This window comes from Marinimicrobium sp. C6131, assembly GCF_026153455.1.
In the GTDB taxonomy this organism is placed as follows: Bacteria; Pseudomonadota; Gammaproteobacteria; order Pseudomonadales; family Cellvibrionaceae; genus Marinimicrobium.
Map to the genome: position 1 here is coordinate 4,035,337 of NZ_CP110629.1, position 115,343 is coordinate 4,150,679.

The 115,343-nt window shown below is 56.5% G+C and carries 98 protein-coding genes and 1 other RNA gene (2 of these 99 only partly in view); 55 read left to right on the forward strand and 44 right to left on the reverse strand.

The annotated features are described in order from the left end of the window. Positions 1-634, forward strand: the 3' portion of a protein-coding gene (locus tag OOT55_RS17000) for a cytochrome C (RefSeq protein WP_265367023.1). The gene continues 131 nt to the left of window position 1, outside the view; only the last 634 of its 765 coding nucleotides appear in the window; its start codon lies beyond the left edge, outside the window; the stop codon is at positions 632-634. A 17-nt stretch (positions 635-651) separates the two neighbouring features. Then, the gene (locus OOT55_RS17005; protein WP_265367024.1) at positions 652-1,065 is read left to right on the forward strand and encodes a DUF1622 domain-containing protein; all 414 of its coding nucleotides are present in this window, start codon (positions 652-654) and stop codon (positions 1,063-1,065) included. 643 nt (positions 1,066-1,708) lie between these two features. Here OOT55_RS17005 and OOT55_RS17010 read toward each other — a convergent pair. Continuing rightward, complete coding sequence (locus tag OOT55_RS17010) at positions 1,709-4,726, reverse strand: Tn3-like element IS3000 family transposase (RefSeq protein WP_259476907.1); 3,018 nt, start codon at positions 4,724-4,726, stop codon at positions 1,709-1,711. Between the two features lie 108 nt (positions 4,727-4,834). Here OOT55_RS17010 and OOT55_RS17015 point away from each other — a divergent pair, with 108 nt between their 5' ends. Further along, positions 4,835-5,425: a hypothetical protein gene (locus OOT55_RS17015; protein ID WP_265367025.1), complete on the forward strand. Its 591-nt coding sequence runs from the start codon at positions 4,835-4,837 to the stop codon at positions 5,423-5,425. 11 nt (positions 5,426-5,436) lie between these two features. Here the strand turns inward: OOT55_RS17015 and OOT55_RS17020 are convergent, their stop codons facing one another. From OOT55_RS17020 to OOT55_RS17030, 3 genes are all read right to left on the reverse strand, one after another. Further along, complete coding sequence (locus tag OOT55_RS17020; RefSeq protein ID WP_265367026.1) at positions 5,437-7,173, reverse strand: S8 family serine peptidase; 1,737 nt, start codon at positions 7,171-7,173, stop codon at positions 5,437-5,439. Between the two features lie 111 nt (positions 7,174-7,284). Beyond that, positions 7,285-8,991: a DUF5666 domain-containing protein gene (locus OOT55_RS17025; protein ID WP_265367027.1), complete on the reverse strand. Its 1,707-nt coding sequence runs from the start codon at positions 8,989-8,991 to the stop codon at positions 7,285-7,287. Positions 8,992-9,159: 168 nt separating this feature from the next. After that, a complete protein-coding gene (locus OOT55_RS17030; protein WP_265367028.1) occupies positions 9,160-9,939 on the reverse strand; it encodes a hypothetical protein in 780 nt (259 codons plus the stop codon). Positions 9,940-10,032: 93 nt separating this feature from the next. Between OOT55_RS17030 and OOT55_RS17035 the strand changes: the two genes are divergently transcribed. Then, positions 10,033-11,457, forward strand: a complete 1,425-nt coding sequence (locus OOT55_RS17035) for a GTPase (RefSeq protein WP_265367029.1) — start codon at positions 10,033-10,035, stop codon at positions 11,455-11,457. A gap of 3 nt (positions 11,458-11,460) precedes the next feature. Here OOT55_RS17035 and OOT55_RS17040 read toward each other — a convergent pair whose 3' ends face one another. From OOT55_RS17040 to OOT55_RS17050, 3 genes are all read right to left on the reverse strand, one after another. Beyond that, on the reverse strand, positions 11,461-11,730 hold the full coding sequence (locus OOT55_RS17040; RefSeq protein ID WP_265367030.1) for a Txe/YoeB family addiction module toxin: 270 nt from the start codon (positions 11,728-11,730) through the stop codon (positions 11,461-11,463). Further along, positions 11,727-11,978, reverse strand: a complete 252-nt coding sequence (locus OOT55_RS17045; protein WP_024462286.1) for a type II toxin-antitoxin system Phd/YefM family antitoxin — start codon at positions 11,976-11,978, stop codon at positions 11,727-11,729. The genes OOT55_RS17040 and OOT55_RS17045 overlap by 4 nt, the downstream gene beginning before the upstream one ends. Positions 11,979-12,716: 738 nt before the next feature. After that, on the reverse strand, positions 12,717-13,571 hold the full coding sequence (locus OOT55_RS17050) for a hypothetical protein (protein WP_265367031.1): 855 nt from the start codon (positions 13,569-13,571) through the stop codon (positions 12,717-12,719). Positions 13,572-13,845: 274 nt separating this feature from the next. Here OOT55_RS17050 and OOT55_RS17055 point away from each other — a divergent pair, with 274 nt between their 5' ends. From OOT55_RS17055 to OOT55_RS17075, 5 genes are all read left to right on the forward strand, one after another. Further along, the gene (locus tag OOT55_RS17055) at positions 13,846-14,061 is read left to right on the forward strand and encodes a helix-turn-helix transcriptional regulator (RefSeq protein ID WP_265367032.1); all 216 of its coding nucleotides are present in this window, start codon (positions 13,846-13,848) and stop codon (positions 14,059-14,061) included. A 219-nt stretch (positions 14,062-14,280) separates the two neighbouring features. Next, complete coding sequence (locus OOT55_RS17060; RefSeq protein ID WP_265367033.1) at positions 14,281-14,859, forward strand: AHH domain-containing protein; 579 nt, start codon at positions 14,281-14,283, stop codon at positions 14,857-14,859. 59 nt (positions 14,860-14,918) lie between these two features. After that, complete coding sequence (locus OOT55_RS17065) at positions 14,919-15,437, forward strand: hypothetical protein (protein ID WP_265367034.1); 519 nt, start codon at positions 14,919-14,921, stop codon at positions 15,435-15,437. 344 nt (positions 15,438-15,781) lie between these two features. Then, positions 15,782-16,480 carry a YagK/YfjJ domain-containing protein gene (locus OOT55_RS17070; RefSeq protein ID WP_265367035.1) on the forward strand — a complete coding sequence of 233 codons (699 nt, stop codon included), beginning with the start codon at positions 15,782-15,784 and terminating at the stop codon, positions 16,478-16,480. A 101-nt stretch (positions 16,481-16,581) separates the two neighbouring features. Further along, the gene (locus OOT55_RS17075) at positions 16,582-17,103 is read left to right on the forward strand and encodes a hypothetical protein (RefSeq protein ID WP_265367036.1); all 522 of its coding nucleotides are present in this window, start codon (positions 16,582-16,584) and stop codon (positions 17,101-17,103) included. A gap of 109 nt (positions 17,104-17,212) precedes the next feature. On the opposite strand, the gene OOT55_RS17080 is transcribed toward OOT55_RS17075, so the two are convergent. The 5 genes from OOT55_RS17080 to OOT55_RS17100 form a co-directional block, all read right to left on the reverse strand. After that, complete coding sequence (locus OOT55_RS17080) at positions 17,213-18,052, reverse strand: phospholipase A (RefSeq protein ID WP_265367037.1); 840 nt, start codon at positions 18,050-18,052, stop codon at positions 17,213-17,215. A 154-nt stretch (positions 18,053-18,206) separates the two neighbouring features. Continuing rightward, positions 18,207-20,927 carry a mechanosensitive ion channel domain-containing protein gene (locus OOT55_RS17085; RefSeq protein ID WP_265367038.1) on the reverse strand — a complete coding sequence of 907 codons (2,721 nt, stop codon included), beginning with the start codon at positions 20,925-20,927 and terminating at the stop codon, positions 18,207-18,209. A 66-nt stretch (positions 20,928-20,993) separates the two neighbouring features. After that, on the reverse strand, positions 20,994-21,647 hold the full coding sequence (locus tag OOT55_RS17090; protein ID WP_265367039.1) for a hypothetical protein: 654 nt from the start codon (positions 21,645-21,647) through the stop codon (positions 20,994-20,996). A 195-nt stretch (positions 21,648-21,842) separates the two neighbouring features. Then, a complete protein-coding gene (locus OOT55_RS17095; protein WP_265367040.1) occupies positions 21,843-22,397 on the reverse strand; it encodes a TetR/AcrR family transcriptional regulator in 555 nt (184 codons plus the stop codon). An 86-nt stretch (positions 22,398-22,483) separates the two neighbouring features. Continuing rightward, the gene (locus OOT55_RS17100; RefSeq protein ID WP_265367041.1) at positions 22,484-23,107 is read right to left on the reverse strand and encodes a GyrI-like domain-containing protein; all 624 of its coding nucleotides are present in this window, start codon (positions 23,105-23,107) and stop codon (positions 22,484-22,486) included. A 113-nt stretch (positions 23,108-23,220) separates the two neighbouring features. On the opposite strand from OOT55_RS17100, the gene OOT55_RS17105 reads away from it, so the two are divergent. Then, positions 23,221-23,892 carry a TetR/AcrR family transcriptional regulator C-terminal domain-containing protein gene (locus OOT55_RS17105; RefSeq protein WP_265367042.1) on the forward strand — a complete coding sequence of 224 codons (672 nt, stop codon included), beginning with the start codon at positions 23,221-23,223 and terminating at the stop codon, positions 23,890-23,892. 509 nt (positions 23,893-24,401) lie between these two features. Continuing rightward, entirely contained in the window at positions 24,402-24,614 is a 213-nt protein-coding gene (locus OOT55_RS17110) for a hypothetical protein (RefSeq protein ID WP_265367043.1), read from the forward strand. A gap of 6 nt (positions 24,615-24,620) precedes the next feature. Here the strand turns inward: OOT55_RS17110 and OOT55_RS17115 are convergent, their stop codons facing one another. After that, positions 24,621-26,015 carry a heavy metal sensor histidine kinase gene (locus OOT55_RS17115; RefSeq protein ID WP_265368851.1) on the reverse strand — a complete coding sequence of 465 codons (1,395 nt, stop codon included), beginning with the start codon at positions 26,013-26,015 and terminating at the stop codon, positions 24,621-24,623. Then, positions 26,002-26,694, reverse strand: coding sequence for a heavy metal response regulator transcription factor (locus OOT55_RS17120; protein ID WP_265367044.1), 693 nt, complete (start codon positions 26,692-26,694; stop codon positions 26,002-26,004). Before OOT55_RS17120 ends, OOT55_RS17115 begins: the two co-directional genes overlap by 14 nt. A gap of 185 nt (positions 26,695-26,879) precedes the next feature. Between OOT55_RS17120 and OOT55_RS17125 the strand changes: the two genes are divergently transcribed. From OOT55_RS17125 to OOT55_RS17205, 16 genes are all read left to right on the forward strand, one after another. Continuing rightward, positions 26,880-27,170, forward strand: coding sequence for a hypothetical protein (locus OOT55_RS17125; RefSeq protein ID WP_265367045.1), 291 nt, complete (start codon positions 26,880-26,882; stop codon positions 27,168-27,170). A 17-nt stretch (positions 27,171-27,187) separates the two neighbouring features. Further along, positions 27,188-27,748 carry a c-type cytochrome gene (locus OOT55_RS17130; protein ID WP_265367046.1) on the forward strand — a complete coding sequence of 187 codons (561 nt, stop codon included), beginning with the start codon at positions 27,188-27,190 and terminating at the stop codon, positions 27,746-27,748. A gap of 74 nt (positions 27,749-27,822) precedes the next feature. After that, a complete protein-coding gene (locus OOT55_RS17135; protein WP_265368852.1) occupies positions 27,823-29,598 on the forward strand; it encodes a copper resistance system multicopper oxidase in 1,776 nt (591 codons plus the stop codon). Positions 29,599-29,607: 9 nt separating this feature from the next. Beyond that, a complete protein-coding gene (locus OOT55_RS17140; protein ID WP_265367047.1) occupies positions 29,608-30,357 on the forward strand; it encodes a copper resistance protein B in 750 nt (249 codons plus the stop codon). 42 nt (positions 30,358-30,399) lie between these two features. Next, positions 30,400-31,752: an APC family permease gene (locus OOT55_RS17145; RefSeq protein ID WP_265367048.1), complete on the forward strand. Its 1,353-nt coding sequence runs from the start codon at positions 30,400-30,402 to the stop codon at positions 31,750-31,752. A gap of 28 nt (positions 31,753-31,780) precedes the next feature. After that, entirely contained in the window at positions 31,781-31,999 is a 219-nt protein-coding gene (locus OOT55_RS17150; protein ID WP_062816623.1) for a hypothetical protein, read from the forward strand. Between the two features lie 132 nt (positions 32,000-32,131). Beyond that, positions 32,132-32,341, forward strand: coding sequence for a P-II family nitrogen regulator (locus OOT55_RS17155; RefSeq protein WP_265367049.1), 210 nt, complete (start codon positions 32,132-32,134; stop codon positions 32,339-32,341). A gap of 313 nt (positions 32,342-32,654) precedes the next feature. Next, entirely contained in the window at positions 32,655-33,017 is a 363-nt protein-coding gene (locus OOT55_RS17160) for an NADH-quinone oxidoreductase subunit A (RefSeq protein WP_062816625.1), read from the forward strand. A gap of 464 nt (positions 33,018-33,481) precedes the next feature. After that, a complete protein-coding gene (locus tag OOT55_RS17170) occupies positions 33,482-35,104 on the forward strand; it encodes a heavy metal-binding domain-containing protein (protein ID WP_416141009.1) in 1,623 nt (540 codons plus the stop codon). After that, positions 35,101-35,997 (forward strand): complex I subunit 1/NuoH family protein, encoded by an 897-nt coding sequence (locus OOT55_RS17175; RefSeq protein ID WP_008930117.1) that lies wholly within the window; start codon positions 35,101-35,103, stop codon positions 35,995-35,997. The genes OOT55_RS17170 and OOT55_RS17175 overlap by 4 nt, the downstream gene beginning before the upstream one ends. Further along, on the forward strand, positions 35,997-36,563 hold the full coding sequence (locus OOT55_RS17180; protein WP_008930118.1) for an NADH-quinone oxidoreductase subunit J: 567 nt from the start codon (positions 35,997-35,999) through the stop codon (positions 36,561-36,563). Before OOT55_RS17175 ends, OOT55_RS17180 begins: the two co-directional genes overlap by 1 nt. Further along, a complete protein-coding gene (nuoK, locus tag OOT55_RS17185; protein WP_008930119.1) occupies positions 36,560-36,871 on the forward strand; it encodes an NADH-quinone oxidoreductase subunit NuoK in 312 nt (103 codons plus the stop codon). The genes OOT55_RS17180 and nuoK overlap by 4 nt, the downstream gene beginning before the upstream one ends. Next, a complete protein-coding gene (locus OOT55_RS17190; RefSeq protein ID WP_265367051.1) occupies positions 36,868-38,778 on the forward strand; it encodes an NADH-quinone oxidoreductase subunit L in 1,911 nt (636 codons plus the stop codon). The genes nuoK and OOT55_RS17190 overlap by 4 nt, the downstream gene beginning before the upstream one ends. Positions 38,779-38,793: 15 nt before the next feature. Continuing rightward, entirely contained in the window at positions 38,794-40,263 is a 1,470-nt protein-coding gene (locus OOT55_RS17195; protein ID WP_062816629.1) for a complex I subunit 4 family protein, read from the forward strand. Continuing rightward, entirely contained in the window at positions 40,263-41,627 is a 1,365-nt protein-coding gene (locus OOT55_RS17200) for an NADH-quinone oxidoreductase subunit N (protein ID WP_265367052.1), read from the forward strand. The genes OOT55_RS17195 and OOT55_RS17200 overlap by 1 nt, the downstream gene beginning before the upstream one ends. A gap of 70 nt (positions 41,628-41,697) precedes the next feature. Continuing rightward, complete coding sequence (locus OOT55_RS17205) at positions 41,698-42,156, forward strand: ATPase (protein ID WP_265367053.1); 459 nt, start codon at positions 41,698-41,700, stop codon at positions 42,154-42,156. Between the two features lie 88 nt (positions 42,157-42,244). Here OOT55_RS17205 and OOT55_RS17210 read toward each other — a convergent pair whose 3' ends face one another. The 12 genes from OOT55_RS17210 to OOT55_RS17265 form a co-directional block, all read right to left on the reverse strand. Then, on the reverse strand, positions 42,245-43,522 hold the full coding sequence (locus tag OOT55_RS17210) for a hypothetical protein (protein ID WP_265367054.1): 1,278 nt from the start codon (positions 43,520-43,522) through the stop codon (positions 42,245-42,247). A 215-nt stretch (positions 43,523-43,737) separates the two neighbouring features. After that, positions 43,738-45,420 (reverse strand): BCCT family transporter, encoded by a 1,683-nt coding sequence (locus OOT55_RS17215; RefSeq protein WP_265367055.1) that lies wholly within the window; start codon positions 45,418-45,420, stop codon positions 43,738-43,740. Positions 45,421-45,483: 63 nt separating this feature from the next. Continuing rightward, positions 45,484-45,765 (reverse strand): DUF5676 family membrane protein, encoded by a 282-nt coding sequence (locus OOT55_RS17220; protein WP_089034384.1) that lies wholly within the window; start codon positions 45,763-45,765, stop codon positions 45,484-45,486. Positions 45,766-46,467: 702 nt separating this feature from the next. After that, positions 46,468-47,391 (reverse strand): DMT family transporter, encoded by a 924-nt coding sequence (locus OOT55_RS17225; protein ID WP_265367056.1) that lies wholly within the window; start codon positions 47,389-47,391, stop codon positions 46,468-46,470. Positions 47,392-47,397: 6 nt separating this feature from the next. After that, positions 47,398-48,288 carry a ribose-phosphate pyrophosphokinase gene (locus OOT55_RS17230; RefSeq protein WP_322113818.1) on the reverse strand — a complete coding sequence of 297 codons (891 nt, stop codon included), beginning with the start codon at positions 48,286-48,288 and terminating at the stop codon, positions 47,398-47,400. 54 nt (positions 48,289-48,342) lie between these two features. Beyond that, positions 48,343-49,857, reverse strand: a complete 1,515-nt coding sequence (locus OOT55_RS17235; RefSeq protein WP_265367057.1) for a thymidine phosphorylase family protein — start codon at positions 49,855-49,857, stop codon at positions 48,343-48,345. A 23-nt stretch (positions 49,858-49,880) separates the two neighbouring features. Next, the gene (locus OOT55_RS17240) at positions 49,881-50,246 is read right to left on the reverse strand and encodes a hypothetical protein (RefSeq protein ID WP_008930132.1); all 366 of its coding nucleotides are present in this window, start codon (positions 50,244-50,246) and stop codon (positions 49,881-49,883) included. Beyond that, positions 50,243-50,518: a DUF2933 domain-containing protein gene (locus OOT55_RS17245; RefSeq protein WP_008930133.1), complete on the reverse strand. Its 276-nt coding sequence runs from the start codon at positions 50,516-50,518 to the stop codon at positions 50,243-50,245. Before OOT55_RS17245 ends, OOT55_RS17240 begins: the two co-directional genes overlap by 4 nt. Before the next feature lie 49 nt (positions 50,519-50,567). Next, positions 50,568-53,072, reverse strand: coding sequence for a heavy metal translocating P-type ATPase (locus tag OOT55_RS17250; protein ID WP_265367058.1), 2,505 nt, complete (start codon positions 53,070-53,072; stop codon positions 50,568-50,570). Next, a complete protein-coding gene (locus OOT55_RS17255) occupies positions 53,062-53,187 on the reverse strand; it encodes a hypothetical protein (protein ID WP_265367059.1) in 126 nt (41 codons plus the stop codon). The genes OOT55_RS17250 and OOT55_RS17255 overlap by 11 nt, the downstream gene beginning before the upstream one ends. Further along, a complete protein-coding gene (locus tag OOT55_RS17260) occupies positions 53,188-53,808 on the reverse strand; it encodes a methyltransferase family protein (protein ID WP_265367060.1) in 621 nt (206 codons plus the stop codon). A 51-nt stretch (positions 53,809-53,859) separates the two neighbouring features. After that, positions 53,860-54,288 (reverse strand): MerR family transcriptional regulator, encoded by a 429-nt coding sequence (locus tag OOT55_RS17265; protein WP_265367061.1) that lies wholly within the window; start codon positions 54,286-54,288, stop codon positions 53,860-53,862. 933 nt (positions 54,289-55,221) lie between these two features. On the opposite strand from OOT55_RS17265, the gene OOT55_RS17270 reads away from it, so the two are divergent. The 11 genes from OOT55_RS17270 to OOT55_RS17320 all read left to right on the forward strand — a co-directional run bounded on the left by OOT55_RS17270 (position 55,222) and on the right by OOT55_RS17320 (position 70,012). Beyond that, a complete protein-coding gene (locus tag OOT55_RS17270; RefSeq protein ID WP_265367062.1) occupies positions 55,222-55,764 on the forward strand; it encodes a DUF411 domain-containing protein in 543 nt (180 codons plus the stop codon). Positions 55,765-55,850: 86 nt separating this feature from the next. After that, a complete protein-coding gene (locus OOT55_RS17275; protein ID WP_265367063.1) occupies positions 55,851-57,089 on the forward strand; it encodes a TolC family protein in 1,239 nt (412 codons plus the stop codon). Positions 57,090-57,100: 11 nt separating this feature from the next. Next, positions 57,101-58,768 carry an efflux RND transporter periplasmic adaptor subunit gene (locus OOT55_RS17280; protein ID WP_265367064.1) on the forward strand — a complete coding sequence of 556 codons (1,668 nt, stop codon included), beginning with the start codon at positions 57,101-57,103 and terminating at the stop codon, positions 58,766-58,768. Next, the gene (locus tag OOT55_RS17285) at positions 58,761-61,883 is read left to right on the forward strand and encodes an efflux RND transporter permease subunit (RefSeq protein ID WP_265367065.1); all 3,123 of its coding nucleotides are present in this window, start codon (positions 58,761-58,763) and stop codon (positions 61,881-61,883) included. The genes OOT55_RS17280 and OOT55_RS17285 overlap by 8 nt, the downstream gene beginning before the upstream one ends. Positions 61,884-62,144: 261 nt before the next feature. After that, entirely contained in the window at positions 62,145-62,507 is a 363-nt protein-coding gene (locus OOT55_RS17290; RefSeq protein WP_265367066.1) for a hypothetical protein, read from the forward strand. A gap of 60 nt (positions 62,508-62,567) precedes the next feature. Then, a complete protein-coding gene (locus tag OOT55_RS17295) occupies positions 62,568-63,893 on the forward strand; it encodes a TolC family protein (RefSeq protein ID WP_265367067.1) in 1,326 nt (441 codons plus the stop codon). A 3-nt stretch (positions 63,894-63,896) separates the two neighbouring features. Then, the gene (locus OOT55_RS17300) at positions 63,897-65,129 is read left to right on the forward strand and encodes an efflux RND transporter periplasmic adaptor subunit (protein ID WP_265367068.1); all 1,233 of its coding nucleotides are present in this window, start codon (positions 63,897-63,899) and stop codon (positions 65,127-65,129) included. A gap of 14 nt (positions 65,130-65,143) precedes the next feature. Then, positions 65,144-68,251: an efflux RND transporter permease subunit gene (locus OOT55_RS17305; protein WP_265367069.1), complete on the forward strand. Its 3,108-nt coding sequence runs from the start codon at positions 65,144-65,146 to the stop codon at positions 68,249-68,251. A 145-nt stretch (positions 68,252-68,396) separates the two neighbouring features. Beyond that, complete coding sequence (locus OOT55_RS17310) at positions 68,397-69,269, forward strand: HupE/UreJ family protein (protein ID WP_265367070.1); 873 nt, start codon at positions 68,397-68,399, stop codon at positions 69,267-69,269. A gap of 25 nt (positions 69,270-69,294) precedes the next feature. Further along, positions 69,295-69,645 carry a DUF6488 family protein gene (locus OOT55_RS17315; protein ID WP_265367071.1) on the forward strand — a complete coding sequence of 117 codons (351 nt, stop codon included), beginning with the start codon at positions 69,295-69,297 and terminating at the stop codon, positions 69,643-69,645. A gap of 7 nt (positions 69,646-69,652) precedes the next feature. Further along, positions 69,653-70,012, forward strand: a complete 360-nt coding sequence (locus OOT55_RS17320; protein ID WP_265367072.1) for a DUF3147 family protein — start codon at positions 69,653-69,655, stop codon at positions 70,010-70,012. 373 nt (positions 70,013-70,385) lie between these two features. Here the strand turns inward: OOT55_RS17320 and merR are convergent, their stop codons facing one another. Further along, entirely contained in the window at positions 70,386-70,799 is a 414-nt protein-coding gene (merR, locus tag OOT55_RS17325) for an Hg(II)-responsive transcriptional regulator (protein ID WP_265367073.1), read from the reverse strand. A 73-nt stretch (positions 70,800-70,872) separates the two neighbouring features. Here merR and merT point away from each other — a divergent pair, with 73 nt between their 5' ends. From merT to OOT55_RS17370, 9 genes are all read left to right on the forward strand, one after another. Continuing rightward, positions 70,873-71,229 (forward strand): mercuric ion transporter MerT, encoded by a 357-nt coding sequence (merT, locus tag OOT55_RS17330; protein ID WP_265367074.1) that lies wholly within the window; start codon positions 70,873-70,875, stop codon positions 71,227-71,229. Positions 71,230-71,244: 15 nt separating this feature from the next. Then, positions 71,245-71,535 (forward strand): mercury resistance system periplasmic binding protein MerP, encoded by a 291-nt coding sequence (gene merP, locus OOT55_RS17335; protein WP_265367075.1) that lies wholly within the window; start codon positions 71,245-71,247, stop codon positions 71,533-71,535. Between the two features lie 11 nt (positions 71,536-71,546). Beyond that, the gene (gene merA, locus OOT55_RS17340; protein ID WP_416140965.1) at positions 71,547-72,953 is read left to right on the forward strand and encodes a mercury(II) reductase; all 1,407 of its coding nucleotides are present in this window, start codon (positions 71,547-71,549) and stop codon (positions 72,951-72,953) included. A gap of 1,589 nt (positions 72,954-74,542) precedes the next feature. After that, positions 74,543-75,904, forward strand: a complete 1,362-nt coding sequence (locus OOT55_RS17345; RefSeq protein ID WP_265367076.1) for a TolC family protein — start codon at positions 74,543-74,545, stop codon at positions 75,902-75,904. Further along, positions 75,901-77,028 (forward strand): efflux RND transporter periplasmic adaptor subunit, encoded by a 1,128-nt coding sequence (locus OOT55_RS17350; RefSeq protein WP_265367077.1) that lies wholly within the window; start codon positions 75,901-75,903, stop codon positions 77,026-77,028. The genes OOT55_RS17345 and OOT55_RS17350 overlap by 4 nt, the downstream gene beginning before the upstream one ends. A gap of 15 nt (positions 77,029-77,043) precedes the next feature. Next, positions 77,044-80,151 (forward strand): efflux RND transporter permease subunit, encoded by a 3,108-nt coding sequence (locus OOT55_RS17355; protein WP_265367078.1) that lies wholly within the window; start codon positions 77,044-77,046, stop codon positions 80,149-80,151. Positions 80,152-80,160: 9 nt separating this feature from the next. After that, the gene (locus OOT55_RS17360) at positions 80,161-80,502 is read left to right on the forward strand and encodes a P-II family nitrogen regulator (RefSeq protein ID WP_265367079.1); all 342 of its coding nucleotides are present in this window, start codon (positions 80,161-80,163) and stop codon (positions 80,500-80,502) included. 59 nt (positions 80,503-80,561) lie between these two features. Next, complete coding sequence (locus OOT55_RS17365) at positions 80,562-81,440, forward strand: cation diffusion facilitator family transporter (protein ID WP_265367080.1); 879 nt, start codon at positions 80,562-80,564, stop codon at positions 81,438-81,440. After that, complete coding sequence (locus OOT55_RS17370) at positions 81,437-82,447, forward strand: arsenic resistance protein (RefSeq protein ID WP_265367081.1); 1,011 nt, start codon at positions 81,437-81,439, stop codon at positions 82,445-82,447. Before OOT55_RS17365 ends, OOT55_RS17370 begins: the two co-directional genes overlap by 4 nt. A 197-nt stretch (positions 82,448-82,644) precedes the next feature. On the opposite strand, the gene radC is transcribed toward OOT55_RS17370, so the two are convergent. The 5 genes from radC to OOT55_RS17395 form a co-directional block, all read right to left on the reverse strand. Beyond that, a complete protein-coding gene (gene radC / locus OOT55_RS17375) occupies positions 82,645-83,154 on the reverse strand; it encodes a RadC family protein (RefSeq protein ID WP_265367082.1) in 510 nt (169 codons plus the stop codon). 83 nt (positions 83,155-83,237) lie between these two features. After that, positions 83,238-84,119: a hypothetical protein gene (locus tag OOT55_RS17380; protein ID WP_265367083.1), complete on the reverse strand. Its 882-nt coding sequence runs from the start codon at positions 84,117-84,119 to the stop codon at positions 83,238-83,240. A 115-nt stretch (positions 84,120-84,234) separates the two neighbouring features. Next, positions 84,235-85,242 carry a YqaJ viral recombinase family protein gene (locus OOT55_RS17385; protein WP_265367084.1) on the reverse strand — a complete coding sequence of 336 codons (1,008 nt, stop codon included), beginning with the start codon at positions 85,240-85,242 and terminating at the stop codon, positions 84,235-84,237. Between the two features lie 103 nt (positions 85,243-85,345). Next, on the reverse strand, positions 85,346-86,305 hold the full coding sequence (locus OOT55_RS17390; RefSeq protein WP_265367085.1) for a DUF932 domain-containing protein: 960 nt from the start codon (positions 86,303-86,305) through the stop codon (positions 85,346-85,348). A 71-nt stretch (positions 86,306-86,376) separates the two neighbouring features. Beyond that, positions 86,377-86,682, reverse strand: coding sequence for a hypothetical protein (locus OOT55_RS17395; RefSeq protein WP_265367086.1), 306 nt, complete (start codon positions 86,680-86,682; stop codon positions 86,377-86,379). Between the two features lie 280 nt (positions 86,683-86,962). Between OOT55_RS17395 and OOT55_RS17400 the strand changes: the two genes are divergently transcribed. From OOT55_RS17400 to OOT55_RS17410, 3 genes are all read left to right on the forward strand, one after another. Further along, on the forward strand, positions 86,963-87,868 hold the full coding sequence (locus OOT55_RS17400) for a helix-turn-helix transcriptional regulator (protein WP_265367087.1): 906 nt from the start codon (positions 86,963-86,965) through the stop codon (positions 87,866-87,868). 1 nt (position 87,869) lies between these two features. Then, positions 87,870-89,948, forward strand: coding sequence for a RecQ family ATP-dependent DNA helicase (locus OOT55_RS17405; RefSeq protein ID WP_265367088.1), 2,079 nt, complete (start codon positions 87,870-87,872; stop codon positions 89,946-89,948). A gap of 122 nt (positions 89,949-90,070) precedes the next feature. Further along, a complete protein-coding gene (locus OOT55_RS17410) occupies positions 90,071-91,288 on the forward strand; it encodes a DNA-processing protein DprA (RefSeq protein ID WP_265367089.1) in 1,218 nt (405 codons plus the stop codon). A gap of 316 nt (positions 91,289-91,604) precedes the next feature. On the opposite strand, the gene OOT55_RS17415 is transcribed toward OOT55_RS17410, so the two are convergent. The 12 genes from OOT55_RS17415 to atzF all read right to left on the reverse strand — a co-directional run bounded on the left by OOT55_RS17415 (position 91,605) and on the right by atzF (position 109,165). After that, positions 91,605-93,347 carry a hypothetical protein gene (locus tag OOT55_RS17415; protein ID WP_265367090.1) on the reverse strand — a complete coding sequence of 581 codons (1,743 nt, stop codon included), beginning with the start codon at positions 93,345-93,347 and terminating at the stop codon, positions 91,605-91,607. Between the two features lie 228 nt (positions 93,348-93,575). Continuing rightward, entirely contained in the window at positions 93,576-94,817 is a 1,242-nt protein-coding gene (locus tag OOT55_RS17420) for an integrase domain-containing protein (protein ID WP_265367091.1), read from the reverse strand. 185 nt (positions 94,818-95,002) lie between these two features. Beyond that, positions 95,003-95,359, reverse strand: a transfer-messenger RNA (tmRNA) gene (gene ssrA, locus OOT55_RS17425). Between the two features lie 182 nt (positions 95,360-95,541). After that, the gene (locus tag OOT55_RS17430) at positions 95,542-96,687 is read right to left on the reverse strand and encodes an OmpA family protein (protein WP_265367092.1); all 1,146 of its coding nucleotides are present in this window, start codon (positions 96,685-96,687) and stop codon (positions 95,542-95,544) included. A gap of 142 nt (positions 96,688-96,829) precedes the next feature. Then, positions 96,830-97,525, reverse strand: coding sequence for an urea ABC transporter ATP-binding subunit UrtE (gene urtE / locus OOT55_RS17435; protein ID WP_265367093.1), 696 nt, complete (start codon positions 97,523-97,525; stop codon positions 96,830-96,832). Between the two features lie 131 nt (positions 97,526-97,656). Further along, positions 97,657-98,481 (reverse strand): urea ABC transporter ATP-binding protein UrtD, encoded by an 825-nt coding sequence (gene urtD, locus OOT55_RS17440; RefSeq protein ID WP_265367094.1) that lies wholly within the window; start codon positions 98,479-98,481, stop codon positions 97,657-97,659. After that, positions 98,478-99,623 (reverse strand): urea ABC transporter permease subunit UrtC, encoded by a 1,146-nt coding sequence (gene urtC, locus OOT55_RS17445; RefSeq protein WP_265367095.1) that lies wholly within the window; start codon positions 99,621-99,623, stop codon positions 98,478-98,480. The genes urtD and urtC overlap by 4 nt, the downstream gene beginning before the upstream one ends. 34 nt (positions 99,624-99,657) lie before the next feature. Beyond that, complete coding sequence (urtB, locus tag OOT55_RS17450; protein ID WP_265367096.1) at positions 99,658-101,283, reverse strand: urea ABC transporter permease subunit UrtB; 1,626 nt, start codon at positions 101,281-101,283, stop codon at positions 99,658-99,660. Positions 101,284-101,350: 67 nt separating this feature from the next. Further along, the gene (urtA, locus tag OOT55_RS17455) at positions 101,351-102,658 is read right to left on the reverse strand and encodes an urea ABC transporter substrate-binding protein (RefSeq protein ID WP_265367097.1); all 1,308 of its coding nucleotides are present in this window, start codon (positions 102,656-102,658) and stop codon (positions 101,351-101,353) included. Between the two features lie 98 nt (positions 102,659-102,756). Continuing rightward, positions 102,757-103,458: a GntR family transcriptional regulator gene (locus OOT55_RS17460; RefSeq protein ID WP_265367098.1), complete on the reverse strand. Its 702-nt coding sequence runs from the start codon at positions 103,456-103,458 to the stop codon at positions 102,757-102,759. Between the two features lie 218 nt (positions 103,459-103,676). Beyond that, the gene (gene uca, locus OOT55_RS17465) at positions 103,677-107,315 is read right to left on the reverse strand and encodes an urea carboxylase (protein WP_265367099.1); all 3,639 of its coding nucleotides are present in this window, start codon (positions 107,313-107,315) and stop codon (positions 103,677-103,679) included. Positions 107,316-107,389: 74 nt separating this feature from the next. Continuing rightward, positions 107,390-109,165, reverse strand: a complete 1,776-nt coding sequence (gene atzF, locus OOT55_RS17470) for an allophanate hydrolase (RefSeq protein WP_265367100.1) — start codon at positions 109,163-109,165, stop codon at positions 107,390-107,392. Positions 109,166-109,485: 320 nt separating this feature from the next. On the opposite strand from atzF, the gene OOT55_RS17475 reads away from it, so the two are divergent. The 5 genes from OOT55_RS17475 to gabT form a co-directional block, all read left to right on the forward strand. Further along, entirely contained in the window at positions 109,486-110,850 is a 1,365-nt protein-coding gene (locus tag OOT55_RS17475; RefSeq protein WP_265367101.1) for a deoxyguanosinetriphosphate triphosphohydrolase, read from the forward strand. Beyond that, entirely contained in the window at positions 110,851-111,774 is a 924-nt protein-coding gene (locus tag OOT55_RS17480) for a hypothetical protein (RefSeq protein ID WP_265367102.1), read from the forward strand. A gap of 7 nt (positions 111,775-111,781) precedes the next feature. After that, positions 111,782-113,614, forward strand: coding sequence for an SLC13 family permease (locus OOT55_RS17485; protein WP_265367103.1), 1,833 nt, complete (start codon positions 111,782-111,784; stop codon positions 113,612-113,614). A 95-nt stretch (positions 113,615-113,709) separates the two neighbouring features. Further along, positions 113,710-114,549, forward strand: coding sequence for a CLCA_X family protein (locus OOT55_RS17490; RefSeq protein ID WP_265367104.1), 840 nt, complete (start codon positions 113,710-113,712; stop codon positions 114,547-114,549). Positions 114,550-114,587: 38 nt separating this feature from the next. Then, on the forward strand, positions 114,588-115,343 hold the 5' portion of the coding sequence (gene gabT / locus OOT55_RS17495; RefSeq protein WP_265367105.1) for a 4-aminobutyrate--2-oxoglutarate transaminase. It continues 516 nt past the right edge of the window; only the first 756 of its 1,272 coding nucleotides appear in the window; its start codon is at positions 114,588-114,590; its stop codon lies beyond the right edge, outside the window.

Consider the following 115,343-nt stretch of genomic DNA (forward strand, 5'->3'; position numbering starts at 1 on the left):
GGCAAACCCCGGTCCGCTGACGGGTGGTCATGCTTTCCTCGAGCACGACTGCGCTGCTTGTCATACGTCAGTCAAAGGTGTAGAGGCAAACAATTGTATCGTCTGCCACGCCAACAATAAGGCCTTGCTGGGGACACAGTCCACCGCTTTTCACGCAGATATCGGTAGTTGTAGCAGTTGCCATGTAGAGCATCTGGGGAATAATCAGCGCCCCATAAATATGGATCATAAGGTGTTGGCCAAAATTGGTCGGCAGCATTTGCCACCTAAAGAGCGCGAGTGGATGGAAAATCTGGCAGCACCGCATAAAAGAATATCTGTGCTCGAAACCCCTTTAAACTGCGCTAGCTGTCACAGCAACGAGGAACCGCATCGCGGCCTCTTTGGCACCGACTGCGTCATTTGCCACTCAACGGTCGCATGGGCCGTACCCGAATTCCAACATCCGGCGGCGACGTCTACAGAGTGCGCGCAATGTCATCAAGCCCCGCCGAGCCATTACATGGAACATTTCAAGATGGTGTCAATGAAAGTATCGGGCGTGATGCATGCCGAGGTTTCTCAATGCTTTCTCTGCCATAAAACCAATAGCTGGAATGACATCAAGAACGTCGGTTGGTACAAACATCACTAAAACACCCGGAGGACGGAATGGAAACGCCGCTACATTTCGCCATGTTGATTCTGGAAGGGATCGGAGGCTTCATTATTGTCGGTGCTGCAGGACTGTCATCATTTGATCTTGTACGTACCTGGTTCACCAAAGGGCTACGGGTAGATATCGAACCACTCAGACTACAATTCGGTCAGCGTCTGGTCTTGGCGCTGGAATTTCTCATTGCGGCAGACATTCTTGCCACGTTGCATACCCCTACTCTGGAAGGCATTGCGTTGTTGGGTTCGGTGATTGTTGTGAGAACAGTACTGAGTCTGGGTATCGCGTACGAGCTCCGACATGCATTTTGCTCAGTCACCGAACACAAAAATTATGAATCACACCCTCCGGGATCGGAACTAGAAGATTCTGTACGCACAACTTCGCCCGCTCGAAAACACTGGCGGTGAGCCTTGCACTGAACGCAACACCTCATCCTTCCCCATTTGAACTACACGAAAAAAGCTCGCAAATATGATAAGTCTGGCACGACCGCGATTCTTGTCTGCGATACATCTCCACATGCGGGCAATAGACCATGATGATGGTAATCACAACGGCTAGATGTATAGCCTTCAGAAGGTGGCAATCTCTACATACCTATCGGTGCATTTCTGACGGCCCGCGTAGACGCGTGCAACATGGGCTTATCAACTTATGGCTCTTTGACCTACCACGAGCACGAAAATACAGCGGGAGGACGCGATAAATTTAGTGCTTCCCTGAAATCCATTCAGCCACATCGGGAGTCATGTGGGACGCAAAGCCGATGGCGATCAAAAAACACCCAGCGTTGCTTATTACACGATATAATCTATTATTATCTGGTGTTAGAAATGGCCCTGCGGTAGACCTGGGTAATTCTAAACAAAGCACCCATTCAATCCATAGCAAACGAGAAGCATTCACAGGTGTGACCACGCCTGCGGGTCGCGACTTAGGGGTTCTAGGGATTTTCCGTCCAAAAACGACAAAGTGGGGTTCTAGGGATTTTCCGTCCAAAAACGACAAAGTGCTCTGGAGGCCGCGCCGTCCGTGGCCTCCAGAGGGGTATTACTTTTCGCTGACGGGTAAATATCCCTCGATTGAGCGCATAAGCTCCTCCAGATCTGGCAATTTTTCGCTCAATTCGAAGTGGTAAGTCCCCTTGAGGTTAATGTTGTGCCAGGCCACAGGGGATGCCTGTTTGACGATATCTATTCTCTTGGTATCTCCTTGGTATTCGAAGCTGGTCAACAGCTGGCTGAGTATCCTGGAGTTGAAGTAAACGATGGCATTGGTGACCAGGCGAGCGCACTCATTCCATAGCTGGATTTCTTCGTCTGAACTGCCCCGGAACTGATCCCCATTGACGCTGCTCACGGCCCGACGCAGTTGGTGATAGGCCTCTCCCCGGTTCAGCGCGCGCTGAACATAGTTTCTTAAACTGGCATCATCGATGTAGCACAGTAGATAATTCGCTTTCACCAGGCGATTGTATTCCGTCAGGGCTTCCAGCAGCGGGTGATTGCGCTTGTACTCCGAGAGCTTTCTCACCAAGGTGGCTTGCGTTGTTTTCCGCTGCTTAAGTGATACTGCAATCCGTTGGATGGTATCCCAGTGCTGCGCAATACGATGGGTATTGATTGGCTTTTTTAAGCACAGCTGAATTCGGTGTTCTTTGTCTTCCTTGACATCAAACATGTCATTGATCACTTTGCCAACCTGGGCATAGCGTGGGGCAAACTGGTATCCGAACAGATCCAGTAACGCGAAGTTCACATGGTTCACCCCATGGGTATCGGTTGAGAGCACATCCGGAATGATGTCTGACGTATTGCTCATCAACAAATCAAAGATGTAGTGCGATTCATGTTCGTTGGCGCCGATCACTCTGGCGTTGATCGCAGCGTGATTGGCGATCAAGGTCATGGCAGAAACACCTTTTTGAGTGCCAAAGTACTTCGACGAATAACGGGTTTTGAAGGTCTCGCGCCGGGCTTCGAACTTTTGACCATCGGCACTGGCGTGGATCACATCTTCCTGGATGTTGTAGTACCGGAAGATGGGTAGCTTGGCTGTCGCGTTATTGATGTTGTCGTTAGCAGCATTCAATGTTTCCAGGCGAAGATAGTTCGCCTGGATAGTGCTGAGCTGATCATAGGTACGATCAGAGATCTGTGCCATGCCGTAAATGCCTTGATTGGTTGCATTGCCGACCAGAATTGCCAACAGGTCATATTCATGGGAACGGCTTCTGGATTGGGAACCCAGCACATGAGCGAAGCAGTCAATGAAACCGGTGTCACGATCAACCATGCGCAGTACATCCGCAACCCCCGTTGTGGGAATTTGCTGGAAGAAGGGATTGTTGACCAGATGATGTTTGCTGGCCGAAGGCAGGCGCCAGAAGCGTTTACCCTGCGGATTACGCAAGATGATATTCCGGTTGTCTTCCTGTTCAAGATATTCGCCGACTTCGTACAAACGGGTATCCAATTCCATGGCCATCTGTTTGATCAGCTTTTCAGGCTCCTCCGCTAATTTTGTAAAATGGCTCTGTTGAAGCAGCGTATATTTGTTTTTTCGCCAATGTTCCCCGTCGATCAGGTCGGCGTCGAGTGCCCGGTATTTAGTGATATCAGGCAGCGTCAGCTGGCCATTCAGGCGATCAGGAATCTGTTGATAGAGGAACCACTCATAACGATCGATCAGGATATTCCCTTCACCATCCAGCAGGAATTCACGTGATTTTTTGGAAAGGAGTCTGGTGTCGGCAGTTTGCAACTGAGCGTCCTGGCCGTTGAGTTCGTTTTGTGTTTTCGCCAAGGCGGCCGCTAAGTGCTGGGTGCCGTCGCAGCCTTCGAAGCGCAGACATAGGAACAACTCTCGCAGCAAACCTTTCCGCAGACTTTCTTTCTCGTCGCAGTACTGCCACATGGCTTCATCGACCGATCGTCGCTGCTCGTTCAGGAAGAGACATACAGATTCCAGATCCCTTTTGGTCAGCAGGCTCAGTGCTTGCTGTCTTACTGTTGCAAACGGTAGTTGCAGATCAATGCTGTCATCAATGAACAGGTGCAGTACTTCAGCTGCCTTGCTGACATTTTTAGCTGCTTTTTGCCAATCCTTAAACACCGCTTCCTGCGCATAATCCTTTGCCTTCTGTTTGGTCTGTCTGACATGATGCACAAAGCCATCGGCAATACGTTCCAGCGCTTGCTGCCATCGCGTTTGAAGATAGCACAATAAATACAGCCATTGGCTGCCTACGGTTTGACGTTTCAGTTTGGCACCGTAGTAGTCGACTTTCTCTGCCAGGTGTTGCAGATTTTTCTGCGACAGTGATAGCGTGCTCAACAGCAGATCCACTTCCGGCATCCAATGCTGGATATGGCGATAGACAATCAGTTCTTTCTCCAACTCGGTTCCGGTGAAGTTACGAGCCGATTGTCGCAACTGTCGGAACGGCAGTGGACCTGTGCCGTTCACGAGCTCCGCCAGTGCTTGCTTAAGACCGCGTGACATTGCACGCTCAAGGTGCGCGGCCATGTGTTCCTGTTCGTCTCCCACCACCTGACTGATGATCTTTTGCAGCGTGCTGTAGGCAGGGATTGCGATCTTCTGCCCCGAACAATATTCAATGGCCGCATCGAAGAGGTGCCTAGGCGCTGTCCAGGCTCTGGCTTGCTGGGATAAGTAATCTCTCAACGCCGCTCCATGGTCTTTGACATTCCAGCGCTGGTAGTTGCAGAGCTGGAAAACACGTTGGTAAATCCGTTCGTTCTCTTTTGGCGTGAGATTAAAGGGTCTACAGCCTGGGCCTGGTAGAACGGTTTGATAAACGTATTTGAGGTCCTGCTTGATCTGATGAAAGCCGGGATTCAGCACCACCGGCTTGGCTTTGAAATAGCCCAGCAGTACCACCAGCATGTAACGCTGGCCCCGATGACGGAGGCTTTTAGCGATCGCCAGTTCCTTATCGTTCAGCGAGAAAAAGAAGCGTTGGTCGGCGGAGGTGAAAGCGGGGGGTCCATATAACTCATCTTGTTCTGCCTCGGACAAGATTTGGACACGTTCTTCGAATGCCATGGATTTAGCCCAAAAAGACTAAATCTTACTCAAACAGAGCCCAAATAGGGATCTCGAAAAAAGTAATACCCCTCTGGAGGCCACAGACGGCGGGGCCTCCAGAGCACTTTGTCGTTTTTGGACGGAAAATCCCTAGAACCCCTCGATGGCAGCATTGCCTATTTGGGCGGCGAGCGCCTGCTGGAGAACCGGCAGATCGCCCTGGAGGCGTCCCGTTTGTTTAACCGCGTCTGGTATCTGCGCGGGGAGCTGGCGTTCAAACAGACCGATTTATTGCAGGCACCAGAGCGCAATAACGACGATACCCGGGCGCAGTTCGCGGGCTATTATTTTCTGGACGGAACGGCTCACTACCTCAGCGCCAACTACCGGTTCAATGCCAAGCGCGCCGAACAGTTCCGGTTTGATTATGACGGGCACCGGTTTGGTGTGTTGTATAACCGTCGCCTTTCAGACTGGGCGACGCTCAAGCTGGATTGGCGCTACGAGGAACGGCAGTACCTCAGTGGTGCCTCGACTCCCGCCAGTGGACAGCGCCTGGATGAGCGTGAGCGGTGGCGGGTGCGCCTGGAAATCCCGATGGGTAAGCGGTTGGAGCTTGAGTTGCGCTATGAGCATCGGGACTATGGCTCCAATCTCGAGAGTGTGGATTACACCGACAACCGCCTGGAAGCGCGCTTTACCTTTGAGCTGCTTTGAGGCGGCGGGCCTCAGGGGGAGGCCGGCGTTATCAGTTGGCTTTTCCCCGGCAGTCCAAGGCCGAACAGCGGGTCCTTACCGGGTTCACCCAAATCCACTGTGTCCTCACTCAGCGCTTGAAGCGCCTGCCCCGGCGAGCCGGTATCGGCCAACTGCCGGGCCAGCAGTGCGGTGACCACCGGCGCCGCAAATGACGTGCCGGAGACCCGGGTAAAACCCTGGTCCCCCGAAGCGGCGGTCAGGTTGACGCCATAGGCGGCAAAATCCAGGTGATCACCACGCACCGCATAGGGGTAGAGGTCGAGCGTCCGGTCGACGGCGGTCACCGCCACCACGGTGGGGTAGGCGGCCGGATACTGCGGGTCGGCGAGTGGGCCGGCATTGCCCACGGCGGCAACGGGCAGTATGCCGCGGGATCGGATCTGTTCCAGAACGGTTTCCAGTGTCTGATTCGCGGGACCGGAGAGGCTGATATTGATAACCTCCACCGGCCGGGACGCCAGCCAGTCCAGGGCCGTAATCAGGGTCTGGGTGGTAGCAATAGAGCCGTACTGGGCCTGTTCGGAAAATACCGAGGCGATGTACAGCTCGGCATCGGGTACCAGGCCCTCCCAGTCTTGCGTTCGCCCCACCAACAGCGATGCGACGGCGGTTCCGTGCGCCAGATCCTCGTCCGAGGGGCGGGCGGCAAAGGCTTTCTGTTCCACGCGAGCACGGGCAAACGCAGGGTGTCGGGTATTCACCGGTCCATCCAGCATGCCAATGGCGGTACCCGAACGGGAGGGCACGCCGGGGCGGTAAAGTGCTGACAGGGTCAGGGGGGCATCGGGCGCGGTTGTCGGGCCCTGGTGGTATTCGTAGCCGTGGTTAAAGTCGACCGACAGCCCCGGATAGCGTTCGCGCAACTCGGTGCGAAGTGCCTCCAGCGGCACGTCGCTTTTGACCTCAAAACTGCCCAGACTGGTTCCCAGTGCAGAGAGTGGGCGTCGCTCTCTGAGGTCCAGCGCCGGGTGGCGACTTAACTGTTCCAGCAGCTCGTCGTCCGCCAGCACCAGCATTTCGTTGCGGACGATGAGGTCACCGGTATTGAGCTCTATCAGGCTGTCCAGGTCCTCTTCCAGCGCGTCCAGCAGCCGCTCCTCCAGAGCGTCGGCCAGTTCATCGTCCTCGTCGAAGCGATCGTCCAGGTCATCATCGTTCAGTTCATCCTCGAGGTCGTCGTCAATATCGTCGAGCTCGTCTTCCCAGTCATCGTCGTCCAGTCGATCTTCAGCGGCTTCCTCCGCCAGATCTTCGGCAAGGTCCTCGGCGTCATCATCCAGGCTGTCTTCCAGCTCATCCTCGGCTGCTTCTTCGGCCAGTTCCTCGGCGAGGTCTTCCGCGTCATCGTCCATGGCATCCTCGGCGGCGTCCTCCGCCAAGTCATCCAGTTCATCTTCCAGCTCGTCGTCGAGTTCGTCTTCCAGGTCATCTTCCAACTCGTCTTCGATGTCATCATCCAGATCGTCCAGCTCGTCCTCGAGGTCTTCAAGCTCATCGTCGATGTCGTCGTCCAGTTCATCGTCGATGTCGTCGTCCAGTTCATCCAGGTCGTCGTCATCAATCTGGGCCAGATAGAGTGTCTGGGAGGAGCTGGTGAAGGAAAAGGGCGAGTCCGCCTGAACCGTTCCGGTACCCAATACAACGCCCAGCAGACTGGCGAGTAGCAGGCGAGGGCTGGGAAGGAGACCGTTTGCAGGCATGGTCATGGGCTCGATTCACGTCGAAGGGGGGGAGCAGAATAGAGCAGGGACGACAGGTTTGGCAATCGATGGCAAAGTGCCGGGCCCTTTCCCTGTGGCCCGGCGAGTGGTTACGCCTTATGACTCGGCGCTGTCATCATCGTCCTGATCGTCATCTTCCTGGTCATCATCGTCCTGATCGTCGTCTTCATCTTCATCGCTGTCATCGTCCGAATCGTCATCATCGTCACGATCGTAGGTGGTTTCGACGTCGTCATCCCAGTCGAACTCCACTTCCTCGGCAATCAGCAGACCGTCAGAGCAGGCGGCGGCATTGTCTTCGTCGCTCTCGGCTTCGATCACCGCACTGCCACTGAGGGTCGTGAAGAAGCTCGCCCGGCCGAGTATGCTGTCGTCGTCATCGCCAAAGGCGTCATCGTCCACAATGCTGGCGGTATCGATGGTCACACCCAGGATGGTGAAGGTGCCGGCGGAGGCATCAATGCTGTCGGCGTCTACCGGGCCGCGCAGGGAACATTCCTGATCGTCCTCATCGTCATCGCGCTCGATCCGGGTCCAGGTAAGGGTGCCGTCCTCGGCGAAATAACCCCGGGCTTCAATACTGTCGCCCGCTTGCAGCCGAGCCATGAAGTCTTCCGGGTTGAGGCGATCGCCGTCGTCCTCATCGTCGTCTTCCACCCGGCTCAGGCCGGTGGGGGTGACGGTCACGCCCAGGCGGGTGGTGAAACTGGTGGCGCCGACGGTTTCGACCCGATCGGAGATTTCCACATTGTTGTTCCACTCGCGCTTGATACCGTCGTCATCGGTGTCGATTTCCAGGCGACCTTCCGCGTTGAAGGATCCCTCGATTTCCACCTTGACGCCCACCAGGCTGACCAGCGCACTGGCGTCTGCCATGGGAATCACCACCCCGTTGATGGTGACGCTGTTCGGGGTGCTGTCGGTATCGACGGCCTGAATGATGCCTTCGATTTCGAACTCACCTTCGCGCTCATCGTCATCGTCCCAGCGATCGTCTTCGCGTTCGATTTTACTGGCCAGCAGACTGCCGTCGGCCTGAACCTCGCCTTCGACTTCTACAAACCAGCCGTTGCTGAGCTCACCGTCTTCGATGTCATCGTCCAGGGCGGACAGGTCGTAATGAACCAGCAGATCCCGGATCATGAAGGTGCCATTGGTGGTGTCCAGATTGGCGATGACCCCTTTGACCTCCGCTTCGTTGTCATCGTCGTCGCTGTCGTCGTCATTCTGGTTGAGACGTTCCAGACGGGTGGCAATAAAGCCCTCTTCCGTCGGGAAGCCGCTGACCTCGACCACCACGCGGCCCTGGCTGCTGTCCAGGTCGTTCAGGTCAATGCGTCCGTCCATATTGGCGTCGGCAATGTCGCTGCTCAATACCGTGTTCGCATCCACGGTCACGGTCTGACCGAGTACCACCAGGGTGCCCTGGGTGGGGTCCTCGGCGTTGGGGGAGACAGAACTGACCGGCCCTTTCAGGTCTTTGTCGAACATCACGCGGGTAGCGCGGCGGTCGTCTCCGTCCTGTTCTGCTTCGATCTCGACCCGCATGCCCAGGCGAAGATCGTCTTCGGACATGCGGCCTTCGCCTTCAAACTCAATCTCGGCGTTGGCGGTGTCGTAGCGCACCCCGTTGACGTAAATGCTGCCAAACCCGGTAATGACACCGGAGGAGCTGACTTTGTCGCTTGAATTGTTGCCGCCGGGGTTGTTGGCGTTCGGGGCGGAATCACTGCTGCCGCCGCCGCAGCCTGTCAGAGCCAGAGCGATGGATGTGGCCAATGCACTTTTTTTCAGATGTTTCATGGCGAGACCTCTTCGTCGTTGATCGCATTACCAAGGCGGCGTGGCGCCACCTTTCCGTGTGTTTCATTAGCGACAACGCTTGGCGCCGGATTTTATTCCCTCGAGACGGATCGGTTTCTCAAAATGTGCAGGGCGTCACACAATATTGGGGGTTGGTGATGGCTTCGCTCACAGAGGCTTGAGCGTCTGGGTCAGTTGGGTCTCATGATGCTCGCCCGGAATATCGGTTTTCCGCCAGCGTTGGCGCTCGCGGACGATCAGGTGACCATCCAATACCTGATAGTGTTGGGTGGACTCCTCCCGGTACTCGCCGCGGATGACAAACAGCAGGCTTCCTTTGGCATGAAGGTTGAGACGGCTGGCCAGGGGCATCCCGGCGTCGTCCACCCAGACTTCCAGGGTGGAGTGGAACTGTTTGACGTATTTTCGGGCTCGCTCGTCGAGCACCGTTTTGTCCCGGTCAAAGATCAGACGGCGGGCGGGCTGGCCCTGCCAGCGGTCGGTGACGAGGGTCCGAAAGCTCGAGCGTTGGATTTCCCGGCGCAGCGGGGCGGCGGCATTCAGAAGCGGGCGAACCTCGTTCAAGTCCAGGCGCCACATGAAATCAGTGGTGGGGGTGCGGGCATCCGGGTCCTCCAGTAGGCGGTTCGCTTCGGCATCGAGCCGATCCAGCAGTGGCCAGCCGTAGGTCACGCTGATGCCATCAGTGCCCCGGTTGATGACCGTGTTCACCGACACCTCGACTTCCTCCCGGTCGTCGCCTTTGCCCTCGGCACGCCAGAGCGCCGATAACAGTTGTACGCGAACGGGGCGGTTGTGCTCCAGCTGGTCGAGGGTCTGGAGCAGGTCTTCCGGCTGCGAAGCGCTCGCGGGTAGCGCCATCAATAGAGCGGAGGTAAGCCCGCTCAGCGCAAGAGTGCGGCGCAGGAATCCGGAAAGCAGCGGCATGTGTCATCCCTCAAAAACGGTCGTAGGTCGGTGAGTACTATACGACGCTTCGACTCCAAACCGTGAAGAAAGCTCCTTTGATATAGTGACGGTATGAAAGACCTGATCCGCCAATTCGGTCGCCTGCGTCTGTTGGCGCTGGTGCTGACCTATCTGCCGCTGACCGCGGTTCCGGTGGCCGGCGTGGTCTGGCTCTGGCAAACGGGGTACCTGGCCTATTGGTTGTTGCTGTTGGCCATTTGCGGCGGCTGTGCGCTGATGCTCCAGCTGTGGCTGGCGCGCACCGACAAGCGCCGGATTCCGGACGCGCGCACCGGTCCCAGCGGCCACTGGTCCACGACGGCCGAAGGCGCCTGGACCCAGGTGGAGGCTCTGGCGCAGAGCGCGGACCCCGCGGAATACGCCCTCAGCGACGGTTCCGCACTCTGGCTGCTTGGACAGCATGCGCTGGAGCGGGTGGCCGGGCACTTTTTCCCGGATAAGGAGCGGCCGCTGCTTGAGCTGACGGTACCCCACGCACTATTGATCATCGAGCGCGCCAGTCGTGAGTTGCGTCAGGAAATTGTGCATACGGTACCCTTCAGCCATCGCCTCAGCCTGGGCAACCTGGTGCGGGCCCGGCGCCTGCAACAGACCGCCACGCGCTACCACAATGCGTTCCGCATGGGGCGGGCGCTGATCAGCCCGACGAGTGCACTGTACCAGGAGTTCAGCCGCGCCGTGGGTGGCCATATTCTGGATTACGGCAGCGAGCGCATGCAGCGCTGGTTGCTGCAGGAATATGTGCGCAAAGTGGGGTTCTACGCTATTGAGCTGTACAGCGGAAACCTGTTGCTCAGCGGCGAGCTGACCGCCGGCACGGGGCAGCCGCTGCAGGTCCTGGTGCTCGGCCCGGCCGGCAGTGGTAAAACCAGCCTGCTCGAGGCACTGGCCGGCGGCCAGTCCGACATCAACCCGAACACCAGTGATAAGTGGATCAACGCCCACCGAATCACGTCACCGGTCTGGGGCGAGCTCGAACTGTGGGATACCCCGGCGTGGCCAAAGTTGCCTCGGCGCCGAGCGCGTGCGGCGGTGGCAGCGGCCGATCTCATCATCTGGGTCAGCGATGCCAGCGCCGAGGGTATGAAAGACGATGCCGAGCAACTGGCGCGACTGCAACGCTGGCTGGGGCGTCGCGCCGGACAGCCGGAACCGCCATTACTGGTGGCCCTGACGCACCTGGAGCAACAGGGAGAAACCTTTTCCTTGGCGGCAGTGGCGGAGCAACTGTCGATTCCGGTCGAGCAGATCATTCCTCTCTCGCTGGCGGACCCACACTCTGAACAGGCCCGAGAGCCATTACAGGCCGCCTTCAATCAATACTATGTCAAGGCGGAGCGGTGCCACTACTGGCGATACCTGAATCAGCGCCGCCAGGCGGAGAATCGAGAACTGTCGGGCCGTCAGTTGCGTGGTGCCGCCGGCACGGCATGGCGCGCGGCGCGTGGGCTGTTTCGTCAGGGGCCCAAGGGGTAGAGGTTATTCGTAATGGAAACGGCACTGAATGATAAGCAAAGTGGCGTCGGGGCCTTCGCCTTTGAGCTTGTAAACCAGTCGGTGCTCCCGGTCGATACGTCGGGACCAGTAACCTTTCAGTCCGTGTTTTAGGGGCTCAGGTTTACCGCTGCCGTCAAAAGGGGTGCGCATCGTCTCCTGGATTAGCTTATTGATACGTTTTACCGTTTTCTTATCCGTTCCCTGCCAGTATTCGTACTCACTCCAGGCAGTCGATGTCCATGCCAAAATCATTCAACCAGATTCCTCTGCACGATGTCGCCGCGCTCGGCCTCTTCCAAAGAGGTTTGAAGCGCCCGGGCATTGGCTGGCGTAGACAGGAGGTAGCTGGTTTCCTCATAGGACTGGAAGTCTTCCAGGCTCATCAGTACTGCTGACCGGTTCTTTGAGCGGCGAATGATTACGGGTGCGTGATCGTCATTGACCCGATCCATAAAGCTCGCCAATTTTTCCCGGAAGGCAGAGAAATTGATAATGTCCATGGGCGGTACCTTAGTCAGCAATCAATTGATGTACGAAAAATTGTACACCTTTTGGCGGTGATAGGGCAATGGGTGCGTAGGGGCTGCTGGTGTCGACATTTATTGCACTGAAAATTGCTCCTGCATTTTCAGCATTTCCGCCATCCATGGCGGGCAACCCCGACTGAGGGACTCCAGCGCTCTGAACCGAACCACCCATAAAAAACCCCCAGATCTTGCGATCTGAGGGTTGTTTATTGGTGGGCCTGGGGAAGCTGAAAAGAATCGATAACGTATTGTATTTTAAAGTGAAAATATTGGTTCAACTAATCTTTGGAATACCGCTTGGAATACCTGTCACTCCCGTGAACCGGCGGTTCAAGGTAACAATACTTTAAGCGGGGTGGGGGTGGCGCTAATGCCGTTTTTTAAGCTGGGATAGGGTTTCGAGTATGGCTTTGATGGTATCACGAGCTGAATTGCCGTCAAAATGGGATATGACAGCAATACGCCAGGCAAGAGCAAGGGAGTTGTTGACACCCCATCATTCCTGAATGAGGAGGGCTTCAACCGTGACGCTATTGGGCGCCGGCTTTCCCGTCAGGAGCGTAAGGGCGTCCGTGCGGCTTATTACTCATCAGACCGAGTACTTAACTGAGCGGGCCCGAATGATGCCTTGGTGGGCAGACTTTATTAATCAGGCCAAGAGCGAGCAGGCATGAGCTCCCCGGTCAGTTGCGGGTGCAGGTTTGGCGACATTCATGCGTGAGAGGCTGCATTGTTGGAGGTACGATCAAATTCCTCTCTGATTAGCTCATCAAGTAGCTGATTTACCGATTTGCCACGTAAGGTAGCTAAATTGTTTAGCTTATCTTTTGTGGCAATTGGCAGGCGAAAGTTGCATTGCTTGGTATTTGTATTTTTGTCCCGAAACTTTTTTTGGCTCCAAGACTTCCTCATGTTGCTGACTAGCAGTTTCCTGCTGTCTGAATGGCATCGCCAGGTATCGAACCTGGTTAGAACTTGAGCGTAAAGATCTTTCCTTGGGTCACGCTTCAATCCAAACCACCCTATCCTCTTTTCAGCAAGGTAATCCCAGGCCCATTGGCATTGTGTTTGGTTGGTTTTGCTTAACCATTTTAACTGGTGATCATAGGCTTTTATGTTTTGCCACGTTTCGGACAACCCTTTGATGGTTTGCTTCTTCACGGATAAATCTTCATCCATCAAGTCAATTTTGCAAACAAAAGCAGCATTTGGACTTAAGGCTTCTGGAATTAGAGGGTTGTATAAATCATCCACGTTACTGCTGAACATTGAAATCGATAGCCAATCAATAAGCCGCTGGTCTGCTTTTTCAATCCACCGAATGTCCGTTTCGGGTAGCAACATCTCAGCGTGACAGCGTCGCGCGATCTGGGAAGTTAGTAAGGGGTTGTCAGCCCTATTTAGGGCACCGTGAATCTCTTCGCGCTTCCCTTGGGTGCTCCCGAACTTGCTTGGATCAAGGCCTCCAATATTGTGTTGGAGCCAACCCCATAACCAATTAATGTCCCGCAGGCTTTTGATGTGCCGAATCTCTTCAGGGAGATTTAAATTAATGTTAACCGACATAAGTGAATTAAAACCATAATTTATATTCTAAAAATGAATATATTACTAGTAGTGTATTAAGTGGTAATTTAAGCAGTATTAAAGAAGGTTATCAAGTAGTTTTAAAGCACAATTTGAAGTTAATAAATTTATCTGAGAGGCCTATTAATACTGGCCTATAGAGAAAAGGTTCTTAGTGCTCAAGGAGTTTATAAATTTTTCCGCCGAAGAATATGCTTGTTGTTATTCCTTACTCACTCGGCACATCTCATGAACGGATCTATAGGAGTCCACCATGAGATTTTTACGCCTCAAAGAAGTCATAGAGCTGACCGGCCTGAGCCGGTCCACCATCTACAAATACATCGAAGACGGGCTATTTCCCCGCTCCGTCTCCCTCGGCGGGCGGGCTGTTGCCTGGGTTGAGCAAGAAGTTCACGATTGGATACTGGCTCGGATTGAGGAGCGGGACCAAGAGAAGCCGGCGTTCTCCGACCGCGCCGTCGCCTGATAAGGCGTGGTTTTCCTTCCGTATGCGAAACGGTAAGCGAGCGTCTGGCCAGGCGTCAGGGGGTGGGGCGCAGCCTCACCCTCTGGCACGGGCTGTGTTGCTCAAAAGCGCAGTGTGACGGCAGTCACATTCCTGGATTTAGCGGATTATGGCCCGTTGCGTCTATGGCACGGTTCCGACACACTTCGGATCTCTGGAGATCACAAAAGGGACCTGCGTATGTCATTACCTCACGAGCATGTCGTCAATCACGCCATCAGCCAGTTTGCCCGTCTGGAGCAGCCCAGCCTGCTGGACTGGAACCACCTGAAAACCCTTTCCCAGATACAGCGAGGATTGGCGGAATATGAGGCCAAGGGCCGGGGTATGACCTTCGAGCAGCTCATGAATGAGAGTCACGACTGTAAGCGCCTGGCTCGCCATATGACGGCGAGTGGGGACCCGAGGCCCAGCCAGAAGTGTGACTGCCATGCCATTATCGCTGGTAAGGACCCCAGATCGGTGCCTTTACGGGCGGTTATGGCTTGGGTGAAGATGAGGATTGATTTCCCGTTGAACGGGGCTTGGCTTCCTCACAACACCGCTGCAAAGCCCCATATGCCCAAACACTTGAGTCAGGCGGTCCCCCATAGCAGAATTCACCGGAATGGCTATTACCGCTGGTTGGGCACCCTCATTGATCACGTCCGTATCAAGGACGACCGTTCATTGGCGGACGCGCTCCGAATGGTTCGCTTTAAGCTCCAGACCTCCAGCTTCCCGCCATACGTCATGCTGCCAGCGAGCCGGCTCAAATGATCTATCGAATTCTGCACGATGAGTCGTACCTAATGCATGTCATTCCGCCGGTGGAGTCTATGACCAAGCTGGGGGAGGAACACGGAACCTTTGCCTTTAACGCTGAACCCAAGGCGTATCAAGGCGTCTGGAAGCCGCTAGAGATTGAGTTCCGCCCCTGCGAGGGTTCGAGAGCGACCGAAGTGCCGGACGTATCGGAAAACTTCGGGCGGCTATTCCTGTCCGAGAGAGCATTCTTGGTCCTGGGCGATCTGTTGGAGCAGAGCGGGGAGTGCCTGCCAGTGACCTTCGGCGGGCGCAAAGGATATATTTTCAACCCCACCTCCACGGCAGAGCAGTATGATGCGATTATTCAATCTGCGACTGCTTACGACGAGCACGGAAACTTGGTGCACTTTGGGTTTGTTGAGGCAAGGCTTGCCGGCGTCCCAATGTTTAAAACTGAGCTGGATCTCTACAAGGGGGTTTTTTGCGGTGAGCCGGTAAGGGATCTCTGCGTCAGCGAGGGGCTGACGGGAATAACTTTCAGCCCGGACGCCTCTAATCCCCTGGGCAGGTCTTACGGCCAAATTCAGTAGGGCGGTCCCGTCCAAGAGGAGGCCGGGTTTGATAGGCTTCTTCAAAACTCTTCGAAATAATCGACAGCGTAAAAACGCCGTGACTTGCCGAGCGCCCGTTCCTTAGGCTCTGTCTACGTCGGGACTTCATGGGTTCAATCATGTAGGGAATAGTAATATATACCCACGCCAGTGTGGATGAACCCATGCACGATAGTAAGCATGGGAAGCGGTAGCAGCGGAGTAATGGGCTGCCTCAAAGCAGCCCCCATATAACGTCGATAGCGAGCGAGAGCCTGACGTGGTGTAAAAGTTGATAGAGCCTCCTGACGGTATGTACATGAACCATACCTATTGGAGTAACCATGAAACCAACTACATTTGAACACCACGACCAACCTAAAGCCAAGCTGGGCCACTTAACGCTCCACGAAGATCATCACTACCGAAACCTCCCGGTTCAAGTAACCAGAGGACCGCTTATTGAGGAGTATCTGGAGCGACTGTACGAGGTGGTGCAGGAATCCCTGATGGACAACAGCCGTGTATTTGCAGTCCGGGTAGATCTTAGGTTCCCGGTGAGCTACTGGCCTCTCGAAGGAGAAGCGCTTGGCAATGAATACATCAGGCGGTTTTGGGAGGTGTTGAAGTACAGGCTGTCTCGGTATCAACTCAGAGAGGGCCGTATTCACCCAGCGAAGCTCCACTATGCTTGGGCACGTGAATACAAGGCAGGTGAGACGAAACCACATTTCCATCTGCTGATTCTGTTGAACGGCCATGCCTTCAACACGCTGGGTAATTTCAATTACTCTGGAGAGAATCTGCACAACGTGATAGCTGAGTCCTGGGCGAATGTGTTGATGTTGCCGGAATTCGAGGGGAAGGGGCTGGCGAACTTTCCCGTAGATGGGCAGTACCTTGTTCGGCGGGGCGTTGAGTGGGAGCTTCAGAAGCTCTTCTTGCGGGGCAGCTATCTCACGAAAGCCGCCACCAAGTCCTTTGACGATGGCTGCCACTCATTTCGGACAAGTCAGACTTCAGTCGGCGGATGGATGTGGTGATTGAGTTATGGGCGCCGACAAGGCGCCCATATGCCGGGATAGGTAGTAATTCTTGATGGGCTCGCCTGTTGATATGTAGCCATATTCACAGGAGCCCAATCATGAACACTGATTATCAACTGGTTGCCACCGGAACACTTACTCCACTTAGTCGCGATGTTCTGGATGGCGCGAGCCAAAGCGAACTGTCTTCCAGCCAGTCAAAGCGTGCGGACTGGGTCAAGAGGATTCAGTCATCAATGGTGGAGGTGGCGGTCACCACTGCGTTTCCAAGTTACCAAAGCCTGGGGGAAGGAGCCTGGCAACATCAAGTGGTCGAGCGCATCTATCAGGCCGCTATCGCACGAACCAATAGCCGGTTAAAGCACGTAGCCCCCAGGCAGTACCTGCACCCTGACAAATCAGTGCGGGTCTGTCTTGTGTGGGATCGGCTACACGATAACGAGTATGGAAGGCCGGTTTATCGTCAACGTTGGTACATATCCAAGCGTGATGTTGCCCTGCTGGGTTATCCCGGCCGCCTGGGAGAGGAGTGCTTTTCGGATATCGTTCTGGCGACGTGGCACGCGGGAACGGATGATGCGGAAGCATGGCGCACCCATGAAGTGGCGTGCGCCTGCTAGATACAGTTCTGTTCCCGGTCAAAAGGGGGGCGTAGCACGGACGCATTGGTCAGCATTTAGTAGCCGTGCGACATACCGAAATCCTCAAACAATCTTGGTACTAGACGTCTCAGCGAACTAGCGCAATACCGACTCTTACTACAAAGTCCGTCTTTTGGCTGTAGTCGACCAGGGTGTTACCGTAACCGTGAAAAGCTTGCACGTAAAAAAAGCCGCCCGCCCGATTGAAAATCCTGGCACTCATGGGGAAAGAAACCCCAAGCTCAACGCTACCATAACCCTCTGTGCCCATTCTAAGCGTCGAGTCCACTAGCCAACTTTCCTCCCGGCCCAGACGGATGATGAGGTCACCGTAACCACGGTAGTCTCTTATATCCGGGTTTTCATCCTTGTCCAGGTAATAGCGGAGTCGCGGGATAATGGTGAGGTTGCGATCACCGATTGGTTTCTGCCAGATTGGCTGGATGAATAGCGTGTCGATACTGCGGGAGTCCAAGCCATCTTGCCCATTCGATTCGTGCTCATAGCCAATGCGCATGACATCGGGCGAAAAAAGCCCTCCTGGGCCGTCAACCTGCCAGAAAAAGCTTGGCCTGTAGCTCGTATCGTCAAAGGGGGCAGACTCCTCACTCAGGTTCCAAACCGAGGTTTGGGTGTAGGCAAAGTGCATGTTTCGAAGCACTGGCGCGGCCTCTACCAACGAACCCTCCGAATCAAAGATACGGTACATAAAGCTGAATTGAAAGCGCGCGGTATCCTGCTCGTCGTCGCTCCCCACAACAAAGTACATCGGCTCGTTGGGCGCAAACACATCCTGAATTTCCATGGCCTCTTCTTCTGCTTCTTGGGGCGTATCTGCGCTAACCATTGGGGCGAAGCCTGCTGTCGCTAGGGCAGCGTACGACAGCCAACCGCGGATCTGCCGTGTAATGGCCTGATAGTCTGGCATCTCAAATAACCTCTTTTTGCTTCGGTAAGTTCATTATCTTGAACGAAGTCGCGTCGCTTCGGTTTCAGCCTGTGCCCATTTACCCAACGCAGCTTCAATGGAGGAGAAAATGGTCGCTCTCTTAGTTTGAATATTTCAACAATACCAACCACCTCTATTCCTTTTTCGGTCCGCCATGGGGCATAGGAGCGGTACGGATGTGAATATCTCGCTGAGGAAAAGGGATTTCAACACCGGCTTCGCTGAGGGCGCGGGTGATGGCGGAGTGCAGCTCATGAGACAGAGGCATGAAGTCCAGAAGACTCCTCACGAATACCCGCACCTCGAAGTTGACGCCACTGTCTCCCAGACCCACGCAGAAGACCGCCGGGGCCGGGTTGCCCAACACCCGCTCGTTGTTTTCCGCCACTTTGTGCAGCAGGTCACGAACCTTGTCCACATCGGAGCCGTAGGCGACATCCACCCGAATAATCACCCGGGTGATGGGGTCGGAAAGGGTCCAGTTGGTGAGATCCTGCGTCACAAAGGTCTTATTAGGAATAATCTGCTCTTTGCGGTCCCAGTCCACCAAGGTGGTCGCTCGGATGCGGATGCGAGACACGGTGCCCGTGGTCCCACCGATGGTCACCGTATCGCCGACGCGGATCGGGCGTTCAAACAGCAGGATGAGACCGGAGACAAAGTTGGCGACGATTTCCTGCAACCCGAAACCCAGACCTACACTCAGGGCAGCTACCAACCACTGCAATTTGGACCATTGCACGCCGATTGCCACCAACGCCACTACCACGCCGATGAACACAATGATGTAGGTGGTCAGGGTGGTAATGGCGTACCCGGCCCCGGGCTCCAAATTGATGCGGCTCAATACCATCACCTCCAGCGTCCCCGGCAGGTTGCGGGCGGCCAGGACGGTGCCGACCCCAGCCAGCAGCGCCAGCATCAGGTCACCCAGAGTAATGGGCACTAAGGCCTCAGCTTCAGCCCCCGTGCTGATAGTCCACAGGGTAATGTCATCAAAAATCTGCAGCGCGGGTATCACGTCGGCCCAGAAACCCCAGAGTACGTAAGCCGCGAGGGTAATGGCCAATATGCGCACCAGCGCCTTGCTTTGCTGGCTGATGTCTTCCAGATCCATTTCGGGCATGTCGAGGGCAACGGGTACGCCCTCTCCGGAATTTTCTGCAGCCTCGCGGGCTTCGGCCAGTTTACACTCGGCGACGCGCTGTTCCCGCAGCCGCTTGAGGGTCATGCGTCGCTCCCGTACCGACAGACCACGCAGAGCCAAGTAATACAGCAGCGTCGCGAAGGCCAGCCAGCAGATGCTGATGAACATCAACCCTTCCAATTGAACCGCCGTATAGTGGTAGCCCCAGAGGGATGCGAGGGCGAGCAGCAGGGGCGTGGCGATCGCCAGCACCTGTTGGCCTTTCAGGAAGTTGCGCTCGGGCGCAACCTGCCGCGCGGCGGTCGTCACGCGCCAGCCAAACCAGGCCAGTGCCACTGAGGCTGCGGTAAACAGCAACCGACCGAGGCTGTCACTGAAGGCGTCGCCCTCCGGCGTGTCCATGGTCGACAGGACAATCACGACCGGAATCATTACCACCAGCAGTACTGGGACCTGCCCTCGGATGGCCGACAGCGTTGGGCCATTCCAGTTGAAATGCCGCTCACCGAGCCCGCCTGGACGGGCCACCGAATGTAGGGCCCCCAGGAGCAGGGTAACGAAGGCGGCCGTGGTAAAGCCGGATGATAATGCGGAGAAGAAACTGTTGCCCTCCTTGAGCATCAGTGCACCGACGGAGAGTACCAGGACACCGGGCAATGCCAGCAGCAGACTCAGGGCCCCTGCGGTGAGGGTGACGGTGAAGCGATCACGGCCCACGTTGCCGACATCTTCTCCAGAATCCACCAGCACCTTTCGCAGAATGCGACGCCGGCGTACCAAGAACGCCAGAGCAGCTAGTATTACCAGTACACGACCGCCCCTTTCGGCGAAAGAGCTGCGCAGGGCATCAGTGAGGTCGCTCAAATGAAAGCCCGACAGAAACCAACTGATCCCTTGGTACGAGTCTTTGACGGTGTTCAGGCTCACACGCTCGGTGCTGGGAAGCCAGAACAGCCGTTGCTGCAGTAGTTGCTGGTAGGCGTCAAGACGCTCCTGCAGCTCGGCCACAGTGTTGTAGTATTCATTGAGGACGTCGATATGTTTAGTTACGGCACCGTGGAGCTGGGTGATCAGCTCCTGGCGTACCTCTCGGGTGCGCTCGAGAGCAGGGACGTCGGGTTCGCTGATAGCTTCGTACTCTTCTAAGCGAAGCTGTTCTTCACGGGCGGTCGATAACTGGGCGCTGATACCATCGGTCAGCACACTGGCGATGGTATGGCTTTTGAGCCGGTCCAAGCGTTGGCGCAGCAGACGGGCATAGTCAACGGTGAGGTTCAGCCCGGCCGTCTCAAGTCGCAACTCAAAACTGCGGTACTCATTCTCCAGTCGTTCCAGCAGAGTCTGGGCCTGATCGAGCCGACGATGGCTGCCTTCCAATGCAGACTGCCGGTTATCCAGCGAGTTGCGCAGAATCTGAATCTGCTGGTGGATATCTGCGGACTGTGGTGCCGACAGTTCGCTCTCCAACAGCTGCTCAGACTCATCCTCCAATATTGGCTGGAACGGATTGGCAGACGGCCCAGGCAACGGTTCCCCGGCTTCCTGTTGATCGCCGGACTCCTCGCCGGCATCTTCCTCCGCCTGTTCGTTGCTGGAGCCAGGCAACAGATCGGTCACCGTAGCCACGGCGGGCGCCACCAGCAGGCAGTACAGGATCAGCCCTGCGAAAAGTGACCAGTAAGTGGAGGGTGACGTTCGTGCAGTCATAAATCGCGATACATGTTTAACCGCAAATTGCGGTAAGGTAGCGAAAAAGGGGCAGGCAAGGACGACTTAAGAATCCTCAACGCCGCCCCAGGTTGAATTCGTCATGGCATCCTGCCAGTCGGTGCGGCAGAAGATGATCGCCCCTTGAGTAATAAGCCCGTAGGCGAACAGTTCCAGGCCCTCCTGCAATCCCGACTTGAAGGCGTGGTTATAGCTGTCTCCCAGTGCACTTTTCCACAACAGGTTGCCACTTCCAAACAGGCGGCTGAAGATGAACAGGGTGACAAAGCCAATCAAGACAAAGACATAGGATCGGGTGCCGAGAAATCGAGCAGCTGGCCCGAATACCGAATTCCGATTGAGCAATGCGAGCACGACGGAAATCAGTACCACGGCAGAGACAGGCCATACCCAGGTCCCATGCCCAAAAACTGCATCGAACAGAAAATCCATTTCCCGCAATAACAGGCACAGGAAAAATCCGGTTATCAAAATCAGTGCCCCCCGTGCATATGGCACGCTCACAGCTCTATAGCCAAAGAGCAGTACACAGAGTAATAGCAAAGCTTCTTGCACTGTCTCGGTCAACGATGCTTCGCCCACGCCGTTGTCCAACACTACGAGATCGATAGAAACTACTACGGGAGCCAGAATGGCGATTGCAACCAGCAGCATGATTTCTTTCCAGGTGTGACGTAATTGTCCGATAAATTCCTGCATGACTACCTCTCCTAATTTACTGAAAATGTAACGTAATATCAGAATGGTAACGCATGCGGTGAATAATCTCGGTAAAGAAATGTAGTAAGTAATAGGGGGTGTTCTTCAAGTTATTTGGCTGGACCTGTATCGTTAGAGTGTCGGTGGTGTCGTTTCTTTAAAGTTGGCTAGGGTCGGGTAAGGTTGACTAATAAATCAGCATCTTTTGTGCGTTACGTCGAGTAAAATTTCCCGGGTTTCACCTATATCAGGAGGGTTCACCCTGGATAGGGCAGATAGACAGAATTGCTCCGCAGCGAATCTTGCTACGGACAAATGATCATCCCCATCGGTATGAAAGTGCTTTCGTAGAATGTTGTCAAACCAGTTTGCCCACATCGGTTGAAGCTCCGGATCGTTGAAGCAAAGAGCGACTAAAGCCGATCTCTTGTCGAGTTTTCCTCTCCATGCCGATTCTATTAGAAATTCGGTATAGGCGCGTGTAAATGATCCATATTCCTCTGGATCTTCGATCATGTATCTGTCAAGGTCGCGTTCGGCTGAGGAAATAAAATCATCAAAAATTGCCAGCGGGAGTGCTCGTTCATCGGAGAAATGGTGTAGAAATTCTCTCTCTGTGACTCCTGCTTCGAAGCACACATCCTGGACGGTTAACGATGCATTTGTAGGATTAGTCAATACTAAAGTTCCTGCGGTAATAATTTTCCTTCTGATAAGTTCTTTGTGGTCGTTTTGATGATATAGAATCACCTATGTTTTCCTCCAATGCTCAATTGATCCGATATATTAATTTTCATGGATAATCTCCGGGCTTTCGTCATTGCTCTGGGGCTTATCTATCTGTCTTGGGTGCCATCGCGAAAGGGTATTGAAGCAACTATCGGTACAGAATCGACTTTCTGTTGTATAGGCACCCAAATCTGTAGGTCGCCCCAGCCGGAATTAAGATCGAAAGACTCTTCGTAACGTTCTAGAAACTGCGGAACGTCTGGAACATGCCTCAACGGGAGTAGATTCAGTGACGGTAGGCTATTGGAGAAAATCGCATGGGTTGTGGTCCTCAGAGCGGACAAATGTTTCTCGTGTGCGAACACGGCATAGTGTTGCGCGGGAATTGTCAACTGTTGCCAGTCCGAGTTGAGATGTTCAAAGCTCTCGACTTCCACGGCGGTTAGGTAATCGAAACCATCGGCTCCGTTCTTCGAATGCAGCAAGGCGCCATACAGGCGGCGATCCACTTGCTCGGGCAGCCACCCCTGATAGGGCAAGAAGGTTTTCCGCAATGCCATAAGGTTGCTAAAGGGCAGCCCCTTCACCGGAGAGCGCAGCCCTGCCAGCTTAATCTCGGGCTGGTTGCGAATTTCTATCAGCCGGGGCGCCTCCGAGAGCGGGTCGCTCGGAAAGCGGTGGTGCGGAGATCGTTTAGTGTGCCTTCTGTGAGGGGTGGTGACGGGCATCATTGTCGTCTCCGTGCATCAAAGCGCTGTAGAGGCTGTTAACGGCGTTAACATATTAGTTCCAGTTTATTGGTAACGGTGTTAACATGTCAACTCTTTCAATGAAGAGTTGTGCCATGACCGAAGCGCTAGAGCTGTCTCCCGGGAGGCGGGAACGAAAAGAGAAACTGACGCCAACTCAGATCGCGGAGGTGGCTCTGACGATTGTCGATCAGAAAGGCCTGGATGGCTTGACCATGCGAGCTCTGGCAGACGCCATGGGGGTGCAGTGCCCAGTGCTGTACCGCCTGATATCAGACAAGCAGCAATTACTGAGCGAAATGGCCGAGGTGATGGTGGGTCGGGTGTCACTTGATGACCTCGGTCACGGCGAGCCCTACCAGGACCTTGCAGAGAGCGTTCGTCGGATAAGGCTTGTGCTGCTGGAGCAGCGTGACGGGGCCCGAATTATCGGTGGCAGCTTCTGTGCCAAGCACAACACCCTGCGCGCGGCGGAGGCCATGTTGGGATTGATGGCCCGAGTGGGCCTAACCGGCAGCCGCGCAATGCAGACAATGAAAACCATATTTAGCTTCGTACTGGGTGAAACACTTGAGCAGCAGGGCTTGCCACATGATGCCAAAAAAGCTGAGCGAGAGCTGTTAAATTCCGCGCGAGAAGCACTGGATGATCCCTATTTCACTTTCTTAACCTTCGAGCTACTTGAAGATCACTTGTTTCAATTTGAGCAGTGTTTCGAGTCCGGGCTGGCGCTATTGCTCGCATGGATTCGTGAAGAGACGACTTAGCAGGTATGCCTTGGAATGAATCAGGCGGCTTTTGGAGTTGAGCGGCTTGAGTGATGCCTCAAGCTCTCGGGCAGCTTCTGCACGTATATCGGTTCCTTCATCTTGGTCATTTGGCATGCAGGAACAGTGGATGGGAAGGTGAGCTGGTCTGGCCTTTAAAGATAACCTAGCGTCGGAAGGGAAGTGGTCGAGTTCGTATGCTATTGCCAGGCCATGGGCGTCTCTCCCATTGAGGGGCTTCAGGCCGTATGGTCTGACTTGAGATCATAGGACCTAACTGAAGCCCCCGCCTGGTGCGCCAAGTCGTCAGATCAACCCCCCTCTCCGCAAAACTCACCACTGAGTTCCCCAGCTACGAGAGCCTGGGGGAGGGTGCCTAGTGTCACGAGCTGATAGAGCGTATCTACCACGCAGTCGTTGCCCGTACCAAAAAGCGCCTGGAGCATCTCAATCCTCGACGCTTCACCTACCCGCCGAAGTCGGCCAGCGTCAACTTGGCCCGGGAGCGCTTGCACCGCAACGACAGTGGTAAGCCGGTTTACGCGCAGCGCTGGTATCAGGAGAAAGACCACGCCGCGTTGTTCGGTTATCCAGTGCGTCTGGGCGAAGAGTCCTTCTCGGACATCATCATTGCCACTTGGCATGCTGGAACCTTTGATGTGGAAGCTTGGCGTAAACGTTGGGCATGTGGCGGCGCTCCTCTACAACATGAGAAGACATAGTTCGTTTCAGTCTTCGAGAAAGGTGAGCGTGAAAGTGGTCATGTTTCGCGCCGATGTTGCTTCAGCGCGACCGCCATGAGCCTCGACGATGGATTTGACAATAGCGAGCCCAAGTCCTGCGCCCTCGCTTTGACGAGCTCTCGACGGGTCGACGCGATAAAAACGGTCAAAAATATGGGGCAAATGTTCGGCAGGGATCTCCGACCCCGGATTTTGCACGCTTAGCGACACTTCCTGGTCTCCGGTCTTGGCCAGCTTCACCCGTACCGTCTCACTCGAGGGCGAGAGGCGGATGGCGTTGGATAGCAGGTTGGAGATCGCTCGCCGCAGCATGGCCCGGTCACCATGAATGGTCGGTGCCCGACCTTCCAATATCAGGTGGATTTGCCTCTCGTCAGCCAGTGCTTCAAAAAAATCGAAGAGCGCATTCACCTCTTCTGCCAGATTCAGTGGTGTCTGCTCAGGTTTGAGTAGACCATGATCGCTTTTGGCCAGCCACAGCATGTCATTGACCATCTTGGCCAGGCGCTCCTGCTCCTCCAGATTGGAATACAGCAGTTCACGGTATTCTTCCCTATCTCTGGCCTTTCCCAGGCCGACTTGGGTCTGGGTAATGAGGTTGGTGAGCGGCGTACGCAACTCGTGTGCGATGTCGGCGGAGAAGTGCGACAGGCGAGTAAAGCTGTCTTCCAGCCGACCAATCATGTGATTGAACGAGGCCACCAGGCCCTGTAGCTCCGATGGCACCAAGGCTGGATCGAGGCGCACGTGGAGCCGATCGGCCTGGATATCACCGATTCTGTCAGACAATCCGCGCAGCGGCGCGTGGGCCTGATGAATGCCATACCAGGCGGCCAGAAGGGTAATGGCGCCGGTGAGGCTCATGATCAGCCACAAAGTGCGGTGAAAGCTCTGGAGAAACTCCAGGTGGAAGCCCATATCAATGGCCGTAGTGATCGAGTAACTCCGGCCTCCGACCTCACTCTCAGAGATCACACCCCGGAAGGTCTTATCGCCTTCCTGCCAGGTTTGCACGTTGCCTGCATTGATTTCGGACGCTGGGAAGAGGGTATCGGATGCTTGCGACAGGTCGGCACCCGGCATGCTGTAGATAGCATCGCCTTGCTCATCCCGAACTTGGAAAAAGACTCCGTGATGTCCGGATATGGCGTTAGCCAAGGCATCAGTCTGTCGTGCGGAACCGTTGCCACCGCTCTGCAAGGCTTCGACAACGGCTTCGGTCATTACGGCCAGTTCACCGGCATCCTGTTCGGCGAAGTGACGTTCGATGGCACTGAGAACGAGGTTCCCGATCAGGAAGAGGCTGAGCCCAATGGCCAGCCCCACAAACACCATGACCCGAGCGGCCAGCGACAGTGGTTGCCGATTAGTGATCTTCATCGTCGGTTTCCACGTCAAGTTTGTAGCCCATGCCACGCACGGTGTGAATCAGTTTGGGCTCGAAATCATCGTCAATTTTGGCCCTCAATCGACGAATGGCCACATCAATCACATTGGTGTCGGAATCGAAGTTCATATCCCATACCTGGGAAGCAATTAGCGAACGAGGCAACACCTCGCCACGCCGACGGACCATAAGCTCCAGAAGGCAAAACTCCTTGTGGCTGAGGTTGATTTTCTTCCCGGCGCGGGTAACGCGGTGTTTTGGCAGGTCAAGAGACAGGTCGGCAATCTCCAGTTGTTCCGACAGGGTAGGCGCGGATCGCCGGCGCAGTAATGTGCGTATTCGGGCCAGAAGTTCGGTAAAGGCAAAAGGTTTCACCAGGTAATCGTCGGCGCCCAGCTCCAGGCCCTTTACGCGGTCGTCCACAGCGTCACGTGCCGTTAGAAACAGCACCGGAGTCTGGCGGCCGGCTTCGCGCAATGACTGCACGATGCGCCACCCGTCCACATCTGGCAGCATGACGTCCAGGACTATCAGCTCAAAAGACTCCGTCATCGCCAGGTGGTGGCCGTCGAGACCATTGCGTGCCAGCTCGACCATAAAGCCGGCCTCGGTCAAGCCTTGGCGCAGATAGTCACCTGTTTTTACTTCGTCTTCTACCACCAGCAGTCGCATGAAGCACCTCTTCTGATCCGTATCGCACGAGTGTAGCTGACTGTGTCCAACGACAAGGTTACACGAACATTACAAAAATGTAATGTTCGAGTCATCTGGCAGACAGGGCCAGTTTGTTAGAGTGAGTGTTGGTTGTTGAAAACAGCAATGGCTGTTCACTTTCGTTCCAATTGAGGAGTTACCCCATGACACACAAAACTTTACGTTGGTTGGCCGCCCTGCCAGCGCTTATTTTGGTCCTAGCCGTGCAGGCGCATGAGCCGTCGGAGCATATGGAGGAGGCCGAAAAGCCGAAATGCTCAGAAATGAAAGACATGGACCACGCCGAGATGGACATGGATGACCCGGTCATGCAGGCCATGATGAAGAAGTGCAAGCAGCACATGGATAAGAAGGATGCCGACTCAAAGGAGTCCGAGCACAAGCACTCCGAGTCCGATGACGACGCAGCGCGTAATTCCCAACACGACCACTAAAGCATAAAGGAGAGCACATGGCGGCCCCTGGGTTTTTGTCTTGCACCAAGTGCCTGGTCCTTGCACTCGTTTTCGCCATAGCGGCGGGCGGGGCGTTCATCTACTCGGGCTTGTATCCCGTCGGTGCGGATGATCGGCACACCCCTCTGACCTACTGGGCGCTGGAAACACTGCGCGAACGCTCGGTTGACCGGGCGTCGAGCGGGATTGAAGTGCCCGCGGATCTGGACACGTCCGAGCGCCTGCTGGCCGGGGGCGCTGATTACAATGACATGTGTGCCGGCTGCCATCTCAAACCGGGCAAGGATGAGAGTGATTTCACCTTGGGCCTCAATCCCGCGCCACCGGATCTGACGCAACCGCATCAAGGGGAAGAGGATCTTGAGTCGCGGGCCCAACATAGGTTTTGGGTCATAAAACACGGCATCAAAGCCTCCGGCATGCCGGGCTGGGGTCCGAACCATGATGACGAGCGAATCTGGAGCATGGTGGCTTTCTTGAGACGCCTTCCCGAGCTGTCCCACGAGCAGTATCAAGTCTTGACTGCTCGGGGTTCCGCTGAAGCTCCTCATCATTAGCTTGGGCTACCGCCTGGTGGGCCCTGGAGTCAGATCCATTTTGCGAGAGTTTACAAGAGTCAGGAGGTTGCATGATGGGAAAACCGATAGAGGCGAGCCGTCGACGCTTTATCAAATCGGCGATCGGGGTGGCATCGGCCCTCGCTATGGCCAGGATGGCGCCGACCTGGGCGTCTCCCCTGGGACGAAGCTATGGCGATGTGGTCAACGCTGGCTCTGCGATCGATTTACATATTCGCCGGGAGGAGATGAACATCGGTGGAAAGGTCGGCAGACCAATCACCATCAACGGAAGCATGCCCGGGCCGCTGATCAGGCTCAAAGAAGGACAGAGAGCTCGCCTGAACGTCACCAACTCGCTTGCTGATGACACCTCAATTCATTGGCACGGCATCATTCTGCCCGAGAACATGGATGGTGTGCCCGGCGTGAGCTTTCCCGGTATCAAACCAGGAGAAACCTTTCAGTACGAATACGACGTTCAACAAAATGGAACCTATTGGTATCACAGCCACTCGGGACTGCAGGAGCAGTTGGGGCACCTGGGGCCACTGGTGATTGATCCGGCCGACGGCGATATAGGCGCGGACCGGGAGCATGTGATCATCCTGAGCGACTGGACTTTTGAAGACCCTCACGAGGTATTCCGCAACCTGACCGTCGCGGAGGGCTACTACAATTACCAGCAGCGAACCTTGGGGGACACTTTTGCCGATATCCGCCGTCAAGGGCTGGCGAAAACCTGGGAACAGCGGTCCATGTGGAACACAATGCGCATGAGCTCCCGGGATTTGCTGGATGTGACCGGATCCACCTATACCTATCTGATGAATGGCCGTGATAATGCAACAAACTGGACAGCGCTGTACAAGCCCGGCGAAAAGGTCCGGTTGAGAATCATCAATGGATCGGCCATGTCGTTTTTTGATTTTCGCATTCCGGGCCTTGAGATGGTGGTGGTCTCCGCCGACGGTCAACCGATCAAGCCAGTCACAGTCGATGAATTCCGTATCGGCGTGGCGGAAACCTACGATGTCATCGTGACGCCGAAAAGCGACCGGCCCTATACGCTGTTCGCGGAGAGTATGGACCGCAGCGGTTATGTCCGGGGCACGCTCGCAACGGAGGTGGGGCAGCAAGCACAGGTGCCCGATTTGCGGCCGGTGCCCGAGCGGGGTATGGCGGCCATGGGAATGAGCCACGATATGGATGGCATGGATATGTCGTCTTCCAAGGGCGATGAATCCGGTATGGGGGGCCAGCATGAGATGCACGGTGACCATGGCGGGGGTATGGCGGCATCTCAACAACGGCCTTCGGCCCCGGATCTTGGCATCGAGCACGCGCCGGGCGGCCATGGTCCCGCCGCAGCGATGATTGCTCGCAACCCGGTCAGCCGGCTGAATGAGCCTGGCGTTGGTCTTGAGGATGTGGATCATCGCGTTCTGGTCTATGGCGATCTGATCGGCGCTCATCCCTGGCCAGACGAGAGGGAGCCGGAACGGGACATTGAGCTTCACCTTACCGGCAACATGGAAAAATACATGTGGTCCTTTGATGGTGTGAAGTTTACCGAGGTCGATGGCCCTGTGGAGTTCAACCATGGAGAGCGCCTGCGTCTGATTATGGTAAATGACACCATGATGGAACACCCGATCCATTTGCATGGCATGTGGATGGAGCTTGAAAACGGCCAGTATCCCCGTCCGCGCAAGCACACCATCAGCCTCAAGCCCAGTGAGGTGGTCTCGTTGCAAATCAGCGCCGATGCGCCCGGCAGCTGGGCCTTTCACTGCCATCTGCTGTACCACATGAAGGCAGGCATGTTCCGCGTCGTCAACGTCAGCTAAGGAGGAATCATGAGAAAATTGAAAGTCATTATGACTCTGGTGCTGGCAGGAGTGTGCGGTCCGGTGTGGGCGGGCCACGCCGAAGACGACTGGCCCGAGCCTGTCAAATCCTATCGGACCGGCCAGATTCTGTTTGATCGGCTGGAGGTCAGCCGCACCGACAACGACGAAGACGTGCTCGTCTGGGATATGCTGGCCTGGTACGGTAGCGACAGAAATCGAATCTATTTCAAGAGCGAAGGCGAAAACCAGAAGGATGATGGCGAGCCCACTGAGCTGGAGAGCGCGGAGGTGCTGGCCAGTCGTCTGATTGCCCCGTTCTGGGAGCTACAGGGGGGTATTGGTACCCGGGGGTCGTTGGCGTCGGGGGCGGAGCGCGAGAACTACCTGGTGTTCAGCCTGTTCGGTGTGGCCCCCTATCGGTTTGAGATGGATAACTCCATTACGGTGAATGAGGATGGCGACATCGCCGCGACCATTGAGGCCGAATACGACCTGCGCCTGACCCAGGTGTCCTACCTGCAGCCGCGTTTGGAAGTTGCCGCCGCATTGACCGATGCTGAAGCGTACGATCGCCCCACCGGATTGAATGATATTCGTGTGGGATTACGCTATCGGTACGAACTGTCCAGAGAATTTGCTCCCTACATTGGTGCCTATTGGAGCCGCCCTCTGGGGGACAAGGCTGACCAGATACGTGCCGGAGGCGGAGACGACTCCGAAACCGGCCTCGTCATTGGCGCTCGCTTTTGGTTCTGATTTCATAGAGTAGATAAACCAACTTAACAGCCCGGAGGCTTTATGGCTAAGGACGATGACAGAACAACGCGTTATCAGGAAGGAAGTTTGACATTATCGGGTACGGTCATGCTGGGTACCGGTGTCATGATTGGCGCCGGTATCTTTGCGCTTACCGGGCAGATGGCGCAGATGACCGGCGTCCTTTTCCCGTTGGCGTTCCTGGCCGCCGCCGTCATCGTCAGCTTCAGCGCCTATTCGTACATCAAGATTTCCAATGCCTACCCGTCCGCCGGTGGCATTGGCATGTATTTGCACAAGGCCTATGGCAATCGCTTGCCAACAGCGTTCAATGCTCTGCTGATGTATTTTTCCATGGTGATCGCTCAGAGCTTTCTTGCCCGCACTTTTGGTTCCTACACCATGCAGCTCTTCGGTGGAGATGAGAGCGGTATGATGGTGCCTATTTTGGGCGTATCACTTATTCTTGCAGCCTTTCTGATTAACCTTTCCAGTAATAGGCTGATCCAGGGCGTAGCTTCTTTTATCGGTGTTTTGAAAATTGGTGGCATCGTCATTTTCGGGCTGATGGGAATCTGGGTTGCGGACAGGCTTTCCGTGGACTTCTCAAGCCCCGGAGAGGTGGGAACCGTAGGCAACTTCCTGGGGGCTACGGCTCTGGGGATATTGGCGTTTAAAGGCTTTACGACCATTACCAATAGCGGCTCTGAGGTGAAAAATCCTAAGCGTAATGTCGGTCGTGCCATTGTGATTTCTATCGCTGCTTGCGTCGTGATCTACACACTCGTTGGTTTCGCTGTTGCGAGCAACCTTTCATTGGCCGAAATCATCGAGACGCGGGATTATTCCCTGGCCGCTGCCGCGCGCCCAGCACTGGGAAACTATGGGGTCTGGTTCACGGTGGCCATAGCAATGATGGCTACTGCGGGCGGCATTCTAGCCAGCATTTTTGCGGTCTCACGAATGCTGGCCATGCTGACTGAAATGAAGCTGGTCCCACACAATCATTTTGGTATGCCTGGGAGTATCCAGAAGCACACTCTGGTCTATACTGTCGTTTTGGGCTTGTTTCTGACCGCATTTTTTGATCTGTCTCGGATTGCCGCTCTGGGAATTGTGTTCTACTTGATAATGGATATCGCCATTCACTGGGGCGTGCTTCGCTACTTGCGTGAGGACATCAAGGCCAAAGCGTGGGTACCCGTTACAGCCATTGCTCTCGATTTACTGGCGCTCGGAGGTTTTGTCTGGGTCAAACTGAATACGGATCCGTTCGTGATCGGCGTGGCCGTAGTGGCGATGGTCCTAATTGCGGTTGGCGAGCAGGTATTTCTTAAAAAAACGTCGGGGGTAGAGCCGCCGACTGGAGAGCACACTCATTCTCATCACCACTGAATTAACCAATTGAAATGGAGCTTCGAATATGATTGAAGGTAACATGTTAGGAAACACCATGGGCGCGGGCCACTGGTTATGGATGCTGGTTGTTGCCATTATTGTTGTGATACCGACGTGGCGTATTTGCCAGCGTGTTGGGTATCCGGGAATTTTGGGCGTTTTGATATTGATTCCACTCGTTAATCTTGCCTTTCTCTATTTTCTGGCGTTTGCGGATTGGCCATGTAACAAACGTGGCGACTGAGTTTTGAAGAGGCGTAGAAAATAGAAGTGTGTACCGTTTTTGACTGCAGTTTAGCTTCGAATGTTTAACTACTGGAAGAAGGGATGATCTGAGTTGCTCGTCGCTCAATTTCCTTGATGTAGTGGAGTTATGATGAATACGAAATTTTGCAAAGTAACGGCAATATTTTCCTCGTTAGAACTTGAAAAAGTCGAGGGCGCGCTGAAAGCAATTGGCGTGTCCGGCTTGACGGTTTCCAAGGTACGCGGTTTCGGCGAGTACCGGAACTACTATGCAGAGGACACTATGGCTGACTGGGTTCGCGCCGAGATATTCGAGGAAGAGGGTCGGGCGGAAAAATAGTGAAAACCATTGCCCGGACGGTCCACAAGGGGCTCGACAGCGACGGGTTTGTGGCCGTTCTCCCGGTAGAAGATCTGTTGCATATTCGCGACTTCAAGGACGTGCCGTAGTCGAATCTACTTGTTAAAACTCAGTAGAAGGCGGAGGTTCTGACCGCGTGAGTAGAGGGATAGTTTGCGCTTCCGGCAAGGGTGTCTAGACTTGAAACTGATCTTCGTCGAACCATTCGTTGAACGGGGTTCCATATTTTTTGTGCAATAGAGAGTTAGATCTCACGAACCTGTGCCAGAGTAAACTTGAGAAGTTAGACGTTATGAGCGCTACACAACAATACTCATTGCTGCTGGGGTTAGCCCTGGGTGTCCTGGGTACGGTGTTGAGCCTTTATGGCTTGGCTCGTAGTTTGGGGGCGACACGGCAGGAGCCGGGAAAGGATGTGCCGGCGAGTGCGGGGGTGCTGTCACGCGATCCGGTCTGGGGACGTTATCATGCGCGCTATTACGGTTATGCGTTGCTGTTCTTGGCGTTCGATATGGAGATGGCCTACATGTACCCTTGGGCGGTTGTGTTCAAGGAGGTAGGGCTGGTTGCTTTACTTGATATGGGCGTGTTTCTTGCGATTCTCTTTCTCGGGCTGCTTTACGGATGGAGCCAGGGCGCTCTGAGGCGGCAGTGATGTCTGAGGCCGCAACGACACTTGCCGGCGCACGCAAAGGGCGTCCATCTATCCTGCGAAGGTGGGTTGGGCAGGCTCTGGCGCGCAATTTGAGCTGCCTGGTAGTCCCTGGGCCGGAAGTGGCCCTGGCGCATGGGCTGGACCTGGCGGCCGCAGACATGCGCATCGCCGCCACGCCGCGCGATGCCACTGTGCTTCTGATTGTCGGTGAGCTATCTCAGAAGTTGGATGAGGCCACAGCAGTGCTCTATGCCCAGATGCCTAGGCCGCGAGCTATTCTAGTGCTCGGTGGGTCAGCACCTTCGTCTTTACCTCAAGCTGACGTTTCTGCGGATCTCTCACAAACCGAACTGATGGAGGCGGCCACTCGGCTGCAGCGGTTGCTGGCCGAAGGCGCCTTCGCCGCCTCGCCCGACGATTTTGACTCATCAATCCTGCAAACCAAAACCGAATACGTCTGCCCCATGCACCCAGAAGTGGTGGAAGACGAACCAGGTAGCTGTCCCAAATGCGGCATGGACTTGGTGGCGCGCGAAGCCGGCGGCGACTCTGATGCCGGGGAACACGACGAGAACCGCGGCCACGAGCACCACGAACATCATCATGATCATAAGCATGAGAGCGAGGGACACGATCATCACCATGCTCACCACAATGATCATGGACAAAGTCATGAGCGCCATCACGGCCATCACCAGAATCATAAACACGCTCATGACCACGAACAGCATCAGGGCGACGACGATCACGAGCATGCTCATTGCCATGAGCATGAGGATCATCAGGGCCAGGATCACGGTCACCAACAGGAACCGGCTCAAGAACCATCCGGCACTGAATATATCTGTCCCATGCATCCAGAAGTAGTCAGAAGCGAGCCGGGCAGGTGCCCCAAATGCGGCATGGATCTAGAACCGCATAAGCCCGGAGAAGACGAGAGCGTGAAGGAAGATGTGTCGGAGCACGATCACGAGCACCACCATGACCATTCCGGGCACGACCATGACGGGCATGATCATTCTGACCACGACCACGACCACGACCACGACCACGACCACGACCACGACAGTTCCGGATTCATGTCCATGGTCGAGGTTACCAAAGACCTGCCCCGCAGTGCCGATGGTTTGGCAATGGACTGGCTTGAGGTGCCCTTCGGCCCCTGCTTTCCCGGTTTGCCGGGCGGATTGAAGCTAACCTTGACGCTCGACGGCGATGGGGTGACCGAGGGCCAAGCAACATCTCTGGTAGCTATGAACACGTCATCTGAAGAGGTGGCGGTCGAAACCTTCATCGAGCGCCTGGCGGCGGCTATGCCGTTGGCACCGGTAAGTTATCGCCTCTTGGCCTGTCGCGCTATCGAGCAGGCGGCCGGTCTGGAGCCAGATCCGGCCGTCGAGCGGGGCCGGGCGGCCGCTCTTGAGCGCGAGCGCATCGCCAGCCACCTGGGCTGGCTGGCTCAGTTGGGGCGCCAGCTCAGCTTTGTCTGGTTAACGCGTCGTGCGGCGGCTTTGCAATTGGAAACCCAGCGCGCCGACCGGGAGCAGCTTGTCGCCCTGCGACCGGCGCTGCAGTCGCTCATTGCACGGCTCGAGCATACGCCCCTCCTCATAGCGCGCTTGAAAGGCATCGGAGCTTTGCCCCACGGCTCCCAGGATCTACGAGGCACGGTGGCCCGCGCCTCCGGCCGAACCGAAGACGCCCGCCAGGCGGATGCGATGTATCGCGAGCTGGGTTTCGAAATGCGCGCTGAGAGCGCCGGGGACGCCTGGGCGCGTCTCCGGCAGCGGCATGTTGAGATCATGACCAGTCTCGACCTCGTGGAGGTGGCCGGAGACCCTGAGCTCCCCAAGCTGCGCGCCATCGACAACCCTTCCGGAACGGGAGAGGCGACCGTGGAAACGCCGCGTGGCCGCGCCACATTGCGACTAACGCAGGAGCGAGGGCAGGTGGTATCGGTCGAGCTGGATAGCGCCTGCAGCCAACATATCGGCTTGGTCGCCGATTTGGTCGAGGGCCAGGAGCTGGGCGATGCCCTGGTGGCGGTCGGGTCACTGGATCTCTCGCCCTGGGAGGTGACCTCATGACTGTCGCCTTAGTGTTGCTCACCTTGCTGGTTGGCGCTTGGTTACTGGCTGTGATTGAGGCCTGGCTAACGACCGGCCGCCTGCGACCGGTTGCGCCGCTGCTGGCGGGCCTGTCGCACCTGGGCCGGGAGTCCATCCTGGCGCGCAAACCCGACCGGTTGTTTTTCGAGACCGCGCCAGTGTTGTTGCTGGTGGTAGCGGTGCTCGGTGCTGCCGTGCTTCCGCTGGCGCCGGATCTGGTCATCGCTGATCTGGCCACCGGCGCCTTGTTTCTTAACGCGGTGCTTGCCTATGTGTTGGTATCGCTGATTATGGCGGGTTGGGGCCCGAATGGCGCCTACGCGATGGTCGGTGGCTGGCGCTTTCTCGGCCAGCTTATCGCCTACTCCATGCTTATCGTCATGCCCATTACGGCGACCGCCATGCGCGCTGAGTCCCTGCTAAACAGTGCCATCGTCGAGTCTCAGGCCGGTTTATGGAACATAGTTTACCAACCGCTGGGCTTTGTGTTGTTTTTCATCGCCGCTATCGCGTTGGCGTTCCGCTCACCCTTCGACCTGCCTACCGCACCCGGTGAGTTGGCCGGCGGGGTCGACGCCGAATACACCGGCGTGCGCCTGGCAGTGTTGCGGCTGGCACGGTTGGTGATGGTAATCACCCTGTCTGCCGCGACCACGGTGTTTTTTCTCGGTGGCTGGCAGGGGCCGCTTTTGCCGCCCTGGGCCTGGAGCCTGATCAAGACTCTGGCGGTAGCCGTATCGATGTTGTTGGTCGGCTTTTATTTACCTCGTATTCGCGAGGCGGATCTGCTGGGCTGGTGCTGGAAGCTCGGGATCCCTCTGGCATTGCTCAATATCTTGATAGTCGGATTGCTCATCCTGGTGGTGCCTTAATGGTTGTTCAGGCTTTTTTTGTCGGCGTATTCGGGCTGGCAGCCATTGGTTTCGGTGTGGCGGTGTTCCGTACTGCGTCTATGGTGCGTTCTGCATTGGCGCTGCTGTTTTCGCAGGCCGCCGTGGGCTGCATGTTTCTGGCCATGCAGGCCGAATTCCTGGGCGTGCTGCAGATTATGATGATGGCCACCGAAATGAGCATCATGGCCATCTTCATGGTGATGTTCATGATGGACCCCGGTGGGCTTGGCGGGATGGATATGAGCCACCAGAAGCGCTTTTCGATTGGCGCCGGAGCCATTGCCGCCGCCACCGCCATCTCGGTAGCGCTGTTCTCTGATTGGGGACCGATAGTCGCCGAGGCGCCGGATGCCGCAATGCAAACGCGGGAACTCGGTTTTGAAATGTTGGGTCGCTCTATGCTGGTTTTCGAGACCGCCGCCATCACCATCCTGACCGCAATGATCGCGGCTACGGCAGTAGCGATTCCGGTGCGCCAGCCCGGCGTCGACACAGGAAAGCTCGACAAGGGAAACGGTGATAAAGAACAGGAGGCTTCAAAATGACTCCGGTACTGATCCTGGCACTTCTGACCGGCGCCATTCTCTTTGGTGTCGGTATCTATGGCGCGCTCTCGCAGACTAATCTGGTCATGATAATGATGGGCGTGGAGCTGATTCTGGCGGGCGCGCTGGTGAACCTGGTGGCCTTTTGGCGCTTTCTGCATCCGGAGGTCTACGCCGGACAGATGTTTGTGCTGGTGGTGATGACGGTTATGGCAGTGGAGATGGCCGTCGGTTTCGGCGTCGCAATTGCACGCTTCCGGGCCAAGGGCTCGGTCGAGATGGAAGAGGCAGGAGACCTGAAAGGATGAGTGACCTGGTCTTTCCCATAGTGTTCCCTTTGCTTGCGGCCGCTGCCATTCTGCTGCTGCGCCGGGGAGCGGCTATTTTGGCGTTGGCCGGGGTCGCACTTAGCCTGGCGGCAAGCCTTAAGCTTTTGAGGGCGATCGCAAGTGGTGACTCCGCAACCCTGCTGTTACCGGGCTTACCGGAGCTGCCCTTGCGGTTGACCGCCGAGCCGTTAGCCGCGCTGTTCAGTGTGGTGGTGGCCGCCGTGGCGACTTGCGTACTGATTTATTCGGTGGGCTATATGAAGCGGGAGTCCGGTTTACCCCGATTTTTTGCCCTCATGTCCCTGTTTGTTGCCGCCATGCAGGCCCTGGTGCTGGCCGGCGACTGGATTCTGGTGCTCGTCGCCTGGGAGCTGATCGGGTTGTGCAGTTACCTGCTGATCGGTTTCTGGTTTCAGCGACCCGAAGCGGCGAACGCCGCGAGCCGTGCCTTTCTCTACACCCGCAGCGCCGACCTTGGTCTGTACATCTCTATATTTATCCTCATCGGGGCGGCAGGCACCAGCCAGATCGCCGCCACCCTGAATGTCGACGGAGGCACCGCCGTGGCGGCCGGGCTTTTGTTGCTGCTGGCCGCCATGGGCAAGTCCGCCCAGGTCCCCTTGCAGGATTGGCTTATGCGCGCCATGGCGGGGCCAACACCGGTGTCGGCGTTGTTGCATTCGGCGACACTGGTGGCAGCTGGCGCCATTTTACTGATCCGCGTAGCGCCGCTGCTGGCGCCGAACGTTTTGCTCGCTATTGGGCTGGTGGGCGGTATTACTACCGTGGCGGCGGGCCTGATTGCGCTGGCTGAACGTGACCTCAAGCGCCTGCTGGCAGCCTCAACCGCCAGTCAGTATGGTCTGATGCTGATTGCGGTCGGCGCCGGTGTGCCGCTGGCGGCGTTGCTGCATCTGCTCGCCCATGCCGCCATCAAGAGCGGTCTGTTTTTAGCGGCCGGTGAATTTCAGCATGCGCGTGGCGGCACGGCTCTGGAGCGCTTGCGGGGTGTAGGGCGCGTCCGGCCCTGGACTTTCCTCGGCTTCGCATTGGCAGCGATGGCCCTGGTGGGTGCTCCACCGCTGAGTGGCTTCTTCTCAAAGGACGCGGTGATCGCCGCCGCACTCTCCGCGCCAAATGTCGCCTGGCTCGCTCCTCTGGCACTGGTGGGCACGCTGCTGACTGGCGCCTACCTGGCTCGCACGCTGCGGCTGCTATGGCGTGAGCGCGAGGAGGGCGAGAGCGAAAGCCGTCCGGTCGCCGGTGCCTGCTGGATGGGGCTAGGAGTATGGGTCCTGGTAATCCCAGCCGTCTTCCTGGGTCTGACCTTCGGTCCCATTGAAGCCTTGTTGGGTTTACCCGGTCCTGAAGCCCATGGCACTACTGCCATGCTGTTCGGACTTCTCGCGGCAGCGGCCGGTCTGGCGCTGGGCTGGCTGGTACCGGCCCCGCGCCTGCTTGGCCCTTTCCACCCCTGGGCACAATCGGGGCTGGTCATCGCCGGAGGGCTCACCTTCTGGATTGGGCGGCCAGCCATGGCTCTTGCCTACGGCTGTCAGCGACTGGAGCGTGGCCTATACGCGACCGTCCTGAGTGTCGGCCGTGGCGGCCTCTTCATTGCTCGAGGTTGCGGGCGCGTGGAACGAGGTTTGTATGCGGTGGTGTTGGGTACTGGCCGTGCCAGCTTGGCCGTGGCGCATTTGGTTCGGGTAGGAGATGAGCGCCGAATCGACGGCCTGATCTTCTCCCTGGTGGCCGGCGTGCGAGGCTGGGGAGACCGTGCCCGCTCCCTGCAAAGCGGTTGGATTCACCACAGTCTGGCTATCAGCGCCGTGGTTACCGCCGTAACACTGATCATACTGCTTTCGGCTTCATTGAGTTTCTAGAGGACAGCCATACTCATGCTACCAGTTGTATCACTTACTCTGTTTTTGCCGCTCGCCGGTGCCGTCCTGATTCTGGCCCTTCCGAGGCCAACGGCGCGAACCGTACACAGCATTGGTATTGGCACCGCCGGTTTAACTCTGGTCGGCGCGCTGGCCATGTGGCTGGAGGGAGTGAGTGGCGCGGGCTTTTCCCAAGTCGAAGAGCTCGAATGGATTCCGGCCATCGGTGCCGCCTACCGGGTCGGGGTGGATGGTATCAGCCTGCCCTTAGTGCTGCTGAGTGCCATGCTGTTTTTGGTGGCGTTCATCTATGCTTCGTCGCTGCGCGAGCGCCCGCGCGCCTACGTGGCTTTGGTTCTACTTCTGGAAACTGCGGCTATCGGCACCTTTACCGCCCTCGACGGAATTCTGTTCTATGTGTTCTTCGAAGTCTCCCTAGTGTCGATGTATTTCATGATTGCCGGCTGGGGGCATGAGGACCGGCAGCGGGCGGCTCTGATGTTCTTTATCTACACGCTTCTGGGCAGCCTGCCGTTATTGCTCGCCATCCTGGGGCTTTACCTCGGCAGTCCCGATCCCAGCTTCGACATGCGCGCCTGGATCGCTAATCCACCGCTTGAAGGGGCCGCGGCCATGTGGGCGTTGGTCGCCATGCTGGTTACTTTCGCGGTCAAGATCCCCGCCGTACCGCTGCACACTTGGTTACCTGCCGCCCACGTTCAGGCGCCGACTATCGGCAGTGTCATCCTGGCCGGCATCATGCTGAAATTTGGAACCTATGGGCTGGTTCGCTTCGCCCTACAAATGACTCCGGAGGCGTTCCGCGAAGCCGGCGTCGTTGTTTTGGTTTTCGGTGTCATCGGCGCGCTCTATGGCGCCTTCGCCGCTCTGGCGCAGACCGATCTCAAGCGCCTGGTGGCCTATACCTCGATCAACCACATGGGCTATGTGATCATCGGCGTCGCCGTGGCCGCACTGACCCTAGACCCCTCAGTGCGTGCCACCGCCCTCGATGGCGCCGTCCTGCAGATGTTCAGTCACGGCCTGGTGACCGGTGCATTGTTCTTCCTGGTGGGCATGATTCAGGAGCGTGCGCATACTCGGGAAATGGGTGAATTCGGTGGCCTACTTAAAACGGTTCCGCTGCTGGGCTGGTCATTTATGCTGGCAGCCTTCGCGTCCCTTGGTCTGCCTGGTCTGGCGCACTTTCCGGCCGAGTTCCAGATATTTCTCAGCACTCTGGGCACTGTGCCCGCCGCTGTTGTCGCGATACTGGGCATCGCGATCATTGCCGGCACTTTTCTCAAGGCAATCCGCGAAACCTTCCTTGGCGAGCCCCAGCAACGCTGGCATAGCATGCCCGACCTGAGCGTGCGGGAACTGCTCGCCGTGGCGCCACTGCTGGTGCTTACCCTAGTTACCGGGGTGGCGCCGTCCTGGGTGCTGGACATCATTCATCGGACGACCTCGGCGTTGGTGCTGTAATGGGTCATGACCTTGCGTTACTAATTCCCGAAATAGCCGTTCTGTTAACGGCGGTCGGTGCACTGATTGCGGAAATGCTGCGCTGGCCGCGCGTTGCCTTGGCGGTTGCCATCGTGGGCCTGTTCATCGCCACGGGCTTGACCTTGAGTATGCTGGGCACCGACGCCGCCGTGTTCGGGGGCAGCTTCCGAATCGACACGCTCAGTATTTGGGCCAAACTTATCCTGTTGCCCGCCACCGTGCTTTCCCTGTTGCTGGCGCGCGTGGATGTGCGAGGCACCGTTCGTGAGGGCACGGTCTACAGCTTGCTGTGCTTTGCCACTTTTGGTGCACTCGTTCTGGCCGGAAGCGGCGATATGATGTTTCTAGTGCTGGGCGTCTTGTTGACCAGCCTGGCCAGCTTCGCGCTGGTGGCCTACCCGGACGATGACCCGGCCACCGAAGCCGCCATGAAATACTTTGTATTCGGCTCGGTTACCGGCGCGGTGATGGTCTTTGGCTTGAGTTACTGGTTCGGCGCCGCTGGCTCCACGCTGCTCTCTGATCTCGCGCGCGCCGACGCCATGCCGCTAGCCGCCATCCTCGGCCTGGTGACGGCGATTGTCGGCCTCGGCTATAAGGCGTCATTGGTTCCGTTTCATTTCTGGGTGCCAGACGCTTATCAAGGCGGGCCCTTATCGATAGCCGCCTACCTGTCTGTGGTGCCCAAAGTGGGCGCTCTGTTCGCGCTAACCCAAGTGCTTCGAGACCTGCCCATGGAGAGCGGTTGGCCCGCAGTTATTGCGGGGCTGGCGGTACTGAGTATGACGTACGGCTACCTCGCCGCATTGGCGCAGGATAATGTCGTTCGGCTGTTGGCTTACTCATCAATTGCGCAGTCCGGTTACTTCCTGCTGGGCATTTTGGCCGTGGGCTCAAGCTCGCTTGCCTTGCCATCGATCATTCTATTCGCCGCCGCCTACGCGGCCATGAACCTGGGTGCCTTCGCCATTGTTGCTATGGTCGGACGCACCTTGACCGATTTCAATGGCCTGGGGCGCAACAGGCCATTAATGGGGATCGCAATGGTGCTATTTCTGCTGTCGTTGGTCGGCATTCCGCCACTTGCTGGTTTCGTGGGCAAGTTCCTGATTTTTGCGGCTGTCATAGATGCCCAATTCACGTGGCTGGCGGTGGTGGGGATTGTCAATAGTGTGCTTTCGCTGGCGGTGTATTTGCGCATTATTGTACCCATGTACCGGCAAGGGGAGGCGGCTCCGAATGCCCCCGAATATTGGCTGAGCATGGTGGCGATAACCGCGCTTTCAGGCACGGTCATCATCGGGTTGGCTGCGCAGTTCTTCCTTGTGGTTCCGATGACGTAATGGCATTCCTAGTACCATGGTCGCTGACGTTTTAAGCGACGTATTTTTAAATTCAGACAAGAGGTTTAGCATGAAAGTTGAAACTATTTTTGACCTGATTGAATGGAGCCGAAAGTTGCACGGGAGCCTGGCAAAGTGCCTGTCTCATTGCGCTCCGCTTCATCAAAATGAACGCGCTTCTCTGCTGCTTGAGTATCTGGCCTCGCACGAAGCGGAAATAGAGAAAATAGTGGCAGGGTTTGAACAGCAGGCTGATCCCAGGGCAGCTCGCACTTATGTGTACGATTACATGCCGCACAATCCTATTACCACCCACCTGGATTGCGACGATCACTACGCCAAAATGGATGCCACTTCAATAGAGACGGAAGTGGTCGATTTCCACGAACAAATCATCAGTCTTTACCGAACGCTTATCGAAAAGGCAGAAATACCCGAGGTCACAGAACTGGTGCAGTCATTGCTGGATATGGAAGAGCATGAAACCAAGCGCTTGGTACGGCAGATAGGGCGCATGGATGACATGTAAGTAAAATAGGGCTATCCGTTTTTGCTGGAGTCAGCGCGCGGAGGCCGCTGCCGGCCCGGTACTTCTTGGCGGGCGGAAATGTCTCCCGCTAGGTTTGCTTGAGGAGAACTGGTGCAAAGCCACCACCTGGGGTGCGAAAATTGGTGGTCTGGCCCCGATACAAGCGCGCCGCCGCCAACAGCAGCTCGCCGCGATAGGTATATAGACGTACGTCGACCTTGAGCATTTCCCTCTCGTCATCGACCATCACCAGGCGTTCTGAAGGTGGCACATAGGTCTGCGCGATGTAGTCGCTTTCTAGAATTCGGGCAAAGGCGCTTTTTGTGAGTTTGCTGCCTTTGTAAACTCCTTTGCTGCCATGACCCGCTACAGGTTTGAAAAACAATTGCCGTCGCTGCCGCCAGAGTTCTTCGCCATTGGCGGCATCGACTAACTGGGTGCGCGGAATACTTTGGCGAAGCAATTCGGCGTTCTCAGCGCTCAGGCCCCACTCCCTCAAGGTCGTTTGATCTGACAGAACAGCCAAATTGCGTTTGTTCGCGAACAGTGCGTGAATGTGGGGGTTGGGGGTTATAACAGCGCCTCCCTCCGACCAGGCCGCGCGTAAGGTGGCGTGACCGGGGGCTTCGAGTCCGAAGTCCACCAACCGATTGTACACCAGATCGATTCGTTTGCCGTTGCCGTACAGCACTCCGTTATTAAGCTGAAAATCTTTGGGGGACAGAATGTGGGTCTCGATTCCGCCCCTCTGCAGCAACCTCTGAGCGAGCCTGAATTCCGGATAGAGGTACTGTTCCTCTGGCTGATCATCGACGATCGCGATTGTCTCCAGGCGTCTGCTGCCGCGCTGGGCGCGCCATTCGCTTTCGAACTGACGGATCACCTCGCGGTCAAAGTCCTCGGTCCAGAGTTCATTGGTCGCACCGCCACAGCATCGTTTTTGGGCACGGACAAGAATCGCATTGAGAAACGCACCTCCGGCATTGGTGTTAATCTCGATTAGACGTGGTCCATCGTCGCCAAGATGGAAGTCATAGCCCATAAAGGCACCAGCGGGACCGGGGTCGAGCCGTGCTGTCGATGGTGCCCAGGACAACACCTTCTCTCGATAGTCGGAGAGCGCAGCGGCCGCTTCCAATGCGCGAACCAAGGCCTGCATCTTGGCCAGATCTTGGTCGGGAACAAAGACAGCAACGTTGGAGAAAAGTTGATGCCAGGCCTCGCTGGACAAAATATCCTCGGCGCCTTCACCCAGTTGATGGGCGATATCCTGAGCTACCGCTGGCCGATCGAGAGTGACGCAGGAACAACTTTGGTTGAGTCTTTTTGCCTCTGCCTGCTGTGAAGTTTCATTAGTTGGGTGCACAGGTCATACCAAATGATCGTAGGTTTACGAAAGTTCTCGGGATTGTAGCAAAATGCGCTGTACTTGGGCCATGGAAACCGCTTGATGAAGCGGTGGATTTGGTAACGAGTGGTTTTTCAGTCCGCACTTTCTCAATTGGGCATTTCATCGTCCGGTACCGTAAGCCCAGGAAAGGGCGTCGGCCAGGGTAACTTGGCCCCTTGTTGGTTCACCAGCTACGTCTCTTCTATCTGGGTCGATTGTCCCGTCCGACTCAATCCCGGACATTGCTCGGGGGCGCTTGGATGGAGTTCCTCTTCTTCCTGACGCTCCGCTTCCCGCTCAGACTCTCTCAGCAGCCATTGCTCCATGCGGGCATGCATCATTGCGTTTTTCTCTTCGCGGCGCCTAATGTCTGTCGCAAGGTCTTTATGAAGAGAGAAAGCCATTAGGACCATCAGCAACATAAAAGGAAATGCGGCGACAATGGAAAGAGTGCGGAGCCCGTTCAGCCCGCCGCTCAGCAAGAGCACGGAGGCCATTAACAGCTGCAAGCAGCCCCAGAGCACTCGAACAAAGCGTGTTGGCGTTAGTACACCCTTGGAGGTGAACATGCCCAGTACGAAGGTGGCTGAGTCCGCAGAGGTGACCACAAACATCGAGACCAGTATGACCGCCAGAACAGCGGCGACCCCACCCCAAGGCAGTTGATCTAAAAGTACGTAAAGACCGGATGGAACTTCTTCTGCCACGGCATCGGCGATACCGACGCCTTCAAACAGTTCGAAATGGATGGCGGAACCACCAAAGGTTGAGAACCACAGCATGCTCAAGGCGACGGGAATGACCATTACCCCCATGACGAACTCCCGAATGGTTCTTCCCCTTGATATTCGGGCGATAAAACTCCCCACGAAGGGCGCCCAGCTTAACCCCCATGCCCAGTAAAACATGGTCCACTGCTCCACCCACTTTTCGTCGGAGTGGGGGGCGGTTACCAGGCTCATTTCGATGAGGTTTCCGAGATACTCGCCAAGCGTTTGGGTGAGCTCACCAAAAATAAAGGCCGTGGGTCCCGTGACCAGGACGAAGAGCAGGAGGCCGCTCGCGATTACAAGGTTGGCGTTACTGAGATGGCGTATGCCCTTGTCGAGTGGCGTCATGGCCGATATGGTAAAAAGCGTTGCAAGCCCTCCCAGGATCATAAACTGCGATGTGGTCGAGTAATCCATTACACCCAGCCGGGAGAGGCCGCTATTGACCTGCAGCGCGCCAAGCCCCAGAGTCGTTGCAACCCCGAACAAGGTGGATACTACCGCCAGAATATCGATGGCTTTTCCCCAACCGCGGTCTACTCGCTCTCCCAACAGGGGGCGGAATGTTTCGCTGATCAAACCATAGCTATTGTGGCGAAAACGGACATAAGCGATAGCCAGACCCACAAGGGTAAAGTTGGCCCATTGGTGAAAACCCCAGTGAAAGAACGAGTAACGCATGCCCAGCTGCGCCGCCTCTACGCTGCGCGGCTCGGCAAGGCCCAGGGGCGGAACGTTCAAGTGCATGATGGGTTCCGCCACGCCCCAGAACACCAGTCCAACGCCCATGCCCCCCGAGAAAATCATGGCCAGCCAGCTGGTGAAGGAGAACTCCGGCAACTCGTTCTCCTGGCCCAGGCGGAGGTTTCCGAACCTGGAGAACGCCAGGAAAAAGATAAATAGTACAAAGCCGGTGGTTGCCATCAAGTACATCCAACCAACATTTTTGGCGGTTGCATCGAGGACTTTCTGGGCGATTGCTTCAACAGTTTCCGGCTGAAGGGCAGAGGTGACGACAAAGGCGGTAATAATGAGTAGTGAGGTGTAGAAAACCACCCCGACATCACCGAGGTGTCTCTTCAGGAAAGTTGTTAATCGGTTCATAAATAGCTCACCAGACAGTTCTCACGTTTCTACCCGTTTCGACGTAGGATCCATTAAAAATAATCATTGTCTCTCTTTTGAGAACCAGCGATACAAAGACACAAACAGAGCCGCGATGTACCAACCGTACAAATAGGCTTCAACTAATCCAATTAAAAATCCCGACCACGTAAGCCATTCGAAGCCGGGCAATAAAGGCGCCCAAGCTTCGTACATACGCATCTGCGCCGGGGCGAGCAGGCCAAAGCCTACGCACAGCAGATAGCTGATTACTAACAGAACTGACAGGGTGTTGCCTAGCGGAATAGTCCGCAAACTGGTATTCACTGCGGTAGATTGGTTCATGGCTCGTTTCCTCTTCTCGTTATAGAAATTCTGAATTCTTTGCCTTAAACAACCTTGTGTCGGCGATTTTGTCTGCTCAGTTTTTGACCGGCGTAAGCGCTTGTGCCGGCGCAGAGAGCCAGTGCTCTTATGCAGCTAAACCGCACGACTGGATCGAATTGCCATGCAGCCAAGCATATGTCTGTGCGACAGCCACATTATCAGTGGCGGGAGAATAATCCACTGCAGAAGTGGAGCTAGCCCCACGCCTAACAGCGGTATGACCGGCATTGAGTCTGCGTATGTCCACCGCTCTAGCGGGCCAGTCGCCAGCCATTCCATGACGATGGTCACGAGAAGTGCCGCAACCAGAAGGGTGATAGCAGGCTTTCGTTTTCCCTCGAGGAGCCATCGACGGTGTCCAAAGACTATTGAGGAAAACCAGAAGCTGGCCAGTAGAATCAGCACATCGCCGCCGGTAGCCTGTATACACAGCCAAACCACTGAGCCGTGAGACGAATTCGCCATACCCATGAACCAGGGTACTTGAAGCATCTCCCATAAAAAGTTTGTCAAAAAACCAAATCCCGCCAGGGGGAGTTCCGGCAAGACTACGGATAATCGGCTGGTGGGTGCTTCTTGGCGCATTCGTTCTATCACATTTTACTCCTGTTACGGGGTTTTCCACTCCATCTGTATAGTAAGGAGGCAGGACTCTAGCGACTAAGGCGGTGTTGCGCTCTCGTCGGCGGCTGCCACTGCCACGGCACCTCTCCCTTGCATCATGGCTATACCGACAATGACAACAATTATTCCAAGAATTTGGACGGGTTGGAGTCGCTCTTCAAAGAATATAAATCCAATTAGCAACCCAAGTGCCGGGGTTAGAAAGCTGAAGACGTTCAATCGGTTTAAGGGTGCGCGGGCCAGCAGGGCGAACCATAAATACATCATGGCGGCTGTCGCCAGAGCGGATAGAATGAGCAGGGAACCGGTGAACCGAAATGTCCACCGAATTTCCCACTGTTCGCCGCCCACCGCGGATGCAAGCAAGAGTATTCCGCCGCCTATTAATAACTGGACGGCCATGGGTGCGGCAACTGATCCCCCGGCACGCTTCTTTAATAAAATGTTGCCGATGGCTATTCCGATGGCGCCCACAAGAACCCAGGTAATTCCCCATAGATAACCGGCATTGTTATTGTCGAATCCGGACCAAGAAAGCAAGGTGACGCCCAAAAAACCTATGACAAGTCCGGCTATGCCCTTGGTCTTCAACGTTTCTCCGAGCCAAGCGGCGGCGATCGCTGCGGCAATCAGGGGCTGAGTACTTGCCAGGACAGTTGCCAGTCCCGGTGATAGGTGTCCTGCTGCTAGAAACATTCCGCCAAATCCCATCGCTGTATAGGACAATCCGATTAAGCTCAACAGCCCCAGGTCTCGGGGGCTAAAAGGGTAAGGCTCGCGCCGCCGCTGAACCAAGTGAACCGCGAAGAGCAGCCCTCCCGCAAGAAAAGCGCGCAAGGCAGCAAACAGCAAGGGGGGAGCGTCCGGCAGCCCCGTCACGATGAAAGGAAAACAGATGGCCCAGAGCAGTACAACTACCACCATCCAAGCAACGTTCGCGGCTTTTGATTGAGTCTTCATAGCGAATCAAGCCAACTCGCGGATACTGGTGGCCAGAAGGCCTCCGATATTGATGGCGTTGCTGGGATGTGAGATCGTATTACAACTGACCAGTCGAGCTGATTTTTCAATTAGCTCCATATCGGCTCCTTCCGCAAAGATTCCGTGAACGCCGATGCAGACCACTTTCGGCAGCCCAAGGCGATTAAGGTGAGCCATGGTTTCCAGCATGGTATGGCCGCTGGAGATAATGTCATCGACCAGTACCGGAGTGTGATTCAGCCATTGCTCAAGGTGAGGCACACTGATCTCGACCTCACGGTCGCCACGTCGGGTTTTACTCAATACGGTAAAGGGCACACCTGCCTGCTTTGCCACCGCAGTGACCCATTGCTCGCTCTCGCTGTCGGGGCCGATCAACACCGGATTGTCGACGATGGTGGCGATCCACTCCGCAATTACTGGCGCTGCGTGAGCGACCTGGGTGGGAATACCGTAGATTTCCGACAAATTATGGTAGCGGTGCAGGTGAGGATCAACGGTGACCAGCGCTGAAAAGTAGCGGGACAACAATTGCGCGAAGTAACGCGATGTCACACCCTCCCCGCCGTGAAAGCGCTTGTCCTGGCGCATGTACGGAAGGTAGGGCGCCACCAGCAGAATCTCCTTGGCACCGAGGTCCCTGAGTGTTTCGGCCAGCAGGAGTAAAGGCAGGGTTCGGTGATCAGGTTGATAAAGGTCCGCCAGCACCACCACATTGAGGTCTTTAACCTCATCCAGCACCCGCACATAGCTTTCGCCATCGGGGAAGTGGCGCATGTCGAACTGACCCTCGCGAAGATCCAGCGACCCGCAAAGGGTTAGAGCAAGTTCATTGTTGCTATGAAGGTTGAATAACATATTCCAACGGATTGTCATGCCTGGTCCTTTTTTAAAATCAATGAGCGGTATTGGGCGCGAATTGAGAAGGCCTTATGACGGATATTCAGAGATAGAAATAACGTCGGGACGACTGCGTAAGTACTCCAGCGCGTAGGCAAGCTCTCCTGCGGACTCGGCATGCAAGGTAAACAGAGGTTGGCCGGCCTCGACCCAGTCGCCGAGGCGTACATGTAAGTCGAGTCCCGAAGCTGGGGTGGCTGGCGCGCCGGCGAGCTTGGCTATGCGTGCCAGTAGACGGTTGTCGATGGCGGTAATAAAGCCATGACGACTTGCTGGCACCGGCTGAGTCTGAGCCGCCACCGGCAGTGAGCGCATGCCGCCCTGGGCTTCGCAAATAGCTCGAAATTTTTGCCAGGCCCGACCACTGGCTAGGGACTGCGCGGCCAGATTGACGCCGCTGCCTTCTTCGACAAGCCCGGCAAGCTCGAAAATCGCACCGGCCAGTTGGATAGACCGATCCCTGAGGTCCGCAGATGCGCCCTCCTTGTTTTGTAGCACCGCGAGAACATCTCGGGCCTCCAGGGCAGGACCTATGCCTCGTCCGACTGGCTGACGACCGTCGGTGATGACCGTCCGAACAGTCAGCCCGATCACTTCCGCGGTCTCGCGCAGCAGCGTTGCTAAACGCTGGGCGTCCTCTTCACTGCGGACCTTGGCTGTGGGACCGACCGGAAGGTCGAGCACGACATGGGTTGCACCAGCGGCGGCTTTCTTGGACAGCACCGATGCAACAAGTTGTCCCTCGCTGTCGAGATCGATCGCTCGTTCGATACGAATCAGAATGTCATCGGCAGGGCTCAAGGAGACGGCACCGCCCCAGGCGATGCAGCCGCCTTCCTGCTCCACGACGCGCTGCATGTCGTCAATGGAAAGGGCGACCGGCGCTAAGGTTTCCATTGTGTCGGCGGTGCCTGCCGGCGAGGTGATCGCCCGCGAGGAGGTCTTCGGCATGATCAAACCCTCTGCAGCCACCATCGCTACCACAATAGGCGTGGTTCTGTTGCCGGGCAGGCCACCGACGCAGTGCTTGTCCACGACCATATCGCGATGCCAATCAAGGCGTTCCCCCGCGTTTATCATGGCCCGAGTCAAGCCGGCGGTCTCGGTCCGGTTTAATCCACGACTGGCGCACGCGGTCAGGAAGGTGGCCAGCTCCACGTCGGTATAAAACCCTTTGCAGATGTCCGATATGATGGCGTCAAGCTGTGTGTCTTCCAGTGGTTCTCCATAGATCTTGGCGCGCACCGAACTCATGGATTCTACCGTAGGAGCGTGAACAAAACCGGCGAGTTCGCCAGGCTGGGGGGCAAGGGTGTGCCAAGCGGATTCCGACAGCCCGAATTCATCCGGCGCAAGCCAGTCTCCATGTATGACGTTGAGACTAGCCAAAACGCTTCGCTCGCCAATGTTGACTTGTACTCGGCTTTGAGCATTGAATCCTTCCGAGTGGCAGACGTGGCAATCATTGCGCATATAGACCACCAGCTCTTGATGGCTATCGATACCCAGTCGGCGCGGTTTCAGTAGGTAATGCTCTTCGGTCATCAAGGGCCCTTTTAATGGCGTCTCTATTTTCGATTGTGCGGAGGTACTCGGTGGCAACTCCAGGGTTCATGTTGGGCGTTGTCTTTAACGTTTTGGTCGACGAACAGGTAATACTCCTCTTTGAAGCGCGTCCACCAATCCTGCTTGATTGGAATGCCGAACTTGATAAGGATGTCCTCCACACACTGGAGGCATAGCCGCGATGCGTCATAGGAGAAATCGAGCCGGTCGGATGTCTCGACAAAGGCGATATCATCCAAGCCATAGAGCTGATCGATTTCCGCAATGGCTTCGGTCAGTTTCTCGGTATTGATGGGTCGCTTAAGCCCGAGGTGACGGGTCACCAAGTTAACTTCCGAAACTCCCAGGCGATGCTCTTTATGCTTCATTTTCTGTCAGCCTCCTTTCGGCCTTCTTCCAGGCCGCGGCGGTAAGCTTGCTCCGTGTCCTGGTGGTTGTGTTCGCCATGCCCGCTTTCTCCGTGACCGTGCCCCTTATGCATAAAAAGGTGCATTAACGGACAGAGGAGAATGATCAGGTAGGGGAGAAACGGAAAGACGTGCGCTCCGTGCTCTACAAATAGAAAGTAAAGCGCTGCGCCAACCAACAAGATCGTCGCAAATCCGTGAAGACTGTTCCAGTAACCGGGTTTGTTAGCCATTAGGTTTCTCCTGTGCCGAGGTAGCGGTCTCTATCGGTGTGAAATCGAGTCATTTATCGACACTCAGCTTCACTCGCTTAAGAAGAATTGAATTGCCGATGACTGATAACGAGCTCACGGTCATGGCAATTACGCCGATCATGGGGTGCAGTAACCCGACGGCGGCGATGGGTATGGCGGCCACATTGTAGGCACTCGCCCAAATCAGGTTCTGAACAATTTTCCCAAAGGTGGCTCGGGAGAGGTGCATGGCTTCCACTACACCGGTCAGCTCACCGCGAACCAGAGTCACATCGGCCGCCTCAATGGCCACATCAGCGCCGGCACCTATGGCAATACCCACGTTTGCCTGTTTCAGCGCTGGCGCATCATTGATGCCATCGCCGACCATGGCGACATGATTGCCATGCTTTTTCTGCAGCTGACGAATTGCATCCACCTTGCCTTCCGGAAGTACCCCGGCCTGCACTTCGTCGATACCCACCTCCTCGGCAACAGCGCGCGCCGCACGTTCGTTGTCGCCGGTGATCATCACCACATGCAAGCCCAAGTCATGCATGCCGCGAATCGCGGCTACCGACTCCCCCTTGATGGTATCCGCCACCGCGACAATGCCACACGCTTGCCCATCAACCGCGACCAGTACGGCGGTGCGCCCGCGTCCCTCCAGATTGTCCAATTCTTGGTCCAAGGCCTCTAGACCGCTTATTCCTTCTTCGTTCAGCAGTTTGCGGTTGCCAATCAGTACCATCGTATCATCGACTCTGCCGGAAACGCCGCGCGCGCCAGTGGAACGAAATTCTTTGACCTCCCCCGGGCTCACCTGACGCTCGCGGGCGCCTTCGACAATGGCGCGGGCAATGGGGTGCTCAGAGGCATTTTCCACCGTCGCGGCCCACTGCAGCAGTTGTTGTTCTGTGACATTGTTGGCCGTAACCACTTCAGTCAGTTTGGGCTCGCCCCGTGTGATAGTGCCGGTTTTATCAAGCACCATCACCTTGACGTCTTTGAAGGTTTGAATAGCCTCGCCGGAGCGAATCAGAATGCCTCGCTCGGCCCCAATACCCGAGCCCACCATCAGCGCGGTAGGCGTTGCCAAGCCCAAAGCGCAGGGGCAGGCGATAACCAGAACCGCAATGGCGGCGAGAATAGCCAGTACTGGGGTGGTCGCCGTTTGATCAACCCAGGGCAGAAAATCCGCGCCCCATGCAAGTATGGGGCGCAGGCTGTCGGCGGCAACAAACCACACCGCAAAGCTTGCCAGGGCAATCAGAATGACGATGGGCACAAAACGCCCCGTCATGCGGTCGGCGAATTCCTGAATGGGCACTCGCGAGCCTTGGGCCTGTTCTACCAGTTTGATCACCTGGGACAAAAAGGTATCGCCGCCCACCTTGGTGGCCTTGACCCGTAAACGTCCCTCTTTATTGATGGTCGCGCCAATGACGGTATCGCCCGGAGATTTATACACTGGAACCGACTCGCCGGTGGCAATCGATTCATCCAGATGGCTCTCGCCTTCTACCACTTCGCCATCCGTCGGCACCTTGTCACCGGGGCGGATCACCATGATGTCGCCCGGTTGCAGTTCCTTGACGGGAACTTCCTGCTCCTGGCCATCGCGTTCGACCCGTGCGGTCTTGGCGCCCAAGGTTAATAATTTTCGGATCGCCTGAGATGCACGGCCCTTGGCTTTGGCCTCAAGATAGCGCCCCAATAGGTGAAAGGTCATGATGGTGGCGGCCATTTCAATGAATGACGTCATGGTGACGAAAAAGCCTGCCAGGCCGATCAGGTAGGGCGGAACGCTGCCCATGGAAATCAGTACATCCATGTTGAAGGTGCGGTTGGTGAGCGAGCGCCAGGTGGACTTGTGAGTGGCTGCGCCGCCATATAGAAAAACCACCGGAAACGCCAACAGGGCCACAATCAAAAGATAGCCGGGGATCGGTTTCCAGAACATGTGCGGGATCATCAACACCATGATCAGTGTTGTCGGTATCCCGGCGATCCAAAGGCGTTTCAAAGCCTGATTCAAGTAGGCGTCTTCGATATCGGCATCCTTTTCCGCTTCATCTTCCGCTGCTTCGGAGGAGGCTTGAGCGACATCGTAGCCGGCTTTTTCAACCGCCTGTTTAAGCTGCTCAACACTCGGTCCATTGTCGGCCATTACGACGTGAACCTTGTGGTTGGCGATATTGGTATTGATGCTCTCAATGCCCTCTAGCCGCTGGAGCGATTCACGCACAATGCCCGCGCAGTGGTCGGAGCCCATGCCCGGCACGATAAGCTGGGCCTTCTTTCCCGCCCCCGAAGTGTTGGCGGCGGCGACGTCGTAGCCGGCGTTTTCCACAGCTTTGCGGAGATCGTCCAGGTCCACCGTCGAGGGGTCGTAGGTGGCTTCTACACGGTGATTAGCGATATTCGTTTTAATGTCCCCGACACTGTCAAGACGCTGTAGTGAGGTCTTTACAATACCCGCACAATGGTCCGATCCCATGCCCGGCACAGTCAGCTTAGCCACGGCGCTCGAATGTTTTGAGTCAATGTTCATTCTTTTCCCCTGTTTTTTCAGATTGCGAACGCTTTCTTCGTAGGTTCCAGCCCACCAGCGCAAAAACCACCAGAAGAACAATGCCACTAATAATGGTTGTGAATTCTAAGCTCATTCAAAACTCCTGCTGCTGCAACTTATTGAGGCGGGGAATGAACATCGGGACGTGCTGTCGATAAGCCCGATATTCATCACCAAACTGTTCCAGCATCTGCCGCTCTTCTTTCAGAGCCAGTAGCGTGTAGGCTAGGACAATTACTGGGAAGGCGATCAGCGAGACAATCGTCGGCCAGTGCACAACCCCTTCACCGAACACGATGAGAAAGAGGCCAGTGTATTGGGGGTGGCGAACAATCGCGTAAATGCCATCGGTCATTAGAGTCTCACGGCGCCGCGCTTGATGGATCCGGCGCCAGCCCTCCGCGACCAGAGTTGCTCCTACGAATACCAGGCTATAGCCGAGCAGCATGGCTATGACGTGCGCGGTAGGAGTGCCGAACAATTGCGCCCAGAGGTTGCCGCCTTCGTTCCATGCCAGATCGAGGCCGAAGAATCGGGTTAGAAAGTAGATCGTTAAAGGAAACCCGTACATTTCAGCGTAGAAGGCGATAATAAAGGCCTGCAGCACGCCAGCGCGCGTCCATTCTTTCCAGCTGGCCGGAGCTAGATATCGGTACATCAGCCATGAGACAACAACCGTGACGATAATTGCCAGACCCCAGGTTCCTACATGCATGCGCTTGTGCCTCTGTTTGTGTCAATAAGCTTTAGATATTCAATGATTGTGTCACACTGAACGTTTATCCTCCCCGCTCTCACTGAACTCCTCGATCAGATGACAGATCATGTTGCCTGTTGGCGCCCGGTCCGGTTTTGTTTCCCAATCCCTGACTGCGGAGTACATACGTTGCCGTAGTCGCTGACTATCTTGGAAGCCTTTCTCGTTCTCCTCCAGACGCTTCTGTATAAGCCCCCTAGCGAGAGGACAGGGGGATTCACCTTGATCAGCGGTTTCCAGGATTTCGGCGATATCGCTCACCGAAAAGCCGAGTTGTCTGGCGCTGAGGATAAACCTCATTCGACGCTTTTCCTTGGCACAGTACTCCTTGTAGCCATTGGACGGGTTCTTCGTAGGTTTCAGAAATCCAATACGGGTGTAGTAGCGAACAGTATCTACACTTACCCCAGTCTCATTAGCCAGTTGGTTAACACGCATAGGGTCACATCCCTTTCGTCAGCAATGTAAACAGGGTAACCTTGGGTGTTAGCTCTCATATTGATCCACGTCAAGGTCCTGCGTTAAAGACATAGGTTCAACTATCAATATCGGTATGGTTGACCTGTGTCCTGGTCACAGGTCAACTTAAAACTAGAGTTCGAAGGTTAGCCCATTTCCAGGACGTGACGAATAGATTACAAATTTGTAATCTTGACGTCATCTTTCTGTTGTTTTATTCTTCTTATTATGGTAGCTGAAAGATCTTACGCTTGGGCGACCGCCTTTTTGAGCAGGGGTGACGCGATAGACCGGTAGGGTAGAACTATTGCACCGACGCACAGGAAATATAGATCGTTCGGGAAATAGAGACATTATAGGTTATAGAGATTGTCGCCGATTCGGCACAGACAAAGGCGTGACTGGGTGAACCGGATAACAGTTGTTGTAGTTCTACTAATAATGCCGTTCTTGTGGGAGGCCTCTGCCATGGGTATGCCCCGCTATTGCACTATGGATGATGGAGCGAACGAGCTATCCACGAACTTAAAAGGTGTTGCCGAACACACTGATCACCAAGCAATGGGCCCTGTCGAGAGCGTGCAGTCTGCAGAGGGGGCGTGCTGCGATACCGATAAATCGGGGGTTGGCTGTGCGGTGGTGGGATGTGCCTTGTCAATTCAGATGTTGACTTCTTCCGTGACTACCCCGGAGTCATTGGGGACTCGTTCTGAGGCTTCAGGTTTGCGCTACCTTGCCCTTCCTCTGGCACCGATTTTCCCTTTTCTAAGACCTCCAATCGCCTGATTTCACTCAATTAATCCGTGCTAACCAAGTACTAAAGGTAATGTGCCGTCCCAAAGGGAGGCGAAGCGGCGCTGCCTTTTAATTGAAACCTGAACACGAAGTGGCGATTTGTCATGGGAGGCAAATATGCATTCATCACGCCTTAAAATTCTGATGCTGGGGTTGCTCACGCTGCCCTTGCTAGTTGCTTGTGGGAAAGTGGAGGAGAGATTCGTTAATCCTGATCGGGCCATTGGTGGCGCTGAGGTGCTCACCGTCTACAAAAGTCGAAGTTGCGGCTGCTGCAAAAAGTGGATTGACCATATAGATGTCGAGGGCTTTGAAACAGATGTCCAACACCCATCAAGCCTGAAACTCATAAAAGATCGGTATCGGATCGCACCCAATCTCCGCTCCTGTCATACCTCCGTATCGTCACAAGGCTACGTCTTCGAAGGGCATATCCCGGCGCGCTACATCCAACAGTTTCTGGCCAACCCTCCGTCTGATGCTGTGGGTCTGACTGTACCCGCCATGCCCCTTGGCAGTCCGGGGATGGAGGCTGAAGATCGGTTTAGGGCTTATCAGGTCCTGCTGATGAAAAAAGATGGCAACACCGAAGTGTTTGTCAGTGTAGAGAACCCCGCCCAGCAATATCAGCCGGGTGATCAACAGGAAGTTCAGTTATGAGAGTACTAGTCATAATGCTATCCGTTATGTCACTTGGTTTGGGCAGTGCTACAGCCCTTGCTCAGCCGGTTTCGGAATCGCTGACCTTGGAAGAAGCGGTAGCCCTCGCCGTCGAAGCAGATCCTTGGCTTGCTGGCAGCAAGCACACCCAGCAGGCGCTCAATGATGAGGCGACTGCCGCAGCGAGCTTGCCGGATCCCCGCGTGAGTCTGATGGCGGGCAATTTCCCCGTAGATAGCTTCGACATCAACCAGGAGGCTATGACTCAGTTGTCGGTGGGTGTCACGCAAATGTTCCCACGTGGTGACAGTCTGGCGCTTGCCAAACGGCAAAAACAGCAGCTTGCTGGACAGCACCCTCTGCTGAGGATAGATCGCCGCGCCAAGGTGGAAGCAACGGCCAGTCAGTTATGGCTAGAGGCCTTCAAGGCCCAGGAGAGTATCCGGTTGATCGAGCAGGATCGCGCATTGTTCGAGCAGTTGGTGGATGCCGCCGAGGCCAGCTATTCCTCGGCGCTGGGCAGGGCGCGCCAGCAGGACGTGATCCGCGCGCAGTTGGAGCTGACGCGTCTGGAAGACAGGCTGACGATGCTCAGGCAGCAACAGCAAGCCGCACAAAAGCGTCTGACCGAATGGATCGGTGCGCCTGCCACTGTCCCTTTGGCTCCGGTACTACCGACACAGTCTCTGTCCAGGCCACTGTCGGTACCGACCATTAAGCAGGCCAGCGAGCATACGCGCTACGAATGGATCCGCCATCATCCCGCGCTAAGGGCACTGGACCAGCGTATCGACGCCACGCAAACCGGCATTGACCTGGCCAAGCAGAAATACAAGCCCGAATGGGGCCTGTCGGCCCAATACGGCTCTCGCGCCCGCGATCCCATGGGGCGCGACCGGGCCGATCTGTTCTCCGTTGGCGTCACCTTCGATCTGCCCCTTTTCACCGGTAACCGGCAGGACAAGGAAGTCAGCGCCGCCGTAAATCGAACCGAGGCCATCAAAACCGAAAAGCACTTGCTTGGTCGTCGGCTAATGGCGGAACTGGAAACCGCGAGCGTACAACTGGCACGTCTCGATGAACGCCAGGCGTTATACACCGATCAGCTGTTGCCGCAAATGGCCGAGCAGGCAGAGGCTTCACTTTCGGCCTACAACAACGACGACGGCGACTTCGCCGAAGCCGTGCGTGCCCGCATTGCCGAATTGAATGCCAAGATCGACGCGCTCGCCATTGCCGTGGATCGGCAGAAGACCATCGCCCAAATCAATTACCTGCTCGCCGAGGCGTCGTTCGACGATGCACGGCCGGCGAAACCGTTTTAAAGGAGTTCAACATGAATACATTCACCAAAACCTTGCTGGGCACGGCCGTCGGCGCGCTGCTCGGCGCATCCGGCGTCTGGCTACTCGGCAACCCCGATGAGGGGGATATGACAGCAACCGGCGGTGAACGCAAGCCACTTTACTGGGTGGCGCCCATGGATCCCAACTACAAGCGCGACAAGCCTGGCAAATCGCCCATGGGCATGGATCTGATCCCTGTGTACGAGAAATCCGCCGGAGAGGATGAAGCCGGCACCGTCAAGATATCGCCCGAGGTCGTCAACAATCTCGGCGTGCGCACCGCCACGGTTGAGTCCGGGTCTCTGAATCTGGATGTCAAAACCGTCGGTTACGTGCAATACGATGAGAACCGGCTGGTGCATATCAGCCCGCGCGTGGAAGGCTGGATCGAGACGCTCCATGTCAAGGCCGCCGGGGATCCGGTCAGACAGGGCGCCCCCCTGTACACCCTCTATTCACCCACCCTGGTCAACGCCCAGGAGGAATTGTTGTTGGCGTTGAAACGCGACAATCCGGTGTTGATCGGCGCTGCCGTGGAACGGTTATTGGCATTGCAGGTGCCGCGGGCAGATATCGACCGGCTGCGTAAAACCCGCAAGGTCAGCCAGACCATCACCGTTGCCGCGCCGCAGTCCGGGGTACTGGACAATCTCGCGGTGCGTGAGGGCATGTTCGTCAAGCCTGGCTTGAGTCTGATGAGCATCGGCCAGCTAGAACACATCTGGGTGATCGGAGAGGTGTTTGAGCGCCAGGCGAATCTGGTCAGTGAGGGCGATCCCGTGCGTATGCGCTTGGACTATCTACCCGGTCGCGAGTGGTTGGGGCAGGTAGATTACCTCTATCCGTCACTCAATGCCGAAACCCGTACAGCCCAGGTCCGGGTGCACTTCCACAACCCCGACGGGTTCTTGAAACCAGGCATGTTCGCGCAGATGGTCATTGAAACCGAGGCGGGAGCGGAAACCCTGTTGATTCCACGTGAAGCCTTGATTCGTACCGGCAGTCAAGCACGCGTGGTGTTGGCACTAGGAGAGGGCAGGTTTAGATCCGTAGTCGTTGAAGTGGGGCGCGTCGGAGAGCGGCACGTGGAAATTCTGGCTGGCTTAAATGAAGGGGAGCGTGTCGTCACCTCCGCACAATTCCTGATCGACTCGGAATCCAGCAAAACCGCAGATTTGGAACGCATGACGCCGCGTCCCGACCAGAGCGAACAGGCCTCTGTTGAAGAAGACATTGAACCCTCGTCGACTTGGGTTTCCGCTCGTATTCTCAGCCTGATGCCCGATCATCGTATGGCCACTCTCGAGCACGAGCCGATACCAGATTGGGATTGGCCCGCCATGACCATGGATTTCATGGTCGAGGAAGGCGTCAGCATGGAGGATCTCGAGCCGGGGATGCGCCTGCATGTACAGATCGTCAAGGATAGCGGCGGTGACTACCGCTTGAGCCAAGTTCACATCCCCGGTGAAGGATCTTCAGGCGATACCGAATCTTCTGAAATGGACCACAGCCAGCATAAAGGGGGAGGCCAGGGCTCGATGCCGGAACCGAGCGAGAAGGGCCACGATGAGATGTCTATGCCGGACCACGACAGCATGAGCCAGGACGCCATGGAGCACGATCATCACGACAACGAGGAGCATCGTCATGATTGAGTCCATCATTCGTTGGTCCATCAGCAATCGATTTTTCGTGCTGCTGGGCACCTTGATGCTGGTGGGTGTGGGCCTCTATTCCGTGAAGAATACCCCCGTAGACGCGATCCCGGATCTATCCGACGTACAGGTCATCATTAAGACCAACTACCCCGGGCAGGCGCCGCAGGTGGTGGAGGATCAAGTCACCTATCCACTGACCACGGCCATGCTATCGGTGCCGGGCGCGGAAACCGTGCGGGGCTATTCTTTTTTTGGCGATTCCTATGTCTATGTCATTTTTGATGATGATACTGACGCCTACTGGGCCCGTTCGAGGGTGCTGGAGTATCTGTCCCAAGTGGCTCCCACACTGCCACCAAGCGCCCGGCCACAACTTGGGCCGGACGCAACCGGGGTTGGCTGGGTCTACCTCTACGCGTTGGTGGATCGCAGTGGCAAGCATGACTTGAGCCAGCTGCGCAGCCTGCAGGATTGGTTCCTGAAATACGAGCTGCAAACGGTGAGCGGCGTTTCTGAGGTATCGGCCCTTGGCGGCATGGTCAAGCAGTACCAGGTGAAGGTTAATCCGGAAAAGCTACGTGCTTTTGATATCCCGCTGTCGCATATTCAGAACGCCATTCAACGTGGCAACCAGGAGGTCGGTGCCTCAGTGGTGGAAATGGCGGAAGCAGAGTATATGGTGCGCGCCACGGGTTACATCCAAGGCGTGGAGGATCTGGGTAACATTCCCTTGGGTGTGAACGCTAACGGCGCGCCGCTGCTACTAAAAAACGTGGCTGAGATCCAGGTGGGTCCACAGATGCGCCGTGGCATAGCTGAGCTCAATGGTGAAGGTGAAACTGTGGGCGGTATCGTGGTGATGCGCTCGGGAGAAAATGCTCAAAAAACCATTGACGGCGTCAAAGAAAAGCTGGAAAAGCTCAAAAGCGGTTTGCCCGAAGGGGTAGAGATTGTCACCGTTTATGATCGTTCCGGATTAATCTCCCGGGCCGTTGACAGTTTATGGAAAAGTCTGCTCGAAGAACTTGCCATTGTGGCGCTGATCTGTGTCATTTTCCTCTTTCATGTCAGGTCATCACTGGTTGCTGTCATCAGCCTTCCGTTGGGCATTTTGACGGCTTTTATCGTGATGCATCTTCAAGGTCTGAACGCCAACATTATGTCGCTGGGCGGTATCGCGATTGCAATAGGCGCGATGATTGACGGTGCCATCGTTATGATCGAGAACATGCACAAGCACATGGAGCGGACGCCTTTGACGCCGGAAAACCGTTGGCAAGTAGTGGCGAAATCGGCTTCGGAGGTGGGCCCCGCATTGTTTTTCAGTCTGCTGATTATCACCGTAAGCTTTATTCCGGTGTTTACCCTGGAGGCCCAGGAGGGACGGATGTTCAGTCCGCTGGCATTTACTAAAACCTATGCCATGGCGGCCAGTGCGGCGCTCGCTGTTACAGTGGTTCCGGTTTTGATGGGGTATTTCATTCGAGGAAAGGTGGTCGCCGAAAGCAAGAACCCGGTAAACAGGCTACTGATTGCTGGCTATATGCCATTGCTCAAAGGCGTCTTGCGGTTCCCCAAAACCACGCTTGCAATGGCTGTTGTGATACTTTTGATTGGGATCTGGCCAGTCAATCAAATCGGCAGTGAGTTTATTCCTGACTTAGATGAGGGCGACCTGATGTATATGCCCACCACTTATCCGGGGCTGTCCATCGGAAAAGCCAGGGAGTTACTGCAACAAACCGATAAGTTGATTGCTACGGTGCCGGAAGTCAAAACCGTGTTCGGCAAGATCGGTCGTGCCGACACGGCGACTGACCCAGCGCCACTGACTATGATTGAAACCTTCATACAGCTCAAACCCAAAGACCAGTGGCGCGAGGGCATGACCACAGAGAAACTTAAAAAGGAGATGGATGCTCTAATACGATTCCCCGGCCTGACCAACGCCTGGGTGATGCCCATCAAAACCCGAATTGACATGCTGGCGACCGGCATCAAAACGCCGGTAGGTATTAAAGTGGCGGGCGAGGACTTGAAAGAAATCCAGGCCATTGGCCAGCAGTTGGAACAAGTCCTTAAAGATGTGCCCGGAACCGCCTCGGTTTACTCTGAGCGGGTGGCCGGTGGTCGCTATATCAAGGTGGATATTCAGCGGGAACAGGCGGCACGCTATGGCCTGAATATTGCCGATGTGCAGCAGGTGGTGGCTACCGCCATTGGGGGAATGAATGTGTCGCAGACGATTGAGGGGCTTGAACGCTATCCGATCAATTTGCGTTACCCGCAGCATTACCGGGACTCGCCGGAACAATTGGCATTGCTGCCCATTGTTACGCCCGCCGGAGAGCGTATTGCACTTGGCGATGTGGCAAAGGTATATGTAGAGGAAGGCCCCCCGGCAATCAAGAGTGAAAATGCACGGCTCAACGGCTGGACTTTTGTGGATATCGAAGGCGTGGATGTAGGCACTTACGTTGAGCAGGCCATGGTGACCGTTCAGGAACAACTGGATTTGCCGGCGGGCTATTCGGTAACCTGGTCCGGCCAGTATGAATATATGCAGCGCGCCAAGGAGAAGATGACCTATGTAATACCGCTGACTTTGGCTATTATCATCATACTGCTGTACATGAACTTCAGGAGCTTCGCTGAAGTAGCCATAATTCTAGGAACCTTGCCGCTTGCTGTAATCGGGTCCATCTGGTTAATGTTCCTTTTGAATTTCAATTTCTCTGTAGCTGTGGCGGTCGGGTTTATCGCTCTCGCGGGTGTCGCGGTAGAAATTGGCGTCATTATGCTGACCTATCTCAATCAGTCGTACAGTCAATTCGTAAGTGATTGCAAAGAGAAAGGAGCGCCATTCCGTCGAGAGGAACTAATTCAAGCCGTGACACACGGAGCTGGGCTACGTGTCAGACCAGTGATGATGACGGGGGTTTCCACTATTGCTGGCTTGCTGCCCATTATGTTTAGCTCTGGTACAGGTGCAGAAGTTGTTAGCCGAATTGCGGCTCCAATGGTAGGCGGTATGTTGAGCGCGATGGTTCTGACTCTGCTGGTGTTGCCGGTTGTGTATTACCTTTGGAGAGGGTATTCGCTAAAAAGTTAGGATGAACTGCCTGACTCTGTTTTGAGAGGGCATTAGTTACTAATCGAGGTTAGCGTAGGGTGCGTAGAAAAATAAGTGAATTCGGCTGGCGGTCATCGGCTGATCGAACGGACTATAAAGGACGTTGTCTGTCAAGCCGCCGGTCATCTGATAACAGTGCGCTCTTTAGTGGGCTGGTACCCACGGAGGGATACCGGTTTTGAGCTATGGGTTTTCTTGTGGTAGTATTCAGGGCTACGTTTTAAGAGGTTGTTCGCTTTAATGAAGAATCGTTGGTTAACCATCGTGCTGGCTCTGGTGATTGCTCTGCAGTCACTGGCGGCTATTGGCGATACAAACCAGCCTCATTATTCTACGACGCCTCATCATGATCATGGGCATTCCCATGAAGTGGCCGTCATTGACTCAAGCACTTTGGATACAGATCCGTCCTCCTCTTTCTCGCCAGACTCCTCGCTGGACCATTCATCGGACCATAATCATCAAAACCACGCTCACTTCCATATGGTGCTGGTAAGTGGCACGGATATTACAGTGTTATCTGCTGGTCAGCTTTTGCCCGACTACCAAGCCCAACATAGGTCAATCATACCTCCTTCCCTGTTCCGCCCTCCCATCGCCTAATCCTACGATTGATCCCATTCGGGACACTTTTGTTATTTAAGTCTTCGTAGGAGAAGTTACATGCTTTTTTGTAAGCCCATGAGCTCTGGGCGGCGTTTACTGCCGCGCAAGCTCTATATGCACGTCTTATGGCTCTGCACTCTGGCATTCAATATTGCCGGTGTCCAAGCTGAAGAGACACCCATCAGCCTCGCCAATGCCTTGTCCCGGACAATGGCTCAGAATCCCAGTCTGCAGGTGTTTGACTTTCGACTGCAGGGGCTTGAGGGACGCCGACTGTCAGCCGATCAGGCACCAGCCTATGTGGCGGGACTGGAGGTGGAAAATGTCCTCGGTAGTGGTGACCTTAGAGGGGCTGACGGGGCTGAATATACCCTGTCACTTTCTTCGGTCATTGAATTGGGAGGCAAGCGTCAGGCTCGTACTGGCGTTGTGAACTCCCGATATGATCTCGTAAAGGCCGAACGGGAAGCCGAGACTCTGGAACTGTTGGGCGAGGTGACGCAACGCTATGTCGCCACTCTGGCTCTGCAGAAAAAGCTCGACTTATCCGCTCAGGCCACGGAATTGAGCGAGACCACCCTGAACACAGTTACCCAACGCGCCAAACAGGGCGCTGCACCTGAAGCCGAAGTTTTACGCGCCAAGGCGGCTCTTGCCCAAAGCCAGCTCGCCCACGACGCTCTGCAAATCGAGTACGAGAAGCGGAAAGTGGCACTGGCCTCACTGTGGGGGGAAACACGGGTGGATTTTCATCGGTTGCAGGGCGATCTGTTCCGGTTTGAGCCTAGCGAGCGGTTCGAGGTGCTCTACCAGCAAGCCCGCGAGAGCCCGATGATTCGAGTCTATGCCAGCGAGCGGCGTATGCGCGAGGCTGAGATCCGCCTGGCACGAAGCCAATCGGAAAGCGACATTCGCTGGCAGCTTGGTGCTCGTCGTTTCGAGGAGTCGGGTGAAGCTGCGCTGGTGGCGGGAATGTCTGTGCCGCTGTTTTCCGGATCTCGAAACCGGGGTGAGGTGCAATCGGCCATGGCGGCACGCAATGAGGTGGAGTACCGCCAACAGAGCGCGCTGCTGCAACTGCACGCCCTGCTGTTCGACGCTTACCATACCCGTCAACAAAACATTGATGCGGTTGAGCGGCTGCGCTCCACTGTCCTGCCCGATCTCACGAAAGCCCTCGAGCTCACCCAAAAAGCCTATGAGCGCGGCCGCTACAGCTATGTGGAGTGGACCGCCGCGCAGCGTGAACTGCTTTCGGCCCGCGAGGCACTCGTCGAAGCAGCCGCAACGGCGCTGCTCAATCAAGCTATTATCGAACAGCTCACGGCGCAGCCCATGACTCAAGGCCAGGCTACGCCCGCTAACCAAACACAGGATTATTGAACTATGCAACTGATAAAACCACTCTACTGGATACTGGTAGGCACCTGTCTGGCCGTCAGCCCCCTGTTAGCGGCGCAAGATCGGGACGATGCTTCTAACGAAGCACAACAGACTGCGCCCGAAACCAAAGGCCCTCATGGTGGCCTCTTGCTCGAGCGGGACAGCACTACTGTCGAACTACAGATTTTCGAGCAAGGTGTTCCTCCAGAATATCGTGCCTGGGTGACAAAGGACGGCAAGCCCATGACCGATGGGATTGACCTCAACGTTCAACTCACTCGTTTGGGCGGACAAGAGGATACCTTTGATTTTGCCTTCCAGGGAGACTATTGGCTGGGGAATGGCGTGGTGACCGAGCCCCATTCGTTCGACGTCGAAGTAACGCTTAATCAGAACGGCGAGCAATACCATTGGCAGTGGGAATCACACGAAGGCCGGACCCGTATTCCCGCTGATATTGCGAAAAAGGCCGGAATCCAAACAAACGAGGCCGGTCCGGGCTCAATTGAGCGAACGCTGACCACTTACGGGCAACTGACCATTGCACCGGAACAGATCGCGCGGGTGCGCGCTCGCTTTCCCGGCGTTATCACCAAAGTCAATGTTCGTTTGGGGGACCGTATCGCCAAAGGTGATCTACTGGCACAAGTAGAGTCCAACGAAAGTCTCAAAATCTATGACCTGCGCTCACCCATAGATGGCGTGGTGACCGAGCGCCAGATCAGTGTTGGCGAAATCGCCGGGGAACAGCCACTGTTTGCCATCGCAAATTTAGCGACCTTGTGGGCGGAACTTCGGGTGTTTCCGGGCCAGCGAACCCAAGTGGCGGTTGGCCAAAAAGTCTTTTTGAAGGCCGAGGGCGTCGATGAGCAAGCTACCGTCAACCACCTGCTGCCTTCCCCTGACAATGCCCCCTATACCCTGGTCCGTGTGGAAGTGGACAATCCGGACGGCACTCTGAGCCCTGGCTTGCTGGTGGCAGGAGACATAGTGGTAGAAGCCCTTGATGTGCCGCTGGCGGTCGAAAACAGGGCGCTGCAGACTTTTCGTGATTGGACTGTGGTGTTTGCCCAGGTGGACGATGCCTACGAGATCCGCCCGCTTGAGCTGGGCCGTAGTGACGGCACCCTGACCGAGGTGTTGGACGGGCTGCAGGCGGGTGACCGCTATGTGGTGGACAACAGCTATCTGATCAAGGCCGATATCGAAAAATCCGGCGCATCCCACGACCACTAACCCAGGAGCCTATGATGATCAATGCCATCTTACGCTTCTCGGTAGAGCGGCGGTTTTTAACCCTATCCCTTATTCTAGTGCTGGTCGGTGTGGGCCTTTGGAGCTTTCAGCGCCTACCCATCGATGCGGTGCCGGACATCACCAACGTCCAGGTGCAGATCAATACCGAGGCGCCGGGGTATTCGCCCCTGGAGGCGGAACAGCGCATCACATTCCCGGTGGAAACGGCCCTGTACGGCTTGCCCGACTTGTCTTATACCCGCTCAATATCCCGCTATGGCCTGTCCCAGGTCACCGTTGTATTCGAGGAAGGCACGGACATCTATTTCGCCCGTAACCTGATTGATGAGCGTCTCGGCTCCATCAAAAATGCATTGCCGCCAGGCCTTGAGCCCGAAATGGGGCCCATCGCGACCGGGCTCGGCGAGATATTGATGTACACCGTGGAAGCCTTGCCCGGCGCCACCCAGCCTGACGGCAGTCCTTTAGATGCCACGGCCTTGCGAGAAATTCAGGATTGGATCATTAAGCCCCAGTTGGCTCAGGTGCCTGGGGTGATCGAGATCAACACCATTGGCGGCTACAACAAGCAGTACCACGTCACGCCTTCACCACAGCAGTTGTTGCAATTCGGCGTCACCATGGATGAGGTAATGAGGGCCCTGCGGGCCAACAACGCCAACCGGGGGGCCGGCTATATCGAGCGCAACGGACAACAGCTGTTGGTACGCTCCCCAGGACAGCTGGCCACCATCACTGAAATCGAGCAGGTGGTCATTACCAATCGCCATGGCGCACCCGTAAAAATCAGTGATGTGGCCGAGGTAGCCATTGGCAAGGAGCTCCGCACCGGGGCCGCCACCCGCGACGGCCAGGAAACGGTGCTGGGCACGGCCATGATGCTGGTGGGAGAAAACTCCCGCGCCGTCGCGAAGGCGGTGGCCGAAAAACTGGAGGCCATCCAGCCCTCACTGCCTGAAGGGGTCAAGGTGGAGGCGGTGTACAACCGCACGACCCTGGTGGACAAGGCTATCGCCACGGTGGAGAAGAACCTGCTCGAAGGGGCGCTGCTGGTGATCGTGGTGCTGTTTCTGTTACTCGGCAACCTGCGTGCCGCCCTGATCACGGCGGCGGTAATTCCTTTGTCCATGCTCGCCACCATCACCGGCATGGTGCAAACGGGCGTGTCGGCCAACCTGATGAGCTTGGGCGCCCTGGACTTTGGCCTGATCGTCGACGGCGCCGTGATCATTGTCGAGAACTGTATTCGGCGGTTGTCCCAGGCCCAACATAACGGCCAGCTGCCATTGCGGGAACGGCTTCAGTTAGTGTACGAGGCCACCAACGAAGTCATTCGCCCCAGTCTGTTCGGCGTCGCCATCATTACCGTGGTGTACTTGCCAATCTTTTCACTCACCGGCGTTGAAGGCAAGATGTTCCACCCCATGGCGGCCACCGTGGTCATGGCGCTGCTGTCCGCCATGGTACTGTCGTTGACCGTGGTCCCTGCCGCGGTAGCGGTGTTCCTGCGCGGCAAAATCAGTGAAAAGGAAAGTCCGGTAATCCGGGGCGCCAAGTCGCTCTACAGGCCAGCCTTGTTGGTCGCTATGAAGTTTCGTTGGCTGGTATTGGGCGGCGCAACCGCGCTGGTGGCCATCTGTATCTGGCTGGCGACCACCCTGGGGTCGGAGTTTATTCCGCAACTCGACGAAGGGGATATCGCGTTGCACGCTCTGCGCATCCCGGGCACGGGGCTGGAGCAATCCATCGAGATGCAGTCGCAGCTGGAAGAGCGGCTGAAGGCCTTTCCCGAGGTGGACAAGGTGTTCGCCAAGATCGGCACGCCGGAAGTGGCCACCGACCCCATGCCCCCCAGCGTCGCGGATAACTTTGTCGTCCTCAAGCCTCGCGACCAGTGGCCCAATCCCGACAAGACGAAGGATGAACTGGTGGCGGAAATGGAGGAAGCCGTGACCCAACTGCCGGGCAACAAATACGAGTTCACCCAGCCCATTGAAATGCGCTTTAACGAGCTGATCTCGGGGGTACGGGCCGATCTCGGGATCAAGGTGTTTGGCGATGATATGGATCAGTTGCTGGCGTCGGCACTGGAAGTTCAGGAAGTGCTCGAAACCGTCGAGGGTGCGGCGGATATCCAGGTCGAACAGGTCACGGGGTTACCCATGTTGTCGGTGCATCCCAAACGCATGGTTCTGTCGCGTTACGGCTTGAATGTCGAAGACGTACAAGCACTGGTGGCGACCGGTATCGGTGGTGAAAACGCCGGGTTGATCTACGAGGGCGACCGCCGCTTTGAGTTGGTGGTACGCCTGCCGGAAACAATCAGGCGCGACATCGACAGCCTGGCCTTTCTGCCCATTCCTTTGCAGGACGGCGGTTATGTACCGCTATCGGAAGTCGCCGAGCTGGAACTGGCGCCGGCACCCAATCAGATCAGCCGGGAAAACGGCAAACGGCGGGTGGTAGTCACCGCCAACGTGCGCGACCGCGACCTGGGCGGATTTGTCGAGGAAGCCCAAGCGCGCATCGCACAGGAGGTGGACTTGCCAGATGGGTACTGGCTGGATTACGGCGGTACCTTTGAGCAATTGCAATCGGCCAGCGCGCGTCTCGCCCTTGTTGTACCCATTACCCTGGCGATCATCATCGGCCTGCTGATCATGGCGTTCGGTTCGGTGAAAGACGCGTTGATTATTTTCACCGGCGTACCGCTTGCGCTCACGGGCGGAGTCTTGTCGCTGTGGTTGCGGGACATGCCGCTGTCGATCTCGGCCGGCGTGGGCTTTATCGCGCTCTCCGGCGTGGCGGTGCTCAATGGGTTAGTGATGGTGGCTTTCATTCGCGACCTGTGGCGGGAACAAGGAGATCTCATCACGGCGATTGTGGAAGGGGCGCTGGTTCGCCTGCGGCCAGTCCTGATGACGGCCCTGGTGGCGAGCCTCGGCTTTGTTCCCATGGCGCTCAACACCGGCACCGGCGCGGAAGTACAGCGTCCGCTGGCGACCGTGGTGATCGGGGGGATTATCTCGTCGACCTTGCTGACGCTGTTCGTGCTCCCGGTGCTGTACGCGCTGTTGCACCGGAAGAAAGCGGAAGCATAGCGGACTCGAACAGGCTTCGGGCGCGCCTGGAGCCTGTTTCCGCAACGAAACCCTGGCGGGCGTAGCGCAACTGTGGGCGCGCCTGCCACTCAATTCCATAATCACGTGTGATCGCCTCGATCATCACGACCAAGGTTAAGACATTATGCTTAAACTGTTATTTGTCGCCGTCGCGTCCCTTGCCAGTGTCACGGCCTGGGCACATGGCATGTCGGCGGAAGATCAAGCCCGGATACTCAATGCGGGCTACCTGGAGTACATCCGGCTTGGCGCCACCCATATGCTGAGCGGCTATGATCATTTGTTGTTTCTGTTCGGCGTCATGTTCTTTTTGACGCGCTTTAGCGAGATCATCAAGTTCATCACCGCCTTCACCATCGGCCATTCCATTACCCTGGTGTTCGCCACACTGTTCGGAATTACCGCCAATTACTACCTGATTGATGCGGTGATTGCGCTGACCGTCTGTTACAAAGCCTTCGACAACCTCGGCGGCTTTCAGAAACACTTGCAAATGAAATCCCCGAACCTGACCTGGATGGTGTTTGCCTTTGGTTTGATTCACGGGTTTGGCTTGTCCACCCGGCTTCAGCAGTTGCCGCTGGGCGACGATGGTCTGGTGTTCAAAATATTGTCGTTCAATGTCGGCGTTGAAGTGGGACAGATTGTGGCCTTATGTGTCATGTTGGCCGTGCTTATGGTGTGGCGAAAAACCGCATCGTTTGAGCGCTTCAGCAAAGCTTCCAACGTGGCGCTGATGCTTGCCGGTGGCCTGTTGCTACTGATGCAGTTGCATGGGTTTCAGCACACGCAGTACCCGGATGATTTTCCGCTCAACCGGGATGATCACCAACATACCCACGAAGACATGGCGGATAAAAAAGCACCGCTATCGAGCTACCCAAGGCGCCTCGAATTACGAGGGCCACCCGCCGACACAGAGGGCGAAGAGGCTGCTGAACAAACCAGTGAACCTGAAGTCCATCGCCACGAGGGCGGTGAACCCCATTCGCATTAATCATATTAAAATTCGAGGAACCCTTATGAAGCTCTTTACCGTCATTTTCACACTTGTTTTATTGGTCGGATCTCAACAGGTGCTTGCACACAGTGACCATGCCCATAAATCGATTTCAGAAACATCGGCGCTTGAGCGTGGCAGAGCGGCAACTACGCAGCTAACCGAGAAAGATGCAGGATTAGGCTTCGGAAAGCTTCCCGAAAGCTGGAAGGTGGTTCCTGAAGACGCCGTAAAAATCCATAAGAAAGGCAGCGGTTATTTCATCGTATCGGTCACCAATCGGGCTGAACCTCAAACACTTTACGTGCTCCTATCGAGTGACGGGGGAGTTTACGATGTGAATTTTACGGGTGAATTCGACGGTTTGGAGTAGAGCATACATGACATGGCATTGGATCATAACCAAATATCTGATTACCGCTGCTGTCGTGGTAGTGGTTTCCGAGGTCGCTAAACGTAGCGACAAGCTGGGTGCTTTGGTTGCGGCACTACCGTTGGTCACGATTCTGGCTCTGATTTGGTTGCATGTCGAAACGCAGTCGCCAGAAAAAGTGGCCAATCACGCGTGGTATACGTTCTGGTACGTGGTGCCTACACTTCCCATGTTTTTAGTGTTTCCGACGTTGCTTCCCCGAATCGGCTTTTGGCCTACGCTGCTAGCCAGTGCTTTAGTGACCGCTGCCTGTTTTTGGCTGTTTTCGTTACTGGTTGGGCAGTTTGGTATTGAGCTGAGGCCGTAGATGAGTTGCCTGACCTTTTGTCAGTCGGACTTCTGCAATGGATCCGGTGCCACTCTGGCCTTGTTCGTGCTTTTAATAGCACGGGCACAGGTCAGTCCGGTGGTCGATTACTGAAAGTGTGGGTAATGATTCGCAAGACAAAGCACCGTATTGTCGGGGCCGAGGGCTGTCGTTGGAGGCCATTGGCCGCGAGCAGAGTTTCCTGCGAAAGTACCTGGGGTTGGAAGAGGTCAATTCCGGTGGAACCATTCGTGCAGTAAGCTCCTGAATGAGCACAGGGGCTTACCCTCAGCCGCTCGATACGTAAGCCTTCACCACTTACAGGTATTGTCATGAAGTAAGTCCAGCTTTGAAAACGGTATGTGCCAACTTTTTATCCGACCCCTTCATGTAGTGAGGCAATTAAAGGGCAGGAGATATTGCTATCCTGCGCGCAGCACTGATCAACCAAGTTGTTCAGTACCGCCTCGATTTGCCTCAGCTTGTTGATCTTCTCTCGCACGTCGTGCAATTTCCGCTCAGCGAGAACACTTACTTCGTGACAGTGGGCGCCATCATCCAACTGAAGCAGCTCATGGATCTCATCAAGGCTGAAACCCAATTGCTGCGACGTTTTCACAAACTTCAACCTGTCGATATCGGTGATGCCATAGCGTCGAATACCGCTTGGAGGCCGTTGAGGCTCAGGTATTAGTCCTCGGCGCTGGTAATAGCGAATGGTTTCAACTGAGACATTTGCTGCCTCGGCCAAACCACCAATGGTCAACGAGTTCGCTTTATCGGGCATAGGCCTTGACTCCGTAGCTGACTACGGTAGTAACTTTATCCCATCAAACACACTCATGAAAGGTGTAGTCGTCATGTCACATTCAAGCTCGGGGCGTGGTCCTCTGGCTCTGATCACCGGAGGAGTAGCGGCGCTGTTAGCATCGGCCTGTTGTATTGGGCCTCTGGTATTGATCACCTTGGGCGTTTCTGGGGCCTGGATCGGCAACTTGACGGCACTCGAACCCTATCGACCGTTATTCATCGGCATTGCCGTGGTGGCCATGTTCTTTGCTTGGCGTCAGGTCTATCGGCAGGTGGGAAAGTGCCAGCAGGGGGAGGTGTGTGCGGTTCCGCGAGATCGAGTAGCCTATAAGGCGATTTTCTCGGCAGTGTCAGCGCTGGTTCTGATCGCCCTGGTGTTTCCCTACGTCTTGCCTTTGTTCTATTGATAGAGGAAATGTCCCATGAAAGCACGTGTAGCCTTCATTGCGTTGCTCGCTATGCTCATCAGTACGCCCGCCCTGGCAGATGAGGAATCCGTCACCCTGTCGGTGCCGGGCATGACCTGTGCCGCCTGTCCGATCACGGTCAAAACTGCCCTTAACAAGGTGAAAGGTGTATTGCGGGTAGAGGTGGACTACCCGAAACGGGAAGCTGTGGTCAGCTTCGACGACGTAAAAACGTCCGTGGAGGTGTTGACCGAGGCCACGGGCAATGCTGGCTATCCCTCTTCCCTGAAGCGTTCGAAGGAGTAGGAGTTTTCCAAGTGAGCAATGATAACCCCCTACACATTGCCGTCATCGGCAGTGGAGGGGCGGCCATGGCGGCCGCCTTGAAGGCGGCCGAGCGAGGAGCGCGCGTTACCCTGATTGAGCGTGACACGATTGGTGGTACCTGCGTGAATGTTGGATGCGTACCCTCGAAAATAATGATTCGGGCCGCCCATGTTGCGCACCTGCGCAAGGAGAGCACTTTTGACGGGGGCGTGAGTGCCAAGCCACCTCTGGTGGACCGGGAGAGGCTCCTTCAACAACAGCAGGCCCGTGTTCAGGAGCTGCGTGAGGCCAAATATGAAAGGATACTGCGTGATCACTCTGCGATCACGGTTCTCAATGGCGAGGCTAGGTTTGCCGATGCCAATAGTCTGACGGTCAAACTGACTGAGGGAGGTGAGCAAACGGTCCGTTTTGATCGTGCTTTTATTGGTACTGGGGCCCGTCCGGCAGTGCCACCTATAACCGGGCTGGCGAAGACGCCCTATTTGACGTCGACCAGTGCATTGGCACTCGATACATTACCCGAACGGTTGATCGTCATTGGTGCTGGCTTCGTTGCTCTGGAGCTGGCTCAGGCGTTCGCGAGACTGGGCAGCGAGGTCACTGTGTTGGCCCGTAGCCGTTTGCTATCCGGTGAAGATCCTGCTATCGGAGAGCAAATGGAGATAGCCTTTCAGCGAGAAGGCATCGAAGTAGTCAACCAAGCCCAGACCAGCCGTGTCGAGTACACCGATGACGAGTTCAAGGTCGACATCAAGGTCGGCACATTACGGGCAGATCAACTACTGGTGGCAACGGGCAGAGCACCCAATACCGAAAGTCTAAACTTGGAGGGCGTCGGCGTGGAAACAATGCGTGGCGCGATTCAAGTGGATGAATATCTGCAAACCACGGTTCCAGGAATCTATGCGGCCGGTGACTGCACTGATCAGCCAGAGTTTGTCTATGTTGCCGCCGCAGGGGGTAGCCGGGCTGCGATCAATATGACCGGAGGCGAGGCGACCCTGGACCTTAGTGCCATGCCGAGCGTGATGTTTACCGATCCTCAGGTCGCCACCGTCGGTCTGACGGAAGCTGAGGCGTTCAAGCAGGGTATCAATGCGGACACTCGCTGCCTTGCCCTAGAGAACGTGCCGCGTGCTTTGGTTAATTTCGATACCGGTGGTTTTATCAAGATGGTCGCCGAGAGCGATTCCGGCCGACTGTTGGGCGTGCAGGCAGTGGCGGGAGAAGCTGGTGAGCTGATTCAAACGGCGGTGATGGCGCTGCGGTCAGGCATGGCGGTTCAGGAAATTGGAAATGAACTGTTTCCCTACTTGACCATGGTCGAAGGCCTCAAACTGTGCGCACAGACCTTCACCAAGGACGTTCGCCAATTGTCTTGCTGTGCCGGATAGTGCTGCCCCCTTGTCTTGGTTGGCGTTCCCGATGGCCGTATTCGGCGGTCAAAGCAGACTTAAATTAAGAGAAAAAATAATGGCACTCCCGGTACTGGTGGTAACCACAGAGTTTGCAGCTACGAAAGCTTAAATGAAGGTGCATGGCGCCACGAGATTATGGGGCGCATCTACCACGCCGTCCTTGCCTGAACCCAAAAATATCTGGCGCGCTGTAGTCCTTGGTGCCTCACTTGCCCGCCTTGGTCGGCCAACGTCAACTTGGCGAAAGAGTGCTTACATCACAATGACCGTGGGAAGCCGGTTTACTCTCAACGCTGGTATATTGAGAACGATCACGCCGCGCTGCTCGTTTAGCCGGGGTAGTTGAGGGAGAAGCCCTTCGCGGATATCGTGCTGGCCACATGGAGTTCAGGTTCAGAGCATGCCGACGCCTGTCGTGCTGAGGATAGAACGTAAATTTACCGAGCACAGGGGCTTCACTCCGATATGCGGAAGCGATGACTTTACTGATGCTTCGAGGGAGTTGAGCGTAAAGGTAGTGACTGTTTTGAGCGAATCGCTGCCGTGCACGCAATGAACCTCAACAATAGTCAGTCCTAGCCCAGATCCCTCGCTGTTGTTTCTGTGGTTGGACGAATGCTGAATGATTTCAATGATCTGGAACGCTCTCAAACACTGGTGGGTATCGGAATAGTATTGTGCTCAGTTTCCCTGCCGCTATTGTTGCCGAGCTTATCTGGGCGGCCTTGATGGTTCTCAACAGTGAACCCACCCTTCAGTATATTTACGTCTTATCGTATCCATGCATAAGCAAGGTAAGGCAACCTTGAATGCTTCGAACATTTGGCTTAATACTAAAGTGGTCTAATACTTCTGCGCGCCGCGCTAAATCATTAACGTGCCGCAACGAAATGATTTATGACAGGACTGGGCAGATGACACCGGCTCCCATTACCCAGACCTGATTATTGGCACTGTTGCGGGATAACGGTGCCGAGCGTATTTTGGCTCTCAAGGGATAGTTGGTAATCATTGAGTTAGGTCACAGGTCCTGCGACTTACTGCCTTTAGGTAGTGGTGTCTGTAAGGAGCTGTCTCCGACCACGTCTGGTTCAGGATAGGGGCTTGTAATGCTTGGCAGCTTGCGGTTACACTCAGCTTCATGAAAAAGCGCTCCTTCATCCTTTTTTTAATGCTTGTCTCGATCGCGAACCTCGTGTTTGCGGCGGATTGGCATGAGCCGGTGATGGGAGCCGAGATGGCGTTGGAGCAGTCGGTTGACGACGATCACCGCGCGGAGCACTCTCATCCCCCAGGGGGTAGCTGCGCTCATAGCCACAGCTGCCACGCCCACGCCCATTTGTTTTTCGTGAGTATCGGCGGGCACGGAATTGTTCCGACCGCAGCCCACCGCTGGCAGGCGGAACACCTGCCGTTACCTCCTCAGCATTTTATGGCACCCGATGTGCCCCCTCCCATTGCCTAATTCCGCGTCTTAGGACTCAACCGTCGATTTCTGTTGCCCGGAGCTAAACCGGCGCGGATCGGCAATCCTAAATATCATCGGAATATCAGGCAGGTAATGCATGTTTTTTTCTGTACTCACCCGTCCGTCTGGACGGAAAGGGGTGCTGGGGCTTTGGTTGCTATTGTCCCTGGCCGCGGCACCCGCTGGCGCTGATTCGACACCGCTGTCGCTGAACGAGGCGCTGGCCTACACCCTGGAGCGCCACCCTGAATTGGCGCAATTTCCCTATCGTCGCCGAGCGGCTGAAGCTCGTGAGCTTCAGGCGGGCTTAGTTCCCAACCCAGAACTGGCCGTGGAAGTAGAAAACATTGGCGGCAGTGGCCGCTTTTCGGGCACGGACTCGGCCGAAACCTCGCTGGTGCTGAGCCAGCTGATCGAGTTGGGTGGTAAGCGCGATCGGCGGCAGCAGGTCGCCCGCTATCGCTCCGATCTGGTGGACAGCGAATACCGACAAGTCCGCTGGCAGGTGCTCGCGGAATCCGTACGCCGCTTTCTCGGCGTAGCCGAGGCCCAGGAAAACATTCAACTGGCGGAACTGTCGCTGGAGCTGGCCCGGGAAAGCCGGGAAACCATTCGGCATCGTGTCCAGGTAGGAACGACGAATAACGCCTCCCTTCAACGTTCGGCAATCGCCGTTACTCGGGCCGAGCTGGCTGTGACCTCTGCCCGACAGAAACTGGCTTCCGCCCGCGTGGAACTTGCCGCCCAGTGGGGCGAGACTCAACCGGACTTCGAGAGGGTTCACGCCGAGCTCTACGAGCTGGTGGCGTTGCCGGAATTCAACCGAGTTCGTCGTCATTTAGAAAATTCCCCGCAATTGTCCCAGTACATCACCGAAAGACGCCTGCGCGAAGCGGAATTGCAACTGGCCCGCGCCCGGGGCCGACAGGACCTGCGCGTCGGACTGGGCGTCAAGCAGGTGCGGGAAACGGACGATCACGCCTTCACGTTGAGCCTATCCATGCCGATTGGTGTCAGCGATCGCAATCAGGGCGAAATCCGTGCCCAGCGGGCGGAGTATGAGCAACTGGCGCTGGAAGAGAAGGCCGCACGGGTGCACCTGATGGCTCGGCTTCAGCGGTTGTATCAGGAGCTGGCGGTATTTCGCAGTACCGCACTGCGCCTGCGAAACGAGGCGTTGCCTTCCGCGCGTGCAGCACTGGAGAGCATTCGCCGTGGTTATGAGGAAGGGCTCTATACCTACCTGGAGTTGGTGGATGCCCGGCAAGAGCGTCTGGCGGTAGAGCGTGATGCGCTCCAAGCCGCCGTCAACTTCCACCAGACTCTGGTGACTCTCGAACAACTGACTGGCACGGGTTTGACCGGGCAGTGGAAATTGACCCCCGATTCAATAGACGGGGCCTCTGAACCCTACGAACCCCAAACCCGTTTCCTTAAAGAACAAGCAGGTGAATCATGAAGCCGTTGGCATCCTTCTGGATTTTTATGATGAGTATGGCGCTGCCCTTGTCTGTTGGCAGCATAAGCGTGCAGGCTCAGGAAGCCGGTCACGACAATCACGAGCACGAACAAGCGCAGGAAGGGGAAACCCATAACGAAGACAAGAGTGGTGAGCACGACGATCATAGCGAGCACGAGGGCCACAGCGAGGAAGAAGGTCACAGCGATCAGGAATCTGATCACCAAGACCATGGAGAGGACGAAGGAGGCCATGATGAAGCGGGCGGAGGCGCGCACGGGGAGCATGAAGGACACGAGGAACAAAGCGCCTCGGTCGATCCCGAAATGCTTCGGGAATTGGGCGGAGAAATTAGCGTCGCCGGCCCCGGAAAAGTGAGCCAGACCGTGTCTCTGCCAGGGGAGGTGCGCCTGAATAAAGAAGCGGTGGCTCAGGTCAGCCCGCGTTACCCAGCCCAAATTGTCGATGTCAGTGCCCGAATCGGCGATTCCGTAGACGCTGGGGATACCCTGGCCGTTGGCGAGAGCTCCCAGACCCTGCAACGGTTCCCTCTCAAGTCCCTGATTCGCGGCACGGTCATTGATCGGTCCGCGACGCTGGGCGAACAGGTTCAACCCACCGACGCCGCATTCGTTGTGGCGGACCTTTCCACGCTCTGGATCGATATTGCGCTCTATCCACGGCAGATTGGGCGTGTACAGAAAGGCCAGCCGGTGCGCATCACCACGGCGTTCGGTCCCGAGCCTGTCGACACCCGGATCGACTATCTCGATCCCATGGTCAGCGAACAGCTACGAACCGGCCTGGCCCGGATTTATCTTGATAACGCCTCGGGCCAGTGGCGACCCGGCATGTTCATCGAGGCGGAGGTAACGCTGGCCGAGACGGAAGCCGAGGTGGTGGTGCCTCAGACGGCGGTCATCGAGTATCAGGGCCGCCCGGTGATTTTTGTGCGGGAGAGTGACCGTTGGCACCCCAGGGCCGTCACTCTGGGTGCAAAAGATCGGGACCATGTGGTCATCCGGTCTGGCCTCACCTCAGGTGAAGAGTACGTCGCAAAAGGCGGCTTCACTCTGAAAGCGGATTTGCTCAAGAGCGAGTTCGAATCGGGCCACAACCACTAGCACTCGGAGGTTTTTATGCAAGCGATTATTCGAGCGGCGTTGCAGAACCGGCTGCTGGTGGTGGTGATGGCACTGGCCACCGTGATTGGCGGCTATGCCGCCTATCGGAGTCTGCCGGTGGACGCCTACCCGGACATCTCACCCTCGTTGGTACAGGTGTTTGTTGAGACTGAAGGTCTCGCGCCGGAGGAGGTAGAAAAGTATGTGACCTACCCCCTGGAAAGCGCCATGAACGGATTGCCCAAACTGGACCACGTCAGGTCAGTGTCCAATTTTGGGCTGTCGGTAGTGAATATCTATTTCGAGGATGGCACCGACATTTACTTCGCCCGACAACTGGTCAGTGAGCGTCTTCAGCAAGCGCGGGAGGCGATTCCTGACGGGTTTGGTGAGCCGGTCATGGGCCCCATTACGACCGGGCTGGGGCAGATTCTGTTCTATGTTCTGGAAGACACTAGTGGCGACTACAGTCGCACTGACATGCGGGAAATTCAGGACTGGATCGTCAAATTCAACCTGCAAACAGTCAAAGGCGTAACCGAGGTGCTGTCCATTGGTGGTAACGTCAAGCAGTTCCAGGTACGCATTGATCCCGACGCGCTGTTGCGCTATGACATCTCCTTGCCGCAGGTCAAACGGCGGATCGAGGCGAACAATGCGAATGCCGGTGCCCAGTTTATCATCCAGAATGACGAGCAATACATCGTTCGCTCCGTGGGTCTGGCAGAAGACCTGGATGACCTTCGCAACATCGTGGTCAAAAGCGTCGATGGTGTCCCGGTCTATCTCCATCAATTGGGGGAGCTGACCATTGGCGGTGAAATCCGTCGCGGGTTGACCACTAAAGATGGCGAAGGCGAAGCCGTGGTCGGCATGGTGCTCAAGCTGATTGGTGCCAATACTTCCAATGTAATCGGTGCGGTGAAAGACGAGTTGGCCACCATCAATGCCAACTTGCCAGAGGGTATTGAAGTCAGCCCGTATTACGATCAGGCGCAATTGGTCGAGGCCGCCGTTTCCACGGTAACGAATGCGTTACTCCAGGGTATTGCATTGGTCGCGATCGTGTTACTCGCCTTTATGGGGGGGTGGCGACCCAGCTTGGTGGTGGCCCTGTCCATTCCGTTCTCGGTGTGCCTTGCGTTGATTGCCATGAAGTGGTTTGGCATCTCCGCCAACCTCATGTCTCTGGGGGGGCTGGCCATTGCCATCGGCATGATGGTGGACGGCGCTGTGGTGGTGGTCGAGAACATTGATCGGCTGTTGCGCAAGTCCTCTGCGGATGAGTCGCGCCTGCACATAGTGGCGCGGGCCAGTCAGGCGGTAGCGCGGCCCATTCTCTTTGCCATTAGCATCATTATTGTGGTGTTCCTGCCTTTGTTCAGCTTACAAGGTGTGGAGGGGGCGACGTTCCGCCCACTGGCCTACACCGTGTCGCTGGCCATGGTGGGTTCTCTGATTTTCGCGCTGATCGTGGCGCCCGTGGTGGCTTCACTGTTAATGCGTCGACCTAAAGCGGATCAAGCCTCAGAGGAGCCCGGCGGACTGATCGGCTTTATCGCCCGTGGCTACCGGCCACTCGTGCAGGGCGTTATCCGACGCCGTTGGATCGGGGTGACCATTGCGGGCATTGTTCTAGCTGTTGGTGTAGTGGTTGGTCCGCGTCTCGGCTCGGAGTTTGTGCCCCGATTCAACGAGGGTGACTTATTGATCCGGGCCACTATGGCGCCCTCCATCTCGCTGGATAAGGCCAAGCAGTCCATGACGCTGTTTGAACGTCAGTTATTGGAGCGCTTTCCCGAAGTAACCCAGGTAGTGACCCGTATCGGTCGCGGTGAAGTCGGGGCGCATGCCGACCCGGTCAACAGCGCGGAAATTTTTGTTGGACTCAAGCCCAAAGAGCAGTGGCAGACAGCGGAGACGCTCGATGGCCTTTACTCTGCCATGAGTGCCGAGTTTGAAGATTTTCCGGGTACCAAGTTCAACTTCACCCAGCCGATTGCTGCCGCTGTCGATGAACTGCTAACGGGCACGAAGGCCGAGCTAGCTGCGAAGCTGTTTGGCGATGATCTTGACGTTCTGGATCGCAAAGCCACGGAAATTGCCGAGGTGATGCGTCAAGTCGCCGGAGGCGAAGATGTGCAGAAGGACCAGGTGGGTGGTACGCCTCAGGTGCAAATCAAGTTGGACCGGGAGGCCATTGCCCGCTACAACTTAAACGTGTCCGATGTGCAGGAAACCATCAGCATTGCCGTCGGCGGCGACAGCGCCGGACAGGTGTTTGAGGGTATCCGGCGATTTGACATCTACGTGCGCCTGAAAGAGTCTTCACGGGACCGAACCGATGTCATTCGGGATCTGAAAGTCCGAAACGAGCAGGGCCAGCAAGTTCCCCTCAGCGAGCTGGCGAACGTGGAAGAAGTGGTCGGGCCACGACAGGTCACCCGAGAGAACAACCAACGGTTTATCACCGTTCAAGCCAATGTTCGAGACCGGGATATTGGCTCCTATGTGGCCGAGGCGGATCGAATAATTGCCGAGCAGGTGGAGCTTCCGCCGGGCTATTTCCTGAAATGGGGCGGCCAATTCGAGCTTCAGCAACAGGCCAATAAACGCCTGATGGTCGTGGTTCCGATCACTCTGGCGCTGGTGTTTTTCATGCTGTACGCGAACTTCGGTTCGCTGCGCAATGCGCTGTTAATCATGCTTAACATTCCCCTGGCGCTGGTTGGCGGTATTGTGTCGCTGTGGCTGGCGGGGCTTAGCCTGTCGGTGCCCGCCTCGGTGGGTTTCATCGCATTGTTCGGTATTGCGCTGGAAAACGGCTTGGTGCTGGTCAGTTACCTGAACGAGCTGGTGCGTGACGGCGTTCCCATGGCAAAAGCCTGCGTTCAGGGGGCCATGGCGCGCTTGCGCCCGGTCGTTATGACGGCTGTCACCACCGGCCTGGGTCTGGCGCCGTTGCTGTTTGCCACCGGGACGGGGAGCGAGGTGCAACGTCCGTTGGCGGCTGTAGTGATCGGCGGGCTGGTAACCGCCACCATTCTCACGCTGGTGATTCTGCCAGCGCTCTATCCCTGGTTCGCTGATCGCTCAAATGGCGATGACCAGGCAACGTCTTGAGGTGACACCATGCAAGAGATAAAAGCCTATATTAAAGTGCGCAAACTGGAAGCGGTCACGCTGGCCCTGCACCGTCTGGACGGTATCACCGGGATGAGTGTCTCGGATGTTCGTGGGTTCGGGCGCAGCAAGGCGCACAGTAGTGCGACGCGCCCTATTGAGGGAGCGTCGGAATTTTCCGAGCATGTGAAGGTGGAGATCGTTTGTCAGGACCATCTGGTGGATGCGGTCGTGGACCTGCTGAAAACGGAGGCCCATACTGGGCTTAGAGGCGATGGTCGTATTTTTGTGACCGACGTGCGCCGCGCCGTCCGTATCCAGGACGGAGAGGAAGGTGATTCGGTGGCCTGATCGCAGCCCTAGCCGGTCGCCTGGGGCGACCGGCGTTTTCTTTTTTGGGGGGATTAAATATGCATGATCACAGCCACAACCATGGAAATGAAGGTACGCGGATTGGTTGGGCCTTTTTCCTTAACGTTGGCTTTACCATAATCGAGTTCATCGGTGGTGTACTGACTAACAGTACCGCCATCATGGCCGACGCCGTTCACGATCTGGGCGATTCTCTATCCATTGGGTTCTCTTGGCTGTTGGCTCGATTGAGCGGTAAACAGGCTAATGCCAGCTTTACCTATGGCTACCGCCGTTTCTCCTTGTTGGGTTCCTTTATAAATGCTTTAGTGCTCATAGTCGGTTCTGTGTGGATACTTAGCGAAGCGATTCCTCGGCTGGACAATCCTCCCATGCCAATGGCGGGCGGCATGCTGGGTTTAGCGGTTTTTGGTGTGTTCGTCAATGGCTTCGCCGCCTACAAGCTCAGTAAGGGCAAGACATTGAACGAGCGCGTTCTGAATTGGCACCTGCTCGAGGACGTATTGGGTTGGGTGGCGGTTCTGGTTGTGGCGATCATCTTGATGTTTGTCGATTGGCCGATTCTTGATCCCTTGCTTTCTATTGGTTTTACTTTATTCATTCTCTTTAACGTGGGCCGTAACTTCTGGCAGACCGTCAGACTGTTCCTGCAGGCCTCCCCTAGCCCTGAGCTGAAACAAGCGTTAGAGGAAACCTTGCGCTCGCTAACAGGGGTGAACGATGTTCACCACCTCCATCTTTGGTCGCTGGATGGGGAACATCATGTTCTATCGGTTCATATACGCACCTCAAAGATGACGAATATTGAGAATCAGAAGAAGCTGAAAAAAGCTATCTCCAGAGCGTTGACCGATTATGAATTGGCTCACACCACAGTAGAGTTGGAGTTCGATACGGAGGAGTGCAGAGACGGTTGAACACCACTTTGGTAATATGGCCGCTTGAGGCTTTAACCGAAGAGGACAGGGCGGTGCGTGAAGAAATGGAAAAGTATCAGGTATGGCTCTATCTTTTCGCCATTGTGATGGGGATGGTTATCGGGTGGGTAGCACCTGAAACAACCGATGCTTGGGAAGCTATTCTGTGGCCCGTGCTGGGCTTTTTGTTATATACCACCTTTACTCAAGTGCCGATGGTACATCTTGGGCCGGCGTTTCGGGACCGCCGGTTTCTAATAGCACTACTGGCTGGCAATTTCATACTGATTCCCATTCTTGTTGCCTTTTTGCTCCCTCTTGTTCCGGGGGCTGACCCCGCTGTTAGGCTTGGAATACTGTTGGTTTTGCTCGTTCCCTGTACGGACTGGTTTATCAGTTTTACCCACCTCGGGCGTGGCGATGCTGCCCGAGCGATCGCCGCTGCGCCGGTGTTATTGGTGGCACAGTTGGTACTGCTCCCAATCTACCTTTGGCTTTTTATGGATGACCTGGCGGTGGATTTAACCGTTGGTAGCCATCTACTACCCGCTTTTTTGGGTTTGATTGTGACACCACTGGTGCTAGCTTGGCTGACCGAGCAGTTGGCTGAAAAGCGCCGGTTCACTCAACGGTTGGTGCAAAGTTTAGGCTGGTTGCCAGTACCGTTACTCGCAGTGCTGGTTTTTTTGATTGCTGGCTCTCAAGTCAGCCTCGTCATCGAGGAGGGTGGTATCTTGTACTCAGTGCTGGGCATCTTTGTACTTTACCTGGTGGCGGCCGCCCTGATCGGAAAGGGCCTCTGTCGATTGTTTAAGCTTGAGCGCGCGGTTGGTAGAACGCTGACCTTTAGTCTCGGTACACGAAACTCCTTCGTCATGCTGCCGCTGGCCCTATCGTTGCCGGATGCTTGGAGCATGGCCGTCGTCGTGGTTGTATTTCAGTCCCTGGTGGAGTTGTTTGGTATGATTGTGTACCTGCGTTGGGTGCCAGGTCAACTGATCAAATAATCAAGTGGGTCGGACTGTTGATTAAGGCGGGTTTATCTTGGTTATTACTTGGGGCTTTTATAAAGGTCCGGCACCCCCAGTTGGGCCGAAGTAGAATCATGAAATACACCCCAGGGTATGAGTGTTTGGCCAGAAAGAGATAAAAAAATATTTAATGCTACCAATGGAGCACCCGGCGTCCGCCGGGTGCTCAAGCTTCAGATCAACCCCCGCTCCGCAAAACTCACCACCTCATCACTCCCAATCACCATATGGTCAACCACTCGAACATCCACCAGCTGAAGGGCTTCCTTCAGCCGCTCTGTCAGCCGCCGATCGGCGGTGCTGGGCTCGGGGTTGCCGCTAGGGTGGTTATGAACCAATAGCACGGCAGCAGCGTTGTGGCTCAGCGCCGTCTTGACCACTTCACGCGGATGGACGGAAGCGCCGTCGATGGTGCCGTAGAACAGTTTGGCGATATCCAACACGCCGTGGCGGTTGTCCATCAGCACCATGCCAAACACTTCGCGATCCTCTTTGCCAAATGCCACCCGCAGATAGCTGCGGGCCAGGTCGGGGCTGACCAGGTAGTTGCTGCGCAAAAAACGTTCCTGCAGGATCACTTCCGCCCAGTCCAGCACCAGTGCTTCAGACAGGCCATGGTGGTTGTCGGCTTTGTGGGCAGGCGGGTAGAAAGGCAGGGTATCCGGGGTATTTGTTTTGTTCATCAGAATGTCCTCGCATAGGGCGGCCCCCGGCAGCGAATCAACGCCGCCGGTGTATGAGTGGGCCGGTCAGGGGGAGAGAAGAGTTATTGCGCCTTGGCGCGCTGTTCGAGCTTGTCGGCCAAGGAGAGTGGTTGTGCGGTGTTGGCCGGTGGCTTCGTGGTGGCGTCGGGGTAGAACTCCTCCAGAATCACCGGGGTTTCGTCCTCGTCGTCTTCGAAGGCCGAGTTCGCCAGGGCCGACCTTGCCGCTTGATCCAAGGCGTCCTGGTCGTAGCCCGACGCCTGTCGCTGTTGAGCGATCTCTCGGGCCTGGGTGATCGCGGCTTCCAGGGTCAAGCCTTCACGGATACCGAGATCCACATAGAAGATGGGCGTCCGGTGGCTTTGAGTGGTGCTTTTACCGCGTAGCCGAAGCTCCAGTGGCAGGCAGGCCAGCAGTCCGCCGGAGACGGCTTGGAAGTACCTCAGCCGAGCCATCAGGGTGCGGATGCTGTTAAACCCGGTGGTGCGGAAGATGAAGGTGCCCAGTGGGTCGTAGTCACCCACCATCACATTCAGCCGCCCGTAGGGTTTGCACTTGCCACCAGCGGCGAACTGGCAATGCGCGGGAGCCGGGCAGGGCAGTTGCTCCATGCCTTCCTCGTGGCGGCGCCGACACTGCTCACCGTCGCCGGCACAGACCGGCCGGCCGGTGCTTCGATCGAACAGCGTGTACTCGGCCCGGAAGTTCAGGTCCGGATCGCCAAAGGGTAGGGTGACCGGAATCGTGCGCAGCTTGCCGGTCTCGGTCTGATCGCGCAGCTCAGCGTCCAGTGGATGGAGTAACCATCCCTCTGGACTCTGCACCTGGGTGGTTAAGGTGAATTGATCGTCTTTCTCCGGCAGGCGCCTGCCGTCCTTCTCGGTGACACGACCGATACTGATCCGGCCAATGACCGGCGGGGTAATCGCTAGGCCTTTAATCATTGCGGTATCCTCATAGCGTTAAACAAGGGCGAGCCGCAAAACGGCTCACCCAAGGGAGTGGATAAAGAAGGAGTTGATAGAAGGGGGACGTAAAGCTGAGCGCAATTACGCCCGCTCAGTCAGTCGAGCGAACCAGAAAGCGCCGGCTACCGGGGCGTGTGGTGTGGTATTCGTTCATCAGCTCCGGTAGGTCCCTCATCAGAGCATCGGTATTCAAGGCTTTGCTGTCCTTGCTCCGCTTCCAGGAGATCGAGCCCCGCGCAAAGGTGGCACGGGTCGCCTCGCCCATGGCCTGTTGCAGGGTTTGCTTGAGCAGCTCCTCCTGCTGAGTCAGGGTTTTGAGCTTATGGCGGGCCGTGACCAACTGATCGAACACGTTGCACAGGTGCGGGTCATCGGTGAAGTCGACCGTTTCACCATCGTCCTGGGGATATAGGTACCGCAAGGCGGTTCCGGCGGACTCCGACCCATCCGCTGGGGGCGGGGTGTCGGTTTCCACGTAGTCCCAGAACTTGCGCTCCAGCTCGATCAACCGGGCAATCAGCGCATCGTCCCGCTCAATGCGGTGCACCTGAATCTCCTGGCCACAGAGCAACACACAGACATCGGCGGCGGCTTTGCCGGTGACCGCCAACTGGTGCTGAACCTGGCACTGCACGTATTCCGGTACACCGTCGCGCCACAGCCGCACCCCAAACTCCCCGGCGGTCTTGCATTCGAGTATCTGAACATCGGATACGCCCACCACCGAGTAGTCCAGGTTGGCCAGCATCCAGGCTTTGTCCTGGTCGGGGTGCTGCAAGACGGCGTTCACCCGACGCACCTTGTTGCCCGTGCGCTTGGTGTAGTGGGTGGCCACAATCGGTTCGAGAATATGGCCCCAGTACATGGGGGAGCCATCGTCATCGGGATCAACCGAAGGGAGCTGATCCTCCCGGCCGGTTTTGATCATCCACAGCTCAAGCTGGGATTGGTAAGGGTTGAGGCCCACGGCCGCCGCTGCATCGCTGGCGCCAATGCCGGTCTGGCGAACCTTGAGCCAGTCGTTCCGGCTCAGGTCTTTGGTGGAGACCAGCCGCAGGGCGGGCCGTTGCTTGGGTGAGGTAATGCGGGGTGCTTTCATTATCGAGTCTCCCAGACGCACAAAAGCCCCAGCCACGCGTACCGGTGGCTGGGGCTTCTATGAGGTTGACGGTAAATAAAGAAGGAAGAGTAGAGCCGTGGGCTCAGGCGACCATCAGCAGGGCCTCGTCCAGAGCCCGACCTTTGAGCGCCGCGCCCTGGCCGAACCAGGCAGAATCCAGCCGGTTGTCCTGGCTGCGTGCTCGGCGCTCATGGTCTACGAACTGGGTGACGGCATTGAGCAGACCATAGGCGGTGCCTCTGGAGGAGGCGAGATCCGCCCCCAGGCCCTGGCCGTCATACAGCGCTTGCACGCGAGCCATATTGCGCTCGGTACCTTTGCTGATGGAGACCTTGTCCGGATCACCCATGACCCGCAGTAGGAAGTGGTGCGCCTCGCTGTCTTTAACGGAGCGGTTGCTCAAGTGCTTCATCCGGTACATGAACTCGTCCCACGCGGAGACGGTAATGCCCAGCGACCGCTTGACCGCCTTGGCATCAAATACCGAGCGGTGGGGCACCTTCACCGCGCCCGCGCCGCTACCCAGTGCCACGGCCAGGGTGTTATTACACACCACCCGCACACTGGTGAACTGGGCGGTGGTGGCCATGGTGCCGTCACAGGCGGTGGCCAGCAACACATAGCCCTTGGTGGTGTCCTTGCCCTTGAGCGTGGTGTACTGCCCGGTGCGGGCCAGAGCCCAGAGCTTGCGCCCGCCCTTGAGCACGCCCGCCGTCTCCAGCTCGAAGCCGGAGCGCTCGGTCAGATCCCGGTAAAACTCCAGAATCTCCCGAGGCTGGACCACCTTGTACCGGTTGCCCACTACGGACAGTGGGTCGTGGGTGTCCGAGCGATACAGCACCTTGTGATCATCGAAGGGCTTGATCTCGCCCAGGTACTCACGCTGCCCGGCAATAAAGCGTACCGGGGACTCCTGGATCTCCCAATCCATGCCGGCCTGAATGACCCAGTCATCGATGGGAAGACCGGTGTCCAATTGACGACCCAGGCCGTGCCACGGGGTCTGGCCAACATAGGCCATGTTTTCAACGAGATGTGCCATAGTGGTTCTCCTACGGAATAAAGGGCCCAGACCGATAGCGGTCTGAGCAAAGTTTGATCAATGGGGGTGGGCTAAAACCGGTGCTCGCAGCCCAGACAGCGGTAGGCCTGGAATACCTCCTCATCAAGCTTGTCGCCGAGCTTCACGCCGACGGCGCAGCCCGAGAGTCCGCCCACAATGGCGCCAAGCACCGCGCCCGAGGCGGCACCCGCTGGTCCCGCGATAGCTCCGACGGTGTAGCCCAGTCGGGCGCCGCTAGTAGCACTAATGGCCCCGCTGATGGCGCCAGCGGTTGTGCCAACGGTGCCACCGACCTTGCGGCCATAGCGGCTGGGTATAATGCGGTGGGAATCACAACGAGGGCATGCGGTGTGCATAGCCGTATCTCCTATATCAACCAGGGTTTACCGGCGTGCTGGGGCCGGGGTCATGGGGGTGATATAGGTTTGAAACTGTCTGGGATTCGGTTGCCGAGCTGGAGAGGGGGGGGCGATTAATTACGAACTAATATGTGACTAACAAATAAATCGCGATAGGCGTGTCATCATCATTATGATAAGGTTATTATTATAATGATTTTGTGAACGGGTTTCTGGGTGGACCATGTACTTCCCGTAATAACCACAAGCAGTCGCCAACTCGAACGAGCCGGCCCAGATGCCGAACCACAAGCTTGCAGATTTAACACAGCCACAACGTGATCGGCTCGCATTCGTAGAATTGCGTTTGCGCTTTGTCGGGGAGATGCGCCGCCAAGATTCGGTCGCGCGGTTTGGTATTCAGTCTGCCGCAGCATCTAGAGACCTCGCGCTTTACAGAGACTTGGCTCCTAACAACATTAAGTACGACTCCAAGGGCAAGTCCTATATCTTGGGTGCGGGCTTCCGGCCCGTGTTTGACTTCCCCCCCGAGCGGGTGCTGTCGTGGCTGACTCAAGGCTTTGGAGATGGAGAGCCCGTGCGGCTGAAAGCGTGGGTTGCCAGTGAGAGCCCGTCACGAGCCACACCAATAGACTTGGATGTGCTCGCGAGTGTAACTCGGGCTATCTATCAAGAGTGTCCACTTGGCATCGAGCACCACTCGATTTCTAGTGGCCGCTCTGAGCGTGAGATCGTCCCTTTCGCGTTGATCGATAACGGCTTTTGTTGGCTCGTCCGTGCATTCGACCGGAGGACTAATGAATTTCGGGATTTCGCTCTCAGCAGAATTAGACAACCCGTGGTGCTCAAAGGACAGATAGTGGCGCCACACGAGGCCAGCAATCAGGATATTCAGTGGGCCCGGACCGTTGAATTGGAGTTGGTTCCACATCCTGACCAGCCTAGGCCGGAGATCACCGAAATGGACTTTGGTATGCGGGGAGGCGTGCTACGGATCAAGCTGAGGGCTGCCACAGCCGGTTACATCCTTCGCCAATTGAACGTCGACTGCTCACCCGACCACAGTCTGCGTTCTAAGGAATTCAGGCTGTGGCTAAAAGATTACCAGCCGCTGTGCGGTGTTCAGAATGCTTTGGTGGCGCCCGGCTATCGCTCGCCCGACCAGATCAAAGGAGAGTATTGACGTGGCTTACAACCCAAAACGCGCCCTGGAACTTCTCCGGATCGGATCCGGGAGCGCTGACGCCACATTCCGTGAGGATCAAGAAGATGCCATTCGTCACATTGTCGAAGGCAGAGGCCGCTTGCTCGTAGTGCAGAAAACCGGGTGGGGTAAGAGCTTTGTTTACTTCATTGCGACCAAGTTGCTGCGAGAAGCGGGTGCCGGTCCTGCGCTGCTTATCTCGCCGCTACTGGCACTGATGCGAAATCAAATTACTGCGGCGGAGCGGATGGGAGTTCGCGCGGGCACCATTAATTCCGACAACAGGGACGAGTGGACCTCAGTTGAGGGAGAGCTAGCTAACGGCGAAATCGATATTTTATTGATCTCACCCGAGCGGCTCGCAAGTGAGCGCTTTCGTACTCAGATGCTGGCAGGTATAGCTGCGCAAATTTCTCTGCTGGTCATTGACGAAGCGCACTGCATTTCCGATTGGGGGCATGACTTCCGCCCTCACTATCGACTGCTGGAGCGTATTGTCAAGACTTTACCCTCCAATCTTCGGCTCTTGGCTACTACGGCGACCGCGAACAACAGGGTGATGGACGATCTCACTGCGGTTCTTGGCCCGAACCTTGACGTGTCCCGTGGCGACCTCAATCGCAGCTCTCTTTCGTTGCAGGCCATCCACTTACCCAGCCAGGCCGAGCGACTCGCCTGGCTGGCAGAGCAACTCGTAACGCTGCAGGGTCACGGCATCATCTATACATTGACGGTGAGAGACGCCAATCAAGTGGCTGAATGGCTAAAAGCCCAAGGTTTTAACGTGGCGGCCTACACCGGCGAAACGGGTGACCGTAGAGAGCAACTGGAGCAGGCGCTGCTCAATAACCGAGTAAAAGCGCTGGTTGCGACAACGGCTTTGGGGATGGGTTACGATAAGCCCGATTTGGCGTTTGTGATCCACTACCAAATGCCAGGTTCGGTGGTCGCCTACTATCAGCAGGTTGGTCGCGCGGGACGTGCGTTGGACGCCGCCTATGGCGTGCTGCTCAGTGGCGAGGAAGAGCGCGGCATTATGGACTGGTTTATCCGCAGTGCCTTCCCGACCCGGCAGGAAGTTGCCGATGTTCTTGAGGCGCTTGAAGACGAGCCGAATGGCCTGTCCGTCCCTGAGCTGCTGAGTCGAGTCAACCTCAGCAAGAAGCGAGTCGAGAAGACGATTGCACTTCTCTCACTCGAAGCTCCAGCGCCCATCGCCAAACAAGGCAGTAAATGGCAGCTCACAGCCGCAGTGCTGGGTGAAGGCTTCTGGGATAGAACGGAACGATTGACCGCGTTACGGCTAGCCGAGCACCAGCAAATGGAGGAATATGTTAGACTGCCGTTTGGTGATCACATGGAATTCCTGATCGACGCGCTTGACGGCGACCCGCACAGCGTCACGAAACCAGCCTTACCACCTCTGCCCGCCGTTGTGGATGCTGAGCTGGTCAGAGCTGCCGTCGCATTTCTTCGCCGAACCACCTTGCCTATAGAGCCGCGCAAAAAATGGCCCGATGGTGGGATGCCTTTGTACGATGTTAGGGGCCACATTGCTCCCGCATTCCGAGCTGAACCGGGTAAAGCGTTATGCGTTTGGGGTGATGCCGGCTGGGGGCGCATTGTTCGAGATAACCGGTACCGAGATGGTTACTTTTCGGATCAGCTGGTTCAGGCATGCGCTGAAATGATTGCTCAGTGGCGGCCGCATCCAGTTCCGGAATGGGTCACTGCTATCCCGTCTCTAAAACACCCCGAGATTGTTCCGAATTTCGCAGAAAGACTGGCAGGCTCGCTAGGGCTTCCTTTCCATGAAGTGCTAGTGAAAACGGAAGACAGACCAGAGCAGAAGACCATGGCAAATGCCACTCAGCAAGCACGCAACCTCGACGGTTCGCTCAGATTAGTGGAACTGCCCATTCCTAGTGGGCCCGTTCTCCTCGTGGATGACATTGTCAATTCCCGATGGACCCTCACGGTGGCGGCATGGCTTCTGCGACTGGGGGGGAGTGGTGAGGTGTTCCCAGTGGCCCTTTCACAAACGGGGCATAACGAATAATGCGATCCCTCTCACCTAACACTCAGGCTATCCTTTTACTGACGGCGCCGCTCATTGTTGGACGTGGGGCTCGGTCCCCTGATCTGTTGTCGCCAGGGGAATACAAACGGCTTGCGCAACATTTGCGCGATATTAAGCGCCAGCCAGCAGATCTTGTTTCCCCAGCTGCTCTTGAGGTCATGCGTGAATGCCAACCAGTAATTGACGAGGGGCGCCTGCAGCGATTACTGAAGCGTGGGTTTCTACTGAGTCAGGTGATCGAGCACTGGCAGTCACGTGCAATTTGGGTGGTTAGTCGTGCGGATCCCGAGTACCCACGCCGCTTGAAGGCCCGTCTCAGAGAGGACGCGCCAGCGGTGCTTTACGGTTGTGGCGATATTAGTATATTAGAAACTGGTGGGCTTGCCGTCGTGGGTTCGCGCCGGGTGAGCGATGACTTGGTTGATTACACCATGTCTGTCGGAAGCCTGGCTGCCAGCGCAGGTCGGACCGTCATCTCGGGGGGGGCTAGGGGCGTTGATCAAGCCGCCATGCGAGGTGCTTCGGAATCAGGTGGAAAGGTGATTGGCGTTCTTGCTGAAAACCTTGAAAAGACCGTCATGAATCGTGAGGAAAGAAATCGTTTGCGTGGCGGCAATTTGGTACTCGTTTCTGCTTACGATCCAAGTGCTGGATTTAATGTTGGCCACGCTATGCAGAGAAACAAGCTGATTTACGCATTAGCAGACACCTCACTAGTGGTCAGTTCTGATCTCAAAAAAGGTGGTACTTGGGCGGGCGCCGAAGAGCAGCTCGATAAACTAAAATTCGTGCCGGTCTTCGTTCGATCAACGGGTGAGTCATCTGCCGCTCTGGATGCTCTGCGCGAGAAAGGCGCACTTCCTTGGCCGAACCCACAAGACGTGGCTTCGTTAGATGACGTGTTCAATGTGGCGATGCCTACGACGTTTCCACAGGCCGATTTGCCGTTGTTTTCGAGCGAGGAGGCGCCGTCAGTCGACACTCAGTCATCACCACCTGTTAACGTTGCCGCAGCTGGGCAACTAGCCGCAGTGGTGGAATGCTTGCCATCCATAACGCTAGGTTCAGCTGCACAGGTAGACGTTTCCACGGAAACTCCACAGCCGGAGTTGACCCCAGCCGAAGCGCTCTTTGCAGTCGTGCGTGAAGCCATTCAGCAACTCGCGAGTGAGCCGGTGAAGGACACCGAGGTGGCCGCTGCGTTGGACGTCTCAAACGCGCAGGCCAAGGAATGGCTAACTCGTCTGGTCAAAGAAGGTGTGCTGGAAAAGAAAAAGAAGCCGGTTAGCTATATAGTCAAGCAGAAACGCCTGCTCTAGTAGCTGGGAGAGAATATGAGTACAAGCCGAAGTACGACGGCTTCGATGATATAAGAGAGCCACGTGCTTAGCCGAAATGTCCAGCCAGGCCTAGTACGCAGCTGATTTCGGGGCATGCACTTCCTCACTGTTACTCTCCAAGCGCACCGGCGATGTTTCTTGGTTGGGAATACCAGGAAGCCCTTAATGTTTCCAAATGTTTCCGCCATTGATATCGTTGTGGTGGATTTGGCAGAAAGGGCGGAAACGTCAAAGTCCTAAGAGATGACTACTTACGGCGGCCACCAAGGACTGTGTCCCCATGTGGGACCTAGTGTCATAGAAGGCTACTAGATATGCATATGTCGTCTACGTTGACATTACATGTGGCGTTCATAAAGAGGTCATACTGCTCCTTTGTTGTTTCTCCAAATGCTCCAGACTCGATATACCTTGCCGCGATGTTGTCGGGTCGGTGAATCGGCATTCTTTCCCCGATAGACCTTACCTTTTCATCGTTATTCGTTAACTGGATGATACTGCCGTTCTCCAGAATGTTCCTAAACGTGTTCCAATCATAAAAGTGTATTTCGTCGTGAGTGTATAAATTGAGGAATGGCTGGTTGTGTAGTACGATGAAATGGCTGTTTTCTGGAGTTGCAGAAAAGGCAGGTGTTCGCTTCAGTCTATCTCTAATGCTTTGGTGCATCATGTTGTCCCGTAATACTTTTAGCTGTCTATAGCCTTTCCTGCAGTCATCACCATCATTGGCGAAGAATTTTATTTGCTCCGAGAGATAGGTGGGTGTCCAGGTCAATTTATATTTGATTTGAATGAAAAAAAATAGAGATTTTTCGGTGTCATGGAGTATTACGTCAACATCATAGCCAGTTATTGCGGCTTTCGGGCCCGGTGGGGCGAGCCCCTCATAAGCGGTATAGCCGTAGCGTTGGAGCCCTTTTAGGTGATTCAAAATGTGGTTTTCGAAGGCTTTCGATATGCCGTTAATGAATGTGTCTTCAGGGGAGTAGTATTTTGGATGTAGATATCCCATTAACTTCCTGATGCCGTACCTGAATTGTAAAGTCCCTCTGTGATAATGATCGCCTTTCAAGGATATGAAGTTGCTTGCGAGTCCAAATTGAGGCGGCTGCTGATCCAGCATTCCGTCAATGAATTCAATTGTTTCATCTGGTATAAGTCTTTGCCTATGAATCCAGGATTTTTCGATACGGTCAGAGTGGCGAGACCTTGCTTCGATCAGCACCGCAAGTCCAATGAGATCTCTAATTAATTTGTACTTTGGTTGCCTCCTGAGCTCACTCGTGAGGCAGCTTTGCGATATAGAGAATGCTTTATCTAATACACGATCTACAGCCTCCACGAAAAGCAGTGGCGGAATCCGTGTGTTCATGAATGGTTCAAATCGGCTTATTAACCATGCCATGTCTGCCAGCTGTGAGTGGTACTCTAGTAGTTCGGACGCCCAGTAGGTAGTAATGAACGTAGAAAAAGTGCTGTTTCTATATAAAAGTATACTATTCGAACTTGCCTTGATCCGGTAGAACCGACTCTTTAGAAGCCAGTACACTTCGCTTAAGTGGTAAAGCGCCCATAGATGTGGGCTTTCTGAAATCGGGAGATCGTAACCTGGGGGAAGTCCTAGGGACTCACTGATGCGGCTGGTGTGATAGCTACTTTTGGCCGCATAGTGCGCTAAGAGGAAGGCTTCGGTGAATTCTATATCGCCACCTTCCTTGGAAGTTATAGGGGTTGTTGCTAGGACGTAGTGCTGAGCGAGGGCGTTTATGCACCTGTCTAGGTTGTGTGGGCTGGGCTCTAAGTCCGTAAGTTTTAATTGTAAAAGTTCTTTTTGGGCTCCTTTTCTGAGCTTTACCAATAATTGAGTGAAGATATTTATTAGATCTTCTTCAGAAACAAATCTGCGTAGCATGGGAATTTTGAAAAGTAGTCGGCCTTTTAGGCTCGGCTTCTTGTAGAGCTGTTCGAGTATTACTCCATTTTTTATCGGATTGTCGATAAACCCCAGTAGGTATTCGCAGTTGTTTTCATAAAGCATAGGCGAACTTATTCATTTTCAGTTTTCACAATAAATTATTCGAATACATCGCGGTAATCTAGCGAGGATACAGAGCTGCGCCGCAGCATTTCGAATAGGCAGAAATCGGGCAATCTCTTCTATGATGGCTTGAGAAAAGGTTTTACCCAAGAGAGAGACGGTGACATGACGCGATCCAGAATCACTTGCGTTGTGCGGCCCGAGCTTTGGCTCTTGAGAATAGCTCTGTTATCCATTTGCCACCCTTAGAGAAGGGCTTTGACTAGCTGATAGAGAGCCTATCGAAGCCTTTTCGATCTGCTGACTCCAAACCTCCATGAGTTCTCTTCGGGATTCCAGGTAGTCTGTCCGGTTGTAGTCGCCACGCACGCTGCTATCGACGTGTGCCAAGCACACCTCAATCAGCTCCGGGTCCTGCCGCATTTCATTCAGTACGGTGCTGGCCAATGCCCTCAAGCCGTGGCTGACAAGCTTACCCCCATAGCCCATCCGCTTAAGCGCCATATTGGCGGTTTGGCTATTGGTGTGGGTTCGTGGGTTGCGGTCAGATGGAAACAGGTGCTCCCGGTGTCCACTGATCGGTTTTAACGCTTCCAGCAGCGCCAGGCTTTGCTCCGTTAGTGGCACTATGTGCTCTTTCCGCTTTTTCATTCGCTCGGCAGGTATTGTCCATAACTGCTTCTCGAAGTCGATTTCTTCCCAGCGGGCGCCTGCCGCTTCCGACGGGCGTGTCATGGTATGCAGCTGCCATTCGATCAGCAAGCGAGTGACTCGCTTAATGCTGGCGTTGGCGATGGTTTGTACCAGCTCCGGCAATTCTTCCGGCTTGATGGTGGGCATATTCTTCTTCTTGGGTTTTAGGAAGGCCTCTCTTATGCCGCTGAGCGGGTTGGTTGGTAAGTACCCACTATTTGTGGCGTGGGTCATGATTTCGTTTAGCCGCTGGCACAGGCGCTTGACGGTTTCGAGGCTGCCTTTGGCTTCAATAGGGCGCAGGACGTCAATCACTTGGGGGGCGCTAACGTCGGTAATCGGTGTGTGGGCCAGCTTGGGGAAAATGTGGATCTCCAGTGACTTCCAGGAGTCGGCTGCATGGTCGGCGGTTACACGGGACTTCTTCAGCTCAATCCACTCTTCGGCGACCTTGCGCAAGGTGTTGCTGGTCTCCAGCTTCCTTTGCAGTGCTTCTTTGTCTCGGTGCGCTTTGGGGTCGATACCCTGGGCAACGAGTGCGCGGCTCTCTTTGGTTTTTTCGCGAGCTTGGGCAAGGCTGATTTCGGGGTACCTACCCAGCCCCATGTTGACTCGTTTCTTGGAGATGGGGTGACGGTAGTTGAAGTTCCACAGGCGCGAGCCGTTGGTGCGCACGCGGAGTTGAAGGCCACCCCCATCGGACAGGACGTAGTCTTTGTCTCGAGGCTTGGCGGCGGCGACCTGCTTGGCCTTCAGGGTGGTGGTGTAGGTGCTCATTGGGTATTCCAGACTGCCATTTGGTATTCCAAAATATAGCATTGGGCGCCTTGGAATACCACTTGGAATACCTGGGGTGTCGGTTGTTGCTGGATCTTATCGGACGTTAATGGACTGAAAAACCACGTAACTGCTTGATTTTAGGCACAAAAAAAGACGTCCTAGGACGTCTTTAGATGTGGTGATGGTGGAGCCGGGGGGAGTTGAACCCCCGTCCGCCGGTACTCCGCTCTTGGCTCTACATGCTTAGTTTCCGTTTATTGATTTAGCCTCTTACAGCCCAACGGGCAGGACGTAAGACGCGATCCTGTTTAGGTTTTAACGGATCCGCCACAGGCGAGCTTCACCGCGATCCAGTTCTGTTTGACAGTCAATAACGCGGTACTGGCACCTTGCTATTGACCGCTAGCGGGGTTTAGGCCGCTAGAGCGTAGTTGTCGTCGTTGGCAACTATTAAGTTGCAGCTTTGGATTAACGTGATTGGCTGCCATCACGACATGCACCTTGAGTTTCGTTACCGGCGTCGAATCCAAATCGGCCCCGTAAAGGGGAATTTGGTCGCGTCGGGCAGAGTACCAGTCAATCTGGCCGAACCCTGACCCTGCGATTCATGGGACTACCGGAAAAGCCGGAAGTTCCAGAATTGCGAGCATTGTAGGGCCGCTTGAGGGGTAACGCAAGGTCACATGACCCTCAAACGGCCGGTTTCTTCTTTTCGCGCGTCTCACTCCCGGGTTTCGGTGCGGGTCACATCGGCGTTGATCTCCGCGACGACGCGGCGGTTCCGCTCCCGACCGGCAGCGGTGGCGTTGTCGGCGATGGGGCGCTCCTCCCCATAACCCACGGCCTCTACCCGGTCGGCGGACAAGCCAAAGCGTTCAATCAACACGTTGCGGACCGCTTCGGCCCGGCGTTGGGACAGTTGTTGGTTGTAGGCGGCGGCGCCGCTGCTGTCGGTGTGGCCCTCGACGGTGACCCGGGTCTGGTCGAACTGACGCATAAAGTCGGCAACCTGCTGCACCTCGGGCATGAACGGCTCACGAACCTCGGCGCTGTTGGTTTCGAACTGTACCCGCATCTCGATGGACACCGACTCGGTCAGCTCAACCGGGCAGCCTTGATCGTCCACCCGGTACTGGCGGGCGGTATCGGGGCAGTTGTCCCGGTGATCCGGCACGCCGTCGCGGTCGCTGTCCAGAGCGCAGCCGCGGGCATCGACGCGCAGCCCTTCGGGCGTATCGGGACACTGGTCCCGGGTATCGACCACCCCGTCGTTGTCGCTATCCTGTGGTGTGGTTGGGGCGGGTTCGGGCGTGGTTGACCGCGCTGGGCGATCGTCATAACCGAACAGGAAGCTCAGGCCGGTACTGATGGCAAAGTCGGTGTGCTCTGCGTCCAGGTTGTTGAACAGGCGCATATCGGTGCGCCACAGCCAGCGTTTGGACAACTGGTATTTGACCCCGACGCCGGCATTGACCAGGGTGTCATTCTGGGCGCGGGCCAGGTTGGGCCCCGACAGCTCCTGGTCGCCAACGCCGAAGGCAACGTAAGGGCGCGCGCGCTGATTGCGGTCGGCCAGATGATAGAGGGCGTCGAGGCGATACTGTTCGCCGTCGATGTCCACCCCGGTTTCACTCTGTTCGGTGTCGAATTGCGAGGCCATCAACTCCAGCCCCCAGCGCTCGCCCAGGTTCATCCCCAGACCGAGCTGATAGTGACCGCTATCTTCCAGCGGCGTGTCGAATACGGTGCGCCCCACACCACCATGGAGCTCGAAGGTCGGGTGATGCGGATCGTGGTTGTCGGCGAGGGAAAGTGGTGCTGAGGCGAGAGCCAGTACTGTTAGCGGGATTCCAAATTTAAGCGCCATAAAAGTCTCTCCTGAGTGATTCCGTGGCAAGTGATACCTGCTGAGTGTAGCAGGCTTTATCGACAATCCGTGTATGGGGATTAAACAACGTGATTCAAGTCACTCCCTCGTCAGACCCGGATCATGGTATCCCCGCCTGTTGCTATACGCTCAAGTATTTCTGTACCAGATTGTCGTCCAAAGACGCGATGACGCCAGAAGCCTGGGTGTGGCCTTTCTCCATGATAAAAAAGTCATCGGCGACCTTGCGGGCGAACGGCAACTTCTGTTCAACCAGTAGGACGGTGAGCCCCAACTCCCGGTTCAGCGTACCAATCACATTGCCAATGTCGCGCACGATATTGGGCTGAATGCCCTCGGTAGGCTCGTCCAGAAGCAGAACTTTCGGGTCCAGCACCAGAGCCCGACCGATGGCCAGTTGCTGTTGCTGACCGCCGGACAGGTCGCCCCCCCGGCGGTGGCGCATATCGAGCAGTACCGGAAACAACTCGTAGATATGATCCGGGACTTTCGTCTGGCCGTCGCCCCGTGCACCCAGAGAGATTTTGAGATTTTCCTCGACGGTCAGTTGCGGGAAGATTTCCCGGCCCTGGGGGACGTAGCCAATACCGGCCCGGGCACGGGCTTCGGTGGAGAGTTTACTGATGTCTTTGCCGTTTAGCCGGATACTGCCTTCGGCAATGGGCAGTAGACCGGTGATGCATTTGAGTAGGGTGGTTTTGCCCACCCCATTGCGGCCGAGCAGACAGCCGCAGGTGCCTTCGCGGACTTCCAGGGAGAGGTCCCAGAGGATGTGGCTTTGGCCATAGTATTGATTGACGTTTTCGATGGTCAGCACGGGGGGTCTCCGTAGTTACAGTCCAGGTCGTTGGTTGTTTTAGGGGGTATTTACGGCGGATGCGCTGCGCTCCGAATCGTCGGACCGATCCGCCCTACGCTACCTAATGGCGGTATCCGCCGTTACCCACACTATTCACCCAAATACACTTCGATGACTTTCGGGTTGTTCTGCACCTGGTCCATGGTGCCTTCGGCCAACACCGAGCCCTGGTGCAACACCGTCACCTGTCGGGCGATGGAGCGCACAAAGGCCATATCGTGCTCCACCACAATCACCGAGTGGTCACCGGCGAGGGAGGTCAGCAGTTCGGCGGTGCGTTCGGTTTCCTCGCCGGTCATCCCGGCTACGGGTTCATCCACCAGTAGAACCCGGGGGCTCTGCATCAGCAGCATGCCGATTTCCAGCCATTGTTTCTGACCGTGGGAAAGCAGACCGGCGGGGCGTTGAACCTCTGACACTAAACCGATCTTGCGCACAACGGAATCAATACGATCCTGCTGTTCGCCGTTCAAGGATCGGGTCAGGGTGAACCAGACCCGCTTGTCGGCGGCGGTGGCGAGCTCCAGGTTTTCGTACACCGTCAGGGCTTCAAAAATGGTCGGTTTCTGAAATTTCCGGCCGATGCCGCCCCGGGCAATCTGATGTTCTGACAAGTCCAGTAGGTCAATCTGTTGCCCAAAGTAAACGCTGCCCTCGTCGGGCCGGGTTTTCCCGGTAATCACATCCATCATGGTGGTCTTGCCAGCCCCGTTGGGGCCGATGATGCAGCGCAGCTCGCCGTCGTCCACATACAGGTTCAGGTTGTTCAGCGCCTTGAACCCGTCAAAGCTGACCGTCACGCCCTCAACGTACAGGATCGGACCGTGACTGGTATCCAGGGGTTTACCAAAGTTCGGATCCCGTTTGGGAAGTGCCCGTTGACTGAATTGATGGGCTTGCTTGATCAGGTTCATGGCGCCTCCTTGGATTCGGTCGGCTGGCGGGCATCGGTCTGGGGCTCGGTCTTGTTACCTTTGCGCTTGAGGCGATCAAACAGACCCACCAGGCCCTTGGGCAGAATCAAGGTGACAATCACAAACAGGGCGCCGAGCACAAACAGCCAACTTTCCGGGGACCAGGTGGTAAACAGGGTTTTGGCGTAGTTCACCGAGAAGGCACCAATGATGGCACCGTACAAGGTACCGCGTCCGCCGGTTGCCACCCACACGACCAATTCGATGGAATTCAGCGGTGAGAATTCGCCGGGATTGATAATGCCAACCTGCGGAACGTAGAGTGCACCGGCAACACCCGCGAGCATGGCGGAGAACACGAACAGCCACAGCTTGTAAGCTTCCACCTTGTAACCACAGAATCGCGTTCGGCTCTCGGCATCGCGGATGGAGACAATCACCCGCCCCATACGAGAGGTGACGATATACCGGCAGGCCAGATAGCCGAGTATGAGCATTACGGCTGAAGCGATAAACAGACTGTTTCGGGTGCCTTTGGCGCTGACTGAGTGACCCAGAAGGTCCTTGAAGTCGGTCAGGCCGTTGTTGCCACCAAAGCCCATTTCGTTGCGGAAGAACGCCAACATCAGGGCGTAGGTAAGGGCCTGAGTGATGATCGCAAAATAGACGCCCGTCACCCGCGAACGAAACGCGAGCCAGCCAAACACCAGGGCCAGCAGGCCCGGAACGATCAGTACCATCAGCGCGGCAAACCAGAACATATCGAAGCCGAGCCAGTACCAGGGCAGGCTGTCCCAGTTCAGAAACACCATAAAGTCCGGCAGGTCGGGATTGCCGTACTGGCCCCGATCACCAATCTGGCGCATCAGATACATGCCCATGGCGTAGCCGCCCAGGGCGAAAAAGGCACCGTGGCCCAGAGACAGAATGCCGGCGTAGCCCCAGATCAGATCCACAGACAGGGCCAGCAACGCGAAGCACAGAAATTTGCCGATCAGGGTGACCAAGTATGTGGAGATGTAGAACGGCGAGCTCTCGGGCACCAGCATATTGCACACCGGAACGATCACTGCCATCAGGGCCACCAGCCCCAACACCAGCATGCCGCCCCGATCACTGAGTAGTAAACGTTGTGTCAACATAAGCGTCTCTCAAAACCTTTCAGCAGGGCAGGGGCTATTCCGCTGCCCGTCCTTTTTGGGGGAACAGACCTTTGGGGCGTTTCTGGATAAACAGAATCAGCATCACCAGTACCAACACTTTGGCCAGTACGGCACCCGCCCAGGGCTCCATGAATTTGTTGAGTACGCCCAGCCCCATGGCGCCCACCAGGGTGCCCCAGAGGTTACCCACACCACCAAACACCACCACCATAAATGAATCGATGATGTAGGCCTGGCCCAGGTTGGGCCCCACGTTGGTCAGTTGTGACAGCGCCACACCGGCCACGCCCGCCACGCCGGAGCCGAGCCCGAAGGTCATGGCGTCGACCCAACTGGCCCGGACACCGACCGCGCGCGCCATGGGGCGGTTCTGCGACACGGCTCGTACTTTGAGGCCCAGAGAGGTTCGTTTGAGGATGGCCATCAGTACAAAGAACACGATCAGCCCAAAGGCGAGAATGTACAGGCGGTTGTAGGTGAGCGAGAGGGCCGGATTGATGACCATGGAACCACTCATCCACTCGGGCAGCGTTACACTGCGATTGAGCGGCGAAAAGATCGTGCGGGCGGCCTGCTGCAGAATCAGGCTGATGCCGAAAGTGGCCAGCAGGGTTTCCAGTGGGCGGCCGTACAGAAAGCGGATCACGCCGCGCTCAATGGCAATGCCCACCAGACCGGCGACCAGAAAGGCGGCGGGTACCGCCATGGCCAGGCTCCAGGCAATCTGTCCCGGAAACAGTTGTTGAATCACCCAGGTCGTGTAGGCACCAATCATCATCAGCTCGCCATGAGCCATATTGATGACACCCATAACCCCAAAAGTGATGGCGAGGCCGATGGCGGCCAGCAGCAGAACGGAGCCCAGGCTCAGACCGAAAAACAGGCTTTCGACCAGCTCGTAAAATCTCAGCTTACTTTGAATGGATTCCAATGCCTCTGCGGCAGCAGCCTGCACGTCCGGGTCGGAATCGAACTCGCGCAAGCGACGCAGTTCATTACGGGTTTCTCCCTCGAGCGAGCCGCGCAGCGCTTTGATGGCGCTTAAACGTGTTCGTTTGTCATCGCTTTTCAGGTCATAAAGTGACAAGGCACTGTTGATGGCATTGTTCACCAACAGGGTTGTTTCGACGTCGCTGCGTTGGAGCAGCAATTCAATGTTGTTCTCGTCAATCCCCTCTTTGATCATCCGTTGTACCGCTTCAAAGCGGATTTGAGCGTTGTCATCATCCAGGTTCATGCGTGCGAGCAGGTCGCGGAGTTGTCCGCGCATCCGGTTGGTAACCGGTATTCGTTTGGTTTCCAGTTCAAGGTCGGTAGTCAGCGTACCTGTAACCGCATGTTCAAGCCGTTCATCCTCGCGAAGAATATAGACATTGGGCGGATCCAGATCGTCGACGTGAAGGTTTCCTTGCAGCAAGGCATCGAGTATCAGTGGTGTTCGGGTGTGCTTGATTTCAGCGAGGGCATCAATGGCATCGGTACGCTTCATCAGGCTGACCGTCGCCACATTACGTGTGCTTTCGACAAGACGCTCCTCCAGGGGATCTGCCGAAGCCTGATTGTGAACCAGTAGCAGCAAGAGTAGGCCAAACAGGTGGCCCATGACAGGAATCCTGGTGTGCCCGGTGTTGTTGATCATCGCGTTGCTCTTCTTGCCAGAATCGATTCACTGCCCGGGCGACTACCCGGGCAGTGAGTGGAGTACTTTAGTGAGCAGCTTCTGCGCCAAGGCATTTTTCTGCTTTGGTGTCGTAGTTGCCGCAGTTGATCGGATCGGTCCAGTCACCGATGAGGTCCTTGCTGCCTTCCAGGAAGTCAGACCAGGCGTCACCCGGAACCAGATCATCGGTTTTGGAGATGGTCAGGAACTGTCCGTTGTCCTGGATTTCACCGATCAATACCGGCTTGGTGATGTGATGATTCTTCAACATCTCGCTGGTGCCACCGGTCAGGTTGGGCACCTTGATGCCGACCATGGCGTCGATCACTTTATCGGGATCGGTAGTGCCCGCTTTTTCAACCGCTTTGACCCACATGTTGAAGCCGATGTAGTGAGCTTCCATCGGGTCATTGCTGACTCGGTCGGTATCTTCGGTGAAGGCGTGCCACTTCTTGATAAAGGCTTCGTTCTCGGGAGAGTCTTCGCTCATGAAGTAGTTCCAGGCGGCCAGGTGGCCCACCAGCGGCTTGGTGTCGATACCGGACAGCTCCTCTTCGCCGACGGAGAAGGCGACCACCGGGATGTCCTCAGAGGAGACGCCCTGGTTCCCCAGTTCGCGATAGAAGGGCACGTTGGCGTCACCGTTGATGGTGGATACCACGGCGGTCTCTTTACCCTGGCTGCCGAAACGCTTGATGTCGGACACGATGTTCTGCCAGTCGGAATGACCGAAGGGCGTGTAGTTGATCATGATGTCTTCATCTTTCACGCCGTTGGCCTTGAGGTAGGCTTCCAGAATCTTGTTGGTGGTGCGCGGGTACACATAGTCGGTACCGGCCAGTACCCAGCGCTTGATGCCCATTTCATTCATCAGAAAGTCCACGGCGGGAATGGCCTGCTGGTTGGGCGCCGCTCCGGTATAAAAGACGTTGCGCGAGGATTCTTCGCCTTCGTACTGAACCGGATAGAACAGGATGCCATTCAGCTCTTCGATGACCGGAAGAACGGATTTGCGCGAGACGGATGTCCAGCATCCGAAAATCGCATCGACGCCTTCCTGTTCAATCAGCTCGCGGGTTTTCTCCGCGAACAGTGGCCAGTCCGAGGCGGGGTCGGTCACGACCGGTTCGAGCTTTTTGCCAAGCAGACCGCCCTTTTTATTCTGCTCTTCAATGAGCATCAGCATGGTGTCTTTCAGTGTGGTTTCCGAAATGGCCATGGTGCCGGACAGAGAGTGCAGAACCCCCACCTTGATGGTGTCGTCTTCCTGGGCGTGTGTCGTCAGACCCGTGAGGGCCATGCTGCAGGCGACCGCCAGGGTGCCAATCGGTTTGAGTAGTTGAGCTAGCTTCATGAGTCATTCTCCATTGATGTCGGTTTTACGGTGTAATGCTGGGTAAACATCCTGTTGTGCGTACAGTGGCGTACATTCTCCTGAAATCGGGTAGTCTGTCAGGGGCTGGGGACTTTCGGTAGCTGATGTCCCTGACGGGCTTCGTGCAACATGTGCAAGGTAATTTTTCTGACTTCGGCCTGGCTTTCTTCAATGTGGTTTTTCAGCAGCCGTTGGGCTTCGTCTGCGCGGCGCTTGATGATGGTGCGCAGGATCTTCGCGTGTTCCTGGTAAGTTGCCTCAATGCGCGGTCGCTGCGTGAAATCGATACGCCGGATGATCCGCAACCGTTCGGTAATATTGTGATGGACCCGGGCCATCTCCTCGTTACCGCAGGCTTCCACCAGATGCACATGAAAGCGCTCATCCATCAGGCTCACGGTCGGACCGTCGTCCAGTCGTTCGCCGACCGGAACCAGCCAGAAGTCCTTGAGTGCGTCGAGGTCCGGTTTGGCCTCCATTTCGCAGAGCTTCCTGACCGCTGCCTGCTCCAGCACGATGCGCAACTCGTACAGCTGATCAAACTTTTCAAAATCGAAGGGCTTGACCTGCCAGCCCGCCCGGAACATCACGTCGACAAAACCTTCCCGCTGCAGGAGCGTCAACGCTTCACGCACAGGTGTGCGACTGGCGGACATGCGTTGTGCGATTTCGCTTTCGGTGAACCGGTCCCCGGGCAGCAACAGGAAATCGAAAATTTCCTGCTTCAATGCGCTGTAGACCCGCTCTGTCAAACTGGGACGATCCGATTTCTGATTCACTACTGTCCGCCTTGAATATGATCATGTATGCAAGATGGTATTCAGCAGGAACTGTGCCAAACTCGAAATTTGGCGGTGAAATCCGATAAGTGACTGAGAAAACAACAGGTTTTATTGAAAGCGAAAAAAAGGAGCGCTCATAGGCGCTCCCGGGCGTGCACTCAAATGAAGCGTGCAATACGTCATCTGCCTCATATTTGCCCCGAGGCAGGCGTTGATTATTCTTCGAGTACCATCAGGATGTCGCCCGCATTCACCGGTTTCCCGGGGGCGCAATGCACGGCACTGACGGTGGCTTTCCGGTCGGCGTAGATGGAGAATTCCATTTTCATCGCCTCCACAATCAGCAATGGTTGGTCCGGCTCCACCGATTGTCCCGGCTCTACCAGCAATTTCCATATGTTGCCGCTGATGTCGGCGGTCACGGCATGACCGTCCACATCGTTCGGGTCAATGGCGGGGCCGGCCTGCAGAGCGGCTTCCACCTGTTTTTCCTCACCGGCCTGCCAGAGCGCGACCTCCTCCGTAAACGCGACCTGCTGTTTTTGTTGAAACGCAGCGATGCTTTCAGCGTTCTCTTCCAGAAAACGTTCATGCTCGGCGATATCGAACCAGGTGTCCTCTATGTCGATGCTCAGGCGACCCTCACGAAACGCTTCGCGCTGCTCGGTGAGTTCGGCTTCGGTGACCGGGTAGTAGCGCACCTGATCGAAAAAGCGCAGCAACCAGGGCTCACCATTGATAAATACCGGGCTTTTCAGAAACTTGTTCCAGATTGGGAGTGTCCGGCCCACGAGCTGATAGCCGCCGGGGGAATCCATGCCGTAGATGCACATATAAACGCCGCCGATACCGACTGTACCTTCAGCGGTATAGGTGCGCGCGGGGTTGTACTTGGAGGTCAGCAGTCGATGACGGGGGTCGATGGGCACGGCGCAGGGCGCGCTCAGGTAAACGTCTCCCAGCCCCAGTACGAGGTAGCTGGCATTGAACAGTACCTCGCGTACCTGATCGATGGACTCCAGCCCGTTGATCCGGCGCATGAACTCGGTATTGCTCGGCAGCCAGGGGGCGGTATCGCGCACCGATTGACGGTACTTGGCCACCGCTTCGAGTGTCGCCGAATCTTCGAACGCCATCGGCAGGTGAATGATGCGACTGGGCACACGCATCTGGTCTACGGGCGGCAGTGTCTCTTCGATGGACAGCAGCTGCGCCACCAGTTCACGCTGATGCAGAACCCGGCTGTCATAGTTCACCTGTAACGAGCGAACACCGGGTGACAGTTCAATAATGCCGTCAATGGGTTTTTCCTTGAGAGCTTCCATCATGGCGTGTACCCGCAACCGGAAACGCAGGTCCATGACCAGCGGGCCGTACTCCATCAGAATGTATTTGTCGCCTGCCTGGCGGTAAACCACTTCGGGCCGCCCCTCGGCGGCCGGCAGGGCGGCAAGAATGCAGGGAGAGAGTGAATGATCCGGTTCAGGAATCGTGAAATCACCCAACGGTTCAGGCCCGGACAGATCGGCGATCGCCTTATCCTGTGCCTTTTCCATGGCCAGCGCTTCATCAAAGCTCAGCTGTTTGAAGCGCAGTTTATCGCCGGGCTTGACCTGGCCGACTTTCCACAGCTCCGCCTTGGCAATGGTCACCGGGCAGACAAAGCCGCCCAGGCTGGGGCCATCTTTGGTCAGAATTACCGGCATATCCCCGGTGAAGTTGATCGAGCCGACGGCGTACTCAGTATCGTGAATATTGGACGGGTGCAAGCCCGCTTCCCCACCGTCACTGCGGGTCCAGCTCGGCTTGGGGCCATTGAGCCGGATGCCCAGGCGGTTGGAGTTGTAGTGCACCTCCCAGGCGGTATTGAAGAACATCTCAATGGATTCTTCCTTGAAAAAGTCCGGGGCACCGTGGGGGCCATAAAGCACGCCGATATGCCATTCCCGTGGGCCCTCGTCGGATTCCTCTGCGTACTCGGGAATCAGTGCGGTGGGGCAGGGTTGGGGTGAATGGGTGGGCGCCGCCGTGGTGCAGGCAGGCAGCGCCGGGTCGCTTACTCGTAACATATCCGTTGCGCGCAGAACGCGCCCGGCGTGGCCGCCAAACTGACCCAATGCGAAGGTCGAGCGACTGCCCAGGTATTCGGGCACATCAAAGCCGTTGCGCACCGCGAGGTAAGTCCGGCAGCCGTTGACGGCCTTGCCGACCTCCAGTACTTGCCCGGCTTTCACTCCGACCGGCTGCCAGAATTCAATGGCTTCGCCGTCGAGCGTTGCCGGGGAGCGGCCACCGGTCAGGGCGATGACGGTATCGGTATGAAAGCGCAGGCTGGGGCCGACAATCGTAAACTCCAATCCGGCGCTGTGCTCGTGGTTACCCACAATGCGATTGGCCAGGCGGAACGCGTAGTCATCCATCGGTCCGGAAGGGGGCACGCCGATGCCCCAGTAACCGACCCGACCGGGGTAATCCTGAATGCTGGTGTAGGTGCCCGGCTGCATGACCTCCACCACCGGCGGCTGGTACTCAAAGCTGGCCAGTTTGTTGGTGGCCACATCGCCGGAGGCAAAGAAGTCCGAGGCCACAATCTGGCGCAGATAATCCAGGTTGGTGGCGATGCCGGCCATGCGGGTTTCGTTCAGCGCGGCCACCATATTGGCGATGGCCTCGGCCCGGTCTTTACCGGTGACGATGATCTTGGCGATCATCGGGTCATAGTGGGGCGACACATCGGTGCCGGTGGCCACCCAGGTGTCAACCCGGGCGTTTTCGGGAAAGTGGACATCGGTGAGCGTACCGGGGGAAGGTTGAAAGTCCCGGACGGCATCTTCGGCGTAGACGCGCACTTCAATGGCCGCGCCTTTGGGCTCGATCGTCTGATTCAGGTCCGGCGCTTCCCCCGCCGCGGTCCGGACCATCCACTCGACCAGATCCACACCGGTGCAGGCTTCGGTGATCGGGTGCTCCACCTGCAGGCGGGTATTCACTTCCAGAAAGTAGAAATCATCCCGCACCGGGTCGTAGATGTATTCCACGGTGCCGGCCGAGCGGTAATTCACCGCCTCGCCCAAGCTCACCGACGCGGCCATCAGTTTTTCCCGGGTGGCGGCGGGCAGCTTGGGGGCGGGGGTTTCTTCCACCACCTTCTGGTTGCGACGCTGTAGTGAGCAGTCCCGCTCTCCAAGTGCGAGCACACTGCCTTTTCCGTCGCCAAAAATCTGCACTTCCACATGACGGGCATTGTCGACAAAACGCTCCAGGAAAACGCCGCTGTCGCTGAAGAAGTTCTGGCCCAGGCGTTTCACGCTTTCGAACGCCTCAATGAGTGCGGCCTCATTATCGCAACGGGTCAGACCGATACCACCGCCACCGGCGGTGCTTTTGAGCATGACCGGATAACCGATGCGTTCGGCGGCGGTTTTCGCGTCGTCCAGCGAGTCGAGCAGACCTGTACCGGGAGTCAGTGGCACGCCGGCTTTCTCGGCAATTTCCCGGGAGGTGTGTTTCAGACCGAACTCGCGAATCTGCTGGGGCGTGGGGCCGCAGAAAGCGATACCGGCGGCTTCACACTGTTCGCAGAAGTCTGCGTTTTCGGACAGGAAGCCGTAGCCCGGAATGATGGCCTGGGCTCCGGTTTCTTGGGCGGCCGCCAGAATTTTATCCACCTTGAGATAACTGTCGGCGGCGCTCTCACCGCCCAGGGCAATGGCGACATCGGCCGCATCCACGTGGGCACTGTTGCGGTCGGCGTCGGAGTAGACGGCGACGGATTTGATGCCCATGGTTTTCAGGGTGCGGGCGATGCGAACCGCGATTTCCCCGCGGTTGGCGATCAGGACGGTGTGAAACATGTGTGTTCTCCGTGTATCAACGTATGGGTTCGGGCCGGATAGGGCGTTGGTCGAGTGGCGCGTTCAGTGTGGCCTCAATCTCCGGACTCAATGAAAGTGCGCCAGCCCCCCAGTTCGGTAATGTCCTGGGCGCCCTTCACGGCGGTGCCTTCGCAGATGAATCCCTTGACCTCGCGTCCGTCTTTGAGCGTCAGGGTTCCGATGCCCAGGGGCGCGGGTACCAGGGCGACAAAGCTGCCGAACTGGTCGACCGGGATATCCCACAGCTCAACGATGATGCTCGCCCCGTCGTCGGTTCGGATCAGGCCCGGTTTGGGCGGCGTGGTGTCGGGCAGTGCGTACAGTCGATAGGTGGGTGCGGTATGGGTGCGCTCTACCAACCGGGCGTGGCGCTCGGTGAGCTGATGGTTTAGCGGCATACCGCTCAGATGCGCACCGACGACGGCCAGGCGGACGTGATCCCGGGGCGCTTTTGAAGGCACGGTGGGAGCCGGGGATTGCAGGTCGGTTGCACCCCGCTTCCAGGGCGCAACGGCTTCCCAGTGACGACCAAAATCCGTGAGGGCCCGGTCCTGCCAGGCGGGGGCAATCAGTGTGATCCCGAAGGGTAGACCGTCGGCGCGAATACCGGCGGGCAGGGCCAGGGCACTGCAGTCGGCCAGATTCACAAAATTGGTCCAGGTGCCCAACTGACTGTTGACACCGACCGGGTCGGCCTCGACCTGGGCGATGGTGGGCAGGCGCGGTGCCGTGGGCACCAGTAGTGCGTCGACCTCGGCCATGGCGGTCTGAATAGCGCGCGCGAGATCGGCTCGTGCGTACTCCGCCCGATAGGCATCGGTGGCGGAAAAGTTCTGTGCCTGTTCAATGATGCCGCGCACGACCGGGTTTATTGCCTCGGCGTGCTCCGCCATGAATTCTGCGATAGCCGCGTGGCGCTCGGCGACCCAGGGGCCGCCGTAGAGCAGTTGCGCCAGCGTCTGCATGGGGGTGAAGTCCATGGGCACGAGTTCAACGCCTTGTGCCCGCAACGTTTTCAGGCTGGCTTCCCAGGCATGTTGCGCCTCGGAATCGCCAAACCAGTTGTGTCGCTCCGGCACCCCGAATCGGGGTAGGCTTGACCAGTAGCGGGCCGGGTGCGGTGGCTGGCGGGAATAACCATCGTCGGGGTCGAAACCTTCCAGTACCGAGGCCACGGTATCGGCATCGTCCACCGTCAACGCAAACACCGACACGCAGTCGAGGCTTTTACAGGCGGGCACCACGCCCTGAATACTGAACCGGCCCTTGGTGGGTTTCAGCCCGACAATGTTGTTGAAGCCGGCGGGCACGCGCCCCGAGCCAGCGGTGTCGGTGCCGAGACTGAAGGGCACCAGGCCGCGCGCGACGGCTACCGCCGAGCCCGAGCTGGAACCGCCGGACACATAGTCGGGATTGAAACTGTTGGGCACGGTCCCGTAGGGCGAACGGGTGCCCACCAGTCCGGTGGCGAACTGGTCCAGGTTGGTTTTGGCCAGAACAATCGCGCCCGCCGCTTTGAGCCGGGCCACAGTGGTGGCGTCCCGCTCGGCGGTGTACGAATAGGCGGGGCAGGCCGCCGTGGTGGGTAAGCCGGCCACGTCGATATTGTCCTTGACCACAAACGGTACCCCGAACAGGGGCTGCTCTTTGGGGGAGGTCAGGGTATCGATCTGGGCATTCAGCTCGGCTTGCGAAACAATATGAATCCAGGCGGGGTCATCGGCCGACAGCGTATCGCGCAACGCGCCAAGGGTGGTTTTGGGGTTCAGTTGCTCTTCGCCATAGGCATGCTGCCATTCGCTCAACGTCCAGCCGGTGGGTAACGTCATCGGGGTTCCTCGTCGTTAATCGCCAATCTTGTATGCAAGATGGTATTCAGCAGAAACTGTGCCAGCGTTCGCTCACCGCTCCGGCTGAGCGGTAAACCGCTTTAAAATCAGTTGCTTATTGGCTGCCTGGTGGCGCCGGGGCAGGAGGCTGTGCGGTGGCGGAATGGCCTTGGGTGCGCTCTGGTTGGGCAGCAGCGCCGATAGTTGGGCGATGCTGGTGCATCGCCCGGGGCTTCGGCCACGGATTGTTTGGTTTGTGCCGCCCCGGACACATGGGGTACATTGCGAAGGAATCGGGCCAAGGGTACAGAGGACCTGCTATGGCGATGAATTGGGAACAACTGTTGTGTGCCGAGCGGCTCGGGCAGCGCCCCGCCAAAAGCGAGGAAGGGCGCTCACCCTTTTATTCGGATCACGACAAAATCATATTCTCCGGTGCGTTCCGTCGGCTGGCCCGCAAAACCCAGGTGCACCCGCTGGCGGCCAACGATCATGTGCACAATCGCCTGACTCACAGTCTGGAAGTGGCCTGTGTCGGGCGTACGCTGGGCATGCGCGTGGGCAATGCGCTGCAGGCCCGGGGTGAATTGCCGGAGCCGCTGGTACCCACCGACATCGGCGATATCGTCCAGTCGAGTTGTCTCGCCCACGACATCGGTAACCCGCCGTTCGGGCACACCGGTGAAGAGGCCATTCGCAACTGGTTTCAAAAAGAAGGGCGCATTTACCTCGAGGGGTTGACCGAGGCCGAGCGCGACGATGTCCGTCTGTTTGAAGGCAATGCCCAGAGCCTGAGAGTGCTGACCACGCTGGAGTACTATCAATACGAAGAAGGCATGCGCCTGACCTATGCCACGTTGGGGGCTTCCATCAAATACCCCTGGACGGCGACACCCAGCGTCCAGAATCAACGCCCTAAAAATAATAAATACGGCATTTTCCAGACCGAGCTGGACTACTTTCACGAAATCGCCCAACGCACCGGTCTGCTCCCTCTCGGTGAGCACTGGTATTGCCGACACCCCTTGGTGTACCTGATGGAAGCGGCCGACGATTTTTGCTACGGCATTCTGGACCTCGAAGACGGTCTGGAAATGGGCATTCTCAGTTGGCCGGAAATTTATGAAATTCTGCGCCGTGTGATTCCCCCGGTACAGATTCCCGAGCTGGAGCGCAATCTCAATAAAGTGGATGATGGGCGTAAACCGGCCATCCTGCGGGGCAAGGTGATTGAGGCATTGATTGACTCCGGCACCGATGCGTTCATGGCGCATCGGACGGATTTTCTGGCCGGCAAAGTACAGGGCGATCTGATTTCGCTGTGCGATGATAATGTCCGTACCGCCGTGCAGGCCGCCAAGGATCTGGCCAAGCAGCGCATTTTCAACCACGCTAAACGAGTGGAACTGGAAATCGGTGCCTACAACACGATCGGCACCTTGTTGAGTACCCTGTGCGGTGCCGTTGACGCCCTGTTGGGTGACCCGAAACAGGTCACCTACAAGGACAACCGGGTGCTGGCTCTGATGGGCGACAACAATTTCCATCCATCGGTGTTTGCCGGGGAAGGCCGCCATAAGTATCAGGCCCTGATGGCCGTGATCGACTACATCAGCGGTATGACCGACAACTACGCCACCAACCTGGCCAAACAATTCAACGGCATGGGCGAGGTCCGCTACTGAATGCAGCGCTTGAAGGAGCATCGCGACTGGCTATTGATTCCCGTACTGGTCGCCAGCCCGCTGTTTTTTATCGGCGGTCCGGACTGGCTGTCCGCACCGGTCATTCGGGAGGCCTGGGAACAGGGACACTGGGTATTCTTTGCCTGCCTGCTGTTCTGGTGGCAGGGGCGCTGGCCGCTGCGGGAGCCCCGGCAGTGGTTGGTACTGACGCTGGTGGTACTGGTGTTCAGTGCCCTGATTGAGGGCTTGCAGACCCTGGTAGACCGGCAGGCGAGTTGGCAGGACATCGTCCTGAATCTGATCGGAACCTGGATCGGATTGTTCTGGGGTCAGCGAGCGACACGCTGGGTCTGGTCCGGTCGGACGGTCGCGACGCTGCTGGCGCTCTGGCAGTTGCAGTCGGTCGTGGTGCTGGGGTTGGCCGAGTATCGGCAGTACCGTCAGTTTCCGGTACTCAGCGATTTCGAATCCCGCTGGGATGTGCCCTTCTGGGAAGGCGACGTACAGCGTGTCCGCCAGCCCGTGGCTCAGGGTGAGTACAGTCTGGCGGTGCGGCTGATCAGCACGGATCAGAACCCCTATGCCGGTGCACATCTGACCCGTCTGGTGGACGATTGGCGTGGTTACCAGGCATTGAGTCTGTCCATTTTCAATCCGGACGATGACACACTGCGGATGACTCTGCGGATCAACGACGCCACTCACGACCGTCATGAAGGACTGTTTTCGGACCGGTACAACGGACGACTGAACGTCGCTCCGGGCTGGAATCACTACCGCATTCCGTTAGAAGACATTGCCCAGGCGCCGGAGACCCGCACCATGAACCTGGCCCGGATGATCCGCCTGCTGATCTTCACTTCGGGGGTGACCGAGCCGCGCTGGATCTATCTCGATAACCTTCGTCTGGAGCCCATGGAGTAGCGTCTCAATGACCCTTGATCAAACGCTGATTCTCTCCATTCTTGCCGCCAGTATTGGCCTGTTCCTCTGGGGGCGCTGGCGTCACGATATGGTGGCATTGGCCGCTTTGCTGGCCTGCGTTTTTACGGGGCTGATTCCCGGCCAGGAGGCGTTTGCGGGTTTTGGTCACGGAGCGGTGATCACGGTGGCCTGTGTGTTGATCCTGAGTCGTGGGCTGCAGTCGACCGGCGCCATCGATGTGCTCGCCCAGAAGCTTCTGCCCAAAGAGGCTGGACTGGCGGTCGGAATCGCGTTATTGACGGCGCTGGGCGCATTTTTGTCCGCCTTTATGAACAATGTGGGCGCCCTCGCCCTGTTGATGCCCGTGGCCATTCAGCTTGCCCGTAAGCAGGAAACCCCGCCCGGGATGGTGCTGATGCCGCTGGCGTTCGGTACCATTCTCGGCGGTATGACCACCCTGATCGGTACGCCCCCCAACCTGATTGTGTCCGGCTTTCGCGCCGACCTCAGTGGCGAGCCGTTCCGCATGTTCGATTACAGCCCGGTCGGTGCTCTGGTGGCGCTGACCGGTGTCGTTTTCATCACGCTCATTGGCTGGCGGCTGGTGCCCCGGCGTGAGCCGGCGGGGGCGGAGAGTTTTGATACCGGCCACTACCTCACTGAAGTGCGGGTAACCGAGAAGAACAAGGTGGTCGGCAAACCGCTGCGGGAGGCGGAAGACCTGCTTGACAAGGATGAAGCACAAATCGTCGGGCTGGTGCGCAATGACCTGCGTGTCCAGGCGCCCAATCCGGCTCGTGTGCTGCGGGCGGGGGACATCCTGGTGCTTGAGGCGGAACCGGAGGCCCTCTCGGCGGTGCTCTCCAGCCTTGGCTTGGCGCTGGAGGAAGATGTGGACACGGGGTCGGAAGACGATGCCGGCGACGCCGTTTCAAAAGATGAAAAACAGGACAAGGAAAATGACAAGGACTCGGGGGACGATAGCGGCAGCGCCTTGCAGGAGTGGGCGGCTCTGCCAGGCTCAACGCTGCTTGGACGCAGCGCCAGCGATATCCGTCTGCGCAGCCGATTCGGCATCAATCTGCTGGCCGTGTCCCGTCAGGGTAAGCGCTCGGTCAAGCGTCTGCGCTCCATTCGGGTACGGGCCGGGGATGTGTTGTTACTGCAGGGGTCGAGCGATGCCATCAGCGCTTTTGGCAAGGAGTTTGGCTGCATTCCGCTCGCGGAGCGCTCCATTGGCGTGCCGGACAAAGGCAAGGCCGCCCTGGGGGTGAGCATCATGGGGCTGGCCATCCTGGCCGCGGCCATCGGCTGGGTTCCGGCCGCAGTGGCGTTTGCCGCCGGGGTGCTCGGTTTTATGGTCAGTGGCGTGCTGCCGTTACGCTCAGTGTACGAAGCCATTGACTGGCCGGTGATCGTGCTGTTGGCCGCCATGATTCCCGTCGCGGGGGTGATGGCCTCGACTGGCGCGGCGGACCTGCTCGCCAAGCTGCTGCTGGAAAATGTCGCCGGCGGGAGTGCCGTCGCGGCCGTAGTCCTCCTGATGGTGATTACCATGACGCTGTCAGACTTCATGAACAATGCGGCGACGGCGGCCGTCATGTGCCAGATCGCGATCAGCAGCGCCGGCGTGCTCAGCGTGAATCCCGACACCCTGCTGATGGCGGTGGCCATCGGTGCCTCCTGCTCCTTTCTGACGCCCATCGGACACCAGAACAATACCCTGATTCTTGGCCCCGGAGGCTTCCGCTTTGGGGACTATTGGCGGCTGGGGCTACCCATGGAAGTTATCGTGGTGCTGGTCGGGACACCGCTACTGCTCTGGGTGTGGCCCCTGTAGGCATCGTCTCCGGTGGCAGTCAATCCGCCGCCGGGGTGGCGTTCACGGGCCGAAATGGCCATACTGGCTGCCTGTTTCGCAGTAATACAAGGTTTATGGCATCTCCTCACGGGCGTGACGCTCAACCCCCGGCCGGTTCTGGCCTCATTCATCGCCGCTTCCATCGCCGAGGTCCGTCGCAGGAGGCCGGGAGCGAACGCCCCGCCGCACCCTCCTTTCTGGATATTCGCCGCCGGTTCGCCTTCCGCGCCATCAGTATTGGCCGCTGGGTCACCGAGCCCGAAAAGCAGCGCGCCGCCGGGCTGTTCTACGATGCTCTGTGTGATTTGATGGCTATACTGAAAGGACCGGAAGCATTGATTTCGCTGCGCGGTTCGCTGGCTCTGCAGTATGGCCAGGGCGGGCAGCGGGGGGTGGCCGCACATTACGAACCCGCCACCCACACCTTTGCTCTGGCCAAGAACGCCGGGCCGGGCAGCATCGCCCATGAGTGGTTTCACGCCTTTGATCATTATATTTGCGACAAGGCCTTCGCCCCGACGCCGGGTGCGAGCTTCGGATCAAAGGCCTGGCTGGCCAATGCCGCCGCGCTGAGGCATCCGCTGAACGAGCGGTTGCGTATCTGCTACCAGACGGTACTGTTGAATGAAACCGGCACCGCTCCCAGCGAGCTGTTCGAGCGGTCGGCCGATCAGGATAAGCGGCTCGGAACCGTGTATTACGCCCTCCCGGAAGAGCTCTGTGCACGCGCGTTCGAGGCGTTTGTGCAGGACGCGCCGATCAAGAACAGCTTTCTGGTCATGGGCACACTGAAAACCGACGAAGCCCGTTTGGGGCTCTACCCGCAAGGCGCGCAGCGCGAGCGCATCAATGCGGCCTTTCGAGACTATTTCACCCATCTTGGGCAGGCGCTGTACCGGTCTGCCGAAGTCTGATATCGAGTGCCTCTCGGGGTGCCAAAGGAGATTGAATTGTGAGTAACCAAACTCTGAATGAACTGAAAGAACGCTATGTCGCCGCCGGCGCGGCCAGCCCCAATCAACAGTTTGCCGACCACGCACTGAACGCTGAAGTGTGGGATGCCGATGGCAAACGGATGATCGACTTTGCCGGTGGTATCGGGGTGCTGAACATCGGGCACCGCCACCCGAAAGTGGTGGAGGCCGTAAAAACGCAGCTCGATAAACTGATGCACACCTGCCAGACCGTGATGCCGTATGAAGGCTACGTCAAGGTGGCCCAGAAACTGAGCGAAAACACCCCCGTGCGTGGGCATGCCAAGGTGATGCTGGCCAACTCCGGGGCGGAGGCGCTGGAGAATGCGGTCAAAATTGCCCGCGCCGCCACCGGTCGAACCAACGTGATCTGTTTTGATGGCGGTTACCATGGCCGCACCTTCATGACCATGGCCATGAATGGCAAGGTCAATCCCTATCAGGGCGACTTCGGCCCCATGCCGGGTATGGTATTTCGGGCGCCGTTCCCCGTGCCCTATCACGGCATGAGTGAAGAGCAGGCGTTGCGGGGCCTGGAAATGACCCTGAAAACCGACTCCAGCCCCCAGAATACGGCCGCCATTTTCATTGAGCCGGTGCTGGGTGAAGGTGGGTTTTACGCCGCGCCGCCGAGTTTTCTGAAAGCGATCCGCAAAATCTGTGATGAGCACGGCATTCTGATGGTTGTGGACGAAGTACAGAGCGGTTTTGGTCGCACGGGCAAACTGTTTGCC

Bases quoted from the DNA above. Each gene is read 5' to 3' on its own strand.
- OOT55_RS17365 (WP_265367080.1), top strand. From the start codon at position 80,562: ATGCATGATCACAGCCACAACCATGGAAATGAAGGTACGCGGATTGGT.
- OOT55_RS17240 (WP_008930132.1), bottom strand. From the start codon at position 50,246: ATGAAGCATAAAGAGCATCGCCTGGGAGTTTCGGAAGTTAACTTGGTG.
- OOT55_RS17295 (WP_265367067.1), top strand. From the start codon at position 62,568: ATGCTTTTTTGTAAGCCCATGAGCTCTGGGCGGCGTTTACTGCCGCGC.
- OOT55_RS17360 (WP_265367079.1), top strand. From the start codon at position 80,161: ATGCAAGAGATAAAAGCCTATATTAAAGTGCGCAAACTGGAAGCGGTC.
- OOT55_RS17025 (WP_265367027.1), bottom strand. From the start codon at position 8,991: ATGAAACATCTGAAAAAAAGTGCATTGGCCACATCCATCGCTCTGGCT.
- OOT55_RS17255 (WP_265367059.1), bottom strand. From the start codon at position 53,187: ATGAGCTTAGAATTCACAACCATTATTAGTGGCATTGTTCTTCTGGTG.
- OOT55_RS17290 (WP_265367066.1), top strand. From the start codon at position 62,145: ATGAAGAATCGTTGGTTAACCATCGTGCTGGCTCTGGTGATTGCTCTG.
- OOT55_RS17040 (WP_265367030.1), bottom strand. From the start codon at position 11,730: ATGATTTTGGCATGGACATCGACTGCCTGGAGTGAGTACGAATACTGG.
- merT (WP_265367074.1), top strand. From the start codon at position 70,873: ATGTCACATTCAAGCTCGGGGCGTGGTCCTCTGGCTCTGATCACCGGA.
- OOT55_RS17430 (WP_265367092.1), bottom strand. From the start codon at position 96,687: ATGGCGCTTAAATTTGGAATCCCGCTAACAGTACTGGCTCTCGCCTCA.
- OOT55_RS17415 (WP_265367090.1), bottom strand. From the start codon at position 93,347: ATGCTTTATGAAAACAACTGCGAATACCTACTGGGGTTTATCGACAAT.
- OOT55_RS17170 (WP_416141009.1), top strand. From the start codon at position 33,482: ATGCACCCAGAAGTGGTGGAAGACGAACCAGGTAGCTGTCCCAAATGC.
- urtD (WP_265367094.1), bottom strand. From the start codon at position 98,481: ATGAACCTGATCAAGCAAGCCCATCAATTCAGTCAACGGGCACTTCCC.
- OOT55_RS17195 (WP_062816629.1), top strand. From the start codon at position 38,794: ATGCTACCAGTTGTATCACTTACTCTGTTTTTGCCGCTCGCCGGTGCC.
- OOT55_RS17070 (WP_265367035.1), top strand. From the start codon at position 15,782: ATGAAACCAACTACATTTGAACACCACGACCAACCTAAAGCCAAGCTG.
- OOT55_RS17150 (WP_062816623.1), top strand. From the start codon at position 31,781: ATGATTGAAGGTAACATGTTAGGAAACACCATGGGCGCGGGCCACTGG.
- OOT55_RS17350 (WP_265367077.1), top strand. From the start codon at position 75,901: ATGAAGCCGTTGGCATCCTTCTGGATTTTTATGATGAGTATGGCGCTG.
- OOT55_RS17090 (WP_265367039.1), bottom strand. From the start codon at position 21,647: ATGCAGGAATTTATCGGACAATTACGTCACACCTGGAAAGAAATCATG.
- OOT55_RS17200 (WP_265367052.1), top strand. From the start codon at position 40,263: ATGGGTCATGACCTTGCGTTACTAATTCCCGAAATAGCCGTTCTGTTA.
- OOT55_RS17060 (WP_265367033.1), top strand. From the start codon at position 14,281: ATGTCATTACCTCACGAGCATGTCGTCAATCACGCCATCAGCCAGTTT.
- urtC (WP_265367095.1), bottom strand. From the start codon at position 99,623: ATGTTGACACAACGTTTACTACTCAGTGATCGGGGCGGCATGCTGGTG.
- OOT55_RS17345 (WP_265367076.1), top strand. From the start codon at position 74,543: ATGTTTTTTTCTGTACTCACCCGTCCGTCTGGACGGAAAGGGGTGCTG.
- OOT55_RS17125 (WP_265367045.1), top strand. From the start codon at position 26,880: ATGACACACAAAACTTTACGTTGGTTGGCCGCCCTGCCAGCGCTTATT.
- atzF (WP_265367100.1), bottom strand. From the start codon at position 109,165: ATGACGTTACCCACCGGCTGGACGTTGAGCGAATGGCAGCATGCCTAT.
- OOT55_RS17420 (WP_265367091.1), bottom strand. From the start codon at position 94,817: ATGAGCACCTACACCACCACCCTGAAGGCCAAGCAGGTCGCCGCCGCC.
- OOT55_RS17065 (WP_265367034.1), top strand. From the start codon at position 14,919: ATGACCAAGCTGGGGGAGGAACACGGAACCTTTGCCTTTAACGCTGAA.
- OOT55_RS17230 (WP_322113818.1), bottom strand. From the start codon at position 48,288: ATGACAATCCGTTGGAATATGTTATTCAACCTTCATAGCAACAATGAA.
- merR (WP_265367073.1), bottom strand. From the start codon at position 70,799: ATGCCCGATAAAGCGAACTCGTTGACCATTGGTGGTTTGGCCGAGGCA.
- OOT55_RS17140 (WP_265367047.1), top strand. From the start codon at position 29,608: ATGAGAAAATTGAAAGTCATTATGACTCTGGTGCTGGCAGGAGTGTGC.
- OOT55_RS17115 (WP_265368851.1), bottom strand. From the start codon at position 26,015: ATGAAGATCACTAATCGGCAACCACTGTCGCTGGCCGCTCGGGTCATG.
- OOT55_RS17050 (WP_265367031.1), bottom strand. From the start codon at position 13,571: ATGTCGGTTAACATTAATTTAAATCTCCCTGAAGAGATTCGGCACATC.
- OOT55_RS17145 (WP_265367048.1), top strand. From the start codon at position 30,400: ATGGCTAAGGACGATGACAGAACAACGCGTTATCAGGAAGGAAGTTTG.
- OOT55_RS17005 (WP_265367024.1), top strand. From the start codon at position 652: ATGGAAACGCCGCTACATTTCGCCATGTTGATTCTGGAAGGGATCGGA.
- OOT55_RS17030 (WP_265367028.1), bottom strand. From the start codon at position 9,939: ATGCCGCTGCTTTCCGGATTCCTGCGCCGCACTCTTGCGCTGAGCGGG.
- OOT55_RS17385 (WP_265367084.1), bottom strand. From the start codon at position 85,242: ATGAAAGCACCCCGCATTACCTCACCCAAGCAACGGCCCGCCCTGCGG.
- OOT55_RS17225 (WP_265367056.1), bottom strand. From the start codon at position 47,391: ATGAAGACTCAATCAAAAGCCGCGAACGTTGCTTGGATGGTGGTAGTT.
- OOT55_RS17085 (WP_265367038.1), bottom strand. From the start codon at position 20,927: ATGACTGCACGAACGTCACCCTCCACTTACTGGTCACTTTTCGCAGGG.
- nuoK (WP_008930119.1), top strand. From the start codon at position 36,560: ATGACTCCGGTACTGATCCTGGCACTTCTGACCGGCGCCATTCTCTTT.
- OOT55_RS17105 (WP_265367042.1), top strand. From the start codon at position 23,221: ATGACCGAAGCGCTAGAGCTGTCTCCCGGGAGGCGGGAACGAAAAGAG.
- OOT55_RS17380 (WP_265367083.1), bottom strand. From the start codon at position 84,119: ATGATTAAAGGCCTAGCGATTACCCCGCCGGTCATTGGCCGGATCAGT.
- OOT55_RS17285 (WP_265367065.1), top strand. From the start codon at position 58,761: ATGATTGAGTCCATCATTCGTTGGTCCATCAGCAATCGATTTTTCGTG.
- OOT55_RS17315 (WP_265367071.1), top strand. From the start codon at position 69,295: ATGAAGCTCTTTACCGTCATTTTCACACTTGTTTTATTGGTCGGATCT.
- OOT55_RS17205 (WP_265367053.1), top strand. From the start codon at position 41,698: ATGAAAGTTGAAACTATTTTTGACCTGATTGAATGGAGCCGAAAGTTG.
- OOT55_RS17120 (WP_265367044.1), bottom strand. From the start codon at position 26,694: ATGCGACTGCTGGTGGTAGAAGACGAAGTAAAAACAGGTGACTATCTG.
- OOT55_RS17075 (WP_265367036.1), top strand. From the start codon at position 16,582: ATGAACACTGATTATCAACTGGTTGCCACCGGAACACTTACTCCACTT.
- OOT55_RS17135 (WP_265368852.1), top strand. From the start codon at position 27,823: ATGGGAAAACCGATAGAGGCGAGCCGTCGACGCTTTATCAAATCGGCG.
- OOT55_RS17480 (WP_265367102.1), top strand. From the start codon at position 110,851: ATGCAGCGCTTGAAGGAGCATCGCGACTGGCTATTGATTCCCGTACTG.
- OOT55_RS17270 (WP_265367062.1), top strand. From the start codon at position 55,222: ATGCATTCATCACGCCTTAAAATTCTGATGCTGGGGTTGCTCACGCTG.
- OOT55_RS17155 (WP_265367049.1), top strand. From the start codon at position 32,132: ATGAATACGAAATTTTGCAAAGTAACGGCAATATTTTCCTCGTTAGAA.
- OOT55_RS17280 (WP_265367064.1), top strand. From the start codon at position 57,101: ATGAATACATTCACCAAAACCTTGCTGGGCACGGCCGTCGGCGCGCTG.
- OOT55_RS17475 (WP_265367101.1), top strand. From the start codon at position 109,486: ATGGCGATGAATTGGGAACAACTGTTGTGTGCCGAGCGGCTCGGGCAG.
- OOT55_RS17310 (WP_265367070.1), top strand. From the start codon at position 68,397: ATGCTTAAACTGTTATTTGTCGCCGTCGCGTCCCTTGCCAGTGTCACG.
- OOT55_RS17020 (WP_265367026.1), bottom strand. From the start codon at position 7,173: ATGACCATGCCTGCAAACGGTCTCCTTCCCAGCCCTCGCCTGCTACTC.
- OOT55_RS17010 (WP_259476907.1), bottom strand. From the start codon at position 4,726: ATGGCATTCGAAGAACGTGTCCAAATCTTGTCCGAGGCAGAACAAGAT.
- OOT55_RS17180 (WP_008930118.1), top strand. From the start codon at position 35,997: ATGGTTGTTCAGGCTTTTTTTGTCGGCGTATTCGGGCTGGCAGCCATT.
- OOT55_RS17055 (WP_265367032.1), top strand. From the start codon at position 13,846: ATGAGATTTTTACGCCTCAAAGAAGTCATAGAGCTGACCGGCCTGAGC.
- merP (WP_265367075.1), top strand. From the start codon at position 71,245: ATGAAAGCACGTGTAGCCTTCATTGCGTTGCTCGCTATGCTCATCAGT.
- OOT55_RS17160 (WP_062816625.1), top strand. From the start codon at position 32,655: ATGAGCGCTACACAACAATACTCATTGCTGCTGGGGTTAGCCCTGGGT.
- OOT55_RS17190 (WP_265367051.1), top strand. From the start codon at position 36,868: ATGAGTGACCTGGTCTTTCCCATAGTGTTCCCTTTGCTTGCGGCCGCT.
- OOT55_RS17100 (WP_265367041.1), bottom strand. From the start codon at position 23,107: ATGATGCCCGTCACCACCCCTCACAGAAGGCACACTAAACGATCTCCG.
- OOT55_RS17490 (WP_265367104.1), top strand. From the start codon at position 113,710: ATGGCATCTCCTCACGGGCGTGACGCTCAACCCCCGGCCGGTTCTGGC.
- urtA (WP_265367097.1), bottom strand. From the start codon at position 102,658: ATGAAGCTAGCTCAACTACTCAAACCGATTGGCACCCTGGCGGTCGCC.
- OOT55_RS17300 (WP_265367068.1), top strand. From the start codon at position 63,897: ATGCAACTGATAAAACCACTCTACTGGATACTGGTAGGCACCTGTCTG.
- OOT55_RS17045 (WP_024462286.1), bottom strand. From the start codon at position 11,978: ATGGACATTATCAATTTCTCTGCCTTCCGGGAAAAATTGGCGAGCTTT.
- OOT55_RS17245 (WP_008930133.1), bottom strand. From the start codon at position 50,518: ATGGCTAACAAACCCGGTTACTGGAACAGTCTTCACGGATTTGCGACG.
- OOT55_RS17215 (WP_265367055.1), bottom strand. From the start codon at position 45,420: ATGAACCGATTAACAACTTTCCTGAAGAGACACCTCGGTGATGTCGGG.
- OOT55_RS17080 (WP_265367037.1), bottom strand. From the start codon at position 18,052: ATGCCAGACTATCAGGCCATTACACGGCAGATCCGCGGTTGGCTGTCG.
- OOT55_RS17130 (WP_265367046.1), top strand. From the start codon at position 27,188: ATGGCGGCCCCTGGGTTTTTGTCTTGCACCAAGTGCCTGGTCCTTGCA.
- OOT55_RS17395 (WP_265367086.1), bottom strand. From the start codon at position 86,682: ATGCACACCGCATGCCCTCGTTGTGATTCCCACCGCATTATACCCAGC.
- OOT55_RS17390 (WP_265367085.1), bottom strand. From the start codon at position 86,305: ATGGCACATCTCGTTGAAAACATGGCCTATGTTGGCCAGACCCCGTGG.
- OOT55_RS17265 (WP_265367061.1), bottom strand. From the start codon at position 54,288: ATGCGTGTTAACCAACTGGCTAATGAGACTGGGGTAAGTGTAGATACT.
- urtB (WP_265367096.1), bottom strand. From the start codon at position 101,283: ATGATCAACAACACCGGGCACACCAGGATTCCTGTCATGGGCCACCTG.
- OOT55_RS17235 (WP_265367057.1), bottom strand. From the start codon at position 49,857: ATGACCGAAGAGCATTACCTACTGAAACCGCGCCGACTGGGTATCGAT.
- OOT55_RS17220 (WP_089034384.1), bottom strand. From the start codon at position 45,765: ATGAACCAATCTACCGCAGTGAATACCAGTTTGCGGACTATTCCGCTA.
- OOT55_RS17355 (WP_265367078.1), top strand. From the start codon at position 77,044: ATGCAAGCGATTATTCGAGCGGCGTTGCAGAACCGGCTGCTGGTGGTG.
- OOT55_RS17260 (WP_265367060.1), bottom strand. From the start codon at position 53,808: ATGCATGTAGGAACCTGGGGTCTGGCAATTATCGTCACGGTTGTTGTC.
- OOT55_RS17305 (WP_265367069.1), top strand. From the start codon at position 65,144: ATGATCAATGCCATCTTACGCTTCTCGGTAGAGCGGCGGTTTTTAACC.
- radC (WP_265367082.1), bottom strand. From the start codon at position 83,154: ATGAACAAAACAAATACCCCGGATACCCTGCCTTTCTACCCGCCTGCC.
- OOT55_RS17400 (WP_265367087.1), top strand. From the start codon at position 86,963: ATGCCGAACCACAAGCTTGCAGATTTAACACAGCCACAACGTGATCGG.
- uca (WP_265367099.1), bottom strand. From the start codon at position 107,315: ATGTTTCACACCGTCCTGATCGCCAACCGCGGGGAAATCGCGGTTCGC.
- OOT55_RS17035 (WP_265367029.1), top strand. From the start codon at position 10,033: ATGAAAGACCTGATCCGCCAATTCGGTCGCCTGCGTCTGTTGGCGCTG.
- OOT55_RS17320 (WP_265367072.1), top strand. From the start codon at position 69,653: ATGACATGGCATTGGATCATAACCAAATATCTGATTACCGCTGCTGTC.
- OOT55_RS17175 (WP_008930117.1), top strand. From the start codon at position 35,101: ATGACTGTCGCCTTAGTGTTGCTCACCTTGCTGGTTGGCGCTTGGTTA.
- OOT55_RS17485 (WP_265367103.1), top strand. From the start codon at position 111,782: ATGACCCTTGATCAAACGCTGATTCTCTCCATTCTTGCCGCCAGTATT.
- OOT55_RS17250 (WP_265367058.1), bottom strand. From the start codon at position 53,072: ATGAACATTGACTCAAAACATTCGAGCGCCGTGGCTAAGCTGACTGTG.